The organism is Paenibacillus sp. USDA918EY (genome assembly GCF_009870825.1).
Taxonomy (GTDB): Bacteria; Bacillota; Bacilli; order Paenibacillales; family Paenibacillaceae; genus Paenibacillus_AQ; species Paenibacillus_AQ albilobatus.
On record NZ_WTWY01000004.1, the window covers coordinates 57,510 to 172,852 of the forward strand.

Annotated in this window: 116 protein-coding genes (2 of these 116 cut by a window edge); 95 read left to right on the top strand and 21 right to left on the bottom strand. The window is 53.6% G+C overall.

Going from position 1 to position 115,343, the window contains the following annotated elements; translation table 11 throughout:
- The 10 genes from priA to spoVM form a co-directional block, all read left to right on the top strand.
- Positions 1-1,387 carry the 3' portion of a primosomal protein N' gene (gene priA, locus GQY55_RS10190; protein ID WP_160041556.1) on the top strand. 1,154 nt of this gene lie to the left of the window's left edge, so the window shows 1,387 of its 2,541 coding nt (coding positions 1,155-2,541); the start codon falls outside the window, past its left edge; its stop codon occupies positions 1,385-1,387.
- An 85-nt stretch (positions 1,388-1,472) separates the two neighbouring features.
- Entirely contained in the window at positions 1,473-1,955 is a 483-nt protein-coding gene (gene def, locus GQY55_RS10195; protein WP_160040909.1) for a peptide deformylase, read from the top strand.
- Positions 1,956-1,961: 6 nt separating this feature from the next.
- Complete coding sequence (gene fmt / locus GQY55_RS10200) at positions 1,962-2,894, top strand: methionyl-tRNA formyltransferase (RefSeq protein ID WP_160040911.1); 933 nt, start codon at positions 1,962-1,964, stop codon at positions 2,892-2,894.
- Positions 2,891-4,264, top strand: coding sequence for a 16S rRNA (cytosine(967)-C(5))-methyltransferase RsmB (rsmB, locus tag GQY55_RS10205; protein WP_160040913.1), 1,374 nt, complete (start codon positions 2,891-2,893; stop codon positions 4,262-4,264). The genes fmt and rsmB overlap by 4 nt, the downstream gene beginning before the upstream one ends.
- A gap of 210 nt (positions 4,265-4,474) precedes the next feature.
- The gene (gene rlmN, locus GQY55_RS10210) at positions 4,475-5,515 is read left to right on the top strand and encodes a 23S rRNA (adenine(2503)-C(2))-methyltransferase RlmN (RefSeq protein ID WP_236575525.1); all 1,041 of its coding nucleotides are present in this window, start codon (positions 4,475-4,477) and stop codon (positions 5,513-5,515) included.
- 7 nt (positions 5,516-5,522) lie between these two features.
- A complete protein-coding gene (locus GQY55_RS10215) occupies positions 5,523-6,299 on the top strand; it encodes a Stp1/IreP family PP2C-type Ser/Thr phosphatase (RefSeq protein WP_160040917.1) in 777 nt (258 codons plus the stop codon).
- Positions 6,296-8,410, top strand: a complete 2,115-nt coding sequence (gene pknB, locus GQY55_RS10220; protein WP_160040919.1) for a Stk1 family PASTA domain-containing Ser/Thr kinase — start codon at positions 6,296-6,298, stop codon at positions 8,408-8,410. Before GQY55_RS10215 ends, pknB begins: the two co-directional genes overlap by 4 nt.
- A 127-nt stretch (positions 8,411-8,537) precedes the next feature.
- Positions 8,538-9,452: a ribosome small subunit-dependent GTPase A gene (gene rsgA, locus GQY55_RS10225; RefSeq protein WP_160040921.1), complete on the top strand. Its 915-nt coding sequence runs from the start codon at positions 8,538-8,540 to the stop codon at positions 9,450-9,452.
- 5 nt (positions 9,453-9,457) lie between these two features.
- Entirely contained in the window at positions 9,458-10,120 is a 663-nt protein-coding gene (gene rpe / locus GQY55_RS10230) for a ribulose-phosphate 3-epimerase (RefSeq protein ID WP_160040923.1), read from the top strand.
- 171 nt (positions 10,121-10,291) lie between these two features.
- Positions 10,292-10,372 (top strand): stage V sporulation protein SpoVM, encoded by an 81-nt coding sequence (spoVM, locus tag GQY55_RS10235; RefSeq protein ID WP_036707696.1) that lies wholly within the window; start codon positions 10,292-10,294, stop codon positions 10,370-10,372.
- A 300-nt stretch (positions 10,373-10,672) separates the two neighbouring features.
- On the opposite strand, the gene rpmB is transcribed toward spoVM, so the two are convergent.
- A complete protein-coding gene (gene rpmB, locus GQY55_RS10240) occupies positions 10,673-10,861 on the bottom strand; it encodes a 50S ribosomal protein L28 (RefSeq protein WP_081992147.1) in 189 nt (62 codons plus the stop codon).
- Positions 10,862-11,146: 285 nt separating this feature from the next.
- Between rpmB and GQY55_RS10245 the strand changes: the two genes are divergently transcribed.
- The 5 genes from GQY55_RS10245 (at position 11,147) to GQY55_RS10265 (ending at position 16,825) form a co-directional block, all read left to right on the top strand.
- Complete coding sequence (locus GQY55_RS10245) at positions 11,147-12,937, top strand: DAK2 domain-containing protein (protein ID WP_160040925.1); 1,791 nt, start codon at positions 11,147-11,149, stop codon at positions 12,935-12,937.
- A 52-nt stretch (positions 12,938-12,989) separates the two neighbouring features.
- Positions 12,990-13,847, top strand: coding sequence for a DegV family protein (locus GQY55_RS10250; protein WP_160040927.1), 858 nt, complete (start codon positions 12,990-12,992; stop codon positions 13,845-13,847).
- Positions 13,848-13,862: 15 nt separating this feature from the next.
- On the top strand, positions 13,863-15,914 hold the full coding sequence (gene recG, locus GQY55_RS10255) for an ATP-dependent DNA helicase RecG (RefSeq protein ID WP_160040929.1): 2,052 nt from the start codon (positions 13,863-13,865) through the stop codon (positions 15,912-15,914).
- A gap of 66 nt (positions 15,915-15,980) precedes the next feature.
- Complete coding sequence (locus tag GQY55_RS10260) at positions 15,981-16,268, top strand: stage VI sporulation protein F (protein ID WP_160040931.1); 288 nt, start codon at positions 15,981-15,983, stop codon at positions 16,266-16,268.
- Positions 16,269-16,441: 173 nt separating this feature from the next.
- The gene (locus GQY55_RS10265; RefSeq protein WP_160040933.1) at positions 16,442-16,825 is read left to right on the top strand and encodes a cupredoxin domain-containing protein; all 384 of its coding nucleotides are present in this window, start codon (positions 16,442-16,444) and stop codon (positions 16,823-16,825) included.
- Between the two features lie 103 nt (positions 16,826-16,928).
- Here the strand turns inward: GQY55_RS10265 and GQY55_RS10270 are convergent, their stop codons facing one another.
- The 3 genes from GQY55_RS10270 to GQY55_RS10280 form a co-directional block, all read right to left on the bottom strand.
- Positions 16,929-17,603 (bottom strand): SOS response-associated peptidase, encoded by a 675-nt coding sequence (locus GQY55_RS10270; RefSeq protein ID WP_160040935.1) that lies wholly within the window; start codon positions 17,601-17,603, stop codon positions 16,929-16,931.
- 94 nt (positions 17,604-17,697) lie between these two features.
- Positions 17,698-18,048 (bottom strand): YolD-like family protein, encoded by a 351-nt coding sequence (locus GQY55_RS10275; protein ID WP_160040937.1) that lies wholly within the window; start codon positions 18,046-18,048, stop codon positions 17,698-17,700.
- A complete protein-coding gene (locus tag GQY55_RS10280) occupies positions 18,045-19,289 on the bottom strand; it encodes a DNA polymerase IV (protein ID WP_160040939.1) in 1,245 nt (414 codons plus the stop codon). The genes GQY55_RS10275 and GQY55_RS10280 overlap by 4 nt, the downstream gene beginning before the upstream one ends.
- A 680-nt stretch (positions 19,290-19,969) precedes the next feature.
- On the opposite strand from GQY55_RS10280, the gene GQY55_RS10285 reads away from it, so the two are divergent.
- The 6 genes from GQY55_RS10285 (at position 19,970) to GQY55_RS10310 (ending at position 28,243) form a co-directional block, all read left to right on the top strand.
- Positions 19,970-22,192, top strand: coding sequence for a hypothetical protein (locus tag GQY55_RS10285; protein WP_236575526.1), 2,223 nt, complete (start codon positions 19,970-19,972; stop codon positions 22,190-22,192).
- A 122-nt stretch (positions 22,193-22,314) separates the two neighbouring features.
- Positions 22,315-23,511: a HEAT repeat domain-containing protein gene (locus GQY55_RS10290; RefSeq protein WP_160040941.1), complete on the top strand. Its 1,197-nt coding sequence runs from the start codon at positions 22,315-22,317 to the stop codon at positions 23,509-23,511.
- 43 nt (positions 23,512-23,554) lie between these two features.
- Positions 23,555-24,922: a glycosyltransferase family 2 protein gene (locus tag GQY55_RS10295; RefSeq protein WP_201452132.1), complete on the top strand. Its 1,368-nt coding sequence runs from the start codon at positions 23,555-23,557 to the stop codon at positions 24,920-24,922.
- A 117-nt stretch (positions 24,923-25,039) separates the two neighbouring features.
- On the top strand, positions 25,040-25,846 hold the full coding sequence (locus GQY55_RS10300; RefSeq protein WP_160040943.1) for a response regulator: 807 nt from the start codon (positions 25,040-25,042) through the stop codon (positions 25,844-25,846).
- Positions 25,847-25,947: 101 nt separating this feature from the next.
- Positions 25,948-27,309 carry a nucleotide sugar dehydrogenase gene (locus tag GQY55_RS10305; RefSeq protein WP_160040945.1) on the top strand — a complete coding sequence of 454 codons (1,362 nt, stop codon included), beginning with the start codon at positions 25,948-25,950 and terminating at the stop codon, positions 27,307-27,309.
- A gap of 19 nt (positions 27,310-27,328) precedes the next feature.
- Positions 27,329-28,243 carry a hypothetical protein gene (locus GQY55_RS10310; RefSeq protein ID WP_160040947.1) on the top strand — a complete coding sequence of 305 codons (915 nt, stop codon included), beginning with the start codon at positions 27,329-27,331 and terminating at the stop codon, positions 28,241-28,243.
- Between the two features lie 154 nt (positions 28,244-28,397).
- Here the strand turns inward: GQY55_RS10310 and GQY55_RS10315 are convergent, their stop codons facing one another.
- A complete protein-coding gene (locus tag GQY55_RS10315) occupies positions 28,398-28,853 on the bottom strand; it encodes a MarR family winged helix-turn-helix transcriptional regulator (RefSeq protein WP_236575527.1) in 456 nt (151 codons plus the stop codon).
- Between the two features lie 112 nt (positions 28,854-28,965).
- On the opposite strand from GQY55_RS10315, the gene GQY55_RS10320 reads away from it, so the two are divergent.
- Positions 28,966-30,435: an MFS transporter gene (locus GQY55_RS10320; protein ID WP_160040951.1), complete on the top strand. Its 1,470-nt coding sequence runs from the start codon at positions 28,966-28,968 to the stop codon at positions 30,433-30,435.
- 176 nt (positions 30,436-30,611) lie between these two features.
- Here the strand turns inward: GQY55_RS10320 and GQY55_RS10325 are convergent, their stop codons facing one another.
- Positions 30,612-30,986 carry a hypothetical protein gene (locus GQY55_RS10325; protein ID WP_160040953.1) on the bottom strand — a complete coding sequence of 125 codons (375 nt, stop codon included), beginning with the start codon at positions 30,984-30,986 and terminating at the stop codon, positions 30,612-30,614.
- Between the two features lie 180 nt (positions 30,987-31,166).
- Between GQY55_RS10325 and GQY55_RS10330 the strand changes: the two genes are divergently transcribed.
- The 3 genes from GQY55_RS10330 to GQY55_RS10340 all read left to right on the top strand — a co-directional run bounded on the left by GQY55_RS10330 (position 31,167) and on the right by GQY55_RS10340 (position 32,505).
- The gene (locus GQY55_RS10330; protein WP_160040955.1) at positions 31,167-31,664 is read left to right on the top strand and encodes a Crp/Fnr family transcriptional regulator; all 498 of its coding nucleotides are present in this window, start codon (positions 31,167-31,169) and stop codon (positions 31,662-31,664) included.
- A gap of 3 nt (positions 31,665-31,667) precedes the next feature.
- A complete protein-coding gene (locus tag GQY55_RS10335) occupies positions 31,668-32,048 on the top strand; it encodes a VOC family protein (protein ID WP_160040957.1) in 381 nt (126 codons plus the stop codon).
- Between the two features lie 85 nt (positions 32,049-32,133).
- Positions 32,134-32,505, top strand: coding sequence for a hypothetical protein (locus tag GQY55_RS10340; protein ID WP_160040959.1), 372 nt, complete (start codon positions 32,134-32,136; stop codon positions 32,503-32,505).
- A gap of 76 nt (positions 32,506-32,581) precedes the next feature.
- Here GQY55_RS10340 and hmpA read toward each other — a convergent pair whose 3' ends face one another.
- On the bottom strand, positions 32,582-33,805 hold the full coding sequence (gene hmpA, locus GQY55_RS10345) for an NO-inducible flavohemoprotein (protein WP_268895006.1): 1,224 nt from the start codon (positions 33,803-33,805) through the stop codon (positions 32,582-32,584).
- A 459-nt stretch (positions 33,806-34,264) separates the two neighbouring features.
- On the opposite strand from hmpA, the gene GQY55_RS10350 reads away from it, so the two are divergent.
- The 4 genes from GQY55_RS10350 (at position 34,265) to GQY55_RS10365 (ending at position 38,141) form a co-directional block, all read left to right on the top strand.
- The gene (locus GQY55_RS10350; RefSeq protein WP_160040963.1) at positions 34,265-34,957 is read left to right on the top strand and encodes a YitT family protein; all 693 of its coding nucleotides are present in this window, start codon (positions 34,265-34,267) and stop codon (positions 34,955-34,957) included.
- A 130-nt stretch (positions 34,958-35,087) separates the two neighbouring features.
- The gene (locus GQY55_RS10355; protein ID WP_236575528.1) at positions 35,088-35,864 is read left to right on the top strand and encodes a lipid II flippase family protein; all 777 of its coding nucleotides are present in this window, start codon (positions 35,088-35,090) and stop codon (positions 35,862-35,864) included.
- Positions 35,865-35,985: 121 nt separating this feature from the next.
- Positions 35,986-36,408 carry a MarR family winged helix-turn-helix transcriptional regulator gene (locus GQY55_RS10360; RefSeq protein WP_160040965.1) on the top strand — a complete coding sequence of 141 codons (423 nt, stop codon included), beginning with the start codon at positions 35,986-35,988 and terminating at the stop codon, positions 36,406-36,408.
- 113 nt (positions 36,409-36,521) lie between these two features.
- Positions 36,522-38,141, top strand: coding sequence for an MDR family MFS transporter (locus GQY55_RS10365; RefSeq protein ID WP_160040967.1), 1,620 nt, complete (start codon positions 36,522-36,524; stop codon positions 38,139-38,141).
- A gap of 105 nt (positions 38,142-38,246) precedes the next feature.
- On the opposite strand, the gene msrA is transcribed toward GQY55_RS10365, so the two are convergent.
- Together msrA and GQY55_RS10375 are read right to left on the bottom strand one after the other, a co-directional pair.
- Complete coding sequence (msrA, locus tag GQY55_RS10370; RefSeq protein ID WP_160040969.1) at positions 38,247-39,215, bottom strand: peptide-methionine (S)-S-oxide reductase MsrA; 969 nt, start codon at positions 39,213-39,215, stop codon at positions 38,247-38,249.
- A 105-nt stretch (positions 39,216-39,320) separates the two neighbouring features.
- Entirely contained in the window at positions 39,321-39,935 is a 615-nt protein-coding gene (locus tag GQY55_RS10375) for a TVP38/TMEM64 family protein (RefSeq protein ID WP_160040971.1), read from the bottom strand.
- Positions 39,936-40,310: 375 nt separating this feature from the next.
- Between GQY55_RS10375 and GQY55_RS10380 the strand changes: the two genes are divergently transcribed.
- The 3 genes from GQY55_RS10380 (at position 40,311) to GQY55_RS10390 (ending at position 42,241) form a co-directional block, all read left to right on the top strand.
- Positions 40,311-41,003 (top strand): TerC family protein, encoded by a 693-nt coding sequence (locus tag GQY55_RS10380; RefSeq protein WP_160040973.1) that lies wholly within the window; start codon positions 40,311-40,313, stop codon positions 41,001-41,003.
- A 248-nt stretch (positions 41,004-41,251) separates the two neighbouring features.
- Complete coding sequence (locus GQY55_RS10385; protein WP_160040975.1) at positions 41,252-41,563, top strand: hypothetical protein; 312 nt, start codon at positions 41,252-41,254, stop codon at positions 41,561-41,563.
- Positions 41,564-41,641: 78 nt separating this feature from the next.
- On the top strand, positions 41,642-42,241 hold the full coding sequence (locus tag GQY55_RS10390) for a short chain dehydrogenase (RefSeq protein ID WP_160040977.1): 600 nt from the start codon (positions 41,642-41,644) through the stop codon (positions 42,239-42,241).
- Between the two features lie 85 nt (positions 42,242-42,326).
- Here GQY55_RS10390 and GQY55_RS10395 read toward each other — a convergent pair whose 3' ends face one another.
- On the bottom strand, positions 42,327-43,145 hold the full coding sequence (locus tag GQY55_RS10395) for an AraC family transcriptional regulator (RefSeq protein WP_160040979.1): 819 nt from the start codon (positions 43,143-43,145) through the stop codon (positions 42,327-42,329).
- Between the two features lie 294 nt (positions 43,146-43,439).
- Here GQY55_RS10395 and GQY55_RS10400 point away from each other — a divergent pair, with 294 nt between their 5' ends.
- The 9 genes from GQY55_RS10400 to infC all read left to right on the top strand — a co-directional run bounded on the left by GQY55_RS10400 (position 43,440) and on the right by infC (position 51,150).
- Positions 43,440-44,501 (top strand): Gfo/Idh/MocA family protein, encoded by a 1,062-nt coding sequence (locus GQY55_RS10400; protein ID WP_160040981.1) that lies wholly within the window; start codon positions 43,440-43,442, stop codon positions 44,499-44,501.
- Between the two features lie 39 nt (positions 44,502-44,540).
- A complete protein-coding gene (locus GQY55_RS10405; protein WP_160040983.1) occupies positions 44,541-45,308 on the top strand; it encodes a sugar phosphate isomerase/epimerase family protein in 768 nt (255 codons plus the stop codon).
- Positions 45,301-46,392, top strand: a complete 1,092-nt coding sequence (locus tag GQY55_RS10410) for a Gfo/Idh/MocA family protein (RefSeq protein WP_160040985.1) — start codon at positions 45,301-45,303, stop codon at positions 46,390-46,392. Before GQY55_RS10405 ends, GQY55_RS10410 begins: the two co-directional genes overlap by 8 nt.
- 154 nt (positions 46,393-46,546) lie before the next feature.
- On the top strand, positions 46,547-47,515 hold the full coding sequence (locus tag GQY55_RS10415; RefSeq protein WP_160040987.1) for a sugar phosphate isomerase/epimerase family protein: 969 nt from the start codon (positions 46,547-46,549) through the stop codon (positions 47,513-47,515).
- 15 nt (positions 47,516-47,530) lie between these two features.
- The gene (locus GQY55_RS10420) at positions 47,531-48,265 is read left to right on the top strand and encodes a ThuA domain-containing protein (protein WP_160040988.1); all 735 of its coding nucleotides are present in this window, start codon (positions 47,531-47,533) and stop codon (positions 48,263-48,265) included.
- 236 nt (positions 48,266-48,501) lie between these two features.
- Positions 48,502-48,834, top strand: a complete 333-nt coding sequence (locus GQY55_RS10425) for a winged helix-turn-helix transcriptional regulator (protein ID WP_160040990.1) — start codon at positions 48,502-48,504, stop codon at positions 48,832-48,834.
- A gap of 195 nt (positions 48,835-49,029) precedes the next feature.
- Positions 49,030-49,746: a hypothetical protein gene (locus GQY55_RS10430; protein WP_160040992.1), complete on the top strand. Its 717-nt coding sequence runs from the start codon at positions 49,030-49,032 to the stop codon at positions 49,744-49,746.
- Between the two features lie 149 nt (positions 49,747-49,895).
- Entirely contained in the window at positions 49,896-50,597 is a 702-nt protein-coding gene (locus GQY55_RS10435; protein WP_160040994.1) for a hypothetical protein, read from the top strand.
- Positions 50,598-50,679: 82 nt separating this feature from the next.
- Positions 50,680-51,150: a translation initiation factor IF-3 gene (gene infC, locus GQY55_RS10440; RefSeq protein ID WP_160040996.1), complete on the top strand. Its 471-nt coding sequence runs from the start codon at positions 50,680-50,682 to the stop codon at positions 51,148-51,150.
- Positions 51,151-51,167: 17 nt separating this feature from the next.
- Here the strand turns inward: infC and GQY55_RS10445 are convergent, their stop codons facing one another.
- Positions 51,168-52,079 (bottom strand): hypothetical protein, encoded by a 912-nt coding sequence (locus GQY55_RS10445; protein ID WP_160040998.1) that lies wholly within the window; start codon positions 52,077-52,079, stop codon positions 51,168-51,170.
- A 479-nt stretch (positions 52,080-52,558) separates the two neighbouring features.
- Positions 52,559-53,275: a Crp/Fnr family transcriptional regulator gene (locus GQY55_RS10450; RefSeq protein WP_160041000.1), complete on the bottom strand. Its 717-nt coding sequence runs from the start codon at positions 53,273-53,275 to the stop codon at positions 52,559-52,561.
- A 223-nt stretch (positions 53,276-53,498) separates the two neighbouring features.
- Here GQY55_RS10450 and adhE point away from each other — a divergent pair, with 223 nt between their 5' ends.
- From adhE to GQY55_RS10495, 9 genes are all read left to right on the top strand, one after another.
- On the top strand, positions 53,499-56,117 hold the full coding sequence (adhE, locus tag GQY55_RS10455) for a bifunctional acetaldehyde-CoA/alcohol dehydrogenase (RefSeq protein ID WP_160041002.1): 2,619 nt from the start codon (positions 53,499-53,501) through the stop codon (positions 56,115-56,117).
- A 251-nt stretch (positions 56,118-56,368) separates the two neighbouring features.
- Entirely contained in the window at positions 56,369-58,630 is a 2,262-nt protein-coding gene (pflB, locus tag GQY55_RS10460; RefSeq protein WP_160041004.1) for a formate C-acetyltransferase, read from the top strand.
- 64 nt (positions 58,631-58,694) lie between these two features.
- Entirely contained in the window at positions 58,695-59,432 is a 738-nt protein-coding gene (pflA, locus tag GQY55_RS10465; protein ID WP_160041006.1) for a pyruvate formate-lyase-activating protein, read from the top strand.
- A gap of 193 nt (positions 59,433-59,625) precedes the next feature.
- Positions 59,626-61,017, top strand: coding sequence for an extracellular solute-binding protein (locus GQY55_RS10470; protein WP_160041008.1), 1,392 nt, complete (start codon positions 59,626-59,628; stop codon positions 61,015-61,017).
- Positions 61,018-61,137: 120 nt separating this feature from the next.
- Positions 61,138-62,964, top strand: coding sequence for a cache domain-containing sensor histidine kinase (locus GQY55_RS10475; RefSeq protein ID WP_160041010.1), 1,827 nt, complete (start codon positions 61,138-61,140; stop codon positions 62,962-62,964).
- Positions 62,954-63,742 (top strand): response regulator transcription factor, encoded by a 789-nt coding sequence (locus GQY55_RS10480; RefSeq protein WP_306434044.1) that lies wholly within the window; start codon positions 62,954-62,956, stop codon positions 63,740-63,742. Before GQY55_RS10475 ends, GQY55_RS10480 begins: the two co-directional genes overlap by 11 nt.
- Positions 63,743-63,811: 69 nt before the next feature.
- The gene (locus GQY55_RS10485; protein WP_160041012.1) at positions 63,812-65,422 is read left to right on the top strand and encodes a glycoside hydrolase family 3 protein; all 1,611 of its coding nucleotides are present in this window, start codon (positions 63,812-63,814) and stop codon (positions 65,420-65,422) included.
- Positions 65,423-65,708: 286 nt separating this feature from the next.
- A complete protein-coding gene (locus tag GQY55_RS10490) occupies positions 65,709-68,108 on the top strand; it encodes a copper amine oxidase N-terminal domain-containing protein (protein WP_160041014.1) in 2,400 nt (799 codons plus the stop codon).
- Positions 68,109-68,292: 184 nt separating this feature from the next.
- On the top strand, positions 68,293-68,778 hold the full coding sequence (locus GQY55_RS10495; protein ID WP_160041016.1) for a hypothetical protein: 486 nt from the start codon (positions 68,293-68,295) through the stop codon (positions 68,776-68,778).
- A gap of 150 nt (positions 68,779-68,928) precedes the next feature.
- On the opposite strand, the gene GQY55_RS10500 is transcribed toward GQY55_RS10495, so the two are convergent.
- Positions 68,929-69,984, bottom strand: coding sequence for a FecCD family ABC transporter permease (locus GQY55_RS10500; RefSeq protein WP_236575529.1), 1,056 nt, complete (start codon positions 69,982-69,984; stop codon positions 68,929-68,931).
- Positions 69,981-71,033, bottom strand: a complete 1,053-nt coding sequence (locus GQY55_RS10505; protein WP_160041018.1) for a FecCD family ABC transporter permease — start codon at positions 71,031-71,033, stop codon at positions 69,981-69,983. Before GQY55_RS10505 ends, GQY55_RS10500 begins: the two co-directional genes overlap by 4 nt.
- A 191-nt stretch (positions 71,034-71,224) precedes the next feature.
- Here GQY55_RS10505 and GQY55_RS10510 point away from each other — a divergent pair, with 191 nt between their 5' ends.
- From GQY55_RS10510 to GQY55_RS10560, 11 genes are all read left to right on the top strand, one after another.
- Positions 71,225-72,199 carry an ABC transporter substrate-binding protein gene (locus tag GQY55_RS10510; protein WP_160041020.1) on the top strand — a complete coding sequence of 325 codons (975 nt, stop codon included), beginning with the start codon at positions 71,225-71,227 and terminating at the stop codon, positions 72,197-72,199.
- 284 nt (positions 72,200-72,483) lie between these two features.
- Positions 72,484-72,948 (top strand): Fur family transcriptional regulator, encoded by a 465-nt coding sequence (locus GQY55_RS10515; RefSeq protein WP_160041022.1) that lies wholly within the window; start codon positions 72,484-72,486, stop codon positions 72,946-72,948.
- Between the two features lie 2 nt (positions 72,949-72,950).
- Positions 72,951-73,220, top strand: a complete 270-nt coding sequence (gene yidD, locus GQY55_RS10520; RefSeq protein WP_160041024.1) for a membrane protein insertion efficiency factor YidD — start codon at positions 72,951-72,953, stop codon at positions 73,218-73,220.
- Positions 73,221-73,609: 389 nt separating this feature from the next.
- Positions 73,610-75,589 (top strand): methionine--tRNA ligase, encoded by a 1,980-nt coding sequence (gene metG, locus GQY55_RS10525; RefSeq protein WP_160041026.1) that lies wholly within the window; start codon positions 73,610-73,612, stop codon positions 75,587-75,589.
- Positions 75,590-75,809: 220 nt separating this feature from the next.
- A complete protein-coding gene (locus GQY55_RS10530; RefSeq protein ID WP_160041568.1) occupies positions 75,810-76,733 on the top strand; it encodes a metal ABC transporter substrate-binding protein in 924 nt (307 codons plus the stop codon).
- 52 nt (positions 76,734-76,785) lie between these two features.
- Positions 76,786-77,538, top strand: a complete 753-nt coding sequence (locus tag GQY55_RS10535) for a metal ABC transporter ATP-binding protein (RefSeq protein WP_160041028.1) — start codon at positions 76,786-76,788, stop codon at positions 77,536-77,538.
- A gap of 46 nt (positions 77,539-77,584) precedes the next feature.
- Complete coding sequence (locus tag GQY55_RS10540) at positions 77,585-78,388, top strand: metal ABC transporter permease (RefSeq protein ID WP_160041570.1); 804 nt, start codon at positions 77,585-77,587, stop codon at positions 78,386-78,388.
- 22 nt (positions 78,389-78,410) lie between these two features.
- Positions 78,411-79,124, top strand: a complete 714-nt coding sequence (locus tag GQY55_RS10545) for a cytochrome c biogenesis CcdA family protein (protein WP_160041030.1) — start codon at positions 78,411-78,413, stop codon at positions 79,122-79,124.
- Positions 79,125-79,390: 266 nt separating this feature from the next.
- On the top strand, positions 79,391-79,816 hold the full coding sequence (mntR, locus tag GQY55_RS10550; RefSeq protein ID WP_160041032.1) for a transcriptional regulator MntR: 426 nt from the start codon (positions 79,391-79,393) through the stop codon (positions 79,814-79,816).
- A 141-nt stretch (positions 79,817-79,957) separates the two neighbouring features.
- On the top strand, positions 79,958-81,547 hold the full coding sequence (locus GQY55_RS10555; RefSeq protein ID WP_160041034.1) for a family 10 glycosylhydrolase: 1,590 nt from the start codon (positions 79,958-79,960) through the stop codon (positions 81,545-81,547).
- A gap of 76 nt (positions 81,548-81,623) precedes the next feature.
- Entirely contained in the window at positions 81,624-82,547 is a 924-nt protein-coding gene (locus tag GQY55_RS10560) for a patatin-like phospholipase family protein (RefSeq protein WP_160041036.1), read from the top strand.
- A 145-nt stretch (positions 82,548-82,692) separates the two neighbouring features.
- Here the strand turns inward: GQY55_RS10560 and GQY55_RS10565 are convergent, their stop codons facing one another.
- The gene (locus tag GQY55_RS10565) at positions 82,693-83,013 is read right to left on the bottom strand and encodes a hypothetical protein (RefSeq protein ID WP_160041037.1); all 321 of its coding nucleotides are present in this window, start codon (positions 83,011-83,013) and stop codon (positions 82,693-82,695) included.
- A 7-nt stretch (positions 83,014-83,020) separates the two neighbouring features.
- Entirely contained in the window at positions 83,021-84,016 is a 996-nt protein-coding gene (locus GQY55_RS10570; RefSeq protein ID WP_160041038.1) for a DUF1385 domain-containing protein, read from the bottom strand.
- A gap of 201 nt (positions 84,017-84,217) precedes the next feature.
- Here GQY55_RS10570 and GQY55_RS10575 point away from each other — a divergent pair, with 201 nt between their 5' ends.
- From GQY55_RS10575 to GQY55_RS10595, 5 genes are all read left to right on the top strand, one after another.
- Positions 84,218-84,727, top strand: coding sequence for a YqhR family membrane protein (locus tag GQY55_RS10575; protein WP_160041039.1), 510 nt, complete (start codon positions 84,218-84,220; stop codon positions 84,725-84,727).
- Positions 84,728-84,810: 83 nt separating this feature from the next.
- Entirely contained in the window at positions 84,811-85,263 is a 453-nt protein-coding gene (gene aroQ, locus GQY55_RS10580; RefSeq protein ID WP_160041040.1) for a type II 3-dehydroquinate dehydratase, read from the top strand.
- Between the two features lie 45 nt (positions 85,264-85,308).
- Positions 85,309-86,385 (top strand): M24 family metallopeptidase, encoded by a 1,077-nt coding sequence (locus GQY55_RS10585; RefSeq protein ID WP_160041041.1) that lies wholly within the window; start codon positions 85,309-85,311, stop codon positions 86,383-86,385.
- 39 nt (positions 86,386-86,424) lie between these two features.
- Positions 86,425-86,982, top strand: coding sequence for an elongation factor P (gene efp, locus GQY55_RS10590; protein WP_160041042.1), 558 nt, complete (start codon positions 86,425-86,427; stop codon positions 86,980-86,982).
- 259 nt (positions 86,983-87,241) lie between these two features.
- Positions 87,242-88,495, top strand: coding sequence for an aspartate kinase (locus GQY55_RS10595; RefSeq protein ID WP_160041043.1), 1,254 nt, complete (start codon positions 87,242-87,244; stop codon positions 88,493-88,495).
- Between the two features lie 111 nt (positions 88,496-88,606).
- On the opposite strand, the gene GQY55_RS10600 is transcribed toward GQY55_RS10595, so the two are convergent.
- Positions 88,607-89,323, bottom strand: a complete 717-nt coding sequence (locus GQY55_RS10600) for a 2-phosphosulfolactate phosphatase (RefSeq protein ID WP_160041044.1) — start codon at positions 89,321-89,323, stop codon at positions 88,607-88,609.
- A 207-nt stretch (positions 89,324-89,530) separates the two neighbouring features.
- Here GQY55_RS10600 and GQY55_RS10605 point away from each other — a divergent pair, with 207 nt between their 5' ends.
- The 26 genes from GQY55_RS10605 to spo0A all read left to right on the top strand — a co-directional run bounded on the left by GQY55_RS10605 (position 89,531) and on the right by spo0A (position 111,360).
- Positions 89,531-89,794, top strand: a complete 264-nt coding sequence (locus GQY55_RS10605) for a YqhV family protein (protein WP_373309182.1) — start codon at positions 89,531-89,533, stop codon at positions 89,792-89,794.
- Positions 89,795-89,898: 104 nt separating this feature from the next.
- Entirely contained in the window at positions 89,899-90,906 is a 1,008-nt protein-coding gene (gene spoIIIAA / locus GQY55_RS10610; RefSeq protein ID WP_236575531.1) for a stage III sporulation protein AA, read from the top strand.
- Positions 90,899-91,417 (top strand): stage III sporulation protein SpoIIIAB, encoded by a 519-nt coding sequence (spoIIIAB, locus tag GQY55_RS10615; RefSeq protein ID WP_160041045.1) that lies wholly within the window; start codon positions 90,899-90,901, stop codon positions 91,415-91,417. The genes spoIIIAA and spoIIIAB overlap by 8 nt, the downstream gene beginning before the upstream one ends.
- Before the next feature lie 14 nt (positions 91,418-91,431).
- Entirely contained in the window at positions 91,432-91,635 is a 204-nt protein-coding gene (gene spoIIIAC / locus GQY55_RS10620; RefSeq protein ID WP_036714303.1) for a stage III sporulation protein AC, read from the top strand.
- Between the two features lie 9 nt (positions 91,636-91,644).
- Positions 91,645-92,034, top strand: coding sequence for a stage III sporulation protein AD (gene spoIIIAD / locus GQY55_RS10625; RefSeq protein WP_160041046.1), 390 nt, complete (start codon positions 91,645-91,647; stop codon positions 92,032-92,034).
- An 18-nt stretch (positions 92,035-92,052) separates the two neighbouring features.
- Complete coding sequence (gene spoIIIAE, locus GQY55_RS10630) at positions 92,053-93,240, top strand: stage III sporulation protein AE (protein WP_160041048.1); 1,188 nt, start codon at positions 92,053-92,055, stop codon at positions 93,238-93,240.
- Positions 93,241-93,255: 15 nt separating this feature from the next.
- On the top strand, positions 93,256-93,993 hold the full coding sequence (gene spoIIIAF / locus GQY55_RS10635; RefSeq protein WP_160041050.1) for a stage III sporulation protein AF: 738 nt from the start codon (positions 93,256-93,258) through the stop codon (positions 93,991-93,993).
- Positions 93,994-94,018: 25 nt separating this feature from the next.
- Positions 94,019-94,660 carry a stage III sporulation protein AG gene (spoIIIAG, locus tag GQY55_RS10640; RefSeq protein ID WP_160041052.1) on the top strand — a complete coding sequence of 214 codons (642 nt, stop codon included), beginning with the start codon at positions 94,019-94,021 and terminating at the stop codon, positions 94,658-94,660.
- 45 nt (positions 94,661-94,705) lie between these two features.
- Positions 94,706-95,560: a SpoIIIAH-like family protein gene (locus tag GQY55_RS10645; protein ID WP_160041054.1), complete on the top strand. Its 855-nt coding sequence runs from the start codon at positions 94,706-94,708 to the stop codon at positions 95,558-95,560.
- Positions 95,561-95,705: 145 nt separating this feature from the next.
- Positions 95,706-96,200, top strand: coding sequence for an acetyl-CoA carboxylase biotin carboxyl carrier protein (gene accB, locus GQY55_RS10650; RefSeq protein WP_160041056.1), 495 nt, complete (start codon positions 95,706-95,708; stop codon positions 96,198-96,200).
- Positions 96,201-96,229: 29 nt separating this feature from the next.
- The gene (gene accC, locus GQY55_RS10655) at positions 96,230-97,573 is read left to right on the top strand and encodes an acetyl-CoA carboxylase biotin carboxylase subunit (RefSeq protein WP_160041058.1); all 1,344 of its coding nucleotides are present in this window, start codon (positions 96,230-96,232) and stop codon (positions 97,571-97,573) included.
- 114 nt (positions 97,574-97,687) lie between these two features.
- Entirely contained in the window at positions 97,688-98,098 is a 411-nt protein-coding gene (locus tag GQY55_RS10660; protein WP_160041060.1) for an Asp23/Gls24 family envelope stress response protein, read from the top strand.
- A 111-nt stretch (positions 98,099-98,209) separates the two neighbouring features.
- A complete protein-coding gene (gene amaP, locus GQY55_RS10665; RefSeq protein ID WP_160041062.1) occupies positions 98,210-98,749 on the top strand; it encodes an alkaline shock response membrane anchor protein AmaP in 540 nt (179 codons plus the stop codon).
- Between the two features lie 12 nt (positions 98,750-98,761).
- Positions 98,762-98,998 (top strand): DUF2273 domain-containing protein, encoded by a 237-nt coding sequence (locus GQY55_RS10670; RefSeq protein WP_160041064.1) that lies wholly within the window; start codon positions 98,762-98,764, stop codon positions 98,996-98,998.
- A gap of 178 nt (positions 98,999-99,176) precedes the next feature.
- Positions 99,177-99,629: a transcription antitermination factor NusB gene (gene nusB / locus GQY55_RS10675; protein ID WP_160041066.1), complete on the top strand. Its 453-nt coding sequence runs from the start codon at positions 99,177-99,179 to the stop codon at positions 99,627-99,629.
- Positions 99,630-99,701: 72 nt separating this feature from the next.
- Positions 99,702-100,559: a bifunctional methylenetetrahydrofolate dehydrogenase/methenyltetrahydrofolate cyclohydrolase FolD gene (gene folD / locus GQY55_RS10680; RefSeq protein WP_160041068.1), complete on the top strand. Its 858-nt coding sequence runs from the start codon at positions 99,702-99,704 to the stop codon at positions 100,557-100,559.
- A gap of 15 nt (positions 100,560-100,574) precedes the next feature.
- Complete coding sequence (gene xseA / locus GQY55_RS10685; protein ID WP_160041070.1) at positions 100,575-101,945, top strand: exodeoxyribonuclease VII large subunit; 1,371 nt, start codon at positions 100,575-100,577, stop codon at positions 101,943-101,945.
- Entirely contained in the window at positions 101,926-102,189 is a 264-nt protein-coding gene (gene xseB / locus GQY55_RS10690) for an exodeoxyribonuclease VII small subunit (RefSeq protein WP_268895005.1), read from the top strand. Before xseA ends, xseB begins: the two co-directional genes overlap by 20 nt.
- Positions 102,167-103,087, top strand: a complete 921-nt coding sequence (locus tag GQY55_RS10695; RefSeq protein ID WP_160041576.1) for a polyprenyl synthetase family protein — start codon at positions 102,167-102,169, stop codon at positions 103,085-103,087. Before xseB ends, GQY55_RS10695 begins: the two co-directional genes overlap by 23 nt.
- Before the next feature lie 163 nt (positions 103,088-103,250).
- The gene (gene dxs, locus GQY55_RS10700; protein WP_160041074.1) at positions 103,251-105,158 is read left to right on the top strand and encodes a 1-deoxy-D-xylulose-5-phosphate synthase; all 1,908 of its coding nucleotides are present in this window, start codon (positions 103,251-103,253) and stop codon (positions 105,156-105,158) included.
- A gap of 24 nt (positions 105,159-105,182) precedes the next feature.
- A complete protein-coding gene (locus tag GQY55_RS10705; protein WP_160041076.1) occupies positions 105,183-106,043 on the top strand; it encodes a TlyA family RNA methyltransferase in 861 nt (286 codons plus the stop codon).
- A 74-nt stretch (positions 106,044-106,117) separates the two neighbouring features.
- Positions 106,118-106,687, top strand: a complete 570-nt coding sequence (locus GQY55_RS10710; protein ID WP_236575532.1) for a hypothetical protein — start codon at positions 106,118-106,120, stop codon at positions 106,685-106,687.
- 27 nt (positions 106,688-106,714) lie between these two features.
- The gene (gene ahrC / locus GQY55_RS10715; protein WP_160041078.1) at positions 106,715-107,164 is read left to right on the top strand and encodes a transcriptional regulator AhrC/ArgR; all 450 of its coding nucleotides are present in this window, start codon (positions 106,715-106,717) and stop codon (positions 107,162-107,164) included.
- Between the two features lie 36 nt (positions 107,165-107,200).
- A complete protein-coding gene (gene recN, locus GQY55_RS10720) occupies positions 107,201-108,937 on the top strand; it encodes a DNA repair protein RecN (RefSeq protein WP_160041080.1) in 1,737 nt (578 codons plus the stop codon).
- Between the two features lie 104 nt (positions 108,938-109,041).
- Positions 109,042-110,370: a SpoIVB peptidase gene (gene spoIVB, locus GQY55_RS10725; protein WP_160041082.1), complete on the top strand. Its 1,329-nt coding sequence runs from the start codon at positions 109,042-109,044 to the stop codon at positions 110,368-110,370.
- Positions 110,371-110,553: 183 nt separating this feature from the next.
- Entirely contained in the window at positions 110,554-111,360 is an 807-nt protein-coding gene (gene spo0A, locus GQY55_RS10730) for a sporulation transcription factor Spo0A (protein ID WP_160041084.1), read from the top strand.
- Between the two features lie 242 nt (positions 111,361-111,602).
- Here the strand turns inward: spo0A and GQY55_RS31295 are convergent, their stop codons facing one another.
- From GQY55_RS31295 to GQY55_RS10745, 4 genes are all read right to left on the bottom strand, one after another.
- On the bottom strand, positions 111,603-111,824 hold the full coding sequence (locus tag GQY55_RS31295; RefSeq protein ID WP_236575533.1) for a hypothetical protein: 222 nt from the start codon (positions 111,822-111,824) through the stop codon (positions 111,603-111,605).
- The gene (locus tag GQY55_RS31300; RefSeq protein ID WP_236575534.1) at positions 111,799-112,017 is read right to left on the bottom strand and encodes a DUF3102 domain-containing protein; all 219 of its coding nucleotides are present in this window, start codon (positions 112,015-112,017) and stop codon (positions 111,799-111,801) included. The genes GQY55_RS31295 and GQY55_RS31300 overlap by 26 nt, the downstream gene beginning before the upstream one ends.
- A 69-nt stretch (positions 112,018-112,086) precedes the next feature.
- Complete coding sequence (locus GQY55_RS10740; RefSeq protein ID WP_160041086.1) at positions 112,087-113,007, bottom strand: tyrosine-type recombinase/integrase; 921 nt, start codon at positions 113,005-113,007, stop codon at positions 112,087-112,089.
- Between the two features lie 466 nt (positions 113,008-113,473).
- The gene (locus GQY55_RS10745) at positions 113,474-114,193 is read right to left on the bottom strand and encodes a hypothetical protein (RefSeq protein WP_236575535.1); all 720 of its coding nucleotides are present in this window, start codon (positions 114,191-114,193) and stop codon (positions 113,474-113,476) included.
- A 197-nt stretch (positions 114,194-114,390) separates the two neighbouring features.
- Here GQY55_RS10745 and GQY55_RS10750 point away from each other — a divergent pair, with 197 nt between their 5' ends.
- The 3 genes in view from GQY55_RS10750 to GQY55_RS10760 are tightly spaced (at most 19 nt apart) and all read left to right on the top strand, a layout consistent with a single transcriptional unit that may run on beyond the window.
- Positions 114,391-114,609 (top strand): hypothetical protein, encoded by a 219-nt coding sequence (locus GQY55_RS10750; RefSeq protein ID WP_236575536.1) that lies wholly within the window; start codon positions 114,391-114,393, stop codon positions 114,607-114,609.
- A gap of 19 nt (positions 114,610-114,628) precedes the next feature.
- Positions 114,629-114,823 carry a hypothetical protein gene (locus tag GQY55_RS10755; RefSeq protein ID WP_236575537.1) on the top strand — a complete coding sequence of 65 codons (195 nt, stop codon included), beginning with the start codon at positions 114,629-114,631 and terminating at the stop codon, positions 114,821-114,823.
- 19 nt (positions 114,824-114,842) lie between these two features.
- Positions 114,843-115,343: the beginning of a hypothetical protein gene (locus GQY55_RS10760; RefSeq protein ID WP_160041090.1), read on the top strand. Its footprint extends 855 nt past the window's final position; only the first 501 of its 1,356 coding nucleotides appear in the window; the start codon lies at positions 114,843-114,845; its stop codon lies off the right edge, out of view.

Here is a 115,343-nt window from a genome sequence, read left to right on the forward strand (position 1 = left end):
AATACGCGAAGGCAAAGTCAAAGTGGCGATCGGGGCCCGTTCCGCCGTGTTTGCGCCCTTTGACCGGATCGGCCTCATCATTATGGACGAAGAGCATGAAACCTCTTATAAACAGGAGGAAAGCCCTAAATACCACGCCCGGGACGTAGCGGTCCGAAGGGCGCGCCAGCACGGTGCGGCGGTCGTGTTGGGTTCGGCGACGCCTTCGCTCGAAAGCTATCACGCGGCCCGTTCCCGGGCGAACGACGAGTTTGCGCCCTTGCTGCTGGAAATGAAACGCCGGGCGCTTGGCAACGAGCTGCCGACGGTACAAATCGTCGATATGCGGGAAGAACTAAAAGAGGGCAATCGCTCCATGTTCAGCCGATCCTTGCATCAGGCTCTCGGGATTCGGCTCGAGCGCGGGGAGCAGACGGTGCTGCTGCTCAACCGCCGCGGTTATTCCACGTTCGTCATGTGCCGCAGCTGCGGGTACGTGGCGGGCTGCCCCGAATGCGATATTTCTCTGACGTATCATCAAAAGTCGAACAATCTCCGCTGCCATTATTGCGGATACGCCGAACCGGCGCCGTCCGTCTGCCCGGAATGCGGCAGCGAGCATATCCGGTATTTCGGAACAGGCACGCAGCGGGTCGAAGAGGAGCTCGCCAAGCTGTTCCCCGGCATCCGGGTCATCCGCATGGATGTCGACACGACGACGGAAAAAGGTTCGCACGAAAAGCTGCTGAAGCAGTTCCGCGACAAAAAGGCGGATGTCCTGCTGGGCACCCAAATGGTCGCAAAGGGACTGGATTTCCCGGACGTGACGCTCGTCGGCGTCATCACCGCCGATTCCGCCCTCAACCTTCCCGACTTCCGGGCAGGGGAAAAAACCTTCCAGCTGCTGACGCAGGTCGCCGGACGGGCGGGAAGGCACCAGCTGAAAGGGGAGGTATTGATCCAGTCCTATACGCCGGACCATTATTCCATCATTCACGCGAGCGGACACGATTATCTCGCTTTCGTTCGGGATGAGCTGAAACACCGCCGCAACCTTCATTATCCGCCGTACTGCCGGCTGATTCTGATCACGCTGTCGCATGAGCAGCTGCCGCTTCTGGTCCGCATGGCGGAAAACATGGTGTCCGTCCTTCAAGGCAAAGCAAGGCAGCGGGGCTGGTTCGGCAGCCTGGATCGGCTGACGGCCGACGCGTTTGACGTGCTTGGGCCGGTCGCTTCGCCCATTCCGAGGATAAAAAATAGATACAGATTTCAATGTATGGTAAAATGGCGTGGGAATATCGACGCTGTCGGCCTCGTCCGCGAGTCGGCGGAGCAGCTGGAGGAGACGGCCCATAACCAGAAACTGCAAATCAGCATTGACGTGGATCCGCAAATGCTGATGTAGCCCTTGTCCCATGCATTGAAACATGAAATGAAAACCATATGGATCATGAAATCCGTACACGAATAAGCATAAGGAAGGTGTCATCATGGCAATCCGCATTATCGTCAAAGAACCCGATGCCGTACTGCATAAAACGGCAAAAGAAGTGAAGGAAATTACCCCGAACGTCAAAAAATTGTTGAACGACATGGCTGAAACGATGTACGACGCCGAAGGCGTAGGCCTTGCCGCCCCGCAGGTCGGCATTCTGAAACGCCTCATCGTCGTGGACGTCGGAGACGAGCACGGCCTGATCAAGATGGTCAATCCGGTCATCCTTGAAAAGGAAGGCGAACAGTTCGGTCCGGAAGGCTGCCTCAGCATCCCCGGCTATAACGGCGACGTGCGCCGCGCCGAGAAGGTGACGGTCAAAGGGCTGGACGAAAACGGCAACGAGCTCACGATTACGGGAACCGGGCTGTTATCCCGCTGCTTCCAGCATGAGATCGACCATCTGGACGGCGTTTTGTTTACGGACATTGCCGAAAAAGTGTACGAGTACGTGCCTGAACGTTCCGGAAGGGAGTAATGCTTCATGAATATCGTATTCATGGGGACGCCGGCGTTTGCCGTTCCCAGCTTGCGGATGCTGCTCAGCGAAGGGTATAACGTCGTAGCTGTCGTCACCCAGCCGGACCGTCCCCAAGGACGCAAAAAAGTGCTGACGCCGACGCCCGTCAAAGAGGTTGCCCTGGAACACGGCATTCCCGTGCTTCAGCCGCAGCGGATGCGCAGCCCCGAGGCTGTAGCGGCGCTTGCGGCGTACAAGCCGGATCTGATCGTGACGGCCGCGTACGGGCAAATTCTCCCGAAGAGCGTTCTTGAGCTGCCGGCCAACGGCTGCGTGAACGTCCACGGATCGCTTCTGCCCAAATACAGGGGCGGGGCGCCGATCCAGCGCTGCATCATCAACGACGAAACCGAGACGGGGATTACGCTGATGTATATGGCCGAGGGCCTCGATACCGGCGACATGATCGCCCAAGTGAAAGTAGCGATCGACGAAGAAGATACGTCGGGCACGCTGTTCGAGAAGCTGAGCCTGGCAGGCGCGGAGCTGCTGAAAGAGCAGATGCCGCGGCTTGCGGGCGGCCGGGTGGAAGCCGAGAAGCAGGACGATGCGCAGGCGACGTATGCGCCGAACCTGAAACGCGAGGACGAAAAAATCGACTGGAATGCGTCCACGCGCGACATATACAATCAAATCCGCGGCCTTGTCCCGTTTTCCGGCGGGTTTGCCTTGTGGAACGGGGACGTGTTCAAGGTATGGGCTGCCCGCAAGGCGGACAAGGCGTCCAAAGACGCGGCTCCCGGTACGGTGCTTCAGCTGACGGACCAGGGGATCGAGGTCAAAACGGGAGATGGTTCCCTATGGCTGACCCGGGTGCAGCCGAGCGGCAAAAAGCAGATGGAAGCGGCTGAATTCGTGCGCGGCAACACGATGGCGCCGGGGACGGTGTTAGCGTGAACGCGGACAAACGCCAAAGCAAAACGCGGACTTCGGCGCGGGAGCTTGCCCTTGACGTGCTGACACGGGTCGAAGAGAACAAAGCGTACAGCAATTTGCAGCTGAATTCGGCCCTTCAGCGGGCTTCCTTGTCGAGGGAGGACGCGGGCTTGGCGACGGAGCTCGTGTACGGCACGATCTCCCGGCTCAATACGCTCGATTATTTTCTCGACCGGTTTGTGTCCAAGGGCATCCGCAAACTGCAGCCGTGGGTCCGCAATTTGCTGCGGCTGAGCTTGTACCAGCTGATGTATCTGGACCGGATTCCGCCGCATGCCGCCGTAAACGAAGCGGTGAATCTGGCCAAACGCCGGGGACATCAAGGAATATCCGGCATGGTGAACGGAGTGCTGCGGAACGTGCTCCGCAACCGGGAAGAGCTTGCGCTGCCTGACGGGCTTCCCGCCGCCGAGCGCATTGCGCTTGAGCACTCCCATCCGCAGTGGATGGTGGAGCGGTGGATCCGCGCATACGGCGAAAGCGCCGCCGAAGCGATTTGCCGCGCGAACAACGAACCTCCGGCGGTCAGCGTGCGCGTGAACACGACGATGATCAGCCGTGAAGGCATGTTGGCCGAAATGGAGAAAGCGGGCGTCCAAGCGGCTCCATCCCCGATTTCTCCGGAGGGGATTCTCGTATACGGCGGCGGCAACATGGCGCTTACCGATTGGTACCGCGACGGCCAAATATCGATCCAGGACGAAAGCTCGATGCTGGTCGCCGGCGCCGTCGGTCCCGCCCCGGGCATGCGCGTGCTCGATTGCTGCGCCGCCCCGGGCGGGAAAACGGCGCATATGGCGGAGCTCATGAAGGACCAGGGCGAAATCGTCGCCAACGATCTTCATGAGCATAAACGCAAGCTGATCGAAGGCCAGGCCGAAAGGCTGGGTCTCGGCAGCATCCATACGGTGACGGGCGACGCCCTGAAGCTGGCCGACCGGTATCCGGCCGGATCTTTCGACCGGATTTTGCTTGATGCTCCCTGCTCGGGGCTTGGCGTCATTCGGCGCAAGCCCGATCTGAAGTGGACCAAATCGCCGGAAGATATCGGCGAAATCACCGGCCTTCAGCGGAAGCTGCTGGATTCCGTGTCTTCCCTTTTGCGCGTCGGCGGCATGATGGTGTACAGCACCTGTACGATCGATCCGGAGGAGAACGAGCGGACGGTGCAGCATTTTTTAAAGACGCATCCGGGGTTCGGAGTGCCGGAGGATTCCGGCGGGACATGGGGACGGCTGCATGCGGGCGCAGACGGAGCGGGCGTGCAGATTTTGCCTCAGGATTACCACAGTGACGGCTTCTATATCGCCAGAATCCAGCGATTCTTTTAAACTACCGGGCCGTAAAAGAGATCACTCGGGACAGGATGATCCCGCGCCATGCGGTTTGTCGTCTTCGAAAGCGCGTCGATAGACGCGTTCCCTAACCCGCTCGGGCCATCGCTTCGGCGGGGTTTCTCTTTTACGGCTACTTTTATTTGTGTTAAAATAGGAAGAATGAGAAACAATATGCATATGAATGATAAAGACAGGTGTGATGAAATGAAGCCTTTTATATATGATTTGAACCTGGACGACCTTCAGGCATGGGCAAAAGAAAACGGCGAACCCGCCTTTCGCGCCAGCCAGATTTTTGATTGGCTGTACGTGAAAAGGGTGAATAACTTTCAGGAAATGACCAATCTGTCCAAAGAGCTTCGCGCGAAGCTGGAGGACCAGTTCCAATTCGTGACCCTTACGGAGATTACGAAGCTGGAGTCGAAAGACGGGACCGTCAAGTTTTTGTTCGGCCTTCATGACGACCATGCGATCGAGACCGTCATCATGAAGCATAATTACGGGAACAGCATTTGCGTGACGACCCAGGTCGGCTGCCGCATCGGCTGCACGTTTTGCGCTTCGACGCTCGGCGGGCTCAAGCGGAACCTGACGGCGGGCGAAATCGTCGCACAGGTGGTTCAAGCCCAAAAAATTTTGGATCAAAAAGGGGAGCGCGTCAGCAGCATCGTTATTATGGGCTCCGGCGAGCCGTTCGAAAACTACGAAGCGACGATGAAATTTCTCCGGATTATGATCCACGAAAAAGGCCTGAACATCGGGCAGCGCCATATTACCGTTTCGACCAGCGGCATCGTGCCGAACATCTACAAATTCGCAAACGAGGATACGCAGATCAATCTGGCGATTTCCATCCACGCGCCGAACGATATGCTGCGCTCCAAACTGATGCCGGTAAACCGCCGTTATCCTTTTGAGGACGTGATGGAGGCCCTTCGTTACTATCTTGCCAAAACCGGCCGCCGCATTACGTTTGAATACGCCTTGATCGGCGGGGTGAACGACCAGCCGGAGCACGCGCAGGAGCTGGCGGACGTGCTGAAGGACATGCTTTGCCACGTCAACCTGATTCCGGTCAACCATGTGCCTGAACGCAAGTACGTCCGTACCTCGCGCAACGACATTTTCAAGTTTCAAAAAGTACTCGCGGAGAGCGGAGTCAACGTAACCATTCGGCGGGAGCAAGGCCACGATATCGCGGCAGCATGCGGACAACTGCGTGCGAAGCATATGGAGTTGAGGTGAATGAAACTTGATCAAAACAGTTCATGCCAGTAACATCGGCCGCGTCCGCTCGGTAAACGAGGACTCGGTCTGGATTGGCCACCTAGCGCAAGGATATACCATCGGCATCGTGGCCGACGGAATGGGCGGGCATCAAGCCGGCGATACGGCAAGCCGTCTTGCCGTCGATACGATTGCGGACGACTTGTCCTCTCTTGAAGAGGGCATGTCCGACGAAGGATTGGGCGCCGCCGTCAGCGACGCGATCCTGCATGCCAACGACGTCATTTACAGTGAAGCGTCCAAAAATGAAAAATATCACAACATGGGAACGACAGTCGAGGTGCTGCTGCTGCAGGATCGTTCCGGCGTCATCGGACATATCGGCGACAGCAGAGCTTACAAAATCGTAAACGGTCAAGCCGTTCAAATTACGGAGGACCATACGCTTGTCAATGAGCTTTACAAAAGCGGCCAGATCAGCCTCGAGGAAATGCAAACCCATCCGCGCCGCAACGTCATTATGCGCGCTTTAGGGACCGACCCCGAGGTATCTGTCGATCTGTATCCCGTGACGCTGTCTGCCGGAGAGGTGCTTCTTCTGTGCAGCGACGGACTCAGCAGCCTGGTCAGCGGCGAACATATCGCCCAAATTTCCGGCATGCTGGACGTCCCGCTGGAAGAACGGGCCGACCGGCTTCTGCAGCTGGCACTTCTTGCCGGAGGCGATGACAACATTACCGTCGCCCTGTTTGAACTTCAAGATGAAGTCTCCGGGCATAACATAAAGGAGTGGGATTCATGATCGGACACGAATTGGGCGGCCGTTATGAGATTATAGAACGAATCGGCGGCGGCGGGATGGCCCTTGTCTACAAAGCCCATGATTTGCTTTTGGGCCGCAACGTTGCCGTCAAGGTGCTGCGCCAGCAGTTTGTGCACGATGAGGAGTTTATTCGCCGTTTCCGCCGCGAGGCGCAGTCGGCCGCTTCGCTGTCTCACCCGAACGTGGTCAGCATTTACGACGTGGGGCAGGAAAACGAGATCCATTACATCGTCATGGAATACGTCGAAGGCCATAACTTGAACGAAATCATCAAGGAACGCGCGCCTTTGCAGGTGGAAGAGGCCGTCCGGATCGCGTCCCAAATTTGCGACGCGCTGGATCATGCCCATCAGAATCAAATCATTCACCGGGACATCAAACCGCATAACATCTTGATCGGCCGAAACGGCAGGGTGAAGGTGACCGATTTCGGAATCGCCCGGGCGGTGACTTCGACGACGATTACGCAAACCGGTTCCGTCGTCGGCTCCGTGCACTATTTTTCTCCGGAGCATGCCAAAGGCGTGACTACCGGGGAAAAATCGGACTTATATTCTTTGGGTATCGTGCTTTACCAAATGCTGACGGCACGCCTTCCGTTTTTGGGAGAAAGCCCGATCAGCGTCGCGCTGAAACATTTGCAGGAGGAATTCGAGGAGCCGCGCGAAGTGAATCCTCTCATTCCGCAAAGCGTGGAAAACATCATCCTCAAATCGATGCGCAAAAATCCGCAGGAGCGGTACCAAAGCGCCAAGGAAATGCTGCATGACCTGGACACCTGCCTTTCGCCGGAGCGCAGAAACGAGCCGAAGATCGACTTTTCGGACGTGGACGACGAGGATCGAACCCGCGTCATGCCGGCGATCAAGCCGCAGCATATCGGACCGAGCCCGGTAAGATCCAGGCCGTTTCCTTCCGAAGAGCGGGAGGAACGCCGCGAGCCTGCGCCCGCGGCCCAAAAAACTAAAAAATCGGGGAAGCCGATTCTTTGGATCGGCTTGACGCTTCTGCTTTTGCTTGCGATGGCAGCCGTCGTGTTTTACGTGAATCATAAATTGGTCTTACCGAACGTCATCGTGCCGAAAGTCATCGGCCAAACGGAAGAAAATGCCCGTAAAATGCTTAATGATCGCGGGCTTGAAGTCGATCCCAACGTCATTCGGGCTTATAAGCCGGATGTCCCTGCAGGCGTGGTTTATGACCAGAGCCGGGACGAAGGAACCGAAGCCAAAAAAGGATCGCTTGTTCAGATTTCGGTCGGAATCGCCAAGCCTAAGAAACAGATGCCTGACGTAAAGGGTTCGTCCTATGAAGACGCTGTTAAATTCTTGACGAAGCAAGGCTTTAAAGAAGACAATATAGAATCCAAACCGGAAAACAGCGACAAGCCTGTAAATGAAGTCATTTCTCAGGAACCAGGGGCCAATGCCGAGGTGGATCCTGATACTGATCATGTCACGTTGACGATCAGTAAAGGGCCGCAGCAGGTACGAATGCCGAAGCTGATCGGCGAAACCCAGGACAAAGCGGCCAAAATGCTGGCGGCGGCCGGGCTGAAGCTGGATCCGAACATCACGCAGGAGGCAAGCTACACGGTGCCGAAAGGAACGGTTATCGCCCAGTGGCCGCATGATCCGGACACTATGGTCAATCCCAATGACGGACTCATTTCCATTACGGTGAGCTCGGGGTATCCGGCCGAAGCGATAAAATACACGTATAACGTGCCTGTCGCTCCGGATGAGGAAGGCAAAAACACGAAGGTCCGCATCGAATATTCGGATGCGACGACCAATGACCAGATGAAGGTATGGGGATCGAAAAATATTAAAACGATGCAAATCTTCCCGGTCGATCTGGTCGTCGGCCCGAACAAGGACGCTTCCGTCAAGGTCTACAAAAACGGTCAGTTGGTTGAAAACTATACCGTATACTACATGGACGTCAAAAACGGAACGGTGCCGGATATCGAGATCCGGTCCAACGCTGGGGGTGATGGCTCACAAGGCGATGCCGGAGATGGGAATACGGGTCAAACGGGCGAAATCCAGGACCCGAATCAAGGGCAAGACCAGGATGAGCATCCCTGACCCTCCCGGAAAAAAACAGGGGAAGGGCAAGAAAAAAAACAAGGATAACGAGAACGTCATTTATCAATATCACCATTAGGGCCGCCCGCCACGGGCGGTCTTTCGGAGAAAGCGAGGCCTTTCATGTATGCCTGAAGGAGTAATCGTGAAGGCGTTAAGCGGATATTATTATGTTAAACCACTCGAAAACGGAATGGCGGCTTCGGGGGACGGAGACGCGATCCAATGCAGGGCGCGCGGCATTTTCAAGAAAAAGGGCGTAACCCCGTTGGTCGGTGACCATATCCTCTATTCCCATACGGAAAACGGGGAAGGCGTGGTGGACGAAATTTTGCCGCGCCGCTCCGAGTTGATCCGTCCTCCGGTCGCCAACGTCGATTTGGCTGTTCTGGTATTTTCGGTGCGCGAGCCGGATTTGAATTTGCAGCTGCTGGACAAGTTTTTGGTGCATATCGAGCATGCCGGTTTGGACACGGTCATCTGCCTGACTAAGCAGGACCTTCTGGAGGGAGGGGCCGGAGAAGATCCGGTCGCCCTGGTTCAATCGCTGTACGAAAATATCGGATATCAAGTCATCGTATCGAGCTCACGCTTAGGGCTGGGAACGGAACTGCTGACGGAACGTTTGAAGGGTCAAATCAGCGTTTTTTCGGGGCAATCGGGTGTAGGCAAGTCATCGCTGCTGAACCGGCTTGTCCCTGGGCTTGAGCTCGAAACGAGCGCCATCAGCATGAGGCTTGGGCGCGGCAAGCATACGACCCGCCATGTGGAACTGATCGAGCTTCCAGGCGGAGGTTTCGTGGCCGATACGCCGGGCTTCAGCCAGCTGGACTTTTTGGAGCTTGGCGTCGAGGAGCTGTCAACCTGCTTCAGGGAATTTGCTTCCTATGCGGAGGCATGCAAGTTCCGGGGCTGCAGCCATACCCATGAGCCCGGCTGCAAAGTCCGGGAGGCCGCCGAGGCGGGAAAGATCGCGGCGAGCCGTTACGAGCATTACGTGCAGTTTTTAAACGAAATGAAAGATAAAAAGCGGAGGTATTAACGGAAATGATTAAAATAGCGCCATCGATATTGTCAGCGGATTTTGCCCAACTGGGGCCGGAGGTTGCAGCGGCGGAAGCGGGAGGAGCGGACTGGATTCACGTGGACGTCATGGACGGGCATTTTGTTCCGAACATTACGCTGGGACCGGCGATCGTCAGCGCCATCAAGCCGCATACGAGCCTGCCTCTCGACGTTCACCTGATGATCGAGCGTCCGGAAGCTTATATCGCTGATTTTGTCCAAGCCGGCGCCGACGTGATTACCGTTCATGCCGAAGCCTGTACGCATCTGCACCGGGTCATTCACATGATCAAGGAGCATGGGATCAAAGCGGGAGTGGCGATCAATCCGGCGACTCCGGCGGCGGCCATCCAGGAAGTGCTCGAGGACGTGGATTTGGTTCTCGTCATGACCGTCAATCCGGGCTTTGGAGGACAGGCCTTCATTCCGCGCACGGTTCATAAAATCCGCCAGGTGCGCCAGTGGCTGAACGAAGCCTCGCGCTTTGACGTGCATATCGAGGTCGACGGCGGCATTACGAGCGAAACGGCGCCGCTGGTTGCCGAGGCCGGAGCGGACGTGCTTGTCGCAGGGAGCGCCGTTTACGGCAAACCGGACCGGGAAGCGGCGATCCGGGCCATCCGGACCAGCGCCCAAAAGGCATAAACCCAATATGGGCGGTTTCACTTGTCAGCCTTTGTCATAGGTCATGCCGTTTGCGCATACATTGGTTACATGAGCAGGGTTCTCATGTAACCTTTTTTTTGTCCGTTTCTGCAGTGAACGAACTAAAGGCATACCATACGCGATGACATGAGAATATGGGGAGGGTGGAATATGAAATTTTATACGTTTAAGCTGCCAAAGTTTTTGGGAGGATTCGTAAAAGCTCTTTTAAACACATTCCATAAAAGCTGAAGACTCCTTATGGTATGCCGCTGATGCTAAAAAACCTCTGACGCGAGGCGGCATGAAACATACCGAATATGGCCAAAGGCATTAAAAAAGCACCTGCTGTAAACAAGGTGCTTTTTGCTTATATGCTATTCTTAAGGTCTAAGAAAGTGTAAAACGTCCAAGAGGCTTGTCTATTTCTAGATCCGCCTCATCAGCGGTTCGTCATCCGTAGGCAGACGTTTTCCGGAATACAAATCGTATTCAGAAGAAAAAATCCCGCGCGGGGCGAGGACTTTTCATTTGCATAAACAAATCGACGAATTATACGCGGGTAACTTTACCGGATTTGAGCGCACGAGTGCTCACATAAACGCGCTTAGGTTTGCCGTCAACGAGAATACGAACTTTTTGCACGTTTACGCCCCAAGAACGACGGTTACGGTTGTTAGCGTGAGATACATGGTTGCCGCTTCCTGGCTTCTTGCCAGTCACATAACATTTGCGAGACATAGATTACACCTCCTTATTCCAAACACCTGCATAAAACAATACTTGTATATCATATCACAGCAAAATTTGCTTCGTCAACCGCCAGCCAAAAACATTTATTTCTGAGGTTTCTTATAGTACAATGATGAATAGCCCATACTGGTGTATTATGGGATGCTTCATTTATATATGGATGATCGGGGATTATGTATTATCCTGAATAAAATTGGCGAAACGAAAACGTGAAAATGACGTATGTATAAGGACGCCAGTAGCTAGGGATCAAGCTAGGAAGGGGATTTATCATTGAGTAAGCGTTCTTTGAATGGGACAGATTTTACCGCTATGGTATTGGCCGGAGCGGAACAACTGCAGCAGCATGCAGAACATGTCAATTCTTTAAATGTTTTTCCGGTGCCTGATGGCGACACGGGAACCAACATGAATCTGACGATGAGCGCAGGTGTGACTGAGCTAAAAAGAAATCATTCCGACTCGATCGGACACAGTGCGGGGGTTTTGTCCAAAGGACTGCTGATGGGTGCGCGCGGAAACTCCGGCGTCATTACATCCCAGCTTTTCCGGGGCTTTGGCCGCTATGCCGCGCCTTACGATGAACTGAACGCGATGCAGTTCGCCGCGGCTCTGCAAACGGGCGTGGATGCTGCGTATAAAGCCGTTGTTAAACCTGTGGAAGGCACCATTTTGACGGTGGCCAAGGAGGCTGCCAAACATGCCGTCTTCTACGCGCGGCGGACCAACGACATTACTGAATTGATGGAACAAGTTCTTTTAAAAGCGCAGGAGACGTTGTCCCAGACACCGGAGATGCTCCCTGTACTGAAGCAGGTAGGCGTCGTGGACTCCGGGGGACAAGGCCTCGTTTATATTTATGAAGGTTTTCTGCGCTACCTGAAAGGGGCCCAGGACCAGGCCGATTACCATGAAGCTCCGGCGGCAAGACAAGCACCGGCCGTTCTTAGTCCGGAGGGGCCGGCGGTTCCAAGCTCTACGGTTGCGCAGCGGCCCGAGCTGGCCCAATCCAAAATCGAAACCGAAGACATTGAATTTTTGTACGATATGGAATTTTTCATCAACCGTCAGCTTGGCGGCGGGCAAGCGGCCGTATTCGATGAGGAGGAATTCCGGAAAGCGTTGTCAAAAAACGGGGACTCCATCATTATTATTGCGGACGATGAATTGATCAAAGTGCATGTCCATTCCAAGGCTCCGGGCGACGTGCTGAATTTGGCGCTCCGTTTCGGCGAAATTACCCAAATCCATATTTTGAATATGCGCGAGCAGCATCGGGACCTGCTGACGACCGGGCTTGACATCGCGCCGATGCCGGAACTTTTCGCCGATATGCCGGTAGACCCGGTTGATCATTCGCGCGAGCAGGCACCGGCGACGCCGCCGGCCGACGAAATGGCTCCGTACGGGTTTATCGCCGTGGCTTCAGGCCAAGGCATTGCCGACATTTTCAAAAGCCTGGGCGTCGACGTCGTGCTGTCCGGCGGGCAAACGATGAATCCGAGCACGGAGGATTTCGTCAACGCGATCCGTTCGATCTCCGCCCAGCACGTATACATTTTGCCGAACAACTCCAATATCGTGCTTGCCGCCGAGCAGGCGCGCGAGCTGCTGGAGGGCGAGCGCAGCGTCACGGTGATCCCGAGCAAAAGCATTCCGCAGGGAATTTCCGCAGCGTTTGCGTTTTCCGAGGAGGAAATCGAGGATACGAACACAAGCAGCATGATGGATGCCATTGCCCGGGTGAAATCCGGCCAGGTTACCCACGCGGTGCGCGACACGCAGATCGACAATCTCGATATTAAGGCCGGACAATACATCGGCATTGAAAACTCGAAGATCGTGACGGCTGCCGAAAGCCTTTTGGCCTCCTGTCAGGACCTTTTGTCCAAAATGCTTGTCAGCGGCGACGAAATCGTGACCGTCCTTGCGGGTGAGGAGACGGATGCCGGCCTGACGGCGGAACTTGCGGACTGGATCGGCGACCGGTACCCGAATGCCGAGGTCGAAGTGCATCAAGGCGGACAGCCGGTGTATTATTATATTTTTTCCGTAGAATCCTGATCGGACATGAAGCAAGGCAAAGTTAAAAAAACCTCTAAAGGAGGCCGCTCGCATGGCTCATGCGGTAATTGTGACGGACAGCACCGCTGACATACCGGAGGAACTGGTCGGCAAATACGACATTCATGTCGTCCCGCTTCGCCTCATGTTCGGAGAAGAAACGTTTGAGGACGGCGTGGACATATCGGCTGAGGTGTTCTATAAACGGCTTGTTCAGTCAGAGCAGCTGCCTACGACGTCGCAGGCTTCTCCTGCCGATTATATTGAAGTTTACCAAAATTTGATGAACGTTTTCCCCGACAGCCCGATTCTTTCTTTTCATATTTCGTCCGGGCTTAGCGGAACGTATCAATCGGCGCTGCTCGCCAAATCGATGCTGGATGACCCGCCGTCCATACATGTCGTGGATTCCAAATCGGCTTCCTACGGCTTTGGGCTTCTTGTGGTCCAGGCGGCCCGGCTCGCTGCCGAAGGAAAAACCGCAGAGGAAATTTTGGCGTCGGTAGAACAGGTTCGAAGGCAGCGCAAGTTGTATTTTCTTGTCGATACGCTCGAATATTTACAGAAGGGCGGACGCATCGGCAAAGCGGCTGCCGTCATCGGCAACCTGCTGAACATCAAGCCGATCCTGTCGATCGACGAGGAAGGCATCATTTATGCGGTGGAAAAGGTCAGAGGCCGCAAAAAAGCGATATCCCGCATGATCGAGCGGTTTCAGGAAGATTTGGGCGGGACCCGGGACATCAACGTGGCCGTAGGCCATACGGCGGACCCGGCTTCGGCCGATCCGGTGCTTGAGGAACTGTCCCGGCATTATAACCTGAACGAGGTCGTGCTTACCAATATCGGTCCGGTGGTCGGCACCCATGTCGGTCCCGGAACGTTGGCCGTGTTTATCTGGCCGAATTAAAAATGAGGGATGGAAATGAATCTGAGTTTGGATCAAATTTCAATCCGGCAGGTGCGCGGCGTGAGTGCTCTCAAAGAAGGAGAGCTTCACGCCTTTGGCATCTTTACGGTAAAAGATTTGCTGGAATATTACCCGTTCCGTTACGAGGATTACCGTCTGCGTTCGCTCAGCGAAGCAAAGGACGGCGACAAAATCACCGTTCAAGCCAAAATCATGGGCGTTCCGGTGCTTCAGCGTTACGGGCGCAAATCCAGGTTGACGTGCAAAATGATGGCGGAGCAGTGGATGTTTACCGCTGTTTGGTTCAACCGGCATTTTTTGCGGGATCAGCTGACGGGCGGAAGGGAAATCGTGCTTGTCGGCAAATGGGATCAGAAGCGGATGCAGCTGACCGTGTCGGAATCGGAGTTTCCGGATCAGGGGGCTTGGCGCAGCGGGACGCTGCAGCCGGTCTATTCGGTCGGCGGGAAAATTACGCAAACATGGATGCGCAAAACGATCGGACAAGCGTTGACCCAATACGGGGAAATGATTCCGGAAATTTTGCCGCCGGCCATCATGCAAAAATATGATTTTATGCCGCGCAAAAGGGCGATCGCCACGATTCATCAACCGCAGGATTCGCGGGAAGGTCAGCAGGGCCGGGAACGGATGGTCTATGAGGAGCTGTTCCTGTTCCAGTTGAAAATGCATGCCTACCGGGCGCTGAACCGGCGCAGGATGGACGGGGTCGTCCATACCGTCGACAATAAAACGATGCGCGAGTTCGTGCGGAGCCTGCCTTTTGAGCTGACGGACGCGCAAAAAAAAGTGGAGCTGGAGATTTTGCAGGATATGCGTTCCCCTTACTGCATGAACCGGCTGCTGCAGGGGGATGTCGGCTCCGGCAAAACGGTGATTGCCGCCATCGCTTTGTACGGCGCCGTCCGTTCGGGATACCAAGGAGCGCTGATGGTGCCGACGGAAATTTTGGCCGAGCAGCATATGCGCTCGCTGCAAAAGCTGTTTGAGCCGTTCGGCATTACGGTTGGGCTTTTGACCGGCAGCGTCACCGGACGCAAGCGGAAGGATTTGCTGGCATCGCTGCAGATGGGCATGACCGACATTGTGGTCGGCACGCATGCATTGATACAGGAGGATGTGTTTTTCCGCCAATTGGGACTTGTCGTTACCGATGAGCAGCACCGGTTCGGAGTGAACCAGCGCAGCATTTTGCGGCGGAAAGGCTACAACCCCGACGTGCTGACGATGACCGCCACGCCGATTCCGCGAACGCTGGCGATTACCGCTTTCGGCGACATGGACGTTTCGACGTTATCGGAGCGGCCCAAGGGAAGGATTCCGATCACCACCTACTGGGTTAAACATGACATGATGGACCGTGTGCTCAAATTTATTTCCAAGGAAATAGACCAGGGCCGGCAGGCGTACCTGATTTGCCCATTGATCGAAGAATCCGAAAAGCTCGATGTGCAAAATGCGATCGACCTGCATATTCAAATGCAGCAGGCGTTCCCGAATTATCGGGTTGGTTTGCTCCACGGCCGAATGACGCCTGCCGAAAAAGAGGAAGTGATGCGGTCCTTTAATGCAAACGAAGTTCAGCTGCTGGTATCCACGACCGTCGTGGAGGTAGGGGTTGACGTACCGAACGCGACGCTGATGGTCATCATGGACGCCGACCGTTTCGGCTTGTCCCAGCTTCACCAGCTGCGCGGCCGCGTCGGCCGCGGCCAGCACGCTTCCTACTGCATCCTGATTGCCGATCCCAAATCCGAGGTCGGGCAGGAACGCATGAGCGTCATGACCGAAACGGATGACGGATTTGAGGTATCCCGCCGGGATTTGGATCTTAGAGGCCCGGGAGATTTCTTCGGAACGAAGCAAAGCGGTTTGCCGGAATTCCGGCTTGCCGATATGGTCAGCGATTTTGCGGTGCTTGAAAAAGCGCGGGACGACGCGTCCCGGCTCGTGGCCGACAGCGAGTTCTGGACTTCCCCGGCATATGCCGGACTTCGGGACTATTTGCAGCAGGAACAGATTTTTCAGGGAGATGTGGTAGATTAGGCACATCGGACAGGCACCCCGTCATATACTTAGTTGAATTGGAATTTGACGGGAGGTGCCAAGGTTTTGGGTTATCAGCAGTATGGAATCAGTCCTGCGTTAGTGACAAGAGTCAAGCAAAAAATGAAAAATCAGGCGACCAAAGAACGGATTAAAGGAATTCTTGAAGGCGTCAGCAAGGTCGATCTGCAAAATCCGGCAAAGGTCCAGCGTCTTGTCAAATCGGCGTCGGGAATACTTAAAGAGCCCTTATCATCGGCGGAGGAACAGCAAATCGTGAAATTTGTGCTGGCCCAGCGGATTGATCCGAATAATACCTTCCATTTGATCAAGCTTTGGGGCATGTTCCGTTAATGGGCCAAAAGCGTCAAGAAAAAGACCTACGGGGAGATGCCGTATGCCGGTATTTTCCCATAGGTCTTTTTGCCGCATAGATGTCCGTCTCCCGGTCAAAAATAATGACGTGAAAGGAAGCTGTTTTTAAGGATTTTAAAAGTTCATCATTATTTTAACGGGAGGTCATAGGCATGAAGAAGTGGATGACTTTAGGACTCACGCTCCTGCTCGTGTTTGCGCTCAGCGCCTGCGGCAGCAAAACCAATAAAAACACCGGCGGCACGACCGGCACGGCCACCGGCGGAGCGGGCGGTGCCCAGGACATTAAGGTTACGGCTACCAACTTTCAGTTCCAGCCTGCCGAAATCCGGGTGAAAAAAGGCGACAAGGTCAAAATTACGCTTGTCAATAAAGAAGGCGCTCACGGCCTTCAAATTTCCGACTTTAACGTCAATCTGCAAAAGGACGGGTCCGCCGAATTTACGGCCGATAAACCCGGGGAACACGAGTTCCATTGCTCCGTTATGTGCGGTGCCGGCCACGACAACATGGTCGGTAAAATTATCGTAGAATAATGATGCGGAAGCTCTACAACAAAAGACCGTCCACAACTTGTTTTAGGCTGTGGGACGGTCTTTGTTTTTGGATGATGCCGTTTGCCGCGCCGCCAAAAGGATGTTACGAGCTTTTCTCTATGCATAGCGGCGAATCGTTTTTGACGGAGTTCACGGCGGCGTTTACGGGATAAGCCTCCATTTCGTCGGCAGGATACGGCATGAGAAGCTGCTGCAGCTCCTCCGGGTTTCCGGCTCCGCGTTTGACCCAGCGCAGTTCGTCTTCCGGACGCAAAATGACCGGCATCCGGTCGTGAATCGGCTTCATCAGCTCGTTGGGGCTTGTCGTGATAATCGTGCAGGTCGCGAGTTTGGTGCCGTCTTCCTGCACCCAAATGTCGTATAGGCCGGCCATGCTGAACAAATCGCCGCTTTTCAGCTTGATCCGGTAAGGACGTTTGCCGCCGTCCGTTTTTTTCCACTCGTAAAAGCCGTCAGCCGGAATAAGGCACCGCTTGCGTTCAAAAGGGATCCGGTAGGCCGGCTTCTCCTGCAGCGTTTCGCTTCTGGCGTTGATCATGCGGTTTCCGATGCCGGGATCTTTGGCCCAGGACGGTACGAGCCCCCATTTCAGCTCGCCAAGCCGGAGACGGGCTCCGTCATGGATGATGGATAAAACCATTTGCGTCGGCGCAATATTATACTGCGGGCGGTGGTAGGGCACGGCATATCCGGGATCGAGCTCATACCGGAGCAGCAGTTCTTCAAGCGATACGATCAGCGTAAAACGTCCGCACATACGGCATCTCTCCTCCTCATCGCCGGCATCCTTCGAAGTTTGTTAGCTTAGCGGCAACGAAGGACTTGCCGGCCTTCTTTCCTTTAGTGTACCGCTAGATGTCCGATTCCGCCACTACGCCGATGATTTGGTCCAGACGAATCCATTGGGGATGATCGTCTTCATTTTCTTTCAGGCGAATCTGCCGGCGGAAGGGATCGACCTGCAGCACCGTGCCCGTAAGCCGGATATTTTCGGGATCGCCGAACAATGTAATCGTTACGGGCGAACCGCCATATAACGCCGCCGTCAGCGTCGCGGCCATTTCCTCTTCGGCCTGCGGGTCGATTAGCGGGGGCTTGCGGTGCACGAGCCGCTGTTGATGGCGGATGTACGCCTCCCGGTGTTCCGGCAGCATCATCCGGGACGATTCGAATAATCCGTTTCCTTGAAGCTTTTTGCTCATTTGTAATGTCCTCCAATCCGAAGCGAGCGATCCCGCGCCTGGCCGGATGCCTGAAGCGAGGATGCGCGGAGAATCGCGGTTTCGCCGAATTTGCTTTTGATGTCGTCCGTCGCCCGCTCCAAATCCCGCTTCCGGTCGCGGTTTCCGAACAACGTCAGCTGGACCAGGGAATCCGGACGGAGATCGGACAAAGCAATCCCGACCTTCCGGACCGGAAGGCCGTTCCAATGACGCTGGAACAGCTGGCAGGCGGCAGCATAAATTTCATCGGTAATGTTCGTCGGGTCCGGGAGCTTCATTTGCCTCGAAAAACCGGTGGGATGGTCAAAATCGGCCCCTTGGCAGCCCACGCTGACGACGAACCCCATCAGCCCTTTTTCCCGGCAGCGCCGGCCGACCGCCTCGCACAGCTCGAGAAGCACGACCCGAAGCTCCTTCCAATCCGTATAGTCGCGCGGAAGCGTCATTTGATGACCGACGCCTTTTTGCTGCTGCAGCTGGCTGTGGGGGGTGACGGGGGAAGAATCCATGCCGCGGGCAATGCGCCACAGCACTTCGCCGTTGACTCCCCAGCGTTTCGTCAGCCGGGGCAAGGGCGTTTGGGCCAGGTCTCCGATCGTATGGATGCCCATTTTGTACAGATGACGGGTCATCCGCGAGCCGACCATGAACATTTCGTGCACCGGTTTGGGCCACAGCGTCTCGGACAATTTTTCTCGCTCCAGCGTAAAGATGCCTCCCGGTTTCTTTTTGGCGAAAATATCGCAAGCCATCTTGCTGAGCACCTTGCAATCGCTGATGCCGACCCGTACGTACACCCCCGTTTCCTGCTTCACCCGGTTTTGGATCCGCCGGGCAATTTGATCGGGTGTTCCGAACAGCCGGAGGCTGCCGGTCACGTCCAAGTGCTGCTCATCGATGCTGTACGGCTCCACCAGGTCGGTAAAAGACTGATAAATTTCCGTAATATGCAGGGATACGCGGATATATTCCGCCATGCGCGGACGGACGACGACGAGATGCGGGCATTTCCGAAGCGCGTCCCCGAGCCGCTCCGCCGTCGTGACGCCGTATTCCTTGGCAAGCGGGCATGCGGCCAAAATGATGCCGGACCTGCGGGCCGGGTCTCCGGATACAACCAAAGGCTCGTCTTTGTATTCGGGATGGGCCGCCTTTTCCACGCTCGCATAAAAGGACTGGCAGTCGGCCAGCATAATGATGCGTTTTTTCGACTCGACCATAGGACTCGCTCCTTATCCATTGGAACTAAACAGGAACATATGTTCTTATTTTATAAGAATAACGGAGAAATATGCGCTTTTCAACCGGAATTATTTTGCAAAACCTTCTCCGTTTTCATTACATTTCAGACTTAACTATTCAATTATTCCTAGTCAAAACGAAGCGGAAACGGCGACTTCCGTCCTTCAAAAATAACCGGATAGTCATGCCAGTTATATCCAATATTATCCATTTCAAAAGTATATTAGGACCCTCCGTCCCATACGGGACTCTTTCCTTATTTTCAAAATTGTCATATTTTCAAAGAACATTGCCGTGATGCGGGTTTGCGGCCGCTGCTTTATCGGTCTAAGGTATCAATTTTGTAATCTTTATGGATAAAGATGTTAAAACGGCCACAACTTTAGCAATTATTCGACGTATACATAACCACTCGCCGCTTAAAGCCGGGAATCATACGGCCATTTATCGATCTATGGCAAAGCCGGCGTTCATGGTCGGCAGCCGCCGATGATTTGGCTCGGGCATCGCTGCGGGATAGGTCGCCAGGTTCTGAAAATTCCTTCCAGCAGCCTAGTTTACAGATTCGAAAACATCGTTAAGAATTGAATTATGACAAAAATTGTGAATGCCGGGCCAGAAAAAAGGCCAAAGAAATCGAGGTGAGAACTTTTAGGCGATGATCACACGCAGAACACTAATCATCTGGATCACAGCAGCCGCCGTTCTCATTGCCGGGGGAATTGTTGCCGGTTTTGCGGTAAACAACAAGCCGGTCACGGCATATAAGGATCAGGATGGAACCAGATTCACATTTAAAACCGAAGGCGACCGTTTTATGCGCTATGAAAAAGATGGCAGCTGGAAGGAAATGTTTGTGAAGGGCGTAAATTTGGGGGCTACCGTCCCGGGACATTTTCCGGGAGAGCTTCCGGCCACGGAGGATGATTATCTTCGGTGGTTCAAAGAGATCGACGACATGGGAGCCAACGTCATCCGCATATACACGGTACATCAGCCCGTGTTCTATTCGGCCCTTGTGAAATACAACAAGGATAAGGGCGGCGATCCCTTATACTTCATTCAGGGCATCTGGTCCCCGGAAGAAGAGCTGATCGAACGGCAGGACGCCTATGCGGACGATATAGAAGGGCAGTTCAAGGCCGAAATCAAAAAAGCGGTGGCCGCCGTATACGGCGACGCAGCCGTTGCGCCGAAACAGGGAGCCGCCAGCGGAGAGTACAAGGCCAACGCGGGCAAATATTTGATGGCTTGGCATGTCGGAACCGAATGGGACCCGGGAATGGTCAAAAACACCAACGAGAAGCACAGCGACGTTCCGGTCTACAAGGGCGAGTATTTTTCCGGCACGAAAGACGCGACTCCGTTCGAAAACTGGCTTGCCGACCTGCTTGATTACACCGCGCAGCAGGAAAAGCAGTACGGGTGGGAGCATCCGGTAACCTTCACCAACTGGGTCACGACCGACGTGCTCACCCATCCCGGGGAGCCGCTGTTCGAAGAGGACATGGTCAGCGTGGATGCGAGACATGTCCAGCCTACCGGTTGGAAAGGCGGTTATTTCGCCGCATACCATGCTTATCCGTACTACCCGGATTTTTTCCGGACCGATTCCACGCTGCAAACGATCAAGGACAAGCAGGGAAATTTCAATACGTACAAAGCTTATTTGCGCCAGCTGAAGGCCAAGTTCAAGGACATGCCGGTCATGATTACCGAGTATGGGGTGCCGTCGTCGGTAGGGGTTTCCCACTTCGGCACCGGGGGCAGAGACCAGGGCGGGCATAACGAGCAGAAGCAGGGAGAAATCGACGCTTCGCTCACCCGGGACATTTACGACGAAGGTTATGCCGGAGCCATTTTGTTCATGTGGCAGGACGAGTGGTTCAAAAAAACCTGGAATACGATGCCTTTCGAAATTCCGGCAGACCGCCGCGCTTACTGGATCAACGTGTTGACGAACGAAAAAATGTTCGGCGTGCTCGGAATGCTTCCCGGCAAGGAAAAGCAGATTTTGATCGACGGCAGCCTTAGCGACTGGGACGCGCTGCCGCAAGGCGAAGTGAAGCATTGGCAGGGCAAGGTGCAAGGGATCCGGGACATGATGATGACGCATGATGAAGGATACCTCTATCTTGGCGTCCGGCTGGACAAGAACTTCGACCCGAAAACGACCAAGCTTTATATCGGCGCCGACACGATCACGGGCGGAAATCAGCCTTCCGCGGCACAGCTTCCCGGCAAAAAGCTGGTGGGAGGAGCGCCGGAGGCGCTGATCGAAATCGGGAAAGACGCGGAGTCGCAGGTGGAAATCGCCGCCGACTACGATTTTCACGCCCGGCTTTACGGGAAGGAAGGTTACTGGATGCTGCCGGAGACGAAATCCGGAGAGGACAAGCCGTTCCATCCGTGGAAGCTGGCGATCAGCCTGCAGATGAATCCGCCGGATACGCGGTTTGCGCATCCATTTATCGACAAAACGATCGGCATGTTGAAAAGAGGGACGACGGACCGCAGCAAGCCCGAGTTCGATTCCTTGACTTCATGGCAGTACCGCGGCAATGAAATCGAGATGCGCATTCCGTGGATGCTTCTCGGCTTCGCCGACCCGAGCTCGCTGCAGGTGATCGATTACAGCCCGCTTAAGGAAAGACGCGCCTTCAGCACCGCCAAAACGGACGGCATCCGGCTCATTCCGTGGCTCGTCGAGCAAGGCGGAAGCAAGGTCAGTTGGCCCGGCGGCGCGGCGGAGACGCTGAACGTTCAGGAGATCGCCCCATACACATGGGCGCCGTGGGATACGGTGCATTACAGCGAGCAGCTGAAACAGAGCTATTACGCGATGAAAAAAGTGTATGCCGAGCTGTCCGGCGAAAAATGAACGAAGCGGTCCGGCAGGAGCCCGCTTTATAGAGGACGGGCCGCATGGAGCACTTCCTTGCGGTTAGAGTCCGCGGCAACAGGATAGGGAAGAAATCATTTGAAAGAGGAGGACTTGCAAACATGTTCTCACATTTAATCGTTGCATATGTGTTCATCTACGTATGCCTCGGGCTGATCGGTTCCGGAATCATACTTCTGGTTCTGATGAAAATCTCGAATAACCGGGAGCAGCAGCGAAGGGAATTTTACGAGCAAAAACACCATGATTATTTCGTCTATATCCAGGCCCATCTGGGGGACGACGCGGAACTGAAGCTGCCTCCCGGCAAGCTGAAGCCGCTTGAACGGAGAGTCATTCAGGACAAATTCATCGAATGGATCGAGCAGTTCAAAGGCGATTACCGTGCCCGGCTCATCCGGCTTTGCAGGGAAGCCGGGTTCGTCGAAGAGGATCTGAAGGCGCTGGGCAGCTTGCGGTACGGCCGCCGGCTTGCCGCAGCCTACCGCCTCGGGGGCATGCGCGCCGAAGAAGCGGTGCCGGGGCTGATGAATATGCTGCAAAAAGGCAAATACAACTCGATATTGATCATCGTCGCGCGTTCGATCGCCAAAAGCGCGCAGCGGCCCGAGGACCTGCTGCAAATGCTGCGGATCCTGCTGTCGCACGGCAAGCCGATTCACCATTTGGCGGCCGACATCATGCTGGAGACGGGGCTTGATGCCGGCAGCATCCTCCTGAAGCTGCTCGACGATTCCGACCCGGCGCTTGTAAAGGTCGGACTGGTGGCGATGTGGGGGCAGGCGGTTCCCGAGGTCATGCCGGTTCTCGGAAGGCTGGTCGGCTCGGAAGAAAAGGATGTGCGCGCCGAAGCCGTCAAGCTGTATCTCAGCACGAACCCTGCGCTTAAGGATGAAACCATCGTCAAACTGATGAGCGACCGTGATTGGGAGGTCCGGGCGGAAGCGGCCAAGGCGCTCGGGCAGCTCCATGCCGCGGGCAGCATCCCGCTGCTGGTCAAGGCGCTCCAGGACGCCAGCTGGAAGGTGCGGCACAACAGCGCCGAAAGCCTTGCAGCCCTTGGCGAAGCCGGGTTCGAAGCGCTGTGCCAGGCCGCGCTTTCCGGAGCGGGAATCCAGCGCGAGGCCGCATTGCACCGGATCGGGCTGGTGATGGAAGCGGAGCAAAAGCCCAGCGCGATCGAGCAGATGGTGGCGTACAACAAAAAGCGGCTTATTTACGACCGGTATTTCGGCGTGAAGCAGCCGGTCAAGCGAATGACAGGCGTAGCCGCGGTAGGAGGAGATTACACTGCTTAGAGAGATTTTACTGTTCTACGGCACGGTAGCGATCTATTATGTCATGTTCGTCACGATTTTGTACTTTGCGATTATGGGATTATCCTACCGAAGCATCGGGACGATCTCCCGAAGGGCCAAATATTCAAGCTACCAAACGCTTTCCGGCTCCGAACTGGTGCCGCCGGTATCGCTGCTCGTTCCGGCCTACAATGAAGAGCTGACGATCATCGAAAACGTATACTGCCTTATGACGCTGAATTATCCGACGTACGAAGTCATCGTCATCAACGACGGATCGGGCGACGAAACGCTCTCCGTGCTGATCCGGGAATTCAAGCTGGAAAAGATGCATAATCCCGAGATCCGGGGGACCATCGAGACGCAAAACGTGAGAGGCATTTACCATAATCCCGATTATCCCCATCTCTTTATTATAGATAAGGAGAACGGGGGCAAGGCGGATTCGCTGAACGCCGGCATCAACTTCTCGCATTACCCGCTTATTTCTTCCATCGACGCGGATTCGCTGCTTGAGAAGGATGCATTGATCCGGATGGCGCGGATGTACATGGAAAATCCGGAAGAAATGGTGGCCATCGGCGGCGACGTCCGCATCGCCAACGGCTGCCTGATCGAAAACGGGGCGGTCAAAAAAGTGTCGCTGCCGCGGAAAATATGGCCGATGTTCCAATCCATCGAATATTTGAAAGCATTCCTCGGCGGACGGATCGGCTGGAGCCGGATGAACGGACTGATCATCGTCTCCGGCGCGTTCGGCCTGTTCCGGAAGGATTACGTCATTGCCGTCGGCGGCTACAGGGGCGGCTATCCGGGAGAAGACATGAACATCATCATCAAGCTTCACCGGTACATGCTGAGCCATAAGCTGCCGTACAAAGTGGCGTTTTGCCCCGAGGCGGTCTGCTGGACGCAGGCGCCGGATACGTACAAAATCATTTCGAACCAGCGGATGCGCTGGGGCCGGGGAAATCTGAAAAACATGATCGAAAACCGCGGCATGCTGTTTAACCCGAAATACAAGATCATGGGCCTTATTACGATGCCGTACAACGTACTGTTCGAAACCTTAAATCCTTATTTCAGAATCACGGGCCTGTTGGCTCTGATAGGATATACGCTTTTGGATATGACGCATTGGCGCATATTGCTGGCGTTCACCCTTCTGAACTTCCTGAGCGGCTACTTGCTGGCCGTGGGCGCCATCATTTTGGAGGAGATCGCGTTCCGCCGTTACAAGAAGTTTTCCGATTTGTGGAAAATGCTCCTCTTTTCGGCCCTCAAATTTGTGGGGTACCATCAGCTTGGCATTTTGTGGCGGGTTCAGGGCCATATCCAGTATCTCCGGAAAAATAACTCCTGGGGAACGATGACGCGCCAAAGCTGGAAGGAAGAAAGCAAAGCTGCCTAACCGGCGTGATTCGATTCAAGCAGTGCCGGAAGAAACCCGCTCATCGCGCGGTCTGCCCTTCCGTGAAGATAGGTTGATAGAGGTTTACTCACATTCTTTGAAAGGTGGTAATCGATAATGCCAGAGTCCGTAACACTAGAACGAGAACAGCATGAGGGCATGTATCACAACCTCGAAGAACGTCTTAAAAAGACTTCCCGGGAGCTGTGCGGCGTCATGTTCCTGTACCTTGGCACAGACTCGCCGCAGCTGGAAAACCAGGTGCGCGAATCTTTGCGGCAGGAAACGGGAAGCGAGATCGAGGTGCTGAAAGATGCCTCCACGTCCACGCTGGCGATTTTGCTGCCGGGGTTGACGCTTGATAAAGCCCATTATCAGGCGCTGCTGCTCAAGCGGCATTTGGAGGAAACGCTGCCGGATGCCGATCCGAGAATCACGCTGACCGCATTTCCGGGACAGGTGGAGCCGACGCCGGGCGTGCTGAGGCAGATGGCCGAGTCCACGAGGCTCAGCGAATCGTCCGACATTCATATCTTCACGAAAGATGAAGCCGTTTCGGAGCCCGGCCGCATTTTGATCGTCGATAACGACGACACCATCCGCGAGTTTCTAACGATCCGCCTCAAAATGCAGGGGTTTGAAACGCTCGAGGCGCTCGACGGCACGTCGGCGCTGGAGCTGATCGAAAAGTGGGAGCCCGATCTCGTACTGACCGAGCTGAATCTGTACGGCATCGACGGACTGCCCTTTATCAATCAAATCCAGCAGCTGCCGATGGAAAACACGCCGAAAATCGTCGTGTTGACCGAGCAGCGGGTGGAACGGACGATCAGCCAATGCTTCCAGCATGGGGTCGACGATTACATTACCAAGCCATTTTCTCCGGTCGAGCTGGATGCCCGCATACACCGGTGTTTTCAATAAATGGAGCAAGATGAGGAAGGTTTGACTTTCGCATCATGCTGAAAAGACGTTCGCTTTCCCAAAGCATAACGAAAACTACATCATACGGAGGTTGATTGCTAGTGAATCAGGAGTATCAGCAATTGTTGAACGCAATCGAAAATAAAAAGGCCGTGCTTGGCGTCGTAGGTTTGGGTTATGTCGGGCTCCCGCTGGCCGTCGAAATGGTCAAGCAGGGATTTACGGTTATCGGCATTGACGTGGACCCGTCCAAAATCGAAAAGATTTACCACGGGGAGTCCTATATCACCGATATCTCTTCGGAAGATTTGAAGGCATGCGTCGCAAGCGGCCGCTTCAAACCGACGACGGACTACAGCATGATCACGGTGATCGATGCGCTCAGCATCTGCGTTCCGACGCCGCTCAGCGAAAACCAGGATCCGGATACGTCTTACATTACGAGCGTGGTCGACCAGATCAAGCTGCATATGAAAAAAGGGCTTTTGATCACGCTGGAAAGCACCACTTATCCGGGAACGACCGAAGAGCTGATCCAGTACGAGATCGAAGCGCTCGGTTACCGCGTGGGCGAGGATTTCTTCCTCTGCTTCTCGCCGGAACGCGTCGACCCGTCCAATGCTCGCTTTAATACGTTCAATACGCCGAAAGTCATCGGCGGAACGACCGAAGCCTGCTTGGCGCTTGGCGTCGCCCTTTATTCCAAATACGTGCAGCAAGTCGTGCCGGTCTCGACGCCAAAGGTCGCGGAAATGTCCAAGCTGCTCGAAAATACGTTCCGCAGCGTCAACATTGCGTTTATCAACGAAATGGCGATGATGTGCGACCGCATGGGCATCGACATTTGGGAGGTCATCGACGCCGCGGCGACCAAACCTTTCGGCTTCATGCCGTTTTATCCCGGTCCGGGCATCGGCGGACACTGCATTCCGCTGGATCCGATGTACCTGTCCTGGAAAGCCAAAGGCTTCCGCTTTTACAGCAAATTCATCGAGCTGGCGCAGTCCACAAACGACAACATGCCGTATTACGTTATCAGCAAAACGTCGACCATCCTGAACGAATACGCCAAATCGATCAAAAAATCGAACATTTTGGTGCTTGGCATGGCCTACAAGCCGGACATCAGCGACCTGCGCGAATCTCCGGGACTCGAGGTGTACGAGCTGTACAAGGAAAACGGAGCCAACGTCGAATATTACGATCCGTTTGCAACCAGCTTCCGCGACAAGCACGGGGAGACGGTCCACAGCGTCGCGTACGATTTGGAGAAGTTCAGAAGCTATGATTGCATCGTGCTCATCACGAACCACAGCGGCCTGAATTACGGCGACATCGCCTCCCTGGGCGTGCCGATCGTGGATACGCGTAACGCGTTCAAAAATTTCAGCGAACCCCATATCTATAAAATCGGACATTCCGTTCAGCATGTCGAAGAGCCGAATATGGCTTTGATCGGTTAATGCCGTAAGGAGGGGAAGGATGGGAGAGCGGCTCAAAGCGAAAGCGAAACCTCGCCTCGTCCTGGTTGTCTGCTTCCTGCTGCTCCTGCCCTTCCTGTTTAAATCGTCTTCGATGGAAGAACAAAAAGCAACCTGGCTGTGGGACGCCTCGCTGATCGAACATCCGGAGCAGGTCCTCGACTTCTGCAGGGAGCAGGGCGTCGGCGTGATCTTTCTGCAGATCCAGAAAAACGTGGAGGCGGAACAATACGGCCGTTTTATCGCCGCAGCCCGCCACGACGGCATTTCGGTGCATGCTTTGGACGGCAGGCCGCAATGGGCGTACGAAAAACAGCGCAGGGAAGCCGATCGATTTATCGAATGGGTTCTCGATTATAACCGCGCCGCTCCGGCGGAAGAACGGTTTGCCGGCATTCAGCTTGACGTTGAACCGTATCAGCTCAAGCGCTGGGAACGCGACCAGGCCGGCGTGGTGAACGAGTGGAGCCGGAACATGCGGAAATGGACGGACATGGGGCGTGAAGGCGGGCTTTACATGAGCGCCGCGGTCCCGTTTTGGCTCGGAAAAACCAAAATGGATGACGGCGGCAGCTTAAGCCGCTGGATGCTGGAGCATTTCGATGCTTTGGCGGTCATGTCCTACCGCGACAGCGGGTCCCAAATGGTGGAGTTGTCCCGCGGGATGCTGAACGAGGCCGACAGGCTCGGAAAATCCGTTTGGATCGGCATGGAGCTGGGAGAAACGGACGAGGGAGACCATGTGAGCTTTTTCCGAAAGCCGGTCGCGGTCATGGAAAAAGAGATGGAAAACGCCTACCGGCTCAGCGAAGCCCATGTTTCCTTTGCGGGGCTGGCCATCCACCATTACGAAGCCTGGCTCGAAAAGATAGCCGCGGCGGATCCGAAGCGGGAGAGGAGCAGCATGAGCAACTGACATCAGGACAACCGGAAAAAGCGTATTCTATGGAGACATAGGATGCGCTTTTTTTAAATTCGGAAATGACCCTGATCCAGAGTGCTTACAGGGTTCATTTCATATCGTCAACGTGATGCAGCCCCGTGATAATCGGGGTTATTTGCATTTGTGTTTATTCGTCCGGGTGATCCCGGCTAATTTTTTGCAGGAGATAGACGAGCTGATCTACTTCTTCCGGAGTCAGATGATTGGCCATCTTCCGGTTGTGTTCATCCAATATGGACTGAAGCACAGGCAGCAGTTCCTTCGCTTTGGCTGTCGGGAACAAAAGCTGGGAGCGCCGATCTTTGGGATCGGGCTGGCGCATAATATATCCGGACTGCTCCAATTGTTTAATGGAGCGGGCCGTCGTCGCTTTATCGAATTTCAGCTGATGGGTCAGCTGATCCTGGGTGATGCCCGGATCGTGCAGAATCGACTTAAGGAAGCTGTGCTGTCCGCCGCTGCCGATGCCGTACGGAGCCAGTTCCTTGGCCAGCCTTTTCTGGTTTTGCCGGTAAAGGTATGAAATTAGCTTGCCGATCGGTTCTTTCATAAGCGGCACCTCTTCCTGATGAAATGGATTCATGAAAATATTTTATCTAAAACCTGTTGCGTACGCAACTAATATGAGGTACACTGTTACTGTCAATTAGTTGCGCGCGCAACTAATGGTTTATATTACGACCAGGAGGGCGCATATGAGTTCATTGGACCGTACGTATCAAGAGGATGCAAACATCCAGAAGAAACGTTGGATCATCCTTATTGTTCTTAATTTATTTACTTTTATGTCCACGCTGGACGGGAGTATCGTGAACATTGCGCTGCCTGTCCTTTCCAAGGAGATGGGTCTGCCGATCGCCCAGATCGAATGGGTAACGACGGGGTACCTGATGGCGATTTGCTGCTTCATCCTTTTTTTCGGCAAGCTGGGGGATATCGCCGGCAAGATTCGCATTTTTAAAATCGGGACGATCATATTTATCGTCGGCTCGTTGTTTTGCGGACTCAGTCACACGCTGCCGCTGCTGATTGTTTCGCGGGTTATTCAAGCTTTGGGCGCCTCCATGACGATGGCGAACAGCCAGGGCATATTAACCGATATTTTTCCGGCGAAGGAGCGGGGCAGAGCGCTCGGTCTTATCGGTACTTTCGTATCGCTCGGAAGCATTGCAGGACCAAGCCTCGGGGGAATCATCATTTCGTCTTTAGGCTGGGAATATATTTTTTGGGTGAACGTGCCGATCGGGCTGATCGCGATTGTGATGGGGTGGAAGGTGCTTCCGGCCGATTTGATCCGGGTAAAAGCGAAGATCGACGTACCCGGCAGCTCGCTGTTCGCCGTGTTTATTATAACGCTGTTTGCAGGCCTTTTGCTCGGGCAACAGGCGGGGTACGGCAATTTGTGGATCATCGTTTTGCTTGCAGCCGCGCTGATCGCATTGGTGTGGTTTATACGGGCCGAGCTGAATCGTCCGAACGGGCTGGTGGATCTGTCGTTGTTTAAAAATCCGCTGTTTTCCGTCAGCATTTTATGCGGATTCCTTGTCTTCACGGCGAATTTCTGTTTCAACATTATCGCGCCGTTTTACACGCAGAACATGCTGAATTTATCGCCTTCTTCGGCAGGTTTTATGATGATGTTATTCCCGATATGCATGGTCATTGTAGCGCCGCTAAGCGGGGCCTTGTCCGACAAAATCGGCTCCGAGCTCCTGACCTTTGCCGGGTTGATCGTGATGGTCATTGCCCAGTTCGGGCTTGCCTGGCTTCATGAAGGCAGCTCGCTTGTCATTGTCGGCGTTTGGATTGCAATGCTGGGCGTCGGCAGCGGCTTGTTCCAATCGCCGAACAATTCCCTGATCATGTCCCAGGTTCCGCGTACCCAGCTCGGTTCTGCAGGGAGCGTGAACTCGCTGGTTCGGAACGTGGGCATGGTCGTCGGCATTACGGTAGCTACGACGATATTGTTCCATGTCATGAGCGTCAAGGCGGGGCATCGCGTGACCGGGCTTGTTCCCGGGCATCCGGACATTTTCCTCCGCGGAATGCACACCGTATTCATTACTTCAGCGAGTATATGTCTTGTTGCCGCGGTTTTGACAGGCTGGCGAATGTACCAGGCGAAAGCGGGCAAACAGGTTAAACAACCGGCTGCCAAGCATTAAATAAAACGGCGTTTCCGGCGAGGAAGATTCCGCGGCGCTGGGTGTGTTCGTTTTTCGCGCAGCATGTCGATCAACGGGCGTGGTCAACGCCCGATTTACGCTCAAGAGCCCCTGCGGTTGCAGGGGCTTTTTTTTATACATCTGTTTTTCAAAAGATATACCGGAGCCGATTCCGGCTAAATGCCGATTCCCAAATAAGCGCATAGCTCGCAGGCCGTTTCCGCTTTGACGTAGGACCACAGCATAAAAAAACGCCGCTGGTATCCCCGGCATAAATAAAGAGCCTCCATCCCTTTGGCGCTCCGGTTTTCCTCGTATACCCGGATGCCGCGGCTCCGCATCTCTTGGCGGATTTCCGTCAGCCGCCGCATCGCCTTTTGCTGAACGCCCGACAAGCCGCGGATATACACGTCCGGCAGCTTCAGGGCAAGAGTGCCAAGCGTGCGGATGTCCCGCTCCAGAACATCGAGCAGAACGACATGGAGCATGTAGCTTTTGACCAGCTGCGAATCTTCTTCGTCCGGGGCAGGGGGAAGAGCGGATGCTTTCATGCGAACACTTCCTTGCATTCATGAATAAGGACGGGAACATATGTTCTGATTATACTCATATTAAGCGAAGGACATGCATTCCGGCAAGAGCCAAATCTTTGAAATGGAGCCGGAGCTTTTTTGGTATAATATAAGGTATTGGCATCACGGACCAAAAGAAACCGGGGAGGATATCATCTTATGATTTTGCATAAAGGAGAGATTTTATTCCGTCAGGGGGATAGCGGGAAATATTTGTATCATATCAAAAGCGGGCTGTTTAAAGTGACGCGCCTTCACAAAAACGGAAACATGGTGCTTTTCAACATATTGTACCCCGGCGAAACGGTTCCGCATCATTCCCTCATCACTCCGAAGGAAACCCACGGGTCGGCCATTGCCCTTATGGACAGCGAGGTGGACCGGATTCTGGCGGAGGATTGGTACCGCGATTTGCGCGAACATCCGGAGAAGGCGCTGGAAATCGCGCTGCTGCTGCAGGAGAAGGTCCGATTCATGCAAAAAAGGCTGGATCATTTGACCGTAGGAACGCCGGCGGAGCGGCTGGAGCTTTTGACGGAATGGCTGAACGATTACTCGCATGGCGTGCATTTCACCGACCTGCTGACGCAGGAGGAAATCGGGCAATTGATCGGGGTTCGGCGGGAGACGATCAACCGTTTGTTAAGGGGGCATTAAGGGATGCTGCATCACGTGGAAATCAACGTATCCGATTTGGAGCGAAGCCGGGAATTTTGGGAATGGTTTCTGGCAAAGCTCGGTTATGCGCCGTATCAGGATTGGGACAAGGGGTTCAGCTTCAAGCACGGAAAAACCTACCTCGTGTTCGTGCAGACGGAGGAGCGTTTTTTGGAGCTCCCGTACCACCGGAAGGCGACAGGTCTCAATCATTTGGCCTTTCGCGCGGAGTCCCGCGACCAAATTGACGAGATGGCCCGCATGCTGAAGCAAAAAGGGATTCCGCTGCTGTACGAGGACAGATATCCTTATGCCGGCGGACCGGAGCATTACGCGGTTTTTTTCGAAGATCCGGACCGGATCAAAGTAGAGCTCGCCTGCTAGGATGAAGCGCAGGGGCGGACCTCACAAAAGCCGGCGCGGGCACATATAATGGGTTAACCGGATATACAGAAAGGAGGTAACTCCCATGGGTTACCCCCCGTATTGGGTTTGGTACGCGCCTTATCCTTATCCCCGCCGAGTTTATGCCTGGGCCCGCGAATATCCGCAGGTGCAAACGGACGTACTGAATCAATCGCTGCAGAACACCTACAAGCTGATGGAAGATGGATACAAGGTTTTGAACAAGCTGTCCGAACATTCATTTGCGGTTCAGGTCATGAGGGCCGCCCAAGCGGGCAATAAAGAGGAGGTCGACCGGCTGATGAAGTCCATCGGCGTTTCGGAAGCGGTCCAGACCGATTTTTCCCCGAGCGGGATCGGCATCACGCTTGGGTCCGGGCAGCTGAATACGTGCTGCAAAGTTGCCATGTTTTTAAAATGGGGTGGGGGAGGATAAACACGAAAAAAGGGATATCGGCCCGGCGAAAGGCCAATATCCCTTTTGATTGAGGATTTTGCAAAAATCCTGGTTTTTACAATGTGCCGGCAGGGCCGAAAAATTCGTAGTGAATCCGTTCTTCCGGCACGCCCCATTCTTTCAGCGCCTTGTTGACTGCGCTCATGAACGGAACCGGACCGCAGAAATAGAAGTCAGAATCTTGGGACGTAATTTCCTGAAGCCAAGGCAGATCGATGTACCCGGTTTTATGGCAGGCGACTTGCCCGAGCGGTTTCTCGTAACAAATGTAGGATTTCAAGTTGTCGTGGGAAGCATCCAACTGTTCGACATGCTCTCTCATCGCATGGAAGCTTTCGTTGATGGCTGCATGGATGAACGTTACCTTGCGTTCCGGCTGCTCTTTCAGAACCGTCTCCAGCATGCTGACCATCGGAGTCAAGCCGACGCCGCCGCTGATCAAAACGAGCGGAATCGATTTGGACGTATCCAGCGTAAAGCTGCCTGCCGGCGCACTGATTTCGATCACGTCTCCTTCATAGATACGATCGTGCAGGTAGGTGGATACGACGCCGTCAGGTTGGCCTGGCGCTCCGCTTTCGCGTTTCACCGAGATCCGGTACGAATCGCCTCCGGGAGCGGCGGACAAGCTGTAGTGGCGGATTTGGGCGTAAGGCTGATTTTCCGGCTTAACGCGCACCGTAATGTACTGCCCCGGAAGATAGCTTGAAATGGCGCCGCCGTCCCGCGGTTTCAGATAGAAAGACGTAATGACGTCGCTTTCCTTCACCTTGCGTGCGACGACAAACGGACGGAAGCCGGCCCAGCCGCCCGGGGCGTTTTCAGCCTCGCGGTACATTTCGGCTTCGACGCCGATGAATGCGTCGGCGATGACGCCGTATGCTTCGGCCCATGCGTTTATGATTTCAGGGGTGGCCGCGTCGCCCAGCACCGTTTTGATGGCTTCAAGCAGATTTTCGCCGACGATCGGGTAATGCTCGGGTTTGACGTTCAAAGCCCGGTGTTTTTGCGCGATCTGCTTCACGGCAGGCAGGATGTTCTCCAGATGGTCGATATGCGCAGCGGCCGCATACACGGCATTGGCCAGCGCCGTCTGCTGCTTTCCTTCTCTTTGGTTCGCGTGGTTAAATATGTTGAGCAGTTCGGGATGGTTTTCGAACAGCAATTGGTAAAAAACGGTCGTGATTTCTTTTCCGTGTACTTCCAATACAGGAACGGTCGATTTAATGATGTCGATGGTTTCTTGCGTCAACATAACGAATTCCTCTTTTCTTGAAATATGTTTCGTACTTCCTTCTTAAGTATAGAAAAGGCGTTAAGGGCAAATTGTGATTCTCGTCACATTAAAGATTGACAATGTGTGAACAACGAAAGGCAGGAGAAAGACAAAAAATCAACGTGCAAAATATGGAGGGATCGCCCTTTTTCGGTAACCTGCTGTTTAGCTTCGGCCCGGAATGTGTTATAATAAAAATGTAACACAACAACATAAAGAAAGGATCAGGATACCATGTGTCCCCGAAGGAACCATCCCCAAAGGACGATTTGGAAACGTTATGATCTCTCTTACACGTAGCTCCCTTTCGTAGAGAAAAGTCACCTGGACAACCAAGGACGAATGACAAACTCTGCGAAAGAAGGAACTTCACATGCGAAGGACCAAGTCCCGCAGGTCCCGTACTTATCGCAGAGGTTTGCCAGACTCCTGACTAACCTACGACGATAAGAGGGAACCTGTATGAGAAAGAAAGACCATTTGATTTCTAAGTTTTCATCCATTGCAATGATGCTTTTCGGAACTTTTTTGCTGGCTTTTGCGTATTATCACATCAATTTTCAAAATCATTTATCGGAGGGCGGGTTCGTAGGCTTGTCCTTGCTGGGCAAGTACGTGCTTGGGATCAATCCGGCGCTGAGTACGCTGCTGCTGGACATCCCGGTCATTTTGATCGCCATGTTTTTGAAAGGCCGCAAGTTCGTTATGCACACGCTGCTTGCGACGTTATCGTTTTCTATTTTTTACGAACTTATTGAACGTTATTCGGTGTTGGTCATCGACCTGCACGACAATCTGCTGCTGGCCGCTCTGTTGTCCGGTCTGGTCACGGGGATTGCCACAGGACTGGTTCTCCGATTTGGGGGAGCTACCGGCGGAGATGATATTTTATCGCTGCTCATTAGCCGCTGGAGCGGACTTAAGGTAGGTACCGTATTTATTCTTTTGGATGCCGCCGTATTGCTGCTGTCCCTGTTTTATATGCCGCTGAAGGAAACGCTGTTTACGATTTTGGCGGTTGGCATCGCCGGGCAAACGATCACGTTCACGGTCTCATTCCGTAAGGGCAAAACGGTCGATACCGCCGTTCCCGAACCGGCAATTTCACCCAAAAACGCCACCAAGCCCGTTCATGCGGTGCGGAGTGCTCATTAACGGATAACCGTCCGGTCCTGAATTAAGGATCGGGCGGTTTTTTGTGGGGATCAAACGGTAGAAATTTGAAGACATTGGTTTATAATGTAAAAATATAATCGGGAGGGGGAAAATGAAGGTGGTTCAGTTCATGATGATATTAATGTTTACCGTTGTCATCCATACCGTGGACAGCTTATCTTACGCTTTGCGTTTGGGCGGGCTTCGGAGCCGCCGAATTACGCTCGCTTTATCGTTGTCGGGGCTGCTGGTCTTGGTGTCACGCACCTCGAATATCGCCCAAAGCCCGATGGTCGGCAGCATGGTGGATCATGCGCTCGATTCCGCCGCTTTCCGGCTCGAACCAAGGCTTCACGGCATCATTGCGGCCGCCACCGTCGGCACGCTGCTCGCGATGCTGATGTTTCCGAGCGCGGCGAGGTTGTGCTCGCGGATGGTCGTGCATTTGGAAGCAGCCGGATCCATTCCGAAAATGGCAAAGAATCTGCTGTCTTGGGCGAAATGGAAAAACGGGCTGACTTACTTCAAGCGGCCGACCTTTCGGATGATGCGCTCCCTATTCGAAGGGCCCTTACCGCGAAGATTGATGGCGCTGAATATAGCGATCACCGCTATTTATACCGTAGGAGTCCTTTCCGCGTTATATGCCGCCTATCTTTGGCCCGCTTTCCGGCTGACAGCGTCGACCTCGTCCGGATTGATCAACGGCGTCGCGACGATATTGCTGACGCTGCTGATCGATCCGAGAATCGCGCTCCTGTCCGATCAGGCGTTGCGCGGGGAGACCGGGCTTGAAAAAGTCAACCGGGTATTCGGGCTCTTGATGGTGTCGCGGCTGCTCGGGACGCTGCTGGCGCAATTGCTGCTCGTGCCTTGCGCGTATTGGATCGGCTGGTTGATCGGATAAAAGGAAAATAAATAAAATTTTACATATAACAGGGTTGACATAGGAACTTAAAACTTCTAATATTTAAACCATTGAAATAATAGCAAACCTTACCATATTGGACAAAGAAAGGGGGATGCGCATGGACGCGCTTGCCAACCGGTTTTACGCTGCCGTGCGGACTTTCTGGCGGGGGTTGGAAAGCGAAGTATGCAAGGAAATGGCTTCCGCCTTGACCGGACCGCAAATGTATATGCTGCATTACATCCATCGGGAGCGGCAATGCAAGCTGACGCAGGTTGCGGAAATGCTGGAAGTCAAGCCAAGCGCAGTCACCGTGATGGTGGACCGGTTGGAAAAAGCGGGTTACGTCGTTCGCGCCAACGATCCTGCGGACCGCAGGGCGATATTGGTGGAAGTCACGCCGCTTGGGGAGGAAGTGCTGGCCCGGGCCGTCCGCAAACGGGATGAGATCGTCGAGGAGCATTTAGCGCGCCTAACGCCGGACGAACGGCGTCTGGTGACGGAACTGGTTGAAAAGTTGACCGGCGGCTTCGGTGCATGAAGCACGCCATGTCCGGCTGTTTCCGGTGAAGCGGCCAAAAGATCCAAGAGCACCCGGGTATGACTTCATGTGAAATCGAAATTCAGGGATAAATAACGAGGAGTGGAGCACACTTGGAAGATTTATCGCAGAAGAGGAAAGTCACGATCATGATTGCGATTATCGCGGCCATGTTTTTCTCGGCGATCAACCAGACGATCGTCAGCACGGCGATGCCGCGCATCATCGCCATTCTCGGCGGCATGGACTATTACACCTGGGTGATTACGATCTATATGCTGACTTCGACGATTGCGACGGTTCTTGTCGGCAAGCTGTCGGACATCTACGGCCGCAAGCCGTTCATATTGGCGGGGATCGTCTTTTTTGTCATCGGGGCGTTTTTGAGCGGTTTCTCGAAAGACATTTTTCAGCTCATTACGTTCCGCGGGATTCAGGGGATCGGCGCGGGCATCATTATGGCCTCCGCTTTTACCGCCGTCGGGGATTTGTTTTCGCCGCGGGAGAGGGGCAAATGGACCGGCATCATGATGGCCGTGTTCGGCTTCTCCAGCGTGCTCGGGCCGACGCTTGGCGGCTGGCTCGTCGATCATCTCGCTTGGAAATGGCTGTTTTGGATTTTCCTGCCGCTTGGACTTGTGGCGTTTGTAATGATCGTGATGCTGTTTCCGAAGGTTCCCCGCAAAAAATCGGAAAAAATCGATTATTTCGGCTCGCTGTTTTTGACGCTGACCATCGTCCCCCTGCTGCTCGGCTTTTCCTGGGCCGGCACGAAATACGATTGGGGGTCGTGGCAAATTTTGAGCTTGTTCGGCGCCGCGGCCGTGTTCCTGGTCATCTTCGTACTTGTTGAACGCGTCGTCAAAAGCCCTGTTTTGCCTTTGTCGCTGTTCCGCAACGATATCGTGACCATTTCGAACGTGATCGGCTTTATTATGAACGCAGGCATGATGGGCGCGCTTATTTACCTGCCGTTTTTCGTGCAGGGCGTTGAAGGCATCTCGCCGACGTATTCGGGTTATGTAACGATGCCGATGTCGATTTCGATGGTCATCGTCAGCACGGTCATCGGCCGCATGATCACGAAAACGGGCAAATACAAACGGTTTGCGCTGACGGGAATTCCGATCATGATCGTCGGCATGCTGATCATGGCCGTCATGAACAGCGTTTGGCTCGCCGTCGTCGCCATGATCGTATTTGGACTCGGCCTTGGCATCGGCATGCCCGTCTTTTCCTTGACGGTGCAAAACGCCGTCAGACCCGACCAGCTTGGGGTCGCAACCGCATCCTCGCAGCTGTTCCGGAATTTGGGCGGCACGATCGGCATCGCGGTGATGGGCACGATCATGACGACAAGCTTAACCGCCCACGTGAAAGACGAAATGGCTGCCGGCCATGGGGTGAACATGCAGCAGATCAAGCCGGAGGTTGCCCAAAAGCTGGCCGCCTTCCAAAATCCGGAGATGCTGCTCGACCAGCCGAAGCTCCATCAGCTGCAGGAAACGCTGCCGAAGGAAGTGCAGCCGCTGCTGACGCAAATGATCGACATGCTGAAACATGCGCTCAGCGCTTCGTTGACGACGGTCTTTCTGTCAGGCGCGGCTTTTGTGGCCGTGGCGCTCATTCTGCTGTTTTTCCTGCGCGAAATCCCGCTGCGCACATCCAACAAGATGCCTGAGGCGCAGAAGCAGGCGCAGAACGAGAAAACGACAACGGCTACTTCGGTATAACTAGAGACAGTGCAATCCGATAAAGAAACAACCCGGGGATCGTCCCCGGGTTGTTTTGCTGCCCGCCATCTGCGGCGTTTCGGCAGTAAGCGCGTTTTCGCCGATTTATTCAAACAATACTTTGTATTCCCCGTAACCCTGCGCATCCAGTTCCTCTTTCGGAACAAACCGCAGCGCTGCGGAGTTGATGCAGTAACGCAAGCCTTCCGGTCCCGGGCCGTCGTCGAACACGTGGCCCAAATGCGAATCGGAGCTTTTGCTGCGGACTTCGGTGCGGACCATCATATGGCTCAGATCCAGCTTCTCTTTAATGCTGTAATCCCGGATCGGGCGCGTGAAGCTTGGCCAGCCGCAGCCGGAGTCGTATTTGTCGCGCGAACTGAAGAGCGGCTCCCCGGACACGATGTCGACGTAAATGCCTTCGCCGTGATGGTCCCAAAACTCGTTTTGGAACGGCGGTTCGGTCGCATTCTTTTGCGTCACCTGATATTGGAGCGGCGTCAGGCGCTGCTGCAAGTCGGCTTCGTCCTTTTTCGGCGCCCATGTCTTTTCCAGAAAATCTTCCCGTCCGGAGCCTTTGCGGTAACGCTTGTAATGCCCCGGATTTTTTTTGTGATAATTCTGGTGGTATTCCTCGGCCGGATAAAAAGGCTTGGCGGGCAAAATCGGCGTTACGATCGGCTTATCGAACCGTCCGCTGGCCTCCAAAGCGGCTTTGGACTCTTCGGCGAGCCGGCGCTGTTCTTCCGTATGGTAAAAAATAGCCGTTTGGTAGGATTGGCCGCGGTCATGGAACTGGCCGCCCGCATCGGTAGGGTCAATCTGCTGCCAATACAGCTCCAGCAATTTTTCGTAAGGGAAAATATCCGGGTTGTACGTAATTTGCACCGCCTCGACATGTCCCGTCGTATCGGAGCACACCTCTTCGTAGGTAGGGTTCTCTTTATGACCGCCCGTATAGCCCGATACGACCTCAACGATGCCGGGCAGATCTTCAAACGGGGCTACCATGCACCAAAAGCATCCGCCTGCAAAGGTCGCTTTTTCCTGATGAACCGCTTGTAAATCGCTCATGATATCACTCCGTTCCAATTGTTCTTCTGTTCTGGTTTTTCATGAATGCCTTGCCTTAATAGAATCATTATAATCGATGTGCCGGCCGAAAACCAAGAAACCAAGCTAAGCTGGCGGGAGTTTCTTCCGTTTCCGGTAAAAAAGCAGCATGATGCCGAGCAGCAGCACGTAACCGGCAAAAACGAGGACTGCAGCCAGCGGGTGCTTGGATCCTTGGCCGCCAAGAAACGCATAGACCAAAATTCCCGGCAGCTTGCCGATGCCGGATGCCGCCGTAAACGTCCAAAACGGAACGGAGGCGACGCCAGCGAACACGTTCACCGCCATCTGCGGTATGATCGGGATGAGCCTGCCGGCAGCGACGCTCATAAAAGGATGGGATTCCACCCAGGCGGTAAACGACTGCATCATGCGGAACCGGTTCAAATAAGCCCGCCCCTGCTCGCGAAGCACGGTCCTCGCAAGCGCATAGATGACGCTCGCCGCGATCATCGTCCCCAGCCAGCTGACGGCGGCCGCCCAAAATGTGCCGAAAGAAAAGCCGAGGGCGGCGATGACCAGCTTGTAGGGAATGATCGGGAACATGGCGACCAAGGCGGCAAGGCAGACAAGGATAGGGAAGGAGCCGTGCTCCCGCATGTAATCCACGACGTCGTTTCGGTATATCCAGGCGGTGATAAGAACTGCCGCGTACAGAGCGGCCAGAAGCCATTTTTTCATCGGTTTCCTCGCTTGCGGGATTCTTTCATCCTACCCATCATACCAAATACCGGCAGATAAAATAAAACAAACTATGGAAATGTTTAAATCGGCCTGATATAATGATAACAACAAGTGAATAGTTCCCAAAGGGGAGTAGCTCATGCAATAAAGTCGTCATTACGGGATCGGGATCCCCGGCTTTATTGGCAACATAACGTTGTTTTGCGAGACCTTTGCCTGATTTTCATTAGGTAGAGGTCTTTTTTGGTGGAAAAAAAAAGCGCCGTTTGCCTGATGAAGGTAAGGGCGCTTTTTTCATGCGGCGGACTAGTCATAGCAATCATTTTATTCCTGGGGGGACGTTTTCCCTCAAAAAGAAGGGTGGAAGAAAAAATGGAATTGTTAACCATGGCTTTTTGGACGGCGCTGCTGTCCATCGTCATCATTGACCTGGTGCTGGCCGGAGACAATGCCATCGTCATCGGTCTTGCCGCGCGAAACGTAAGAAAAGAAGACCAGAAGAAAGTTATTTTGTGGGGGACGATCGGCGCGATCGTCATCCGGGTGATCGCCACGCTGCTTGTCGTGCAGCTGCTTTTGATCCCCGGGCTGCGCCTGGTCGGGGGGCTTGCGCTCATCTGGATCGCCTATAAGCTTCTGATCGATGAGAAAAAGCACGACATCTCGGCAGGCAACCAGGTGTGGGCGGCCATCCGCACGATTATTATCGCCGACGCGATGATGGGGCTGGACAACGTGCTGGCGGTAGCCGGCGCGGCCCACGGAGACTTTTTGCTCGTCATCATCGGCCTTGCCGTTTCGGTGCCGATCATGGTGTGGGGAAGCACGCTTATCGTCAAGCTGACGGAACGTTTCCCGGTAATCATCACGGTCGGGGCGGCCATTCTTGCCTGGACCGCCTCGAAGATGCTGGTCGAAGAGCCGTTGATCCACGGGCTGTTTGCGAATGCGGTGCTGAAGTACGGTTTTGAGCTGATCGTGATCGCCGCCGTCGTGGCGCTGGGGCTCCGAACGAAGAAGAAAAAAGAAAAGGCCGCCAAAAGCCGGGCGGTTGGCATGGGCTAAGCGGCAATCATATTCAGTTTCGTCCCTTGAAAAGGTATAATGTGTATCGATCCTTGTTTTAGGCTGAACATGCAAGTAAGGACGTTACGCATGAGTAAAAAAATCCGCAAGCGGCGGGTTTCCATGGCAGGCGTCCGAAAAGGCACGTATGCAGGGGACCCGCCGCTTTGACGTCATGGGGCAGGAAAGCGGAACTTCGGCGAATGCCGCATGGATACGTAAGTAAGATAAAGGGGAGAAATGCAAAAATGGATGAATACCGCAAACAGGTCGAAGAAAACATCGTGGAAAGCTACCGGCAGGACGAGGACATGATGATCCTTGTGTTTGCCCAGTGGTGCGTCAATGAGGGCCTTGATCCGGAGGAGCTGTACATGCAGGCGTATCCGCAGCAGCAGGGGAACGAAAGGCTGAAGCGGGTGTTGGAGCTGACGGTGCCGAAGGAGGAGGCGGGGCCCATCCCGGACGAGACGGTCCTTGGCGTTTTGTCGCTGTTTGGCAACGAGGATTTGGCTTTTGCCGTGTCCGAGGCGATTGCGGGCAGGGATAAACGCAAATAAATGCACGCCGGCGACCGCGATCCATGGACGGTGCTGGCGGCGATTTGCGACAGCAACGATAAAGGAGGCAATATAAATATGAAAATCATTGTGGTGGGTGCGCACGGCACGCTCGGAAAGGCCATCTGCGACGAATTGTCCCCAAGGCATGACATCGTTTCGGCCGGCCGCAGCAAGGGGGACGTTACCGTCGATATCATGTCCCCTGAAAGCATCAAGGCCATGTACGAAAAAGTCGGCAGCGTCGACGCCGTCGTCTGCGCCGCAGGCGACGCTTATTTCGGCAGGCTGGAGGAGCTGACGCCGGAACATAACGAAATCGCCGTGCAAAGCAAGCTGAAAGGGCAGATCAACCTGGTGCTGATCGGGAAGGATTATGTCAACGACCGGGGCAGCTTTACGCTGACCACGGGCATCATTATGGACGATCCGATCCTGGGCGGAATTTCATCGGCAATGGCCGGCGGCGCGGTCCGTGCGTTCGTGCAGGCCGCCGCCATCGAACTTCCGCGCGGGATCCGGATCAACGACGTAAGCCCGAACGTGCTGGAGGAATCGATGGACAGCTACGCCCCGTTTTTTCCCGGTTTTGAACCGGTGCCGGCGGCGAGGGCGGCGAAAGCGTACCGCAAAAGCGTGGAGGGCGCGCAAACCGGGCAGACCTATAAAGTGTATTAACCGAAAGCGGCTAATCGCGCTTGCAGTCCGAACGACAAAGAGGCCGAATCCCAGGTGGATGCGGCCTCTTTTTCTAAAACGATCTTTAAATCTGCTCGCGGCTGTCCATCCGGAACTCCTTCGGCGATTTCCCGAAACGGGAGCGGAATACGCGGTGAAAATACGTGTAATTCGCGAACCCGGAGGTTTCGGCGATGTTTTCCAGCGACATCGGGCTGAAAATGATCCTTTCGCGCGCCATGTCGAGCCTGACGTCAAGCGTGTACTGCATGATGCTTTTGCCGAACGCTTCCTTAAACAGATGAACCGCGCGCGAAACGCTGATCCCGACATGGGCGGCCACGTCCTCCAGCTTAAACGACGCCGACGCGTTTTCCTCGATGTAATGCTTGATCCGGTGAGCCAAATACGTTTTCGGCGTCGTGGACGGATGCTCGCGGAGAAGGCGGTCCGTTTCCAGGCACAAGATCCGCATATAATACCCCGAAATTTCGGGGTAAGGGTTCGAGATTTTGCGCTGCTCCAGCACGATCTGCCTAAACAGGCCGATGATCGTCTCGTTAAGCGGGACCCTGATTTTCGTCGGCCGCTTTTGGCGGGCCCACCATTCTTCGATCCAGCTGCCCCCGAAAAAAATATGGTAATCGCCGCTTTCGACCGCCAGCTCGTTTTGGGCGTTCAGCTCTTCGTCGATTTTCAGCTCATAAGGCTCGTCCGGCGAAAAAAGGAGCAGGTCTCCCGCCTCGACGGGCACCATTTCCCCGCCGACGCGGGCCCGGCATCTTCCGTCCGTCTGCAGCCGCATCAAGTAATTTTTGACTCCGTTCATTTCGCTCATGTAAAAGGGTTTATGGTGGAACGAAAACCCCGCCGTATAGATGTGAACCGTTTGATCCGTTGACATGAAAACGACTCCTGTGCCGGCCGCGGATTCGAAAGCATCCGGCGGTTTTTTTATCTGAGGATGTTGCAAAGTCCTGATCTATAAAAACAAATGATTGCAAGGTCCCGTTAAAGTACCGGAATCCGCTTCGAAGCCAATGACCCCGCTTAGCGGGATTATTTATTCGAACGAAAAAAATAATGACCAGATTGTTCATGTTTTAATCATATTATTCATTTTAATATAAATGAATTCGGAATACCATGGGTACTAGATTGTTGGTTCAACCTTCAACATCATGAAGGAGAGTGGGACATGGAGACCAAAATGAAGGCAGGCATCATCGGCTGCGGCAACATTAGCGCCATCTATTTGGAAAACTTGAAAAAAAGCGCGGTGGTCGAAGTGGTGGCCTGCGCGGACGTGGTGCTCGAACGCGCCGAATCGCGGGCGGCCGAATACGGGATTGCAAACGTATACACGGTGGCAGACCTGCTGGCGGACCCGTCCATCGAACTCGTCATCAATTTGACGATTCCGGGCAGCCACGCCGACATCGACATCGCCGCGCTTGAAGCGGGCAAACATGTGTATGCCGAGAAGCCGCTGGCGGTCTCGCTTGCGGATGGTAAGCGCATACTTGAAGTCGCGGAAAGCAAGGGCCTTCGCGTCGGCAGCGCGCCGGACACGTTCCTCGGATCGGGCGTCCAAACCGCCAAAGCCGCCATCGAAAGCGGCATGATCGGCAAGCCGGTGGCGGCCGTTGCCTTTATGATGAGCGGCGGGCCGGAGGGCTGGCATCCGGATCCGGAGTTTTTTTACGCCCCGGGCGGCGGGCCGATGTTCGATATGGGACCGTATTATTTGACGGCGCTTGCGGAGCTGCTCGGCCCGATGCACCGGATCAGTTCTTCGGCCGGGGCTCCGGTCCAGACGAGAACGATCGGTTCGGGACCGAAAGCCGGCACGCAAATACCGGTGCTTACGCCGACGCATCTGGCCGGGACGATCGATTTCAAGCAGGGCGCCATCGCCACCGTCATCACAAGCTTTGACATTAAAGGCGGGGCCGATTTGCCTTGGCTCGAAATATACGGCACGGAAGGGACGCTGATCCTGCCCGATCCGAATTTTTTCGACGGGGACGTCAAGCTCCGCCGAAGCGGATCAAGCGAAGCCGAAACGTTGGCTCCGGTGTTCGAATGCGGCAGAAACGAACGCGGGCTCGGGGTGAACGATATGGTGAAGTCGATCCGGGAAGGCCGGAATCACCGCGCGGGCGGGGAGCTCGCTTACCACGTGCTTGAAGCGATGCATGCGTTCCAAGCCTCTTCCTTAAAGGGCGAGCATGTGGTATTGGAAAGCACTTTATCTTGAAGCACCGTTTGCCAATCCAAACAACGGGAGTGGGTTTATATGTTAAAGCTGGGCTTGCAACTTTATACGGTTCGCGAGCAAATGGAGCAGGATTTCGAGGGTACGTTGAAGAAAGTAGCAGAGCTCGGCTATCAAGGCGTCGAGTTCCATGCCTTTTTCGGACGCCCTGCCGCCGAGGTGAAAGCGTTGCTGGATCAATACGGCCTGGTCGCCCTCGGGACGCACACCGGCTACGACCGCATGCTGAGCGCCCTCGACGAGGAGATTGCCTACAACAAAGAGATCGGCAACACCCGCCTGATCGTCCCGTATCTGGGAGCCGAAGACCGCAAATGGGACGAGGTGTTCGCGAACCTGGAGCGCATCGGAAAGCGCTGCGCCGAACAAGGGGTCACGCTGCTGTACCATAACCATGATTTCGAGTTTACGGAAAAGATCGGGGACAAAACGGCGTTCGACGCCATGTATGAAGCGGTTCCCGCATCCTTGCTCCAGATCGAGCTGGACAGCTGCTGGGCTCACTTTGCGGGTTACGATCCCGCCCGATACATCGAATCCTACGCGGGCCGTTTGCCGGTCGTGCATTGGAAGGACGTCCGCAGACAAGAGGACGGCTCCCCGCTGACGGTGGAGCTGGGCCAAGGAGAAGTGGATTTGAAGGCCGTAGCCGAAGCCGCCGACAAAGCGGGGGTGGAGTGGATCGTGGTAGAGCAGGATTTCTGCCAGAACCCGCCGCTGGAAGCCATCGCCCAAAGTATGGAATGGATTAAAAATTATGCGAAAAACGGAGGACCAGTACATGTCTAAATCGACCCGAACCTTGAACATCGCTATCATCGGCTGCGGAGGAATCGCCAACGGGAAGCATATGCCGAGCCTTGCCAAGCAGCAGCAAGCCCAAATGGTGGCATTTTGCGATATCGTGAAGGAACGCGCCGAAAAAGCCGCGGAGGAATACGGCGCCAAAGACGCGAAGGTGTATACGGATTACCGCGAGCTGCTGAAAGACCAAAGCATCGACGTCGTTCACGTATGTACGCCTAACGATTCCCATTCGGAAATTACGGTAGCCGCCCTTGAGTCCGGCAAACACGTCATGTGCGAAAAGCCGATGGCCAAAACCGTCGCGCAGGCTCAAGAAATGCTGGACGCCGCGCGCCGTACGGGCAAAAAGCTGACGATCGGCTACCAAAACCGCTACCGTCCGGACAGCTTGTATTTGAAGCAGCTGTGCGAAGCAGGCGAGCTTGGCGACATCTATCTCGGCAAGGCTCTGGCGATCCGCCGCCGCGCGGTTCCGACTTGGGGCGTCTTTTTGGACGAGGAAAAACAAGGCGGCGGACCGCTCATCGATATCGGCACGCATGCGCTTGACTTGACGTTGTGGATGATGGACAACTACAAGCCGAAAAGCGTGCTCGGCTCCTCGTTCCACAAGCTCGGGCAACGCAAAGACGCGGCTAACGCCTGGGGGCCATGGGATCCGGAACAATTCAAGGTGGAAGACTCCGCTTTCGGTTTCATTACGATGGAAAACGGGGCAACGATCATGTTGGAATCCAGCTGGGCGCTGAACGTCGTGGAAACCGGCGAAGCGAAAACGATTCTTGCAGGCACCGAAGGCGGGGCCGACATGAAGGACGGACTCCGCATCAACGGGGAAAAGCTCGGCCGTTTGTACGATACGAACATCGATTTGCAGGCGGGCGGCGTCGCGTTTTACTCCGGAACCGCGGAAAGCGAATCCGATCTGGAGCAAAGACTGTGGATCGAAGCGATCCTGGAAGACAAGGAGCCGATCGTGAAACCGGAGCAGGCGTTTGTCGTAACGCAAATTTTGGAGGCGATCTACGAATCCGCCAAAACGGGTAAAGCCGTTTATTTTGAATAATCCATCCCTAATACATGCATGTTGGTGTCCCGGTCCCCATACAGATGTTCTGTGCGGGGTTCGGTCATCTTCTACTGCGAGATGAAAAGCTTTTCAAACAGAGGCTTCAAGCCTCGCTAAAAATAAAACCAAAAAGCACAAGGAGGAGTTTACCTTGAAACTAGGCGTATTTATGGTATTGTTCGGAGGACGCAAGCTGGAGGATGCGCTCGATTACGTCGCTTCCAAAGGACTGAAAGCGGTTGAGATCGGAACGGGAGGGAACCCCGGCAAAGCGCATTGCAATCCGGCGGAGCTGCTTGAAAACGAAGCGAAGCTGAAAGAATTCAAGCATGCGGTGGAATCCCGCGGCCTGACGATCAGCGCGCTCAGCTGCCACGGCAACCCGCTCCACCCGCAGAAACATTTGGCGCAGGCGGACCACGAGGATTTCGTCAATTCCGTGAAGCTCGCCGAAAAGCTCGGCGTTGAGGTCGTCAACACGTTCTCCGGCTGTCCGGGCGATCATGAAAACGCCAAATACCCGAACTGGCCGGTCGCTCCGTGGCCGAACGACTACCAGGAAATTTTGGCATGGCAGTGGGAAAACAAAGTAATTCCGTATTGGACGGAGCAAGCGAAATTTGCGGCCGACCATCACGTGAAAATCGGTTTGGAGCTGCACGGGGGCTTCTCGGTGCACACGCCGGCAACGCTGCTCCGCCTGCGCGAAGCGGCCGGAGAGGCGATCGGCGCCAACCTTGATCCGAGCCATATGTGGTGGCAGGGCATCGATCCGGTTCAAGCGATTCATATTTTGGGCCGTGCAGGAGCTATCCACCATTTCCATGCGAAGGATACCGTGATCGATCCGATTAACGTCAACCGTTACGGTTTAACGGATATGCAGCCGTACACGAACATGCTGGAGCGCGCATGGCAGTTCCGCAGCGTAGGCTACGGCCACGACGTAAAAACATGGGCCGACATCATCAGCGCGCTGCGCCTGGTCGGTTATGACTACGTGGTCAGCATCGAACATGAGGACGGCCTGATGTCCATCGAGGAAGGCTTCTCGAAAGCGGTGGCCAACCTGCAGCAAGTTCTGATCGAAGAGTCGCTTGGCGACATGTGGTGGGTATAAATAAGGGGGATCGGCATGATTAACGTAACGATATGGAACGAATTCGTACACGAGAACAAGGACGCAGCCGTCAAAGCCGTTTATCCGAACGGCATCCACACGGCATTGTCCCAAGGCATTCAGCACGATGATTTTAATATCAGAACCGCGACGCTGGATGAGCCGGAACACGGCTTGACCGAAGAAACGCTGAACCAAACGGACGTTTTGATTTGGTGGGGGCATGTAGCCCATGACCGGGTAAGCGACGAGGTCGTGGCGCGGGTCAAGCAGCGCGTTTTGGACGGCATGGGATTGATCGTGCTCCATTCCGGCCATTTTTCCAAACCGTTCAAAGCTTTGATGGGCACGTCCTGCGATTTGAAATGGCGCGAAGCGGAGGAGCAGGAAATCATCTGGAACGTCAACCCGTCCCATCCGATCGCCGAAGGCATCGGCGAAAAGATCATCCTGGATCACGAAGAAATGTACGGGGAGTTTTTCGACATCCCGACGCCGGATGAGATCGTGTTCATCAGCAATTTCGAAGGCGGGGAAGTATTCAGAAGCGGGTGCACCTTCCGCCGCGGACGCGGGAAAATTTTCTACTTCCGTCCCGGCCATGAGACGCATCCGACCTATTTCCATCCCGGGGTTTTAAAAGTGATCGCCAACGGCGTCAGATGGGCTTGCCCGGCTCCCGGCGAGAAGCTGCAGTTTGGGCATGCTCCCCAGCCGGTAAGGAAATTCGCAAAAGGATCTGCGGTATAACCTGGTTATTGCGCCTTTTTGGCGGTCCTAAAGGAAACGGCGGCAGCGGATGCCGCCGTTTTTTGCTTTGCCGTGGGCGGATTTCGGATACGTTCCGGAAGGATTTACAGGGCAGGATTCGGCTTCGGTGAGTTTTCTTTTTTTATCGAATGTGGTAAAATTGAAACAAACTAACTTAATGTAAGCTTTCATGAGACATTAACTGTTTGCATGGATCCTGTAAAGAGGTGAAAAACATGAAGGATCAGGATTACGGTATGTGCCCTCGGTTCGAAACGGCCTTTTCCGTATTGGGAAAGCGTTGGAACGGGCTTATTATTTACTCGTTGATGAACGGGCCGAAACGGTTCAAGGATATATCGCATATCATACCATCCATGAGCGACAAAATGCTGTCCGAACGCATGAAAGATTTGGAAACCGAGGGCATTTTGGAACGCCATGTCTATCCTGAGACGCCGGTTCGGATTGAATACGAATTGACTGAAAAAGGAAAAGCGCTTCAGCCGGTGATGGACCAAGTCCAGCAATGGGCCGAGCACTGGGTGGAACTTGATGAGCCCCGGTAACGAACCGTGACGTTAAACCTTCCTTCGATCGCAAGGGAGGTTTTTTGCGTTATACGAAAACATGCGAGGGTGGAATGATGCTGCATAAAACTGGTTGTTTTTGCTATTTTTAGGCACAGACTTGCACCTTGCCGCAGGTTCTGTAGTATAATTGGAAATAAACTGCCTTTTCGGCGCTTAAGGAGGCGGATGAAGATGAGAAAAATAGTACTTTCCCAAGAAATCAGGTATGGCCAAGAGGATGTTAACGAACTTGAAAGCGCTTCTATCAAAGTGCGGAAGATTTACGACAAAACGATCTCAATGCTGGCTCAGCATGTACCGGAATCTGTACGAAAGTATTGGGCCTGCCCGAAGCCCGCTCAAGAACCGCTTTCCCCATGCGGAGAAAACAGCAGTCCGGTGTTTCAAAAATGGATTCAAAGCCCGTCCGGATGGAAATGCGTAGGCTGCGAGCGCCATTACGTCGAGCCCGTCGACGCCGCGAAAGAAAAGGAGCATCCGGGCAGACGCGAATACGTCTTCCATAACGGCAGATTGCAAAGCATGATGCTGCAGCTGTTCATCTGGTCGCAATTCGAGGAAATTTCGCTGTTTTATCCCGTTCTCGGCGACGCCCCTTTTTACGATGAAGAAGAGATGGAAACCATCTCGGCTTATTTCGTGCCTACCTATGTCACTTCCCTTCCTTTCGAGCAATCCGGCAAACCTTTCAAAAAGCACAATACCCGCGTGCCCGTTTACCAGGAACTGATTTCCGCGCCGCCGCTGCTCCTCCATCTGGATGGAGAGGTTCTGGAGGGGACGTGGGTGACGGGCGTTTATGTCGACCGCGGCCATTTTCTCGGTTTGGGTCCATATTTGAAAAACTCGGACGGCACAAGAACGTTCATGCAGGCGCTGATCCATTGAGTTTTTGGTCTAAACCTGTCTAATCCCTGTCGAAAACGATCGCTTCATTATGGTAAAATAGAGTTCTCAGGCGAGGACTCTATTTTTGGTTCATAGAGACTGCAGCCGCTGAAGCACCATGCAATGAATAAAAAAAGGTGGTGCCCAAAATGGGGAACAGCTTCAAAAAAGCAATCGCTTTCATCGCTGCCGCCATGGTTTTGCTGGCGGGCTGCGATGGCGTCAAATCCAAGGATGCGGCCGCAGTGGCATCCGGCGAAGGTTTTTCGCCGATATTGATTTCGGAAAAAGACGATTTTTTCTCTCAGGACACGATTCGCGATCTTGAAAAATATTTGGAGCAGGGAGTTACGATCCGGGAAGGCCTGAAAAACAGCGGAATCGTCACCTTTGCGGACGACGGGAGCATCCATTCGATCAGCCAGGTATCGCTTTCGCCCGCCTTCACCTGGGGAATCGAGCTCAACGATAAAAAGCTTGGAAAGGACAAGCTGGATACGGTGCTGAAGGAAAACGACGAGCTCGGCATCTCTATTGAACCGACGGATCCCAAAACGAAAGAGGTCCAATATTCCGTGCTTAAAATCAACGGCGGGACCATCATGCCCTCGATTTCGCATACGTACATCCTGCCGTACGCCGAAAACGAAAACGTGCGGGACATGCTGACAAGCACGGATTTCATCGAACTGACGCTGAACAAGCGCATGGTTCATTCGGTCAAAGGGTACGTCTCCAAAGCGGTGGAAAAATGGGTAATTAAAGTGAACGGCAAGGAATTGACCGAAGACGGTTTTGACATGAGGCTTTCTCCTTTGGACGAAGTGGAAATCAGGCTGGACCGGGTTTAGCGCGGCATCATAGATACGGTATGTCCGGCGCCAAGCCCGGCGTGCGGCTTTAAACGACAATACGAACGGGAGCGTACGGAAAATGCTGATGAACGAAAAAATCAAAGCGTCGGAAGTGGAACTGACGGGACTACACGGAGAGGATCTCGGAGTCATGCCGACCGCGGAAGCGTTGGCGTTGGCCAAAAAGCTGAAGGTTGACCTGGTTTGCACCTCGCTGATGAGCAGTCCCCCGCCGTGCCGGCTCATCGGGGCGGGAGACGCCAAAAGGGAAAAGCAGCAGGCGAAAGCGGCGGAACGAGGCATGAAGGTAAAAGAGATCCGGCTGACGCCGCAAATCGAGGAGCATGATTATGAAACGAAACGGCGCCAGGCGGAGAAGATATTGCAGTCCGGCGACGCCGTTTTGCTTGTCGTTCGAATCAAAGGCAAGGAAGGAACCGCCGCCAAAGAACTGCTTGAGCGGCTGGCAAAGGATTTGAGCCATGCAGGGCATCGGACGTCGGGAATCCAGCTTAGCGGGAAACAGGCTTCGGTGCAGCTCAATCCGTAAGAACGGTTCATTTTTAATTAATTTTTCAAGTCCCGCCAGCCGTCAAAGTCATGAATGGCGATGCCGGCGTAGGCCGGATTGTCTTTAAGCATGTCCTGAAGCTCGGCCATTTGATTATACATGACCTCGGCCCCTTCCTGGTAAAAGGTAATGAAATCCCCTTCGAGGCTTGGCTTCGTTTCTACGGCGGCCATGGCGGCTTTGCCGAGGTCTGCCGCAGCCTTCAGCGTGCTTTGGGCGATGTCGTTGATCCCTTTGGCCGTATTGCGGTAAGACATGACCGTAACCGAATCGAATTGGCCGATCATAAACCGGTTAAGGGCCGTTTTGCCGTCGGAGGAGGTATAATTGCCGAGCCAGAACGGGATGTCGGCCGACAACGGCAGCCCCATGCGATCGGCTTCGTTTCGAAGGTAGCGGACGTTGCTTTCCCACTGGCGTATGACATCGGGCAGGTCTTCTTTCCACTCCGGGAGCAAATGGGGTTCGATGTCGACGTGAATGCCGTGGAACGTTTCGTTTTCGCCTGCCGCTTGCTGGTAGCTTTTTACCCAGTTCAGAAAACCGGCAATTTCTTGCCGATTCGACGTGAGACCCCATCTTGGGGCGCCGTTCAGCGCATCCACCTCAATGCCCAGAGCCGCCGACTGCTTAATAAAGCTTTTATAATAGGCCACGGGGATGTCGGCATTGATTTGCAAATAGACAAGGTTTACCTCATGCCGGGTCAGAAACGTCAGAACCTCCTGCGGATCCCGCCGGATCCATTCGGTTTTCCACAGCCACGTGGCTTTTTGGTCATGCGGGGCCGCGGCGGTTTTGGGAGCCGGTGCCGGTTGGGGCGCAGCCGCTCCTTCCTCCGTGCCGGAAACCATGGTGCCGACAAAGGCGATAATCGTCAATATGCGCTGAATCCATTTTGATGCCATATTCTCTGCACTCCTTATACGATCTATACGATCCATGATCCATTATGCCCTTGTCGTTTGCGGCGAAATGGGTTGTTGGTCTTATGGATCAACACGGGCGGGCCGGATGCCGGTCCTTGTTTCGGGCAGCTGCCGGGACTGTGTCCGCCTGGCGGTGAACGATGATCGAATGATATTTTAGGAATAATTGCGCAATGAAAATAAGACCAAAGAAATGCGCAACATCATGTTCATCGGTTCTCTATTCCGAAAGTTTTATAGGACTTTAGAATCAAAAGAGGTCTTTTTGGCTTCGTAATATGACATATTTAGGTATTTTGGAATGATGGGATTGGAAATAAGGGGTGGATTACAAAATTTGTCAGGGGCATAGGTCTTATTGCATGCTAAAAAACCTCCGTTGGCCGATATGCGGTCCTGGAGGTTTTTTTGGCTTTATGGCTTTATGGCGACGGGAATCGGTGAAGCCGGCCGGCGGCTTAAATACGGCAAATCTCTTTCGGACACATCTCGCAATGGCAAACGTCCTGCAGCATTTCAAGGTTTTTAATGACGATGAGGCCGTTTTCGTATTCGATGGCGCCCTTTTTGCGGAGATCGCCAAGCAGCCGGTTTACGCTTTCGCGCGTCGAGCCGATCATGTTGGACAAATCCGTGTGGGTAATTTTTTTGTTGATCAAAATGTCATCGCCGTGTTCCTCGCCGTACGTATTGCTAAGCCGGATCAGCGTCGAGCAGAGGGCACCCGGCTTGCCGTACAACATCAGGTCGCGGAACTTGGTCTGGGTCAGCCGGTGATGGACGCCCATCCATTTCATGAAATCGATCGCGAAATCGCAATGCTGGCAGATCAGCACTTCGAGGTCTTTATGGTCGATGACGCCGACGACGCTTTCTTCCATCACTTCGGCGGTATAACTTTGCTTATGGCTGAAAAAGGGATCGGCATGGCCAACGATGTCACCCGCTTGGTACATGTACAAAATCAGCTCTTTGCCCTCATCGGTGGATTTGGTCAGCTGGATGCGCCCGCTTTTAACGTAAAACAACTTGTCGGAGCTGTCGCCTTCCCAAAACAAATGGGATCCTTCGGGCGCGGTCCGGTCTTGCATGATAGCCATCAGGCGCTCCAGGTTTTGTTCGGAGAAGCAGCTTGTATTCCCGCGGGTTTCGATTACGTTCAGTTGGTTGCTCATACTCGTTATCCCCTCTATCTCTTTAATTTTTAAAATAAATTTTAAGTAAATTATAACCTGAAAAAAATGGTTTTTGGGGACTTTGAAGACCGAAAAAGTGTCGAAATTCCGAATTTGTGATTATTTTCACTTTTGTGTGAGAAAGATCATCTCCGGACGGTTCCAATTTTGTTATGATCAGGCCAGAGATAGGATTTCAAAATAAACTGGAAGGATGAGAGACATGGCTGTAAAAAAAGAACCCGCTGCAGAACAAAAACAGCAGTCGCCGGAAGCGTACATCCAGAACTTGATCGACAAAGCGAACGAGGCGCAAAGGAAGTTCATGGACATGACGCAGGAGCAGGTGGACGGGATCGTTCAGGCGATGGCCCTGGCCGGGCTTGATCAGCATATGCGGTTGGCCAGGATGGCCGTCGACGAGACCGGCAGAGGCGTATATGAAGACAAAATCACCAAAAACATGTTTTCCACCGAATATATCTATCACAGCATCAAATATGAAAAAACGGTAGGCGTCATCGAAGACAATCCGTACGAAAGCTACCAAAAAATCGCCGAACCCGTCGGCATCATCATGGGGATCACCCCGGTGACCAACCCGACGTCCACGACGATGTTCAAAGCGTTGATTTCGATCAAAACCCGCAACCCGATCATTTTCGGCTTCCATCCATCGGCGCAGCAGTGCAGCCGCGAGGCGGCCAAAATCATGCTGGAGGCGGCGGTGAAGCACGGGGCTCCGGCCGATTGCATCCAGTGGATCGAAGAGCCGAACATGGAAAAAACGAATGCGCTGATGAACCACCCCGACGTGGCGCTCATTTTGGCGACGGGAGGATCGGGCATGGTGCGCGCCGCTTACAGCTGCGGAAAACCTGCTCTTGGCGTCGGTCCGGGCAACGTGCCTTGCTTCATCGAAAAATCGGCGGACATCGATCAGGCGGTGACCGACCTCATTTTGTCCAAATCGTTCGACAACGGGATGATTTGCGCTTCGGAGCAGGCGGTCATCATCGAGGAGCCGATCTTCGAGGCGGTCAAAAAGAAAATGACGGCGAACGGCTGCTACTTCGTCAATAAGGAAGAAACCGCCAAGCTGACGGCAGGCGCCATCAACCTGGAAAAATGCGCGGTCAACCCGGCCATCGTCGGCCAATCCGCGGTGAAGATCGCGGAAATATGCGGTTTCAGCGTGCCGGCGGGAACCAAAATTTTGGTGGCCGAAATCGAAGGCGTCGGTCCGAAGTATCCGCTGTCCGCGGAAAAGCTCAGTCCGGTGCTGGCCTGTTATAAAGTAAAAAACGCGGCCGAAGGCATCCAGCGTGCGGCGGAGGTCGTCGGGTTCGGCGGCATGGGACACTCGTCGGTCATTCACTCGCATAACGAGGAAGTGATATCGGCGTTCGCGGACCGGCTGCAGACCGGGCGGATCATCGTCAATTCGCCGTCGACCCACGGGGCGATCGGGGACATTTACAACACGAACCTGCCTTCATTGACGCTGGGCTGCGGTTCGTACGGCCGGAATTCGACGTCTTCGAACGTAACCGCGGTCAATCTCATCAACATCAAAAGGGTGGCGCGCCGTACCGTGAATATGCAATGGTTCAAAGTACCCGACAAGATTTATTTTGAAAAAGGAGCGACGCAATATTTGGCCAAAATGCCGGACATCAGCCGGATCGCGATCGTGACCGACGAAATGATGGTGAAGCTGGGGTATGTCGAAAGGGTCGAATATTTCCTGCGCCAGCGCCAAAATCCGGTCGTCATCGAAGTGTTTTCGGAAGTGGAGCCCGACCCTTCGACGACCACGGTGGACAGGGGCACCGACATGATGAGACGGTTCCAGCCGGACTGCATCATTGCGCTTGGCGGGGGCTCGCCGATGGATGCGGCCAAAGCGATGTGGCTGTTCTACGAATATCCGGATACGGACTTTTCGAACCTGAAGCAGAAGTTTATGGACATCCGCAAACGGATCTACAAATATCCGCGCCTCGGGAAAAAAGCCAAATTCGTTGCCATTCCGACGACCTCGGGCACGGGCTCGGAAGTCACCTCGTTTGCCGTCATAACGGACAAAAACCAAGGCAATACGAAATACCCGCTTGCGGATTATGAATTGACGCCGGACGTCGCGATCGTCGATCCGGAGTTTGTCTACACGCTGCCGAAACGGGCGGTGGCCGATACGGGGATGGACGTGCTCACGCATGCGATCGAAGCCTATGTATCGGTCATGGCCAGCGATTATACGGACGGACTGGCGATCAAAGCGATCCAGCTCGTGTTCCAATACTTGGAGAAGTCGGCGCTGACCGGGGACAAAATTGCCCGCGAAAAGATGCATAACGCTTCGACGCTGGCCGGAATGGCCTTTGCCAATGCGTTCCTTGGCATCAACCACAGCCTTGCGCATAAATGGGGCGGCGAATACCATACGGCGCACGGCCGGACCAACGCGATCCTGATGCCGCACGTGATCCGTTACAACGCGAAAAAGCCAAGCAAGTTCGCTTCGTTCCCGAAATATTCGCATTTCGTCGCCGACGAGCGGTATGCGGAAATCGCGCGCATTTTGGGATTGCCTGCCCGCACGACGGAGGAAGGCGTAAACAGCCTGATTCTGGCCATACGGAAATTGAACAAGGCGCTTGGCATTGAGGAATCGTTCCAGGAGCTCGGATTTGACGCCAAAGAATTCGAAGCAAAAGTCGATTACTTGGCGGACCGCGCTTTCGAGGATCAATGCACGACGGCGAATCCGAAGCTGCCGCTCGTATCGGAGCTGGCGGACATTTACCGGAACGCGTTTTACGGTCGGTTCGAGGAGTAGGCATTCGGTACATGACGGCTGCGACAATGTGATCTATGTCACAGCCGTTTTGGCGGAAGTTTCTTAAACTGGACTTGTAAAGGAAAACGCCGCATCGATGAAAGATCACAAGCAAGAACGCAGCAAGAGCCAATGATAAGCAGCAGCATAAAGCAAAAATTAGCAAGATCACGCCATATAAGTGAATGAAATCACAAGTAGCACGACGCATCGATGCGGCGGATCATATCCTGAAAAACGGAGGGATTCCAATGTCTGTTCTGGAACAAGACGTACAAACCATGCAGCCGGGCTGGCGCGGGTTCAAAAAAGGAAATTGGATGAACAAAGTCAACGTCAACGACTTTATCGAGCGTAATATCATCCCCTACCTGGGAGACGAAGATTTTTTGGCCGGGCCGACGCAGAATACGACGGAGCTGTGGAAAATCGTATCCGATTTGACCAAGAAGGAAAGGGAAAACGGCGGCGTGCTGGATGTGGACGTTCATACGCCTTCGACGATTTTGTCCCATGGGCCGGGATATTTGGACAAAGAAAAGGAACAGATCGTCGGCGTTCAAACCGACGCCCCGTTCAAGCGGTCCATCCAGCCGTTCGGCGGCATCCGCATGATGGTCGATGCATGCGAGGCTTACGGTTTCGAGCTTCCCCAAGAATTGATCGACATCTTTACGAATATCCGCAAAACGCATAACCAGGGCGTCTTTGACGCTTACACGACGGAGATGCGCGCGGCGCGCAAAGCGGGAATCATTACCGGCCTGCCCGATGCTTACGGCCGCGGCCGGATTATCGGCGACTATCGCCGCGTCGCCTTGTACGGCGTCGATTTCCTCATCCAGCAGAAAAAACGGGAGCTGCTCGAGCTTGAAGTCGATGCCATGGAGGAGGACGTCATTCGCCTGCGCGAGGAATTGTCCGAGCAAATCCGCGCGCTCGGCGAACTGAAGCAAATGGCCGGAATGCACGGCTACGACATCTCCAAGCCGGCGCAAAACGCCAAGGAAGCTTTCCAATGGCTATATTTCGGTTATTTGGCGGCCATCAAAGAGCAAAACGGCGCCGCGATGTCGCTGGGACGCGTTTCCTCGTTCCTCGACATCTACATCGAACGCGATCTGGCAGAAGGCACGCTGACGGAAACAGAGGCGCAGGAGCTTGTCGACCATTTTGTCATGAAGCTTCGGATCGTCAAGTTTCTGCGGACACCGGACTACAACGAGCTGTTCAGCGGCGATCCGACCTGGGTGACGGAGTCGATCGGCGGGATGTCGGTAAACGGGCAAACCCGGGTGACGAAAAACAGCTTCCGCTTCCTGCATACGCTGTACAATTTGGGACCGGCGCCGGAACCGAACCTGACGGTGTTGTGGTCGGAAAAACTTCCGGAGGCCTTCAAGAAATATTGCGCGAAGGTATCGATCGAGACGAGCTCGATCCAATACGAAAACGATGATTTGATGCGCCCGATTTACGGCGACGACTACGGGATCGCCTGCTGCGTGTCCGCGATGCGGATCGGCAAGCAAATGCAGTTTTTCGGAGCCCGCGCAAACCTGGCAAAATGTTTGCTGTACGCCATTAACGGCGGGATCGACGAAAAATCCGGCGCGCAGGTCGGACCCGAATATCCGGCGATTACGTCCGAGGTGCTGTCGTATGACGAAGTGGTCAAACGGCTGAAGCCGATGATGGAATGGTTGGCGAAGCTGTACATGAACTCGCTGAACGTCATCCATTACATGCATGACAAATACTGCTACGAACGCATCGAGATGGCGCTGCATGACCGCGACATCCTTCGCACGATGGCCTGCGGCATCGCCGGGCTGTCCGTAGCGGCCGATTCGCTGAGCGCGATCAAACACGCCAAAGTGAGACCGGTCCGCAATGAACGGGGCATTGCCGTCGATTTCGAGATCGAAGGCGAATATCCATGCTACGGCAACAACGACGATCGGGTGGACGGCATCGCCGTTTGGCTGGTGGAAACGTTCATGGGCATGATCCGCAAGCATAAAGCGTACCGGAACGCGCTGCCGACCCAATCGGTCCTGACGATCACCTCGAACGTCGTGTACGGCAAAAAAACGGGCACGACGCCGGACGGACGCAAGGCGGGCGAGCCGTTTGCGCCGGGCGCCAATCCGATGCACGGACGCGACAAGAAAGGGGCGCTCGCTTCCCTCAGCTCGGTAGCCAAACTCCCGTATGAGGACAGCCTCGACGGCATCTCCAATACGTTTTCGATCGTGCCGAAAGCGCTCGGCAAAGAGCCCGAGGTCCGCAAGTCGAACCTGGTATCGATGCTGGACGGATATTTCGGCAGCAAAGCGCATCATCTGAACGTCAACGTATTCGACCGCGAGCAGCTCATGGACGCGATGGAGCATCCGGAGAACTATCCGCAACTGACGATTCGCGTATCGGGTTACGCCGTCAACTTCGTGAAGCTGACGCGCGAGCAGCAGCTCGACGTCATTAACCGTACGTTCCACGGCTCCATGTAAACCGGGGTACGGGTTCTCCCGTGCCGAACCGGACATCAAGCGGATGCGGAAAGGATGACTTCATATGATCAAAGGGCATGTACACTCCATGGAAACCTTCGGAACCGTCGACGGGCCGGGCATCCGCTTTGTCCTTTTCATGCAGGGCTGCCTGCTGAAATGCCGGTACTGCCATAACCCGGATACCTGGGCGCTGGACGGCGGCAAAGAGATGACGGTCGAGGAAGTGCTGGCCGAAATCGAACCTTATTTGCCGTATTACCGGGCATCCGGGGGCGGCCTTACCGTTTCGGGCGGCGAGCCTACGTTGCAGTCGCATTTTGTGGCGGAGCTGTTCGAGGAGGCGAAAAGACGCTGGAACCTGCACACGGCGCTCGACAGCAACGGCTTTAACGAAGCGGAGCGGATTCATCGGCTGCTGGACGCGACGGACCTGGTGCTGCTGGACATCAAGCACATCGACGACGCCGAGCATATCAAGCTGACGGGGAAATCCAACGAACGGACGCTGCAGACGGCGAAATGGCTGTCGGAGCATGGGCGCAAAATGTGGATCCGGCACGTGTACGTGCCGGGCATCCATGACCGCGAGGAACACCTGGTCGACCTCGGCCGGTTCATCGGGACGCTCCGGGGCGTCGAAAAATTCGAAATTCTTCCCTACCACCAGATGGGCGTCTACAAATGGGAGGCGCTTGGCAAAACCTACCCTTTGGAAGGCGTTCCGAGCCCTGCCGAAGAAGAGGTGCAGCGCGCGTACCGTTTGATAGAAGCCGGGCGCAAACAAACCGAATCCGCATAAGCGAATCGCCTGAAGAGCTCTTTTCTGCATAAGAAAAGGGCTCTTGGTTTGTCTGCGGAACCTTGGGAGGCTGCCGTTTTTGCAAATTTCCGAAATAGTAGAGATTTTTATCCCCAAAATAGCAGATTGTTGCACTAACGTTGATGTATACTCATTCTTATAATGAGAATGTGAGATTTAAGGGGGATCAACGATGAAGGTCAAGAGAAGCTTGATTCTTTTGATATCGCTGTGCTTCGCTGCTTCATTATGGCTGACAGCCTGTGAGAACCAAAGCGCGCCCAACCATGAAAACGCATCCAATGCAAAAGGGGCCAATGCCGCAGAGAAAAAGGCCGAACCCTTCGATTTGACGCTCCGTCACACCCAGGTCGGCAAAGATAAAGAGAAACGGTTTGCCATCCTGAACGACGTAGTCAAAAAGGTGGAGGCCGAGGTCGACGGGCTGACGTTCAGATTGGACGGCGTCGATTCCGACGTAAACCGCAAAGAAAAACTCCGCGGTGAGATGGCGGCGGGCAATCCTCCCGATATTTTCGACCTGTTCGGCAGCCCGGATTCCGTCATGTACGCCAAGCAGGGGAAGCTGCTGGATTTGACGCCGATCATCGAGGAACTGGGCATCAAGGACAAATTTTCTTCATTAGATGCATTTACATACGAGGGGAAAGTGTACGGGCTGCCGATCGGCGGCTCGGGCGAAGGGTTTTATTACAACAAGGAATATTTCGAGAAAAAAGGCTGGAAACCGCCGGCGACGTTTGCGGAGTTCGAGAACATGCTGGCTGAAATCAAAGCCGACGGCAAGGTCCCGATTGCCGCGGCCTCGAAAGCCGGCTGGATTCCGCTCATGATCACCAACCATTTATGGTCGCGTTACGCCGGCCCGGACATTACCGCCAAGTTTGCCACCGGCGAAGCCGCATGGACCGACCCGAACGTCGTCAAGGCTTTCGCCAAGCATAAGGAATGGAAAGACAAAGGCTACTTTACCGAAGGCGAGCTCGGGTTGGAATATCCGGAATATACGGCCCAGTTTACGAGCGGCAAAGCGATCCTGATGTACGACGGCACGTGGAAATCATCCGTGTTCAAGCAGGGGGAATCCGGTGCTTCCATGTTCGGCAAAGTAGGATTTTTTAACATGCCGCCGGTCGAGGGGGGCGTCGGGGACCAGACCTCGCTGATGCTGAATTTCAACAACGGTTACGGCTTTTCGGCCGCGGTCGCCAAGGATCCCCGCAAAATCGCGGCGGTCAAATCCTTCATTAAAAACATGTTCAACGAGGATATGCAGATCCGCGGACTGGTCGAAGACGGCGTGCTGCCGGCGATGAAGCTGGATGCCTCGGTACTCGCCTCGAGCATTAACGACGGCCTCATGAAGGAGATCGTCGACGTGATCGAGAAAGCGGATACGAAATTTCCGGCCTTCGATGCCCTGGTTCAGGCGGACGTGACGTCGGAGATCAGCAACGTCCAAATCCAGAAGCTGATCAGCGGCCAGACGACGCCGGAAAAAATGGCCGAGGCGCTGCAGAAAGTGCAGGACGAAGCCAATAGGGCGGCCGATTCCGCCAAATAGCAGCGAAGGCTGCCGGAGATAACGAGCTGTGCGGACGGTTAGCAAGCCAAGGCGTTTTTGCATGCAGGGCCATGCGCTTAATAACGGATTTTGCAAAATGTCGAGAATGGAAGAGTGCCCATGAATTTGCGCAACAAGTTGTTTACGGCATTTGTCGTGCTCATCATCGTGCCCGTATGCATTTTGGGCGTCGTCACGTATATCGTGTCGTCGCATTCGATCGAAGAAAAATACAGCCGCCAGACCGAATATTCGCTGAAATCGATCAGCTACAGCATCGGGACCGTCCTGAGGCAGATGGACAACGTGACGGATAACGGCATCGCCACCTCCGTTTTCCATATGGCGCTTGCCGCCAAGGACCCGTCCAAGCAGGATTTGAACGAAGAGCAGCTCAGCCTGAACAACAGCCAGCGGAATTTTCGCAATTTGCTGTATAACCATCCGGCGATCAGTTACGCCTTTCTGTACAACCTGCGCGGCGCGGTCGTATCGGTGTTCACCAAAGAAAACTTTAAGACCATGCCTTTCGAGGATTTCAAAAAACAGCCTCTGTACCAGGAAGTCATGGATCTGAACGGCGTGCCGAAATGGATCGCCCCGCATGAATATCCCGTGCTCACGGGCACCGAACCGGTATTCACGCAAATCCGGCTGGTCAAGGAGCTGAGCTATTTCAAAAACATCGGCATCCTCGTCGTGCAAATCAAAAACTGGGATATCGAATCGATTTTCCGCAACTTGTCCCCGACGCAAAACATGCAGTCCACCCAGTTTATGCTCGTCAACGACGACGGCCTGATTTTGTACGACCCGAACAAAACGCTGGAAGGCAAACGGATTTCCTCCGTCATGAAAAAGGCGGTGCATTTCGGATCCGGGTACCAGAGCTTCAAAACCGATTTCGACAACGAAAAAAGCATCGTTTCGATTTACCATATGGAGGATTACTCCTGGAACGTGGTCGCGGTAACCTCCTGGGCGTCGCTGTCCAAGGAAACGCTCGTTTTTGCCCAATGGTTTATCGGGATCACCCTGCTGTGCCTGCTGGCGGCCATTACGTTCAACATGGTGTTCATGAGAAGGATTACCGGCTCCATCGGCGTTATCGTCCGTTTCATGCGGAAGGTGGAGGGCGGCGATTTTAACGTGCAGGTGGAGGACCGGGGCAAGGACGAGCTGCATATTTTAGCCAAAGGCTTCAACGACCTGGTCGGCCAGATCAACAGCCTGTTCAAGCAGATCAAAACCGAGCAGAAGCAGAAAACCGAAGCCGAGCTGCGCGTGCTTCAGGCCCAGATCAAGCCGCATTTCCTGTTTAACACGCTCGAGTCGATCAACGTGCTGGCGATCCAGAACGAAGGCGTCAAAGTGAGCGAGATGGTGCACAGGCTCGGCAATATTTTGCGGATCAGCATCCAGGACAAGGAGGAAATTCCGCTTGACCAGGAAATCGAGCATTTGCGCAGCTATTTGGAGATCCAGAAGTTCCGGTTCGACGACCTGTTCGATTACGAGCTGGACATCCCGCCGGAGCTGGGCCGGCGTAGCGTGCTGAAGCTGACCCTTCAGCCGCTCGTCGAAAACTGTATCCAACATGGCTTTGAAGGGATCGGTTACAAGGGGCATATCCATGTGTCGTGCTGGACGGACCGGGGCCGCTTCATTTTGCAGGTGCAGGACAACGGAATCGGCATGAGTCCGGAGCAGCTTCGCAAATTCGTCTACATGAAGACGGACAAGGAAGAGGAATCCGGCCGCAACAAAGTGGAAGACAGACATATAAATGAGGAACGGAGGGGGCTGGGCGTGCGGAGCGTGGCCGACCGGATCCGGATCCATTACGGGGAGTACTACGGATTGTTTATTTGTTCTTCGCTTTTGACGGGGACGATCATTCAATGTGTTTTGCCTGATGCCGAATGGAGGGATAAAAATGATCCTTAACGTAATGCTTGTCGATGACGAGGCTCCGATCCTCAACAATTTAAAACGCATCATTCCGTGGAAGGACATGAACATGCAGGTGCTGACCGCCCGGAGCGGCAAGGAAGCCTTGGAGTTGTTCGACATTCATAACCCGGACATTATTTTGTGCGACATCCGCATGCCGGTCATGGACGGCCTGACATTGATCGGGGAGCTTCGGGAACGGGGTTCGAACGCGGAAATCATTTTGCTGACAGGCTACCAGGAGTTTGAATACGCCAGGGCGGGCATCAAATACAAGGTGCGCGATTACATTTGCAAGCCGATCCACTATAAGGAACTCGAAAACACGATCCGCGCGGTCGGGGAACAAATCGTCCATCAGCGGCTGAAGGATCCTTTTCAGCAAACGGTGTCCCGCATCGGGGAGGCGGAAGGGCAGCAGACCGCCAGAAAAAATCCGCAGCAGCTTATGGCGGAGGCCGTTGCTTATATCGCGAGCAGGCTGGATACGGATTTGGGCATCGAGGAGCTTGCCGGGCATCTGGGAATCAGCTGCAGTTATTTCAGCCTTTTGTTCAAAAACCATCTGGGGATGACCTTCGTGGAATACGTCACCGGGAAGCGCATCGAAGCCGCGAAATATTTGCTGCTCCACAGCGATAAAAGCATCACGCAAATCGGCGTCGGCATCGGTTACCACGAGCGGCGGTATTTTACGAAGGTGTTTCAGCGGCATACCGGCATGACCCCGTCGGAATTCCGCGATCAAGCGAGAAGTATCCCTGTAAGCTGATTTCCGTTATGATAGAAATGTTGGAAAAGCAAGCCCTATTTTTAAGTTGATAAGGAAGTGCATAGAAAAATGGATCTTTCGAACATGACACTGGAGCAAAAAATCGGCCAAATGTTCATTTGCGGATTTCATTCATTGGTGCCGGACGACCAGATCAAGAAACTGATTCAGGAATACCATCTGGGAGGCGTCATTTATTTCCGCCGCAATATCGGCGACCCCGAACAAGTGGCCGGACTTTCGGCTTCGCTGCAAAAGCTGGCTGCGGATCAAGGGGATTTGCCGCTGTGGATCGCCATCGATCAGGAAGGCGGCATGGTGGCGCGGATCGACCATAAAAAAATGAGCCGGATTCCGGGCAATATGTCCCTGGGCGCTACCGGCAATCCGGCATACAGCTATGAGGTGTCGAAGATCAGCGCCGAGGAGCTGCTTCAGGTCGGCATCAACATGAACTTCGCGCCATGCCTCGACGTCAACAACAACCCGCATAACCCGGTGATCGGGGTCCGGTCGTTCGGGGAAGACGCCGACCGGGTCGCCGAACATGGGGCGGCCGTCATCAAGGCGTTCCAGGAGAAGGGGCTGTCCGCAGCCGCAAAACATTTTCCGGGGCATGGCGATACGAACGTGGACAGCCATATGGGCTTGGCTACCGTCGAGCATAACCTGGACCGCCTGCAGCAGGTTGAGCTGAAGCCGTTCATCGAGGCGATCCGCGGCGGCGTCGACGTCATCATGACTGCCCACGTCATTTTCCCGGCCATCGAGCCGGAACGGATCCCTGCCACATTGTCGAGATCGGTGCTGACCGGGCTGCTGCGCGAGGATTTGGCCTACGACGGCATCATCGTGACCGATTGCCTTGAAATGCACGCGATCGCCAAGTTTTTCGGCATCGGGGAAGGAGCGGTCAAAGCGGTGGAAGCCGGCGCGGACGTCGTCCTGGTCAGCCATACGCTCAGCGATCAGATCGAAGCGATCGAAGCGGTTAAACAAGCCGTCTTGTCGGGAAGAATCAGCGAAAAAACGATCGACAACGCCGTTGCCCGCATTTTGGCGCTGAAATCCAAACGGCTGGCGAACCTGAAAACCCCGGACGAGCCGCCGGTATTCCGCGAAAGGCATGAGAAACCCGAGGTGGATCGCCTGCTAAAGGAGGTTTCCCTGAAGAGCGTGACGCTCGTCAAGGACCAGGGGCAGCTGCCGCTTCAACCCGAAACGCCCGTGTTGGTCATCTGGCCCGAATTGCGTTCCGAAACGCAGGTCGACGAGCCGTGGACGGAGTTTGTCACCCTTGGGGATGCGCTGTCCGGCCATGTGGAGCAGGTTCAGGAAATCGTGGTCAGCGCCGAACCGGACGAGGAAGCAATCGAACGGGTGATCTCCGTTGCCGCAGGCTTCAGTCAGGTCGTCCTGGTCACTTATACGGCGGGAAGCGCGCTGCCGGAAGGACAGCGCGTGCTGGCCGAGCGGCTGATGGAGCAAAAGCATGACAAGCTGGTGGCGGCTTCAACCCGGAATCCGTACGATTTGAACGAAATTCCATCCATTCCGGCTTATCTGTGCTGCTACGAAAATACGCCTTATTTCATGGAAGCGTTGGCGGCCGTGCTGGCAGGGAAAAACAAAGCCGAAGGCAAGCTGCCTGTCAGCCTGAGCGTCTTGGGCGCCGTCTAACCATGCACTGAATTGAATCGTCGCAAGGTTTGAAAGCGGGAGATCCCTTTTCGGCGGGAATCCTCCGCTTTTTTTTCTGAACATCAAGATTTTCCGGGGAGAAAAAGCTTGCTAAAACCGTGGGAAAATTCCGTATAAAACAGCCGGTCATGCCCAAAAATTCCACCGATCGACTTTTTTCTTATTTTGCTTGAAAACGGTAAGCAACTTTTTATCGGATACTGCGTCTAATACTATGTCTGTTTGAGGGCGAGATAGAAAAATGGGAGTGTAAAGGAGTCTGTACATGAATTTCAAGAAACTGACAATGATCGCTGTGTTAGCTGCAGCCCAGACCGCGTTGGTCGTTCCGGCCGCGGGTGCGGAAGGTGCGGTCACAGGAACTACGGAAACGATTCAAAACATCACCGCGAATACGGACGCTGCATCAAACGCGAAGCAGGACGGCGCCGCTAACGCAGCAGGAATTGCAGACAATTCCAAAAACGGGGAACCATCAAACAATGCTGCAGGGAAAGACCAGACAGCAACGGGAACAACGAACACCGGAACAACAACGAACACCGGAACGACAGACGGTAACAACGGGAACATAAACCAGAATGACTCCGGCAAAACGGGAGATGTCCAATCCGGGAATTCCCAAACGGATCCGACGTCGCAAGACGGCAGCAAAAATACGCAGGATCAACCGGGAGACGTGAATCCGAACGGCCAAACGAACGGGCAAAACGACGCTTCCGATCCGGGCAAAGACGGAAAATCCGCAGGAACTTCGGTAACCTCCGTTGATCCGCTTCAAGCCGGTTCCGATCAGTTGATCCTGATGATGAACAGCAACAAAATGTACCAAAACGGAAAGCTTTATCTTGCAGGCCAGCCCATGGCGGTCAAAAACGGCGTTTCCTACGTAGCGATCCGGGCGATGGTCGAGCATGCGGGACTCAAGCTTACATATGACAACAAAACCAAAGAAACGATCATTATGAAAGACGGCAAGGAGCTTCGTTTTAAAACGAACAGCAACGTGTACCGCGTCGACGGCGTCTCTACGAAAATGAAAGGCCCGGCTTATCAGCAAAACAACGTGTTCATGGTGCCGCTTACTTCGATCACCCAAGCGCTGAACATTCCTTATACGGTTGACCAGGCCAACAAAAGGGTCATTCTGACGCTTTCGACCAAACCGGTGGCTGCGTTTACCGTTTCGCCTTCGGAAATTTATGCCGGCGAAACGACGGTGACGTACACCACGCAAACGAAGGTTTCGAACGGCCTGGAGATCGTGGACGAACGCTGGGAAGGCAAAGAAGACGTGTTCCAGGAGGCAGGCCCTCACACGATTACGCATTATGTCCAGGATTCCAGCGGACAATGGAGCGATCCGTACACCGTCACCGTAAACGTGGTGAAGCCTAATGAACCGCCTGTAGCGAAATTTACGACCGATAAAGACGAGTACAAAATGGGCGAAAAGGTGACGATCACCGATCTGAGCACCGATGACGAGAACGCGATCGTCAGCCGCGAATGGCTGAACGACCGCAAGGCGTTTTTTACGCCGGGTCCGGTGACCATCCGCCTGACCGTCACCGACAAACACGGTGCGACCAGCGAATTCCAAAAGACGATCAATATCACAAACGAAACGTTGTACACCGAAGATCAATTCAACAAGCTGTTTACGGATGTAGGCGATAAATTTACGTTTGACGGTTCCCAAGTTCCATCGTGGAAAAACCTGCAATACCAGATTTCTTCCGAGCCGTCCACGCTGATCCGCAGCAACAGCCCGGAAACCGTGTACCAGGAAGGGCTTTTGTATCGCGAAACGGGGCTCGGGAACACGCGCTTCATGGTGCACCACGTCAATTCGACCGGAAAAAACATGAAGCTGTACGTCATCGCGACGAATACGAACGCGGATACGGCTGCTCAGCTTACGATTCAGGACTTTGGCATGGGCGGACCGAACCTGTATCCGACGTTGACCGGTAAAGTGTCGACGGAACGTTATTTCCAATCGATGCAGAACCAAACCGCCCGTCAGGTCATCAACCTGGCTCCGGGTGAAAGCAAAGTCGTCATGACCGATATCAGCAAAGTCAAAATGAAGCAGGGGGATACGATTTCGGCGCTTGCCGACGCGTTTAGCGATCTTCCGATCCAATACAGCTTCATCATGATCGACGAAAGCAAAGATCCGCTGCAAACCTTGCCGTATTTGACGAACCTGGAGCGGGATGTTCATAACCGCGGAACGTATCCGGATTCCACGCGTTTGATCCGCTATGACGATCTCGTCGGCGACACGCCGTCGCGCCTCGTTCTTGGCGACAACAGCCAGGATCCGAATCTGACAGGTTTGGACGGCATTTACGGAACGGAAACTTCCAACGCGGGCAACTTCGGCGTATTGTATAAAATTACGGTTAGCCGCGTCGCTCCGCATACCTTGATTACATTGAATCCGCGCGGCGGCTTGTACACGGGCGTCGTGATGGTCAACGGCCAGCCGGTTCAGGTTGCCAAAAACGTATCCGTCAATGCGCCGCATGAAGCGAGCGTGTTGTACCGCACGGGCAACGGCGAGGAAAACGTGGAAATTTGGTACACTGCCGCGCCGGGCAGCAACCTGCCGATCAACCTGCTGTTTACACCGCTGCCTGAAGTCAAACTGCCTTAAGGCGTTGAGATGGGTTCCTTCGCACTAAATCCGATCATTTCAGATTGAATAGAAAACTGCCTTTATATCCGATGATATAGAGGCAGTTTTTGCAATAAGAGGATCTTGTATCCCGTAACCTAAGCAGGATCGTTTTAAAAAAGGTGTGGCGGCTATCAATGAAAGGAACGGGGGGAGGATATATATGAAACGGTTGTTTGTCATGTCCGGCGTGTTGGCCATCGCCTTTTTGTTAACGGCTGCTGCCGTGCGTGCCGACGAACCGGGTCCAAGGAACCAAGCGATCCGGGGAGAAGGGATCGTAACCGTGAAGCTGGTGGGCGGAAAACCCGGGGACGATATGCGGGGAACGACATGGACGAAGGGCGACCCGATCATCGCCAAAATGGCGGAATGGCTTGAACAGGCCAAGCCAATCCCGGGCCAGACGGATTATGGGCGTCACGGTTATCCGATGGCTGCCGAGCTCACGACCGAAAGCCATCAAAGGATGAGGGTCGAGCCGGCGTATGATTGCGTTTCGGTTACGTATCCGGACGGCAGCGGAATCAAAACCTGTACGCCGGCGGAAAACGAAATCGTCATCAGCCGCGGCGAAGAAAAAAGAAGGGCGATTTCCCCGGACATGTTCGAATGGCTCAATAACGGATATAAACATGAAAACCGCTGAAAAGAGATAAAAGCGCATGGCTCCTTTCTTTGCGGACCACACAAAAAGCCTTCCCGGCTTAATGAAACGGGAAGGCTTTCGTTCGTTTTAAAGAGTTCGCTTTTTAAACAAGCTTGTAGTCAGATCGTTGAATTCGGAAGTCGCTTTATTTTAAGAGCTTCTGCTTCGCCACAACAAATAAATGAAAAATGGGGCTCCTACCGCCGAAGTGAACACCCCGACGGGAATATCAAGCGGGGGAACAAGGTTCCGGGCGAGCAGATCGGCGAGAACAACGATCAGGGCGCCGCATAAGGCGCTTGCCGGCAGCAGTGAGCCATAAGAGGAACCGATCAGCTTCCGGGCGATATGGGGCGCCAGCAGCGCAACAAAACCGATCGCCCCGCCGACGGATATGCCTGCCCCCGCCAATCCTACCGCAATGAAAATCAGCATCGTCCGGTCTTTTTCGACGCTGCTTCCAGCTCCGGCCGCGAGGTCGTCGCCAAGCTGAAGCATGTTGATGCGGCGCGAAAACGCCAGGCTTAAAAATCCGAGCGCAATAAACCACGGCAGAAGCATGTTGACGTGTTTCCACGAGCTGCCGTATACGCTGCCCAGCAGCCAGTTAAAGGCTTTCTGCGCGACGTCGGTAGGCCCGGTCACCAAAAGCATGGTCGACAGCGACGAAGCGACGGCGCCGATGCCGACGCCGACAAGGACGAGCATCAGCGGATTGACGCCTTTTTTCCAAGACAGGAAATAGATCAGCAAGGTCGTGAGCGCGGCGCCGGCAAAAGCGGCCGGCGGCAGCCAAAAGACGCTGGCCGAAGGAATCAGCGTAATGATCGCCGTTGCCGCAAGCGAAGCGCCGCTGGTGACCCCCATCACATCGGGGGAAGCAAGCGGGTTGCGGATCAGTCCCTGCGTAATCGCGCCCGACATGGCCAAACATGCGCCGACCATGGCGCCGACCAGCACCCGCGGCAAGCGCAGCTTTTGGACGACGACGACGTCCAGCGCATCGCCCTGTCCGAATATGGCCTGCACGACGGCCCACGGATTCACGTATTTCGTGCCAAAGCCGATGCTTGCGACGAGGGCAAGCAGCAATAGAACGGCCAACCCGGCCAAAACGAAAATCTGCTTTCTGCTGGTCAGAAAGGAAACCCGATTCCCTTTCATCCGGATGGCGATCGGCTCTCTGGATTTGGCGGAACGGCTCATTTTTTTAACAGCCCCTTTCTGGCAGCCTGAATAAAGAACGGAACGCCGATGATGGCGGTCATAACGCCGATCGGAATTTCCCGCGGCATGGCGATGAATCGGGCCGCGATGTCGGCGAGCAGAAGCAATATGCCCCCCATCGCCGCGCTGTAAGGAACCAGCCAGCGGATGTCTCTGCCGACGATCGTTCGCGCGATATGCGGGATGACAAGCCCGAGAAATCCGATCGGGCCGGCCACGGCGACGGAGCTTCCGGCCAGGACGACGATCAGCGCGCCCATCGTAAGCTTCAGCAGCGCGGTTCGCTGCCCCAGGCTTTTGGCGACGTCGTCGCCTAACATAAGCGTGTTGACGGAAGAGCTGATCAACATGGCGACGATCCATGCCGCCAGCATGTAGGGTAGCAGGCTCAGCAAAATGTCGAGGCTTCTGCCCTCCACCGATCCCGACATCCAGAACAACACCTCTTCCATCGCGCGTCCGCTAATGATAAGCATGCCGTTGGTCATGGAGCTGCAAAACGCGGTGATGGCGGCTCCGGCGAGCGTAATTTTGAGCGGGGTAAGCCCCTGTCTGCCGGCAGATCCGAGAACAAAAACGAACAGGCAGCTGACGCCTGCACCCAAAAAAGCGATCCATGTAAACGAAGCAAGCGAGCTTACTCCAAATAAAACGAAGGAAGCGACCACAAATAATGAAGCTCCCGCATTAATGCCGAATATGCCGGAATCGGCCAGCGGATTTTTGGTCAAGGATTGCAGCAAAACCCCGCAAATGCCGAGGCTTCCGCCGACAAACGCCGCAATCAATGCTCTCGGCACCCGGACTTCGCGGACGATGATATGCTCGGTGCTGCCGTTATACGAAGTGAACGCCTCCAGCACCTGCCGCCAGCCCGTGCCGTGCACCCCGAACAAAATGCTTTCCGCGACGCAGAGCAGAAGAATGACGATCCCGGCGACCAGGCCGATCCATTTATATGTAGTTTTTTGCAGCCAAACTGTCTGCAAGGCGTATCCCTCATTCCTGTCAGCCAAAATAAACAACATATAAAAGTGTAAGGGGAGGGGTGAAAGTTGTCAATGAATATCATTCTCAATTAAGGCATGGCACAAGGGGCGACGGTCACAACCTGCCGATTGTTTTATTCTCTTTTGTTGACAAGCTGAAGCGTCTTCGATTAGGATAGATTCGATACTGATAATCATTATCAGAGTAATCGAAGGGGAGACATAGATTGATGAAAAAATGGAACGGAATCATACTTATGCTGCTGGCGGCCGTGCTCGTATTGTCCGCATGCGGCAGCAACAGCGGAAATACCGCAAACACGAGTGAAACCGGAAATAAAGAGGCGGAGCAAAGCGCCGGCGATGCGAACCGCACGATCGATACAATTATGGGGAAAGTCGAAGTGCCCGCCCACCCGCAGCGCGTCGTCGTCCTGACCAACGAAGGCACGGAAGCCCTTCTTGCCCTTGGGGTTAAACCTGTCGGCGCCGTCAAATCCTGGACGGGAGATCCATGGTATCCTCACATCAAGGATCAAATGCAGGGCGTCGAAAACCTCGGCGAAGAAAGCCAGCCGAACGTTGAAGCGATTGCCGCGCTGAAACCGGATTTGATTTTGGGCACGAAAATGCGTCAGGAAAAAATATACGACCAATTATCCGCCATCGCTCCAACCGTCTTCTCCGAGACGCTGCGCGGCGAGTGGAAAGACAACTTCAAGCTGTGGGCAAACGCCGTCAATCAGCAGTCGAAAGGCGACGAAGTCCTTGCCGCTTACGACAAACACGTAGCCGATTTGAAAGCCGAACTGGGCGACAAGCTGAACATGAAAGTGTCCATGGTCCGTTTTATGGCGGGCAAAGCCCGTATGTATTATAAAGATACGTTCTCCGGCCTTATTTTGAGCGAGCTTGGTTTTGCGCGCACGAAATCCCAGGATAACGACGGATTTTTTGACGATGTAGGCAAAGAACGCATTCCGGAAATGGACGGAGACATCATGTTCTATTTCACGTATGACACCGGCAACGGCAAAGGGAATGAAATGGAGAAGGAATGGACAAACGACAAGCTGTGGAAAAATCTCGACGTTGTGAAAAAAGGCAACGCCCACAAGGTCGACGACGTCATCTGGAATACGGCGGGCGGGGTGCTTGCCGCAAACCTGATGCTGGATCAGCTGAAAACCTATTTCGTTAAATAATAAAAAGTCACGTCATTTTTATACGAATTTTATACGATCAAAGAGGCTGTCCCGATTGCAGGAGCAAAAACTTGCACGGGATGGCTTTTTTTCTGCCGGCGCCACCTTTTGCCGCATTAGAGCGCGGTTTCCTCCACAGCATCCGGGCGCTTCGATTGACTGTCATACCGTTTTGAGGCATTATTAAAGGTATTAACATACTGCACATTCGATTGGTTTTGAGAAGCAGCGAAAGTGCGAACCAATGCATTTTTTGCGTTGATGTCAACGGGAGGATGAGCGTTATGCTTTCGACGGATCAGATCATTCACGCCATGTCGGAACAGGGACTGCGCATTACCGACCAGCGGAAGACGCTCGCCGGATTGTTTGGCGAACATTCGGGGTATTTGTCTGCCAAGGATGTCTATGAGTATATGTGCAAAAAATACAGCGGCTTAAGCTTTGATACCGTATACCGGAATCTGAGGGTCATGCAGGAGCTCGGCGTGCTGGAGCAGGTTGTGTTCGAAGACGGCATCAAGTTCAAGGCCAGCTGCAGCGAAGAGCACCATCACCACCACATGATCTGCCTGCAGTGTCAAAAAACGTATCCGATCCATTTCTGTCCGGTGCAATTTACCGATGCCCCCGAGCAATTTCAGGTCGTGACGCATAAATTCGAAGTGTTCGGATATTGTAAGGACTGCCGGCACGCCATGCCGGACGAGGCGAACCCTGCGGCCTCCAAACCCGCCGAGGGGCGATGAAGATGGGCATATCCCGCAAAGCGGTTCAAGGACCGATCCGGTTTTACCGCAAATTCATTTCGCCGCTCAAGCCGCCGACCTGCCGGTTCTATCCGACATGCTCCGCGTACGCTTTGGAAGCCATTGAAGTGCATGGGGCGTTAAAAGGCTCGTGGCTGGCCGCCAAACGGATCGCCAAATGCCAGCCGTTTCACCCGGGAGGCCTCGATCCGGTTCCTCCACGCAAGGAGAAAGGCGGCCAATCGGGGAATAAAGGCAGCCGCCTCGCTTGACTTTCGGTAACCGGGTTCAGTATATTAAGGAATATATGGCATTTCCGACGAACGGATGAGTAAGAAAATGTCTGCTTAGCTCAGAGAGCCGGGGCAGCTGCGAACCGGTCTAGGCGATTTTCCGAAGATGGTCCCGGAGGAACTGCTTTCGAGCGAAGCGGATCAATGATCCGCTGCGTAAGGATGCGGCGTGTTCCAGCGTTAATGGACGGTCACCGGCGGCTGCCGGGAACCGATGGAGCCCGTTTTCCGGAAGGAAGCGGGGAAATTGGGTGGTAACACGTGAGAGAACTCTCGTCCCATAGCGGGGCGGGATTTTTTTGTTTTTACGAGGATTTTGCGAAATCCTGATCCAAGAACAATATCAAAAGTGTGGAGGATGACAACCTATGTCTGAAAAAAAGACGTTTTATTTGACGACGCCGATCTATTACCCGAGCGACAAGCTGCATATCGGCCATGCTTACACCACGGTGGCGGGCGACGCCATGGTGCGTTACAAAAAGCTTCGCGGCTATGACGTGCGTTATTTGACGGGAACCGACGAGCACGGCCAAAAAATCGAACGCAAAGCGGCCGAAGCGGGCAAAACGCCGCAGCAGTTCGTCGACGACATCGTGGCGGGCATCAAGGAGCTGTGGAAAAAGCTCGACATTTCCAATGACGATTTCATCCGGACGACCGAACCCCGGCACACGAAAGTCGTGCAGGAAGTTTTTGAGCGCCTGCTTGCGCAAGGCGACATTTACAAAGGCGAATACGAAGGCTGGTACTGCACGCCGGACGAGTCCTTCTTTCTGGAACGGCAGCTCGTGGACGGCAAATGTCCGGACTGCGGACGGCCGGTGGAACGCGTCAAAGAGGAAAGTTATTTCTTCCGCATGAGCAAATACGTGGACCGTCTGCTTCAATATTATGAAGAGCATCCGGATTTCATCCAGCCGGTATCCCGCAAAAACGAAATGATCAACAATTTCATCAAGCCGGGGCTGGAAGATTTGGCCGTTTCCCGGACGACGTACGAATGGGGCGTCAAAGTCAAAAGCGATCCGAAACATGTCGTTTACGTGTGGATCGACGCGCTCCTGAACTATATCACCGCGCTTGGCTACGGTTCGGATGACACGTCGCTGTTCGACAAATATTGGCCGGCCGACGTCCATCTGATGAGCAAAGAGATCGTACGTTTCCATACGATTTATTGGCCGATCATTTTGATGGCGCTTGACCTGCCGCTCCCGAAAAAGGTGTTTGCGCACGGCTGGCTTTTGATGAAGGACGGCAAAATGTCGAAATCCAAAGGCAACGTCGTGGATCCGGTGACGCTGATCGACCGTTACGGCCTCGACACGCTTCGTTATTACCTGCTTCGCGAGGTGCCGTTTGGCGCCGACGGAACGTTTACGCCGGAAAGTTTCGTGGAACGCGTCAATTCGGATTTGGCGAACGACCTCGGCAACCTGCTGAACCGCACCGTCGCGATGGTGGACAAATACTTTGACGGCGTCGTGCCGGAATACAAGTCCGGCGTCACCGCGTTCGACGGCGAACTTGAAGAAGCTGCAAAAGCGGTGTATCAGAAAGTGGAAGACGCCATGGAAAACATGGAATTTTCCGTCGCTTTGACGGCGATCAGCCAGTTCATCAGCCGCAGCAACAAATACATCGACGAAACCCAGCCATGGGCGCTGGCAAAAGACGAAAGCAAACGCGAAGAGCTGGCGTCCGTCATGACCCATCTGGTGGAAAGCCTGCGGATCGCGTCGATCCTGCTGCAACCGTTCCTGACTCAGGCTCCGCGCAAAATCTGGGAGCAGCTGGGGATTAGCGAAGGCGAACTGACCGCTTGGGACAGCGGCAAAACGTTTGGCCTCATTCCTGCCGGAACGAAACTCGTCAAAGGCAACCCGATTTTCCCGCGCCTTGAAGTCGAGCAGGAGGTTGCTTACATCAAGGAAGCGATGACCGGCGGAGCTCCTGCCGCCAAAGAAACGGAAGCGGCGAAAACGGAAGCGCCGGCCGTTGCCGAAGCGCCGGAGCTGAAGGAAGAAATCGGCATCGAAGATTTCGCGAAGGTCGAGCTGCGCGTGGCGCAGGTCATCGCGTGCGAGCCGGTAAAAAAAGCCGACAAGCTGCTGAAGCTGCAGCTCGATCTCGGGTTTGAGCAGCGCCAGGTCGTTTCCGGCATCGCGAAGTTTTACAAACCTGAAGAGCTGTTGGGACGCAAAGTGATCTGCGTGACGAACCTGAAGCCGGTCAAGCTGCGCGGAGAGCTGTCCCAAGGGATGATCCTTGCGGCCTCCCAAGGCGACCAGCTGACGCTGGCTACCGTGCCTGACAGCATGCCAAACGGCGCAGTCGTCAAGTAAACGACCCAATCGGTCTGAACATCGGAAAATGTTGGAATACTAAGACGGATACCTTCGAAGTTTGAAGGGAATCCGTCTTTTTATTTGAAAGATAGCAGCCGTCAGGGTGTTGACAAATTTTCAAAGCCCATTCTATAATTTGTTAGTAAAAATTACGATTAAGGCAGGTTTAAAAAAGGTGAAAAGAACATGGAGGCTCAAAACCGCTGCGGCTGCTTTGATGACCCTGCTGATCGTCATGCTGGCGGCAGGCTGCGGTCCGCAGAGCCAAGGAAAAATCGTCGAAGGCAAGGTCAACGTGGTGACGACCTTTTACCCGATATACGAATTTGCGAAAGCGATCGGCGGCGATGACGCCAACGTCATCAATTTGCTGCCGGCGGGCGTCGAACCGCATGATTGGACGCCGCGCAGCCAGGATATCGTCAATACGTCCAAAGCGCAGCTGTTTTTTTATAACGGCGCCGGGCTGGAGGGATGGGTCCCGCAATTTCTGAAGGGCCTGAACCGCAGCAGCAAGGTGAAGGCTTACGAGGTCAGCCAAGGCATCAAGCTGATCGAAGCCGACGGGGAGGACGAGCATGAACATCATGAAGGCGAAGGGCTGCGGCATCAGCATCATGTCGACCCGCACACGTGGGTCAGCCCGAAATCCGCGATGATCATGGCGGAAAATATGAAAAACAGTTACATCGAAGTCGATCCGGCCCATAAGGATGCTTATAACGAACGTTACCTGAATCTGAAAAAACGACTGGAAGAGCTGGACCGCGAGTTTACCGGGAAGCTGGACAAGATGCCGCGGAAGGAAATCGTCGTATCCCACGAGGCTTTTGGTTATTTGGCCCGGGATTACGGATTGACGCAGCATGCCATCATGGGCCTGTCTCCCGACGCCGAGCCGCGCTCCAGGGATTTGCTGGAGCTGTCGAATCTCGTGAAGGAAAAAGGCATCCATTATATTTTCTTTGAAGAGCTCGTGTCGGACCGGCTCGCCAAAACGCTCGCTTCGGAAACGGGGGCGGAAGTGTTGGTGCTGAACCCGGTCGAAGGGCTGACTGAAGATCAGCTGAAGCATGGGGACGATTATTTTTCGCTCATGCGCAATAATTTGACGAATTTGATTTTGGCGCTGCAGGAATAGGAGAAATCCGAAATCCGGCAGCCATTCCATGACAGAAAGGTGGAGACCCACTATGATAACGCCGAACCTTGATGACTGCCACCAGCCGGTGGTCGAGCTCGAAAACGTCTCTTTTTCTTACCGGGGGCAGCAGGTCATCTCCGGCTTGAGTTTTTCGGTGAAGGAAAGGGACTTCGTCGGGATCATCGGTTCCAACGGGGCCGGCAAATCGACGCTGCTCCGGATGATCGTCGGGCTTTTGCCCGCGGGCGCAGGCGATATCCGGCTGTTCGGCCAGCCGATCCGCAAATTTAAAGATTGGGAGCGGGTCGGGTACGTTCCGCAAAAAAACGCGTTTAACCCTTTATTCCCGGCCACGGTGCGCGAGGTCGTCCTGTCGGGCTTGTACAATAACAAGACGCTGTTTCGCAGAGTGAGCAAAAGCCAGCAGCAAAAATGCGACGACGCCATGGAGGTCATGGGCATCGAGTCGATCGCCGGCAAAAGGATCGGGGAGCTGTCGGGGGGCCAGCAGCAGCGAGCATTTCTGGCAAGGGCGATGATCAACCATCCGGACCTGCTCATTTTGGATGAGCCGACCGTCGGCATCGACGCCAAAACCCAGGCCGATTTTTTTGAACTGGTCACGCACATGCACCAGCATCACCATATGACGTTCCTGATGGTTTCGCATGATATGGGGATGGTGGAAAACTATCTTGGCAAAGAGCCGAAGCAGCAAAACGGCAGCATCCATTTTTACGTCCGGCATTCCCATGACGTTCAAAACTGCGAGGTTCCGGATTTGCAGCATTCGCTGTCCTGACCTTGGTCCGCAAGCATTTCGCGAGAAGGAGTCGTTTCTATTGGTTATCGATATTTTGCTTAGTGATTTTTTTCAGCGGGCGCTTGTCGGCGGCATTCTGATCGGCATTACCGCTCCGCTTATCGGCATCTTTTTGGTGCTCCGCAGATTGTCCATGATTGGCGACACGCTGGCGCACGTCACGATTGCGGGAGTGGCGCTCGGGTTTTTGATCGAAGTATACCCGCTTGGTGCGGGTCTGGTTTTTGCGGTTGTCGCGTCTTTTGCGATCGAAAAGCTTCGAAAAGCCTATAAAAGCTATGCCGAGCTGTCTATTGCCATCATCATGTCCGGCGGCGTCGCGCTGGCTTCTTTGTTTTTTACGCTCGGGATGGGTTACAATACAGATGTGATGAGTTATTTGTTCGGAAGCATCTATACGCTGGATACGCAGGATTTGTACGTGGTCGGTGCTGTTACTCTCGTTGTCGTCGCGGTGGTCGCCCTGTTTTTCAAAGAGTTTTTTCTGCTCAGCTTCGAGGAGGACGCCGCAAGCGTCAATGGCCTGCCCGTGCGTTTCTTGAACATGCTGATCACGGTTTTGACCGCGCTGGTCATCAGTACGGCCATCAAAATCGTGGGCGCGCTGCTCGTCTCGGCTTTGCTGACCATCCCGGTGGCCATCAGCCTGCTGATCGCCCGCAGCTTCAAATCCTCCGTCATCTTATCCGTGGTCATTTCCGAAATCGCCGTCATTATCGGACTCGTCATCGCCGGCATTTGGAATTTGGCGCCTGGGGCCACCATCGTGCTCCTGTTGATTCTGATTCTCGTATTAACCATGGCCGGCAAAAAAGGATTATCGGTGTAGAAATCGTTTAGGGGGTACGGCCTTGTCGAACTTGAACATCGGCATCGCGTTTTTGGCGGGACTGGCTTCCTTTATCTCTCCATGCTGTTTGCCGCTGTATCCGTCGTATTTGTCCTATATTACGGGCATGTCGGTGCAGCAGCTGAAAACGGAGCAGAACAAGAGGGAAGTCCGGTTCCGGACCATGACGCATACGCTCGCATTTATTTTGGGTTTTTCGGTTGTGTTTTACACCCTTGGGGTGAGTGCAGGTTTTTTGGGCAGCTTTTTTTACAACAATCGTGATCTGATTCGTCAGCTTTCGGCCATTTTAATTATTTTGATGGGACTTTTCCTTATTGGTATCTTTCAGCCGAAATTTCTGATGAAGGACTACAAAATGAATTTGAAATTCAAGCCTGCCGGATACATAGGTTCATTTATTTTCGGCATCGGGTTTTCCGCCGGATGGTCGCCTTGCGTCGGGCCGATTTTAACTGCAATTATAGGGCTTGCCGCGTCTCAGCCAGGCTCGTGGTTTACGCTTATTACCGCTTATTCGCTCGGGTTTGCGATCCCGTTTTTCGTGCTTGCGTTTTTTATCGGGTCCACCCGCTGGATCGTGAAATATTCCGGCATCATGATGAAAATCGGCGGCGCTTTGATGCTGCTGATGGGCGTGCTGCTGTTCACGAACCAAATGACCAAAATTACGATTTGGCTGCAGGCGATTACGCCTGACTGGATGAAATTCTAGGCGAATCGATCGCTCTAAAGCTGAAAGAAAATGGTTGAACATGCGCCTTGCGGGGATTACTCGCAGGGCGTTTTGGCGTTCGTCCGGATCGGGGACCGGGTTGCCTTTGCTTTTACCTTTTTTTGCATAAAATGGGGAAGCGATTTCAAGGCTGTCCTGGAAAAGAGAGGTTTCCCGGCAGGACTTGCCAAGTGCTCTCGGAAACATGTATCATTACAAGAGCAGGTGTTTAGTTTCATGCTTAAAAAGAGAAAAGAGGGAAGAAGATGCCAACGCCCAGCATGGAGGATTATTTGGAGCGCATCTACAAGCTGATTGACGAGAAAGGATATGCTCGCGTTTCGGACATTGCCGAAGGCCTGGAGGTTCATCCTTCATCCGTAACCAAAATGATTCAGAAACTGGATAAAGACGAGTATCTGATTTACGAGAAGTACCGGGGACTCGTGCTTACCAGTAAAGGCAAAAAAATGGGAAAACGGCTGGTTGACCGCCATAAACTCCTGGAAGAGTTTTTGACGATGATCGGCGTATCCGATGAGCATATTTACACGGATGTGGAAGGGATCGAGCATCATTTGAGCTGGGATTCCATTACCCATATCGAAACGCTTGTAGAATATTTCCGCCGGGATGAGCAGCGTCTTCAGGAATTGCGGAACATTCACACTGAATTAGTGGGCGATTCGTAAACAAGGCATCTGTCCCTTCTAAAAAGAGACGGATGCCTCTTCGTTTTTATGAGGAAAGCCCTGAAAGCAAAAGGCGGACGCCGGCCGTTGCGGCGCGGCGCCCCATGCCTGCAAATCTATTATTTTTGGAGGATTCGTAGAATGAGGTTTTGGAAGTTTCAACGATGGATGATTCTGGCGCTTATATTGATCTTGATGTTACCCGTAACCAACGTTCAAGCAAGAACCTCGACACCGCCGATCACGATTACGCTGGACGGCAATCCCGTCGCCAGCGACGTCAATCCTTACATCATTCCGAAAATTTATGTGACGATGGTGCCGCTTGGCGTGATCAGCGAAGGCTTGGGAGCGTCCGTCAACTGGGAACAAACGACGAAAACGGTCACCATCCTTCAAAACGGCTCGTCCATGTCGCTGACAAACGGCAAAAAAACGGCCACGGTTAACGGCGCGGCGGTTGCGCTGGACGCGTCCGTCGAAATCAAAAACGGCAGAATCATGGTGCCGCTGCGTTTTATCGGCGAAAATCTGGGGCTGCAGGTGCTTTGGAATCAAGCGGCTCAAAGCATCGCCTTGATTTCCGGCACATACATACCTGACCCGGCGGAGCCCGGCAACGGCGGCGGGCAGCAGGCGCAAGGCTTGCGCGGGGCATGGATCTCGACCGTAACCAATCTCGATTGGCCGTCGGCGAAATCCTATGGAAAAGCGGAACAGCAAAAGCAGGAGTTTACCGCGATGCTGGACAAATTGCAATCGACGGGCATCAACGCCGTGTTCGTCCAGGTGCGCCCTGCAGGAGACGCGTTTTATCCGTCGGATCTGGTGCCATGGTCCAAATATTTGACCGGAACGCAAGGCGCGGATCCCGGCTATGACCCGCTTGGCTTCATGATTGAAGAAGCGCATAAACGGGGGATGCAATTCCATGCCTGGTTCAATCCGTTCCGTGCAAGCATGGATTCCGCGACAAACAAACTGGCGGCAAACCATGTGGCGATCCAGCATCCGGACTGGATTGTGAAATCGAACAACCAGCTGATCATCAATCCAGGCATTCCGGAAGCGCGCCAGCATATTATCGACGTCGTGATGGAGGTCGTCAAAAAATACGACATCGACGGCGTTCATCTGGATGATTATTTCTATCCGACAAGCGGAACCTTTGACGACGATGCCGCCTTCAATGCGTACAATGCAACCGGGCTGCCGAAGGCCGACTGGCGGCGCGACAACGTCGACGCGTTCGTCAAGCAGCTCGGACAATCGATCCACGCGGCCAAACCTTCGGTATCGTTCGGGATCAGCCCGTTTGGCGTATGGCGCAACAAAGCGAAGGATCCGACCGGCTCGGACACGAATGCGGGCATTACCGCGTACGATTCCTATTACGCCGACGTCAGAACATGGATTCAGAACCGTTGGATCGATTATGTAGCACCGCAAATTTATTGGAGCATGTCATTCAAAGCCGCCCAATATGACAAACTGGTCGACTGGTGGGCCCAAGAGGTGGCAGGTACCGGGGTAGATCTTTACATCGGTCATGCGGCCTATAAACTGGGCACGTCGGAAGCCGGCTGGCAAACCGCCCAGGAAATCATCAACCAGCTGAAATATAACGAGAAATACGGCGAAGTGAAAGGCAGCATCTTTTTTAGAGCCGGCAACCTGCTGAGCAACCCGCTCGGACTTGTTCCGGCGCTGACCGCTTATTATCAGCAATAATACCATCATATGAAGTCATGAATTGAACCCCCGAACTCATACATTAGGTTAAATAGATGAGGACGGGGGTTTTCCTATGCTCATTAATGCGGTATTCGAGGGCGGCGGCGTGAAAGGCATTTCGCTGGCAGGCGCCGTCAAAGCGGCGGAGCAAGCGGGCGTGGTGTTTAACCGGGTTGCCGGCACCTCGTCGGGGTCGATCGTGGCTTCCCTTCTTGCTGCAGGTTTTACGGCTGACGAAATGAGCGAAATCGTCAAAACGACTCCCTTTGAATCGTTCCTCCATCGAGCCCCCGTTTTCAACATCAAAATTATCGGGCCCGCGGTGCGCCTTTTCCTGAAAAAAGGGCTTTATTGCGGCGAAGCGCTTGAATATTGGATACATCAAATCTTGCGGTCGAAAGGGATTCGCACGTTTTCGGATCTTCCGGCCGGAAAGCTGATGATTATCGCATCGGATATTACGAACGGCAAAATATTGGTCCTTCCGGGCGATTTGGCGAAGCTCGGCATCAACCCGGCGACGTTTGAGGTATCGAAGGCGATCCGGATGAGCACCAGCATCCCGTATTTTTTTGATCCGGTCATTTTGCGCATGTGCGGAAAAGCCGCCAGGGGCAAAGCGTTCAAAGACCAGTTCGTCTACGTCGTCGACGGCGGGCTGTTAAGCAATCTTCCGCTTTGGCTGTTTGACGACACCCCGGCGGATAGCTCCGGCCAGCCGCCGATCCAAACGATCGGTTTTCAAATGGTGGGCCGGAGCACGGGGCGCCCGCATGTCATCCGCGGTCCGATCAGCATGCTGACGGCCATGTTCGAGACGATGCTTTCCGCGCACGACGAACGATACATCGAGCAGGTAAACCGGTTTCGGACGATCAAAATCCCGACCCTTGGCGTTGGAACGACGCAGTTTCACATCTCGCCGGAAAAAACGGCGGAGCTGTACGAATCGGGAGTCCAGGCGGGAACGAAATTTTTTGCGAGGTTTAAGGGATGAACCGGACCATAAAGTAAATACCTTTGGCAGGGCTGATTCGGTAATTTGCCGGGCCGGCCAGATCATAAAAAGGCGTTCATCTTCCTAACGGAGGATAAACGCCTTTTTCGCGCATGAGCTTCTGTCCCGGCAAGGCGGGAGGGAATCAATGATATTTTGGCTGCTGATCATCGTTTTTGCCTTTGGAGCCTTCGATGACCTGAAAAGGATAATGCTTTCGTTTGCCTGTCGATTGCGATCGCTTCGCCGCGGCCACCTTTTCCATCGTCCGGGCGGAAGGTTTGATCTTCGGCCTTTTGCGGTAGCGGGCGGGCGGAAATTTGTAAAGCAGAAAAACGATGGCGACCACGCCCAGTGGGATGAATATTCTGGGCAGCATGGCAGCATTACGGTCGATGATGTCCCACACGATGCCAAGTACGGCGAGCGCGATGGCGATCCAAAAGATAAAAGCATGCCTTTTCATATTATCCTCATCCTTTCAGGGGATCCAAGACTCCGGTTCTGACAGGCTGGTTCGTTTCAGGCGCTTTTTCCATCTGTGCGTCTAGCTCAAGCATCCGCTTGAAGGAGGCGATGGAGACCTCCACTTGGTCATCCTTGGGCTCCTTGGTGGTCAAAAGCTGCAGCCACAAGCCGGGATAACCCAGATAACGAAGCACCGGCACATCCCTTAAAGCATTGGTCAATTTTAAAAATTCAAAGGAAACGGCGATGACGACGGGGAGCAAAATAATCCGCTGCAGCACGCGCTGGGTCATAGTATCCCACGGTACAAGGGAGTATATGAGCACGCCCAGGACGATGGTGAGCATCATGAAGCTGCTTCCGCACCGGTAATGGAGACGGCTGTGCTTCTGCACGTTCTCCACGGTCAGTTCCTCGCCGGCTTCATAGGTGGTAATTACTTTATGCTCCGCGCCGTGGTATTGGAACAAACGCTTGATGACGGGAGTTTGCGAGATGCCCCACAGGTAAATCAGCAGGAGCAGCAGCTTGATGACTCCTTCGATCAGATTATGCAAAATGTAGTTTTCGAACAGCGCCCCGAACAGAAATTTTTCTAAAAAAACGGGGAGCAGGGTGAGAACCAGTTTGCCGACCAAAAAGGAGAGAATGCCGACGGCCGAAACGCCGATGATCATGCCGAGGCTCCATTTGGATTCTTCCTTCTTCTTCAGCTTTTCGCGTTCTTCGGGCTCCAGCGTATCGTCCGCAAAAGCGTCGGCGGAATAGTTCAGATGTTTCGTCCCTTTGGCGCTCGAATCTATAATGCTTACGATGCCGCGCAGGAGCGGAATTTTACGCATTTTCCGGATCCAGCTCTTGTCCTGCTTGGGCACTTCCAAAAAAGTGATTTCCTGATTTTTCCGACGCACGGCTGTCACATTGACATATTTGCCGCCAAACATCACGCCTTCGATGACAGCTTGGCCGCCGTAGCTGACGGGTTTCGATTGTTGCGACAACCATTTCACCTTCCCTGGGTTTTGATGGATTCAGGATTTTTAAGCCATCCCGTAATCGGATTCCAACCTTCGAAAGCGTTCCATCCGCATGAAAGTCGGGTTTTGAATACTACCATTGTATCGAATTTCCGGCTCGATTTCTAGTTGGTTTAGGCTTAAGGGAATTGAACCATACTAAGGAAAACAAAAGGAGAGAAGAAGATGACATTTGACGCGTCCGCGATTCGCCAGAAACCGCAGAAGGGACCGACCAACCCGTTTGCATTTTCCGTGGAGCTGGGCTTTTTCGCGGGATTTGTATGGGGCGCGATCCACTGGCTGTTTCATACGCTGCATTTTACGAAAGTGATTCCGGGATTTCTCGGCAGGCCTTTTTTTAACGATACGTTTCTGAAAAGCGGAGCGGGGCAGCTCGCAGGGTGGCTTTTTTTCATCGCCCTTTCGGTGATCGCGTCCGTCATATACGGGATGTTGTTCCGCAAACTGAGGGGGCCTTGGCCGGGGATCGTCTACGGCATCGTATGGTGGTGCGTCATCTTTGCGGCGGCCGGACCGGCGCTCAATATGGTGACTCCGCTCAATCGGCTCGGCTGGAATTCGATCACAAGCGAATTTTGTCTGTTTTTGCTTTGGGGTTTGTTTATCGGCTACACGGTCGCCTTCGAATTTACGGATGAACGCAAGCGGGAACCAAAGCAGGCCAAGGCTTGAACCATCAAAAAAACTTCTCAAGTAGACATTCCCTATGTTAAAATAGCAGATGGTTATTTGACAGTAAGGGTGGGAATACCATTTTGAGAACCATTTGGGTGATCAACGGACCGAATCTGAACCTGCTTGGTCTTCGGGAGCCCGGCGTATACGGATCCCAGAGCCTGCAATCGATCGAGGAAGGCTTGCTTAAAAAAGCCGAAACGCTCGGCGTGGCGTTGACGTTTTATCAATCGAACCATGAAGGCGATATCATCGATCGGATCCACGGCGCCTTGGGACATGCCGACGGAATCGTCCTGAATCCGGGCGCGCTGACCCATTACAGCTACGCAGTCCGTGACGCCATCAGCTCCGTCCGGATCCCGACGGTGGAAGTTCATTTGTCGAACATCCACGCGCGGGAGGCGTTCCGCCATACATCGGTCATTGCGCCGGTGGCTGTCGGACAAATTGCCGGATTCGGGGCTGTCAGCTACGAGCTTGGATTGATAGCCTTGCTTCGCCACCTGGAAAACGGCGCCGCCGGCGCCTGACGCCGCCGGGAGACGAAGTTCGTGAATGAGAGGAGACGAGAACGAATGAGCAATCAGCGCGTGCTTAAGCTGCGCGAAGCGATGCAGCAAAAAAATGTGGAGGCACTTTTCGTTACGAGTGCGATCAACCGGCGTTATTTGACCGGATTTACAGGCTCCTCAGGCTATTGTTTGGTTACGATGAACGATGCTTACCTGCTGACCGACTTCCGTTACATGACTCAGGCGGCCGAGCAAACGAAGGATGTTCAGGTCGTCGAGCACAAGCAGCGGGTGATGGATACCGTTAAGGAACTGCTGGCCGCAGCAAACGTCAGCAAGCTTGCGTTCGAACAGGACGACGTATCGTTTGCCGCATACAGCGCATATGCCGAGCAGCTCAAACCAGCGGAACTGGTGCCGGTCTCCGGTCTGGTCGAACAGCTGCGCATCATCAAGGACGCCGAAGAGCTGAAAGTGATGCAGCGGGCCGCGGATCTTGCGGACGCAACGTTCGAGCATATCCTGGGTTTTGTTAAACCGGGCATGACCGAACGCGAAGTCGATCTGGAGATGGAGTTTTTCATGCGGAAAAACGGCGCGACAAGCTCTTCGTTCGATACGATCGTCGCTTCGGGGGAACGCTCCGCGATGCCGCACGGCGTGGCGAGCCAGCGCGTGATCGCCGGCAACGAGCTGATTACGTTCGATTTCGGGGCGCTGCTCGACGGATATTGTTCCGACCTGACCCGCACGATCGCGATCGGCAAGCCGGATCCGAAGCTGAAGGAAATATACGATATCGTGCTGGAAGCCCAGCTGCATGCGGTTGCGAACATCAAACCGGGCATGACCGGACGCGAAGCCGACGCTCTGGCCCGCGACATCATCGCGAAATACGGCTACGGCGACCAATTCGGCCACAGCACGGGCCACGGACTCGGGATGGAAGTACATGAAAATCCGCGCTTGTCCAAGCTGAGCGACGATATTTTGAAGCCGGGCATGGTTGTTACCGTAGAGCCGGGCATCTATATTCCGGGTCTTGGCGGCGTGCGCATTGAAGACGATATTGTGATCACGGAAACGGGAAATGCTGTCTTGACGCATTCGTCGAAAGAATTTACCGTGTTACCGGTGTGATTGACGCAATATATATACTTAATTTTAGGAGGCATTTTTGTGATTTCAGTAAACGATTTTAAAACAGGACTTACGGTAGAAGTGGATGGCGATATTTTTACCGTTCTTGATTTCCAACACGTAAAACCAGGCAAAGGCGCGGCGTTCGTTCGCTCCAAACTTAAAAACCTGCGCAACGGCAACACGGTTGAGCGCACGTTCCGTGCAGGGGAAACCATCGGGCGCGCCATCATCGAAAACCGCGGCGTTTCCTACCTGTATGCCAGCGGCCAAGAGCATACGTTCATGGACAACGAGACTTACGACCAATTCACCCTGAACAGCGATCAGCTGGAATGGGAACTGAACTTCCTGAAAGAAAACATGAACGTGAACATCGTCAGCTACCAGGGCGAAATTCTCGGAATCAACCTTCCGACCAGCGTTGAGCTCAAGGTCGTTGAAACCGAGCCGGGCATCAAAGGCAACACGGCTACCGGCGCGACCAAGAACGCCAAGCTTGAAACGGGTCTTAACGTGCAAGTACCGCTTTTCATCAACGAAGGCGATGTGCTTCTGATCGATACCCGCGAAGGCAAGTACATTTCCCGCGCGTAGTTTTCGACAAAAAACGAGAAACGGTTTGTTATCGGGATTCCCCTCACGATCGGTGAGGGGGATTTTTATATATGCGGCGGGGCAAAAAAAGTCTACCTCCCGGTGGACTTTCGTATTATACTAGGTTAAAGCGTAAAAAGACATTTGCATAATTCGGGATTTTGCAAAATTCGACTCCGGCCGCCAAGACGCGGAATGTTTGGAAGACCAGGTTCGGATGGAAGCAGAATCCTCATACGAAGTGGGGAGTGAATCGAAGTTGTCACTGTACGTCATGAAATTCGGGGGCAGCTCCGTAGGGGATACGGAGCGCATGAAGCGCGTAGCCAAACGGATCGTCGAAAAGCAGGATGAAGGGCATCAATGCGTCGTGGTCGTTTCGGCGATGGGGGATACGACGGACGATCTCATCGACCAGGCGAAGCTGCTGAATTCGAACCCTCCGGCACGCGAAATGGATATGCTGATGACGACCGGGGAGCAGATTTCCATCGCGTTGTTGTCGATGGCCATTCACGGGCTGGGACGTCAAGCCGTTTCCCTGACCGGATGGCAGGCCGGCTTCCGGACCGAACCCGTGCACGGCAAAGCACGGATTACCGACATTTCGCCGGAACGCGTTTTGTCCGCCCTCAGCGACAATCAAATCGTCATCGTCGCCGGCTTTCAAGGAATGACGGTAGACGGGGAAATTACGACGCTGGGCCGGGGTGGATCCGATACGACAGCAGTAGCGCTTGCGGCGGCGATCAACGCCGACGTGTGCGAAATCTACACGGATGTCGACGGCATTTATTCGACGGATCCGCGGATGGTGAAAAACGCGCGCAAGCTTGCGGAGATTTCATACGATGAAATGCTGGAGCTTGCCAATTTGGGGGCGGCTGTCCTGCATCCGCGGGCGGTGGAATACGCTAAGCATCACAACGTGCAGCTGGTGGTCAGATCCAGCTTTAACTATAACGAGGGCACAGTGGTTAAGGAGGAAACAAGCGTGGAACAGGGAGTAGTAGTGAGCGGCATCGCTTTTGACAAAAATGTGGTGAGAATCAGCATTCTCGGCGTAGAGGACGTGCCGGGCGTGCTGGCGCATGTGTTCGGCGCGCTTGCCGAAGCCCAGATCAACGTCGACATTATCGTTCAAAGCGGCGTACAGGACGGCAAGGCGGATTTCTCCTTCACGACGTCGCTCGCCGAATGCGATCTGGCGCTGGACGTCATTCACGGCCTCAAATCGAAACTGCCGTACCGCGACGTCACTTCCGAACGCGACCTGGTGAAAGTATCGATCGTCGGCGCCGGGATGATCAGCCATCCGGGCGTTGCCGCGCAAATGTTCGACGTCATATCGAAGCAAGGCGTCAGCATCAAGATGGTCAGCACATCGGAAATCAAAACGTCCTGCGTCATCGAAAACGGCAATCTGGAGCAAGTGGTTCGCGCGCTTCATACGGCTTACAATCTCGATACCGATGCGCAGGTGTTCGTCGGGGGACCGCAGGTAAGACGCTAGCATTTTTACACCGCATATTATAATAATGTAAAGAAAAGGCCTGAAGCTTACGCTTCAGGCCTTTTCGCATGTTTGGTTCGTTTTCCCGGGTCAGGCGGGACGCCATAGGGGTCAGTAGAGCGGCACCAGGATGAAATCCTGTTTGGCGATGGGGACAACAGGCACCGTGTCGATCCCGGTACAGTACTCCACATCATGGGCGTACCCCAGCTTGACCAGCTGTTTGGCCGACGCCCCCTCCATGACGGTCTTGTACAGATTGCCGCGGCATTGCCTGTAGGCGAGCTTCATAGCAAATCCCAGATCGTTCAGCCGCAAAGGCTGATCCAGCATGGATTCCATCGCATCGATGATCATGCCGGCGCATAGGCCGTCTTCCAGCGAAAATTCGTTCCGGCAGCCCGCGCATAACAGAATGACGTCCCGTTCAAAAGACGCCAGCGCCGAGGCGACCGCCGTGCCGTTCATAAACGAAGCGGCAAGGAGCTTGGCAGCCCGCTGCGATTTGAGAAGCCCCCTTGTTCCGTTGGAGGTCGTCAGCACGACAAGCTTGCCCGCAATTTCATCCGTCATGTAATCATGGGGGGAGTTTCCTGCTTGAAAACCGGGAATTTTCTTGTAGTAGCGTTCACCGCCGACAAAGGTATGTTCGCTTCGCTTACTCTGGGCTTGGGGGACGGTTTCTACGGGAAGCAGGCCGCAAGCGCCCTGGGCTAACGCCGTGATCATCGTGCTCGTCGCACGCAGCACGTCGATGACGGCGGCGCTTTTCTGTATAAAATCCTCCGATCTGATATCGTCCACATTGGAAATCACATCCACCCGCATGGGTAAAATCCTCCTTAAGCCCTTCACTTTATGTGCGCAATTCTCTATCAGCATGGGGATCCGGCAGAGAATTGTAACTTTAAAGCTAATATATGCAGGAGGCATGGAAATGTTCCGAACGGTTTCCTCGTAAAAGATAACTAAAAAAAGAGAGTGCGGCATATCCATATAAAAGATGAACATTTCTATCGAAGGAGGTTTTTTGGATTGGACAAGTTCGTGTTAAGTATGGCTACGCTGCGCATGATTTCCGGCGGCATCGAAATTGCCGCGGCCTTGGTCATGCTGAGGCTCGCTCAAATCGACAAAGCGCTGGCGGTCAATTCGCTCCTGGCCCTCGTAGGACCGACCGTGCTTATTTTAACGACGTCCATCGGGTTGATCGGGATGGCCGACAAGCTCTCGTGGGGAAAGATCGTCTGGGTCTTCGTCGGGGTATCCTGTCTCTTAATCGGAATTTTAAAAAAATGATAGATTCGGCCGGCATAATTTTGAAGTACAAGCATAAACATGTGGTATAAAAACATCTACTAGTCTATAAACGAAACAATCCGACGACTTAAGAGAAGGACAGCTTGGGGGGTGGTCGTATTACGAATCCAAACTGGCTAGAACTGTTTCCCGACCGGATCAGGTCCATTTTGCTTGAATTGCCCCGGGAACTCCTCGGAAGGCTGGAAGAAATACGCATCCGTGAAGGCAGGCCGCTGGAAGTGAATGAATCGGGAGGGCACCGCTTCGTCACCGGGTTAGGACAGCTCACCTTGGACGAGGACAAGGCGTACAGGCCCAGCCGCGACGACAGCCGCAGGTTTCTCGATCTGATCAGCAACCATTCCTTGTACACCCTGGAAGAAGAGCTGAGGAAAGGATTCATTACAGTTCCGGGTGGACATCGCATCGGGCTTGCCGGCAGAACCGTGTTATCCGGAGGAAAGGTGGAGCATATCCGGGACATCAGCGGATTCAACGTCCGGATCGCCCGGGAGGTGCCCGGGGCTGCGAGCGCCGTCCTGCCGTACCTGTACGATGAAAGGGAACGAAGAATGAAACATGCGCTGATCCTTTCCCCGCCGCAGCACGGCAAAACGACGCTTCTTAGGGATTTGGCCAGGCAAATCAGCTCCGGCTGCTTCGGATCTCCCCCCGTGAAAACCACGGGCATGAAGGTAGGCATCATCGACGAGCGTTCGGAAATTGCCGGCAGCCTGGCCGGCGTGCCAAGTTTCGACGTCGGGCCGCGAACGGACGTCATGGATGCTTGCCCGAAAGCCGAAGGCATGATGATGATGATCCGGTCGATGTCGCCGGATGTTCTCATCGTGGACGAGATCGGCAGGGAAGAAGATGCGGAGGCTGTGACCGAGGCGCTGCATGCCGGCATATCCGTCATCGCATCGGCCCACGGCAGCGGCCCGGAGGAACTTCAGAACCGCCCGGCGATGAAGCGGCTCATGGACAACCGGATGTTCGAAATCTACGTTTTGCTGCACCGCAGCCGCGGCAAAACCGCCTTCCGGCTCATGGACCGCCAGATGCGCATCCTGCAGCTTCACGCAAAGGGGGAAGCGCATCATGCTTAAGCTTTTCGGGGCGGTGCTCATCCTGCTCTCCGGCACGCTGGCCGGCTTCCACCAGGCGGCACGGTTTGCGGCAAGGCCGAAGCAAATCCGCGAGCTCATCCTGGCGATGCAGAGGCTCGAAACCGAAATCTCTTACGGTTTTACGCCGCTTCCGGATGCCTTCCGCAGATTGGCCGAACAGCTCGGGGAACCGCTGCGGAGCATCTTCAAAACCGCGGCGAACCATATGGCGTCGGGAAACGGGATGACGGCGCAGGAAAGCATCCAGCGCTCCATAAGCGACAACTGGAAGCGGACCGCGATGAAAACGCCGGAACGGGACATTCTCCATCAGCTCAGCTTTACGCTAGGGACAAGCGACAGGCAGGACCAAATCAAGCACATTGCCTTGGCGGCCCAGCAGCTAAAGCATGAAGAAGCATTGGCAAGGGACGAGCAGGCCAAATACGAAAAGATCAGCAGAAGTCTCGGGCTATTGATTGGAGCATTGATCGTCATTTTGATCTTTTAGCGAGGTGCCAGGGAATGAACTTTGAAGTGAACGCAATTTTCCAGATTGCGGGAATCGGCATCATCATTGCGATGATTCACACGGTGCTCAAGCAAATGGGAAAAGAGGATATGGCTCATTGGGTGACGGTCATCGGCTTTGTCGTGGTGCTGTTCATGGTCGTCCGGCTGCTCGATAACCTGCTGCAGGAGATCAAAACCATTTTTCTGTTCCATTAGGGGTTGCTTATGGAAATCATACAGGTGGTGGGTCTTGGACTCATAGCTACAATTCTGATCCTGATCGTTAAAGAGCAAAAGCCGATGTTCGCTTTTCTGCTGGCCGCCGCGACCGGCGTGCTGATCTTCATGTTCCTGATGGGTAAAATCAGCACCGTCGTCATGGAGCTGGAGCGGATGGCCAAATCCTCCGGCGTGGAACTGATCTATCTGAAAACGATCCTGAAAATCATCGGCATCGCCTATATCGCCGAATTCGGGGCGCAGGTCGTACGGGACGCGGGGCAGGAGAATATCGCCTCAAAAATCGAACTGGCAGGCAAAATGCTGATCATGGTGCTTTCAGTGCCGATCATCGGCATCATCATCGAAACCGTGCTGAAATTGCTGCCTTCGTAGAAGAAAGTGGGAATACCCATGCTTTTAAACCAGCGGCGGGATAAACGGCATTTGATCATCTTTTTCATATTGTTTTTGCTGGTGGGCACGACCCGGGTTTTCGCCGCTTCTCCGGCCGACGAGTGGGTCAAGCAGCAGGCGGAATCGCTTCCGAAGGACCAGGTCGAATCTTACTGGGAAAGCCTGATGAAGGATTACGGCGGTTTTTTCCCGGATCAGAAAGTGCCTTCCTTTATGGATATACTGCTTCCCGGAGGAGAAAGCTTCAGCGTTAAAAGCGTTTTGGCGGCGCTCGGCGCCTTCATGTGGCATGAGGTGCTTTACAACGGGAAGCTGCTCGTATCCATCGTCATGTTAAGCATCATGAGCATGATTCTGGAGACGCTGCAATCGGCATTCGAACGAAAAACGGTCAGCAAGGTGGCCTACGCCTTGTGCTACATGGTAATCATCGTCCTGGCGATCAACAGCTTCAACGTCGCGATCGGTTACGCCAAGGAAGCGATCGACCGCATGATCGATTTTATGATGGCCATGGTGCCGCTGCTGTTCGCTCTTCTCGCATCGATGGGGAACGTCGTTACAGTCTCGGTCACGCATCCGCTCATCATTTTTATGATCAACACCGTCGGAACGCTCATTCACACGCTTATCTTTCCGCTCCTTTTCTTTTCGGCGGTGCTTCACCTGGTCAGCTCCCTTTCCGACAAATACAAGCTGACGCAGCTGGCCAATCTGCTTCGCAACATCAGCGTGGGGTTTTTGGGGGTGCTGCTCACGATCTTTTTGGGCGTCATTTCGGTTCAGGGCATCACCAGCTCAGTCACGGACGGAGTCACGATCCGCGCCGCCAAATACGTATCCGGCAGCTTCATCCCGGTGGTAGGGAAAATGTTCGCCGACGCCACCGACACCGTCATCTCGGCGTCGCTGCTCATCAAAAACTCCATCGGCCTGGTCGGCGTCATCATCATCCTGTTCCTATGCGCCTTTCCGGCGATCAAAATATTGGTGCTCGCTTTGATCTACAACGTTTCCGCCGCCGTCATGCAGCCGCTGGGAGAATCGCCGATCACCACCTGCCTCGAAACGATCGGAAAAAGCATGCTGTACGTTTTTGCCGCGCTGGCGGTGGTCGGGCTGATGTTTTTCCTCGCGATCACGATCATGCTTACGGCGGGGAATGTCACCGTCATGATGAGGTAAGGAAGGAGGCGTAAGATGGCCTGGCTGAGCAGTTGGCTGAAGGAAGTTATTATGGTGGTGCTGCTGGCCTCCTTCGTGGATCTCATCCTTCCGAGCCGCTCCATGGAGCGTTACGTGAAGCTGGTATTGAGCCTGTTGATTCTGCTCACGCTGCTTGGGCCGCTGATCAAAATATTGACGGATGCGGCCGAAGTCAAAATCGCGGCAGCGTTCAACGCCATGGACCAGACGTACGAAGCCGGAGGGAAGGGCAGCCTGCAGCAAATCATGAACGAAGCGAAACAGCTGCAAACCCGGCAGCAAAAGCAGTCCCTCGAATGGGCTGCCCGCGAAGTCGCCGCGCAAATGAAAGACCAGATCCGCAAGGAGAGCGGCGAACGGGCCGAAGTGGCGGTGGTCCTGGCGATGCCCGAGGGCATGGGCGGGGATGCAAAGTCGGAGCAGCCTTACATTAAAGGCGTGACGGTTACGCTGAAGGCGAAGGAAGAGGCGCCTAAGCAAGAAGCCGAAAATCCGCTGTCGTCCGGCGAAATCAGGATCGAACCGGTAATGCCCGTTCAAGTCGACGTCGGCGGTGGTCCAGCTAAGGGACAGCCGAACGCTGACGAAGACCCGGACAACGCAGGCGCCAAAGCAAGCGGCAGCGGGGCGGACAAAGCCGAAGCCATCAGGAAAATGCTCGGAGCCGAATGGGGGATCGAGCCGGATATCGTGGTCGTCCGGGACGGCGCGTCCGAAAATCTGAAGCTATGAAACGAGATAAAAGAGGTGAACAAAAGTGGGGAAATGGTTCAAGAAGCTGGAGCAGTGGATCGGTGGCGGCGGGCAGGGAAGCGGCGGCAGGATCAACACCTTCCGTTGGCTGATCATCGTCGGACTGATCGGGGTCGCCATCATCCTCTTCAACTCCTTCGTCAACGTCAAGAAGCTGGATAACGAAAACATCGGCCGGGAACCTCCGACACAGGCGACCGTCAAAGAATCCGCGCAGGATTCCGGCGGGGATCGAAACGCCTTCGCGAGCATCGAAGAAGACGCCGAAAACAAGATGAAGGAAATTCTCGAAAAAATCGTCGGGGTCGGCACGGTAGACGTGATGGTGAACGTGGACTCCACCGATGAGGTCGTATACCAGAAAAACATGAAGGACTCGCAGCAGCAGTCGGACGAAAACGACGCCAACGGTGGCAAGCGCCGCACGACGCAATATACGCGGGACGGGGAAGTGGTTACATACGAGCAGTCGGGCACCCAAGCCCCGATCGTGACGAAAAGGGTAAAACCGCAAATCCGCGGCGTTCTGGTCGTCGCCAAAGGCGCCGAAAACGAAGTCGTCAAGCAGTTGATCGTCGATGCGGTCGAGAAGGGGCTGAACGTGCCGGAATACCGGATCTCGGTCGTGCCGCGCAAACAGGGGTAGGCAGCATTTTTAAATAATGAGTTCAAATTGAGGAGGATTTAACGAATGAACAGTAAAAGACAAACGATTTGGTTAGTATCCATGCTGAGCCTGATGGTCGTATTATCCGCTTACTACCTGTTTACGGAGGACTCGGGCTCGACGAAAACACCGAAAACGCCGGTCGCCGACAGCCAGCAGGTCAACAGTGACAAGACGTCTTCCAAGGACACCGCATCCAAGACGACGGAAAACGGGGTCGGCATCACCGAAGTGATTACCGACGGTAAGGTCAACGAAAACGCCGCCGCACCTAAAACCGGCGCAAGCGGCGAAGACGCTTCCAAGGGCACGGCGAAAGATACGTCCAAGGATACGGCAAAGGATACGTCGAAAGACAAAACGGATGAAGCCGCCGCAAAAACGGACGGCAAGGATACCGCTGCAAAAGATACGTCCTCGGATAAAACGGCAGCGGCAGGCAATACGGGCAGCGGGAAAAACGCCAAAGCCGGAAAAAGCGACGACGACGTGCTGAAAGAAGTGGCCGCGCAAAAAAGCTCCGGCGCAAGCCAAATCGAGTCCTATTTAATGCAGCGGGAGCAAAAAAACCAGACGAAATACAACGAGCTGATGGCGGCCATGAACGATATGAGCAAGAAGCCGTCGGAAACCGCAAAAGCCTATGACGAACTGACGGCGCTGGATACAAAAGAATCGAAAATCACAGGCATCGAAGAAGAACTGGAGCATAAATACTCCTTCGCCAACGCTTTCGTTAAAGAAGAAAACGACAAATACCAAGTGCTTGTCCTGAGCGACAAACCGGACGTCAAGCAGGCCGTCAGCATCGTAGAGCTCGTCATGAAAGAGCTGAACGTAACCCAGGATAAAGTCAGCGTTCAATATATGGCGCCTTAAGATGCGGCAGGCACGGAAAATGTCGAAAGAGTCCGGGATTCCCTCGGACTCTTTCCATTTTGCTTGTTTATGATATAATACTTATCGTTATGTGTATGTATGTCCGGAAGCGCTTTGCAGCTTCCCTTGAAGGAGTGAATTGTACATGTTGAAGTTAAGCGAGATTAAAGAGTTGATACAATTGGTCGATCAGACCTCCGTACATGAACTGGATATCGAATTGGAAGGAACCCACCTGACGATCCGCAAGGCGAACAAAACCGAGGTTGTTGCGGCGCCGTCCGTGCCAGCGCAATACGTTCAGGTTCCCCAGCAAGCGGCTCCGCAAATCCAAAACCTGCAGGCGGCTGCGGAAACAGCACAACAGCCTGCCGCCGAAACGAAAGCGGCCGATCCCAACTTACATAAGATCGTGTCCCCGATGGTCGGCACCTTCTACAGATCCCCGTCTCCGGAAGCAGGGCCGTTCGTTAACGTCGGCGACAAGGTGAACGAAAAAACGACCGTGTGCATCCTTGAAGCGATGAAGCTGATGAACGAGCTGGAAGCCGAAGTGAAAGGCGAAATCGTCGAAATCCTTGTGGAAAACGGACAATTGGTTGAATACGGACAACCTCTGTTTCTGGTGAAAACGGAATAACGCCGCATTTCGAAAGGGAGGTTACCTGCATGAAATTCCATAAAATCCTGATTGCCAACCGCGGCGAAATCGCCGTCCGTATCATCCGGGCTTGCCGGGAGCTGGGCATTTCGACGGTTGCGGTCTATTCCGAAGCGGACAAGGATGCGCTCCATGTCCGTTTGGCGGACGAAGCTTATTGCATCGGGCCGACGTTGTCCAAAGACAGCTATTTGAACATCACGAACATTATGAGCGTCGCGACGTCCACGGAATGCGACGCGATTCATCCCGGCTACGGTTTTCTGGCCGAAAACGCCGACTTCGCCGAAATCTGCGAATCCTGCAACATCACGTTTATCGGTCCGTCCGCGGACGCCATCAACAAGATGGGCGACAAATCGGTCGCGAAGCAGACGATGAAAGCCGCCGGCGTGCCGGTCATTCCCGGCTCGGACGGTTTGGTGGAAAACATCGAAGAAGCCGTCATGATCGGCAGAGACATCGGTTATCCGCTCATCATCAAGGCAACCGCGGGAGGCGGAGGCAAAGGCATCCGCATCGCGGAAGACGAAGAAGCATTGATCAAGCAAATTACGGCAGCCCAGCAGGAAGCGCAAAAAGCTTTCGGCAACGCTGGCGTTTATCTCGAAAAATTTCTGACCGGCATGAAGCACGTCGAAATCCAGATCATGGCCGACAACCACGGCAATGCCGTGCATCTGGGCGAACGCGACTGCTCCGTGCAGCGCCGCAGACAAAAGCTCGTCGAAGAATCCCCGTGCCCGGTGCTTTCTCCGGAAGTCCGGGAGCGCATGGGCCAAGCGGCGGTGCGCGCAGCCAAAGCCGTAAACTATTCCGGGGCCGGCACGTTGGAATTCCTGCTCGGACCGGACGGGCAATTTTACTTTATGGAAATGAATACGCGCATTCAGGTTGAGCATCCGGTAACGGAGATGGTTACGGGCATCGATTTGATCAAGGAAATGATTTCGGTCGCCGAAGGCAACCCGCTTTCGTTCGCCCAAGACGACGTCGTCATCAGCGGCAGCTCCATCGAATGCCGCATCAACGCCGAGGATCCGGATCGCAACTTCATGCCTGCGCCGGGGAAAATCCAGTTTTACCTGCCTCCGGGAGGTCCGGGCGTACGGGTGGACAGCGCCGCCTATCAGGGTTATTCCATTCCTCCGTTCTATGATTCGATGATCGCCAAGCTGATCGTATGGGCTCCGACGCGCGAAGAGGCGATTGCCAAGATGAAACGGGCGTTGTCTGAGTTTGCCGTTGAAGGCATCCATACGACGATTCCTTTCCATCTGAAGCTTTTGGAACATCCGACCTTCAACAAAGGCGATTTCGATATCAAATTTTTAGAGGAAAACGAGATATAAGCCGCCCGGAACGTTTGTCACGATCCGCCGTAAATGATATATTATGAGTGATTGTGCAGCGTCCTCCAAGGTGTGCTTCTTATCCATCTTATCCGAAAGGTGTGTTAAGCCAGAATGAGCACGGAACCGAATGAGTTTGAACGCACGGAAATCGGCGAAATACAGATCGCGCCCGAAGTGATCGAAGTGATCGCGGGCCTGGCGACGGTAGAGGTCAAAGGCGTGGCCGGCATGAGCGGCGGGTTTGCCGGAGGCATCGCCGAACTGCTTGGCCGCAAAAACCTGTCCAAAGGCGTCAAGGTTGAAGTCGGCCAGCGCGAAGCGGCGGTGGACGTCTCCGTCATTATTGAATACGGGAACCGGCTTCCGCAAGTGGCGACCGAAATTCAGCGCAACGTCAAAAGATCGATCGAAATGATGACCGGCCTGAACGTGGTTGAAGTCAACGTGCATATCCATGACGTTCACTTCAAAAGCGCCGAAAGAACGGAAGACATCGATTTGACGCAGCAGCGCGTGAAATAACAATGAACCGAAGGAATGAGCCGGGGGAGAATGAGCCCCGGGTTCATTCCCTGCACGTAACCCCCGACAATTGTCGAGGGTTTACTCTAATTTAAGGAGGCTGCGCTGTTCGTGGCTAAAATACTGGATAGATTTTTGCTCTTTATTTACAGCTTGAGCATCGGAATCATAAGCGTATTTGCCATCCTCCGGTTAAGCGATTTGGTGCCAGGCTTGGGAGAATATCTCGATGCGGCTACGCTGCAAATAACGCTGCTGATCATCGCGGCCGTCTTGTTTTTGCTGAGCGTCCGTTTTTTCTATATTTCGATCCGGCGCGATCGCTCGCAGATCCCTTCGATCGACCAGCGTACCGAATACGGCGACATTCAAATTTCGGTCGAAACGATCGAAAATTTGTGCCTTAAGGCGGCGGCCCGCATCCGCGGGGCCAAAGATTTGAAGGCGCGGATCCGCGTAACCGAGGCCGGGCTTGAGATCATGATCCGGGCGGTCGTGGAAGGCGACGTTTCGATTCCGTCCATGACGACGGACATTCAGAAGCAGGTTCATGACTATCTTCAGGAAACGACGGGCATTCCGGTGTCGAACGTGGCCGTATATATCGCGAACGTCGCCCAGTCGACGACCGTGAAGAGCAGAGTGGAATAGAGGTGATCTTCCATGGCATTCTGGAAGGAAATATGGGAGAGTCACAGAGGACGGATCACCGGCATCGCCGGCGGCATCTTTTTTGGTTTGATTTACTTGATTGCGGGATTTTGGGATATGTTGTTCTTTGCATTGGTTGTGTTTATAGGATATACGGCCGGCAAGCGGAAAGACTTGCATGTAGAGTCTTTTTTTCGCTGGGACGAGATCAGGAAATGGCTTTCCGAGCGCTGGCGTCCTTTTAAATGAACCGTGATATGCTTTCTCCGGAAAAAAGAGCTGCAGCTGCATAATGCCCATTTTCTGGTGAAAGGTATCGCGGTTTTTTGCGGAAGAAAACCTATGCGCAAAACAAATTGCAACAATCCTTATACAGTAACCCATAATATATGTAAGAGCTACACATGACAGGTTCAGGAGGAACATAATGAAAAGACGTTTGGCAAGGGAAATCGTCGTGCAAAGTCTGTACCAAATGGAAATGAACGAGGTGGGCAGCGAAGAAGCGGTCAACATGCTGTTGGACGAAGCCGCCGAGGAAAACGATACGGAACGCGTCATTACCAACGAGATCGAATTAAAAGCGTACGTGCTGGATCTGGTCAACGGCATTTGGAGCCATAAACAAGCCATCGACGGCTTGCTGGAAAATTATTTGAAGGGCTGGCAGATCAGCCGCCTGTCGCGGGTCGACCGCCAAATTTTGCGTTTGGCCGCTTACGAGCTGCTTTACTCGGACGACGTTCCGGCCAAGGTTGCGGTCAACGAAGCGATCGAACTGTCCAAGCATTTCGGCACCGAAGAATCGGGCAAATTCGTTAACGGCGTTCTGGGGAACATGATTCGCGAAGTGGACAAGCTGAAAAACGGACTTTCGTAAGCCCCGGCTTTTTGTTTGTCGGAGGCTGGCCAACTTGTCCATAGATAATCCAAATACGGGGGAGAGAGTAGAATGACGGCAACCATTATTAGCGGTAAACAGGTATCCGAAGACATTCGCGGCCGGATTGCCGGCGAAGTGAAGGGATTGGCGGCCAAAGGCGTCGTTCCGGGACTTGCGGTCGTGTTGGTCGGGGAGGATCCGGCGTCCCAGGTTTACGTCCGCAACAAGGAAAAAGCATGCCATGATTTAGGGTTTTACTCCGAGGTTCACCGCCTGCCTGCCGAAACATCGCAAGCGCAGCTGCTTGCTTTGGTCGATGAGCTGAACCGCAAGGAAGCGATCGACGGCATATTGGTCCAGCTGCCACTGCCGGGACATATCGACGAGAAGGCGGTCATCAACGCGATTGCCGTCGGCAAAGACGTCGACGGATTCCATCCGGTCAATGTCGGGAACCTCGTCATCGGCGACGACAGCCTGCTCCCATGCACGCCGGCAGGGGTCATTGAATTGATCAAACGGGCGGGGATTTCGTTGTCCGGAAAACATGCCGTCGTCATCGGCCGGAGCAACATCGTCGGCAAGCCGGTATCCCTTCTCCTTCAGCGGGAAAACGCAACCGTCACGATGTGCCATTCCCGCACGGAAAACATGGCCGAGATCGCCCGCCAGGCGGATGTGCTTGTCGTCGCGATCGGCCGGGCGAATTTCATCGATGCGAGCTACGTCAAACCCGGCGCAGTCGTGATCGACGTCGGCATGAACCGGCTGGAGAACGGCAAGCTGGCGGGGGACGTCGATTTTGACAGCGTGAAGGAAGTGTGCGGCCCGATTACGCCCGTGCCCGGAGGCGTCGGACCGATGACCATTACGATGCTGATGCAAAATACGCTCATTGCGGCGAAACGTCATCACGGGCTTTCGTAAGAGAGGGGTTCTGCGATGGAACCGCAGCGTATTTTATCGATCAAGGATTTGAACCGGTATATCCGGATGAAACTCGATTCGGACCGGCTGTTGTCGGATGTATGGATTCGGGGCGAAATATCGAACTTCACGCATCATTCGAGCGGGCACATGTATTTCACCTTGAAGGATGAGGGGAGCCGGATTCGCGCCATCATGTTTGCTTCCCACAACCAGCGGCTGCCGTTCAAGCCGAAGGAGGGCGCCAAGGTTATTGCCCGAGGCAACGTAACGGTGTACGAACGGGACGGGCAATACCAGTTTTACGCGACGCATATGCAGCCGGACGGCATCGGCAGCTTGTATTTGGCGTTTGAGCAGCTGAAACAAAAGCTGGAGGAGGAAGGCTTGTTTGCCGCCGAACGCAAGCGGCCGATTCCCGAATTTCCGGAAACGATCGGCGTCATTACTTCGCCGACGGGCGCGGCCGTACGGGATATTATGATTACGCTCGGCCGGCGTTATCCTCAAGCAAGGGTGGTTCTGTATCCGGTCCTGGTACAGGGGAAAGGTGCGGCTGCTTCGATCGTGCGCGCCATCCGCGACATGAACGGCATGGACGAGGCGGACGTGCTGATCGTCGGCCGCGGCGGCGGTTCGCTGGAGGAATTATGGGCGTTTAACGAGGAGCCGGTGGCGCGGGCGATCCGCGAGTCCAACATTCCGGTCATCTCCGCCGTTGGCCATGAAACGGATTTTACGATCGCCGACTTTGCGGCCGATCTGAGGGCGGCGACGCCGACCGCGGCCGCCGAGCTGGCGGTTCCCCATGCCGCCGAGCTGAACGAGCGTTTGAGGCAGCTTGAACGGCTGCTCAGAGGTTTGCTGCTTGACCGGGTCAAGCGCAGCCGTCAGCAGCTTGCTTCGCTGCAGCGATCGCCGGCGCTCATGCATCCCCGGAGGTATTTGCTTCAGCATGCCGAACGCCTCGACATGCTGAACATGCGTTTGAACGCAAGCATGCGCGCGAAGGTGAATCAGAGCAAGGAAAAGAGGATGCGTATCCATCACGGCCTGATGCGGTTCCATCCGCAAGAGCAGCTGTCCTATGCCAAACAGCGGAGCGAGATCGGCCGCAAGCAGCTGGTGGCGCTCATGCAATCCGTCCTGAAAAACAAACAATCGCAGCTTCGGGAGTCGGTTCGCCATCTTGACGCTTTAAGCCCGCTCAAAGTGATGGCAAGGGGTTACAGCCTCGTATACGACGAGCGGGAGCAGCATCTCATCAAATCGATTAACGACGTACAGCCTGGGGATGTGGTCCAGATCAAAGTAAGCGACGGTCAACTTTCATGCCAGGTATGGGGAATGAAGGAGGATGGGCAAATTGACGGAAAAGGAAAATGAATTGAAATTCGAAGATGCCATGGTTCAGCTCGAGGACATCGTCGGAGAGCTCGAGCACGGGGACGTGCCTTTGGAAAAAGCGATCGAGTTGTTCCAGCAGGGAATGAAACTATCGCAGCTTTGCAGCCAGAAGCTGGAGCAAGTGGAACGGAAAATCGAAATGATCGTGGAAGAAAACGGCGAATTGCGCAAAAAGCCTTTCGGCAGTTCGCTTGATCCGGATGGCGGTGACGCGCTTGAGTAACCGCATCTCCTTCAGGGAATATCATCAAAACATCATCGAGCGGGTCACGAACAGACTGGAGGAGAGCCTTCCGGCAGCGTGGCGGATTCCGTCCTCGCTCCGGGAGGCGATGCTTTACTCATTGATGGCCGGCGGAAAACGGATGCGGCCGTTGCTTGTGATCGCCGCCTGCGAAGCGCTGAAGGGCAATACGGATGCGGCGCTTGATGCAGCGTGCGCGGTAGAGATGGTACATACCTACTCCTTGATCCATGACGACCTGCCTGCCATGGACAATGACGATTACCGGCGGGGCAAACTGACGAACCATAAGGTATTCGGGGAAGCCACGGCCATTTTGGCTGGCGACGGGCTCCTTACCCATGCCTTTTATTTGGTGGGCCGCATGGCTCCCCTTCACGGCGTTCCGGCCGAACGGGTGGTTCAAATGACGATGGATTTGTCGGAGATGGCGGGACCGAAAGGCATGGTCGGCGGCCAGGCGGCCGATATGGAAGGGGAGCAGGGATTGACGGAATTGTCCCAGCTTGAATATATCCATCTCCATAAAACAAGCGACTTGATTACGTTTTCGCTACTTGCCGGAGGACGGATTGCCGGGGCGGAAGAAGCCCAGCTGGAGGCGTTGCGCGCGTTTGGGCAAAAGCTTGGCCTGGCGTTCCAAATCCAGGACGACATTCTCGATATCGTCGGCGACGAAGCAAAGCTCGGAAAAAAAACGAAAAGCGACATGAAGCAGGAAAAGGTAACATATCCCTATTTTATCGGACTCGACGCTTCCCGGAGCGAAGTCAAAAGGCTTACGGCCGAAGCGAAGGAGGCGGTGCTCGGAGCCGGATTCCCCGATCCGTCGCGCCTGCTGGAAGCCGCCGACTATCTGATGAACCGGGATCATTGAACCGCAATCTTTTAGGATTGCAGCATGTTTTGTGATATAATGACGAAAAGAATCGCCTTCCGCCAGGAAAGCGCTAAACATATATATTGAAAAGAGGCTTTATGCATGGAAGCCGGACTTGAAGAATTGATTTTATTCTATAGAGGAAAGCGGGGAGATTGGCGTGCTGCTTCCACATATTAATCAGCCAGAACAAATCAAATCTCTATCGGTTGAAGAACTGGACCTTCTTGCGGATGAAATCCGCCGATTTCTGATCGAAAAGCTGTCGGTAACGGGAGGGCATCTGGCTTCAAACCTGGGAGTGGTGGAGCTCACGCTGGCCCTGCATTACTGCTACGACAGTCCACGTGACAAATTCATTTTCGACGTCGGCCATCAGGCTTACGTCCATAAAATGTTGACCGGGCGAATGGACCAGTTTGACACGCTTCGCAAATACAAAGGATTATGCGGATTCGTAAAACGCAACGAAAGCGAGCACGACGTATGGGAAGCCGGGCACAGCAGCACCTCGTTGTCCGCGGCGATGGGCATGGCGCTTGCCCGCGATTTTAAGGGCGAGAAGAACAAGGTTATCGCCGTCATCGGGGACGGGGCTTTGACGGGCGGCATGGCTTTCGAGGCATTGAACCATATTGGCCATGAGCAAAAGGATTTGATGGTCGTGCTGAACGACAACGAGATGTCCATCGCTCCGAACGTCGGAGCCATGCACAATTACTTGAGCAAAATCCGCTCCGACCGCCATTATTTGCGTGCAAAAGACGAGCTTGAAATGCTGCTCAAAAAAATTCCGGCCATCGGCAGCATGCTGGCGAAAACGGGCTCCCGCCTGAAAGAAAGCCTGAAATACATGATGGTGCCGGGCGTTCTGTTCGAAGAGCTGGGATTGACGTACCTCGGGCCGGTCGACGGGCACGATCTTCAGAAGCTGATCGAAACGTTCAAACAAGCCGACAACGTGCGCGGACCGGTGTTTGTGCACGTGTTGACGACGAAGGGCAAAGGTTACCAGCCTGCCGAAGCCGATTCCCATAAATGGCACGGCATTTCGCCGTACAAAATCGAATCCGGCAAAGAGCTGAAATCCGTCGGTCACCCGATGTACACCGACGTCTTCGGCAAAACGCTGATCGAGCTGGGCGAAAAGGATCCTCGGATCGTCGCGGTAACCCCGGCGATGCCGAAAGGGTCCGGGCTGATCGAATTCAGCGAAAAATTCCCGAGCCGAATGATCGACGTCGGGATCGCCGAACAGCATGCGGCTACGATGTGCGCCGCGCTCGCCATGGAAGGAATGAAGCCGGTGTTCGCCGTTTATTCGACGTTCATGCAGCGCGCGTACGACCAAATCGTCCATGACATTTGCCGTCAAAACGCCAACGTCATGTTCGCCATCGACCGGGCCGGATTCGTCGGGGCGGACGGCGAGACGCATCAAGGCGTGTTCGACGTCGCGTTTTTGCGGCATATTCCAAATATCGTGCTGATGATGCCGAAAGATGAAAACGAACTCCGGCATATGATGAAAACGGCGCTCGATTACGACGACGGTCCGATCGCTTACCGCTACCCGCGCATTAACGGGCTCGGCGTTCCGCTTGACGAGAAGCTGGTGCCGATTCCGATCGGTACCTGGGAAACGGTCCGGGAAGGCGAAGGTTACGCCGTGCTGGCCTCAGGTCCGATGGTTCAAGTCGCTTTGGAGGCTGCCGAGCAGCTGAAGCGGGAAGGAATTCAGCTTCGTGTCGTCAACGCGCGTTTCCTTAAGCCGCTTGATGAAGATATGCTGATCGAGCTGGCCAACAGCAATACAAATATGATCGTGCTGGAAGAAGCAAGCGAAAAGGGCAGCCTTGGCAGCGCCGTTCTCGAATTTTACGCTTCCAAGCATATTTTTGACACAAGGGTATCCCTGATGGGAGTCCCCGACCGCTTCATCGAACATGGAAGCGTCAAAGAACAACGCCAGGAAACCGGATTGACCGTCGAAGGCGTATGCGCCGAGGTCAAGAAGCTGATGGCTTTGCATTCCTTCGGCATGGGCAAAACCGGGTATACTTCATAGACGGAAGACAGTCAGGAGAAAAGCATGAATTCGCCAAAAGAACGGATTGACGTCCTGCTGGTGGAGCAGGGATTTTACGACAGCCGCGAAAAAGCCAAAGCCGCCATCATGGCCGGCTTGGTGCTTGCCAACGAGGAACGCATCGAAAAAGCGGGCATGAAGGTTCCAAGGGATACGGTCATCCGCGTTAAAGGAGCTGTTCATCCTTATGTAAGCCGCGGAGGATTAAAGCTCGAAAAAGCCATTCGGACGTTCGGACTCGACATGGAGGGCCGGGTGATGCTGGATATCGGTTCTTCCACCGGCGGGTTTACGGATTGCGCCCTTCAGCACGGCGCGGCATACGTCTATGCGATTGACGTCGGTTCGAACCAGCTCGACTGGTCCCTGCGCAACGACGATCGCGTCTGCGTAATGGAAAAAACGAATTTCCGTTACATGACGCCGGATGATTTGAAGGGGCCGGCGCCGGATTTTGCGAGCATCGATGTGTCCTTTATATCGCTGCGCATCATTTTGCCGCCGTTAAAAGCGCTGCTCAAGCGTCCGGGCGACGTCGCGGCGCTTATCAAACCCCAGTTTGAAGCCGGGAGGGAGAAGGTAGGCAAATCGGGCGTCGTCCGCGAGCCCGCCGTTCACCGCGAAGTGCTGATGAACATTTTAACCTTTGCCCATGAGCTCGGTTTCGAATTGAAGGGGCTGACCTATTCCCCGATTACGGGGGGAGAAGGGAACATCGAATTTTTGGCTCACTGGCATTTGCCGGATCGGGAAGCCCTTGCGGAATCAAGGTCGGCCGAAGAGTTTGAAGCAGAGCTTCAGCCCCTCGTTCATGACATCGTCGGACAAGCCGCGAACACGTTTACGGGAAACTCATCCAAGTGATGGGTTTCTTTTCGTTCCCGGATTTTTTATGAAAAAGCGAATTGAGAAGAACGTATGTTTGGTATATAATGGACTTGAAATTGATTATTTATGCGGTTCGCACGCATGTTTTAAAGGAATTGCATCCGGTTGCCGCGAATAGAACCATTGAGGTGATCGAAATGGAGGAACGGGCGGACTGGCTCGTCATGCTTCTTATCGGATTGCTGCTTTTGGTTTGGATCGCATACGGTCTGAGAACGTGGTTGTTCAGGCCGCTGCCGGTCCGCGTGCCGGATATGCCCATAAACGAAAACATTCCCGAACATCCGGCGTTGGATCTCCTGGAGAAGGCGGGATACGAGGTGCTCGGCGGGAAGATCAAAATCCCGTTGGTGTTTGACGTCGACGGGGAAGATTTTCACAGCCGATTGTTTATCGACTTTATCGCAAGAAACGATGAGAACGTGCTTTACCTGGTCAAGGTGGCCCGGAGCCGGCTGCCGATGGATTGGACGGGAAGTGCGATCCGGGACCGTCTGCTGCCTTATTTTCTGCTTTATCCGGGCTGCGGCGGCGTGTTGTACGTAGACGTGGACAACGACGAGGTTGCCTGCATCCATTTTGACTGGGATGAAGAGGACGCTTATGGATATGATGAATAAATAGAAGCAATTTACCAGGAGGTATGTATGAAAGGACAACGACATATCAAGATCCGAGAAATCATTACACAACAGGACATCGAAACCCAGGACGAGCTGGTCGAAGCGCTGCGGGCCGCCGGTTTTCAAGTGACCCAGGCGACGGTATCGCGGGATATCAAGGAACTGCTTTTGATCAAGGTGCCGATGGACGACGGAAGATACAAATATTCGCTCCCGACGGACCAGCGCTACAATCCGATCCAAAAGCTGAAGCGGGCGCTCGTGGACAATTTCGTCCATATCGACTACACCAACAATTTGGTCGTCATGAAATGTTTGCCGGGCACGGCGAATGCGATCGCAGTCCTTCTCGACAATATGGAATGGAACCAGATCATGGGCACCATTTGCGGCGACGACACGATATTGATGATTTGCCGCACCAACGAGGACAGCAAAAGCTTGGTCGAGCTGATCATGAGCTATATTTCGTAAGGCGATTCGGGGAATATTTTGGGGGTGTTTTAATCCATGCTGCTGACATTAAGCATTCGGAATTTGGCCGTCATCGAAGCGGTCGACGTATCTTTTCATGCGGGTTTTCATGTTCTTTCAGGGGAGACGGGCGCAGGGAAATCGATTGTTATCGATGCGCTGGGCTTGATTGCGGGCGGCCGGGGCTCGGCCGAACTGATCCGGTACGGCTGCGACAAAGCCGAAATTGAAGCCAGCTTCGAGCTTCAGCCCAATCATCCCGTATGGGAGTCGCTTGCGCAGATGGGCGTTCAGGCCGATCCCGAGGAACACTTGATCATTCGCCGGGAGGTGAACCAGCAGGGAAAAAGCACCGCCCGGATCAACGGACAGCTTGTCAACTTGACGATGCTTCGGGAAATCGGGGAGCAGCTGATTAATATCCACGGTCAGCACGAGCATCAGAACCTGATGCGGTCCGATCGCCACTTGCATCTTCTCGATACTTACGGCGAAGCCGTCATCGGTCCCGTGAAGCGGAAGTATCAGGAGCAGTATGCCGCCTTTTCGGCCGTCGAAAAGGAGTACAAAGAGCTGATGCTGAACAGCCAGAAAACGTACCAGATGCTGGATCTGTACCGTTTTCAGCTGGAGGAAATTTCGGCCGCTTCCTTAAAGTCCGGCGAGGATGAATGGTTGACGGAAGAACGGGTCAAGCTATCCCATAGCGAGAAAATGATGGATTCGGTTTCGGGCGCTTACGACCTGGTTTTCGGCGAAAAGGGACTGGGAGCGATCAGTACGGCCGTAACCCGTCTTGAAGACGTGGCACAGTATGACGAAAAAGAACTGAAACCTATATTGGAGCAGCTTCAATCGGCGTATTACCAGCTGGAGGATGTTGCTTTTCAGCTCAGAAATTACCGGGATGACATCGAATTCAATCCGGAACGCCTCGACGAGGTCGAAGAAAGATTGGATCTGATCGCTTCCTTGCGCCGAAAGTACGGGGAAAGCGTCGATGAAATTCTCGCGTATTACAACAATATATTGCAGGAAACCAATGCGCTCGAAAACAAGGATGAACGTTTGGAGCAGCTGAAAACTCGCCGCGACGAATTGCTTGCCGACTTGCTCGAAGCTGCACAGGAGCTCAGCGAGGCACGCAAAATGTGCGCCGCAGACTTGGCCGGCCAGGTTGAAAAGGAGCTGAAGGATCTTCATATGGAGCGGACTTCGCTGGAGGTTCGTTTTGACCGGATCGAAGATCCGAAAGGAGCCGAAGTGGACGGACGGAAAATCAAATTGACCCGGCAAGGAATCGATACCGCCGAATTCATGATTTCCCCGAACCCCGGCGAGCCGCTGCGCCCGTTGAGCAAAATCGCTTCCGGCGGCGAGCTTTCCCGGATGATGCTTGCCATGAAAAGCATTTTCGCCAGGCATGACCGCATTCCGGTGCTTATTTTTGACGAAGTGGACACGGGGGTCAGCGGAAGGGCGGCCCAATCGATTGCCGAAAAACTTGATAAGCTCGCAGAAAACTGCCAGGTATTTTCCATTACGCATTTGCCGCAAGTGGCCTGCATGGCGGATCATCAATATTTGATCGAAAAACATATCGAAGGCGAACGGACGATGACGCGGGTCGAGGAGCTTTCCGATCAGGGTCGGGTGGAAGAGCTTGCGCGCATGCTCGGCGGCGTCGAAATTACCGAAAAAACGCTCCACCATGCCCAAGAAATGTTGAAGCTGGCGGAGGAGCGGAAAGCCGTCAAAACCGCACCAGCGTAATGATTGACAGTAATAAAAGCCTTGAGGCAGGGCAATCTTAAAGGTACGCAATTGGCGACCACCTTTTCGTCAAGCGAAAGAAGCAAAAGGGAGCGTGACAGCCATTGAACTCCAGCCTCAGGAATAAAATGCTCGGTCTTTTCATTGTCTTCTTTCTGTGTTTTTTCAGCACCACCGCACCTGTCAAGAGTTTTGCATCCATTCCCAGCGAGATTAGGATGTTTGCCGGCGACACGAACTCCATTCAACTGGCGATGCCGGTGGCGGCGCAAGCGACGGTGGATCGTCCCGAAGTGCTGCACCTGAATGGATCCGCTTCTTCATCGCTTAAGGTTTCTCCGCAGCATCCGCTTCAGCTGATGCCCCAACAAAGCGGCAGCGCCAAATTAACATTCAAGCTGTTTGGCAAAATTCCGCTCAAAACCGTGAATGTCCACGTCATACCCGGTCTCAAAGTGATCCCCGGCGGTCAAACGATCGGCGTAAAGGTCAAGTCGGCGGGCATTTTGGTGGTGGGGCATCATCTGGTGCACGTGGATCCGACAACAAGAGTATCCCCAGGCGAGAATGCCGGAATTCAGCTCGGCGATTTGATGACGCATTTTAACGGCGAACCGCTCAAAGATATCTCCAAGGTCGCCCAAGTCGTCGAGGAAGCGGGAAACAGCAAAAAACCTCTCGAGATTACGTTTAAGCGCGGGGACAAGGTCATGAAAACGAAATTAACCCCGGCGTATGACCAAAGCGAGCAGAAATGGAGACTTGGTCTTTATATCCGCGATTCCGCAGCGGGGGTCGGCACGTTAACTTTTTATGCTCCAGATCAAGGGGTTTACGGCGCATTGGGCCATGTTATTACTGATATGAACACGCAGACGCCGATTACGGTTGGCAGCGGGCAAATCCTGCAGTCCAGCGTGACCTCGATTTCCAAATCGCAAGACGGGGAACCGGGGGAAAAAAGAGCTCATTTTTTGAAGGATGGCAAAATTTTAGGGAGCATCGAACGAAATACGCATTTCGGCATTTTCGGAAAAATGAGCAAAAATCCCGAATACAGTCTTTATAAAGAAGGTATACCCGTAGGATTTGCGCAGGACGTTAAAGAAGGGCCGGCCGAAATTTTAACCGTCGTCGACGGGCAGCAGGTCGAAAAATTCAAGGTGAACATCGTCCATGTCGCCAAACAGGACACGCCGGCCACAAAAGGTTTGGTTATCCGCATCACCGATCCGAGGCTTATCGAAAAAACGGGCGGCATCGTGCAGGGGATGAGCGGAAGCCCAATCGTGCAGAACGGAAAGCTGATCGGGGCGGTAACCCACGTGTTCGTCAATGATCCAAAGTCGGGATACGGCTGCTTCATCGAATGGATGCTGCAGGATTCCGGCGTCATACCTCAAAGGAATGCAACGAATCTTAAGGCGAGTTAGCCTTAAGATTTTTTGTCGTTTTTGGCAGAAAATGCGTGGATTTTGAATAAAAATATTTATTATAAATCAAATCCAAAAAAAAATAAACAAAAATAATTTTCGACAGAAGGAATTTGATCAGCAATGTCGAAAACTATTTCAGACAAAAAAAATTGGATATTGATTCTAAGGAGGAAGCAGCCAGTGCAAAAAATCGAGGTTTTGTTGGCAGATGACAACCGTGAATTCACGAATTTGCTTGCGGAATACATTACGGAGCAAGAAGATATGATGGTAACTGGAATCGCCTATAATGGCGAGGAAGTGCTGAATATGATCAGTGATTCGCGAAAAATTCCGGACGTACTCATATTGGATATTATCATGCCTCATCTGGACGGCTTGGGTGTTCTAGAACGTTTGCGTGAAATGAATTTGTCTCCACAGCCGAAGATCATTATGCTGACTGCTTTCGGCCAAGAGAACATCACACAGCGGGCCGTGCAGCTTGGAGCATCGTATTATATCCTGAAACCGTTTGACATGGAGGTGCTCGCGAGCCGCATTCGTCAGCTTGTCGGCGGACAAAGCGTAACGGCAGGCAACGTAAGCATGGCATCGACCATCAAATCCAATGTCGTTCCGATGGCCAAAGGCAAAAATTTGGACGCCAATATTACGTCCATCATACATGAAATCGGCGTTCCTGCGCATATTAAAGGATATCAATATTTGCGCGAAGCCATCACGATGGTGTACAACAACATCGAAATTTTGGGCGCCATCACCAAAACGCTTTATCCGGCCATCGCCGAAAAGTTCAAAACGACGCCTTCCCGCGTGGAACGCGCCATTCGCCATGCAATTGAGGTTGCCTGGACGCGCGGCAACATCGACTCCATCAGCCATCTGTTTGGCTACACGATCAACATCAGCAAGTCCAAGCCGACCAACAGCGAATTCATCGCGATGGTGGCCGATAAGCTGCGGATCGAGCATAAGGTGAGCTGAACGTAGGTGTGACGCGGTGTTTTAGCGATCGATAGAACACTTGTTCTCGGAAACTTTTCGGTCGTTGTGCGTGAGATTCCGATAAACTATACCGTTGCTATTCCGAAAAACTATCCGCAATTAATCTGTTAAATTTCGTGAATTCATCGGACGATTAACTGCATTTTATCTTAGCGAAAATTTCGAATAATTTCAAATTGGCGCCCACAAACCGAAGTAATTTCGGGATAGTAGGGCGCTTTTTATCTTCCCGGGCTGAAGCCAGCGCAGTTGAATTCGTAATCCTCTTCCGCCTGTTCAGCGCGCCTCTCCGCCGCCTCTCGTCCCGCCTTTAGCGCCGCCTTGACTTCGTGCAGCTCTCGGACGGTCGTTTCATCAACGGTCTTTGTTGCGCCGGTTGACGGGATAGTGTGGGGATGGGATACGAAATCGCTGCGGTCAATGTCGGCAGGTAGCGAGAGCATTTGAATCAACTTCCCGAATCCTATTTGTTCGAACGTTCTCACCCATCTGTTCGTAAACTTGGATGAACTGCCAGGCGGTTGTTTTCGCGATGTCCACCGTCTGTAGCCATCGTTCCCAATCTCCGTGCGCCAAATCGTTCTCCTTGACGTGTTTCAATCTGCGATCGATTTCAAATATAGCCTCACCCGCCACTCGTTTGTAGGCAAGCAAGAACAGAGTCCCGGTAGCTGCGTGAGAAAAGGTTGATGGACAACGAATTTATTACTCTTCTTTAAACATCTTATTCAATGGACTTGCCTTTCTATGGTCTGCCTTTAAATCCTCATCGGCTAGTGCTACATATCGTTTTGTCATTGATATATCAACATGTCCTAATGTCTTCTGCAAGCTGAAAGCAGTAGCACCATTTCTTATAAATTCAAGGGCAAATGCATGACGAAGGTCGTAGGGCCGAATATGAACTCCGATTTTGTGACTATGTCGTTCTAAACGATCTCCCCAAACATGACGATTTAACTTGTTTCCTCCCTCTGTACAAAAGACGGTTACTTTGTTTGCCCATGAACGGGGTCGCATTTTCAAAAAAGTTTTTAGAGCTTTGACTGTTACAGGGGATATGTTTAATGTTCGAGATGCACGAGCCTTAGCTGCACTAGCTGGAATGCGAACCCAACCCGAGATAAGGTTTATATCGTTGGGTTGGAGAGACAATGCTTCGGAAGGGCGTATTCCTGTATCAAGTGTTAGAAGTATTAATGTATAATCGCGCATCCCAACAAAAGTGTTTTTATCGGGCATTTGCAGAAGCTTTTTTAAAGTTTCAATATCGATTGCAACGATACGCGATCCTTCTTTCCGTTTTTTTAGACCCTTCAATGGATTCTCTTTTAAATATCCATTTTCAACACACCATTTTAGAAATGTTCTTAGGTATGTCAAGCGACTATTAAATGTCGCGGGAGCGATACCTTCCTGTGATAAGTGAGCGATCAATGATTCTTTTAAGCTAAAGTAAGAATCCCATGCATTAGGAAATCGTTTAAATAATAGATTTACTGTTCTCACATAGTCTTTGTAGGTTAGAATGCTAATGCCCTTTAACTGCTTAGCCATTAAAAACTCATTGAGTAGATCTTCCCAGGGACGATTACTTTTTAGTGAAACGCGTTGTATTTGTTTCATAATTTCCCCTTTTTATATAGAGTTTAGAGATTCAAACCTCACATCTGTTTATTCGTAATATGTAGTCGATGTGATGTAGCCAAGTCCGCAGAGGCTAGACATAAATCATTGGGATTGTCTAAACAAACTCAACTATATATTTATTTTATTTTATTCTCCTATTTTTTCCAAGCAACACACGCGGCGCCCTTATCGTTGAGCTTCCTATATTACTCGATTGATTTAATCGAGGACAGCCGCGTATTACAGCTCGCCCGTCTCCGAGCCCGATAATCGTTTATATTCAGCCATTCGATCCCCTCAGCTAGATTAAAATAGCGCAGGATTGTCCGGAGTTTACCCGGATCATGCGTGAATCCAGCGGTTTCATATCCCGTAGTCACAAAACGGCAGAAAATATAAGTATTTAACGCAAAAAAGACGCCTTTTTAATGGCGTCTAAGCGAGCATCAACGTTAAATTACTGTCACTTATTACTTTCAGCATCATATTTATAAGACACATTTTTGTATTTCTCCATCGCTTCAATAATTCGAGGATCTTCCATCCACGCACGAGCTTTCTCAGTAGCTTCAGTAGCAGTCAGATTCCTAGTAGAATGTGAAGCTACAACACCAGGATCAGGTGTCTTTCCATTTATAGATTCAAACATATACTGCCTAACGAATGATTTTTCATCCTCCGTCAGTCCTTGGAGCGCTTCATTTACTTGCTTCTCAACGTATCGATTCGCTTCGTCTGATTTTTGTTTCCATTCAGCCTTAAGTTTATCAAGTTCTATTTGTGTAACCACTCCTTCTATTGGTTCTACCAACATTAAGGATGAGTATTTATCAATTGGGTTGTCGTTTTCTGTTACCATAAAATTGGCGAAATAAAATACATCCTTCTCTTTAGTGTCAGTTTCAGTTCGAATCCCTCCCGATGATTGAAAAGGAAGGTCTAATATCGCTGTTTTTTCTGCTTCGGAATAGTTTTTTTCTTTAAGTAATCTCAATGCCTTTTCATAACGTTCAACTTTTTCTGATTGACGTTTTTCCAAAAGTTCACCAAAATAGTTCGGCTCTCTGGTTTTAAAGAATATGGCGTAGATAAGAAGGCATACCATTACTATTATGATTGCAGTAATTCCTGCCCGAATTATAACTCGTGAAGTCAAAATAAGTTCCCCCATAAAAGTTTTCATCAGGAAGATGGTGATTTTCCCCCGCCCTTTTTAACAAGGGGAATTATACCAGGAGAGGCACGAAGTTAAAAGTTAAATATATGCAATTACTTAATGAATTGGTATATTTGTTTTAAACATACGGAAGCACCGTTACAGGCTCTTACTCGCTCACTGCGCGTAGGGCCTTTTAATTTGTACCCGGAGTGTGATATTCGTTGGTTCAACGTTACCGTATCCTCGAAACGGACATCGAAATGTTTGCCGCGGCCCTATCGAAAGCCCACGTTTACATCGCGTTCGATGACGAAGAAGCCGGCTATAAATACGTCGTGGCACACGGCGGGCGCCTCGAAATGTACTCGCCGGATTTTGTCCGGATAGCCGGCGTCTATTATTCTCGCAAAACGTATGAATTTCGCGTTCACTTATGGTAGAATTTAGGTGGTGATCGAAATGGGCCGTTTCATGAAGCCGCTGACCTCTTCGCTGCACCTTTATACCGCGATGACTGAACGCGCGCCGATCGCCGTGTTTATCGGGAATGAACTCGTTGGGGCCGGAAGAATCGCAGAGGTCACGGAAGAGAGCGTGAAAATCGGGGGCGAACGGTACATGCGGGAAGTATGTACGTTTAAATACGCTACATAAAAAGGAGATTAGAAGATATATGAAGGTTCTAACTATCGGAAGATTTTTGGGAGTCAACTCAGACAATGCTGATTTTGGTTCTACAATTTCTTTTTTCGACTATGATATAGTAGTTATTGACTGCTCAATAATTCAACATGAATACACCGCCAATTATTCGAATAGTACATATCGCGGGCTTAAATCAATTAGTGATAACGACTCTCCGCTCATAGTCAGTGACATAGAAAGAAGAAAACAGGAAATCCTAGATTTATTGAGGCTTGGAAGAACCGTTTTTGTTTACACCCCAGTAGCGCAGAAAGTATATGTAGACTCGGGGAAACGGGAGTATTCGGGCACAGGAAAGAATACAAGAACCACGCGCATAGTCAATGAGTTAGATATTCTAAAATTCCTTCCATGTTCTATTAATACAATTACTGCAGAAGGATCAGGCATCGAGCCCTTACGAAGCCCTTTCTTCGATGATTTTTGGAAAAAGCATATGAATGAGTTGGTGTATTCCGCCTATTTTACA

Coding starts and splice junctions, on each gene's coding strand:
- def (WP_160040909.1), top strand. CDS start 1,473: ATGGCAATCCGCATTATCGTCAAAGAACCCGATGCCGTACTGCATAAA.
- fmt (WP_160040911.1), top strand. CDS start 1,962: ATGAATATCGTATTCATGGGGACGCCGGCGTTTGCCGTTCCCAGCTTG.
- rlmN (WP_236575525.1), top strand. CDS start 4,475: ATGAAGCCTTTTATATATGATTTGAACCTGGACGACCTTCAGGCATGG.
- pknB (WP_160040919.1), top strand. CDS start 6,296: ATGATCGGACACGAATTGGGCGGCCGTTATGAGATTATAGAACGAATC.
- rsgA (WP_160040921.1), top strand. CDS start 8,538: ATGCCTGAAGGAGTAATCGTGAAGGCGTTAAGCGGATATTATTATGTT.
- rpe (WP_160040923.1), top strand. CDS start 9,458: ATGATTAAAATAGCGCCATCGATATTGTCAGCGGATTTTGCCCAACTG.
- spoVM (WP_036707696.1), top strand. CDS start 10,292: ATGAAATTTTATACGTTTAAGCTGCCAAAGTTTTTGGGAGGATTCGTA.
- rpmB (WP_081992147.1), bottom strand. CDS start 10,861: ATGTCTCGCAAATGTTATGTGACTGGCAAGAAGCCAGGAAGCGGCAAC.
- GQY55_RS10250 (WP_160040927.1), top strand. CDS start 12,990: ATGGCTCATGCGGTAATTGTGACGGACAGCACCGCTGACATACCGGAG.
- recG (WP_160040929.1), top strand. CDS start 13,863: ATGAATCTGAGTTTGGATCAAATTTCAATCCGGCAGGTGCGCGGCGTG.
- GQY55_RS10265 (WP_160040933.1), top strand. CDS start 16,442: ATGAAGAAGTGGATGACTTTAGGACTCACGCTCCTGCTCGTGTTTGCG.
- GQY55_RS10270 (WP_160040935.1), bottom strand. CDS start 17,603: ATGTGCGGACGTTTTACGCTGATCGTATCGCTTGAAGAACTGCTGCTC.
- GQY55_RS10275 (WP_160040937.1), bottom strand. CDS start 18,048: ATGAGCAAAAAGCTTCAAGGAAACGGATTATTCGAATCGTCCCGGATG.
- GQY55_RS10280 (WP_160040939.1), bottom strand. CDS start 19,289: ATGGTCGAGTCGAAAAAACGCATCATTATGCTGGCCGACTGCCAGTCC.
- GQY55_RS10285 (WP_236575526.1), top strand. CDS start 19,970: ATGATCACACGCAGAACACTAATCATCTGGATCACAGCAGCCGCCGTT.
- GQY55_RS10290 (WP_160040941.1), top strand. CDS start 22,315: ATGTTCTCACATTTAATCGTTGCATATGTGTTCATCTACGTATGCCTC.
- GQY55_RS10295 (WP_201452132.1), top strand. CDS start 23,555: ATGTTCGTCACGATTTTGTACTTTGCGATTATGGGATTATCCTACCGA.
- GQY55_RS10300 (WP_160040943.1), top strand. CDS start 25,040: ATGCCAGAGTCCGTAACACTAGAACGAGAACAGCATGAGGGCATGTAT.
- GQY55_RS10310 (WP_160040947.1), top strand. CDS start 27,329: ATGGGAGAGCGGCTCAAAGCGAAAGCGAAACCTCGCCTCGTCCTGGTT.
- GQY55_RS10315 (WP_236575527.1), bottom strand. CDS start 28,853: ATGAATCCATTTCATCAGGAAGAGGTGCCGCTTATGAAAGAACCGATC.
- GQY55_RS10320 (WP_160040951.1), top strand. CDS start 28,966: ATGAGTTCATTGGACCGTACGTATCAAGAGGATGCAAACATCCAGAAG.
- GQY55_RS10325 (WP_160040953.1), bottom strand. CDS start 30,986: ATGAAAGCATCCGCTCTTCCCCCTGCCCCGGACGAAGAAGATTCGCAG.
- GQY55_RS10330 (WP_160040955.1), top strand. CDS start 31,167: ATGATTTTGCATAAAGGAGAGATTTTATTCCGTCAGGGGGATAGCGGG.
- GQY55_RS10335 (WP_160040957.1), top strand. CDS start 31,668: ATGCTGCATCACGTGGAAATCAACGTATCCGATTTGGAGCGAAGCCGG.
- GQY55_RS10340 (WP_160040959.1), top strand. CDS start 32,134: ATGGGTTACCCCCCGTATTGGGTTTGGTACGCGCCTTATCCTTATCCC.
- GQY55_RS10350 (WP_160040963.1), top strand. CDS start 34,265: ATGAGAAAGAAAGACCATTTGATTTCTAAGTTTTCATCCATTGCAATG.
- GQY55_RS10355 (WP_236575528.1), top strand. CDS start 35,088: ATGATGATATTAATGTTTACCGTTGTCATCCATACCGTGGACAGCTTA.
- GQY55_RS10360 (WP_160040965.1), top strand. CDS start 35,986: ATGGACGCGCTTGCCAACCGGTTTTACGCTGCCGTGCGGACTTTCTGG.
- msrA (WP_160040969.1), bottom strand. CDS start 39,215: ATGAGCGATTTACAAGCGGTTCATCAGGAAAAAGCGACCTTTGCAGGC.
- GQY55_RS10375 (WP_160040971.1), bottom strand. CDS start 39,935: ATGAAAAAATGGCTTCTGGCCGCTCTGTACGCGGCAGTTCTTATCACC.
- GQY55_RS10380 (WP_160040973.1), top strand. CDS start 40,311: ATGGAATTGTTAACCATGGCTTTTTGGACGGCGCTGCTGTCCATCGTC.
- GQY55_RS10385 (WP_160040975.1), top strand. CDS start 41,252: ATGGATGAATACCGCAAACAGGTCGAAGAAAACATCGTGGAAAGCTAC.
- GQY55_RS10390 (WP_160040977.1), top strand. CDS start 41,642: ATGAAAATCATTGTGGTGGGTGCGCACGGCACGCTCGGAAAGGCCATC.
- GQY55_RS10395 (WP_160040979.1), bottom strand. CDS start 43,145: ATGTCAACGGATCAAACGGTTCACATCTATACGGCGGGGTTTTCGTTC.
- GQY55_RS10400 (WP_160040981.1), top strand. CDS start 43,440: ATGGAGACCAAAATGAAGGCAGGCATCATCGGCTGCGGCAACATTAGC.
- GQY55_RS10405 (WP_160040983.1), top strand. CDS start 44,541: ATGTTAAAGCTGGGCTTGCAACTTTATACGGTTCGCGAGCAAATGGAG.
- GQY55_RS10410 (WP_160040985.1), top strand. CDS start 45,301: ATGTCTAAATCGACCCGAACCTTGAACATCGCTATCATCGGCTGCGGA.
- GQY55_RS10420 (WP_160040988.1), top strand. CDS start 47,531: ATGATTAACGTAACGATATGGAACGAATTCGTACACGAGAACAAGGAC.
- GQY55_RS10425 (WP_160040990.1), top strand. CDS start 48,502: ATGAAGGATCAGGATTACGGTATGTGCCCTCGGTTCGAAACGGCCTTT.
- GQY55_RS10430 (WP_160040992.1), top strand. CDS start 49,030: ATGAGAAAAATAGTACTTTCCCAAGAAATCAGGTATGGCCAAGAGGAT.
- GQY55_RS10435 (WP_160040994.1), top strand. CDS start 49,896: ATGGGGAACAGCTTCAAAAAAGCAATCGCTTTCATCGCTGCCGCCATG.
- infC (WP_160040996.1), top strand. CDS start 50,680: ATGCTGATGAACGAAAAAATCAAAGCGTCGGAAGTGGAACTGACGGGA.
- GQY55_RS10445 (WP_160040998.1), bottom strand. CDS start 52,079: ATGGCATCAAAATGGATTCAGCGCATATTGACGATTATCGCCTTTGTC.
- GQY55_RS10450 (WP_160041000.1), bottom strand. CDS start 53,275: ATGAGCAACCAACTGAACGTAATCGAAACCCGCGGGAATACAAGCTGC.
- adhE (WP_160041002.1), top strand. CDS start 53,499: ATGGCTGTAAAAAAAGAACCCGCTGCAGAACAAAAACAGCAGTCGCCG.
- pflB (WP_160041004.1), top strand. CDS start 56,369: ATGTCTGTTCTGGAACAAGACGTACAAACCATGCAGCCGGGCTGGCGC.
- pflA (WP_160041006.1), top strand. CDS start 58,695: ATGATCAAAGGGCATGTACACTCCATGGAAACCTTCGGAACCGTCGAC.
- GQY55_RS10470 (WP_160041008.1), top strand. CDS start 59,626: ATGAAGGTCAAGAGAAGCTTGATTCTTTTGATATCGCTGTGCTTCGCT.
- GQY55_RS10475 (WP_160041010.1), top strand. CDS start 61,138: ATGAATTTGCGCAACAAGTTGTTTACGGCATTTGTCGTGCTCATCATC.
- GQY55_RS10480 (WP_306434044.1), top strand. CDS start 62,954: ATGATCCTTAACGTAATGCTTGTCGATGACGAGGCTCCGATCCTCAAC.
- GQY55_RS10485 (WP_160041012.1), top strand. CDS start 63,812: ATGGATCTTTCGAACATGACACTGGAGCAAAAAATCGGCCAAATGTTC.
- GQY55_RS10490 (WP_160041014.1), top strand. CDS start 65,709: ATGAATTTCAAGAAACTGACAATGATCGCTGTGTTAGCTGCAGCCCAG.
- GQY55_RS10495 (WP_160041016.1), top strand. CDS start 68,293: ATGAAACGGTTGTTTGTCATGTCCGGCGTGTTGGCCATCGCCTTTTTG.
- GQY55_RS10500 (WP_236575529.1), bottom strand. CDS start 69,984: ATGAGCCGTTCCGCCAAATCCAGAGAGCCGATCGCCATCCGGATGAAA.
- GQY55_RS10505 (WP_160041018.1), bottom strand. CDS start 71,033: ATGTTGTTTATTTTGGCTGACAGGAATGAGGGATACGCCTTGCAGACA.
- GQY55_RS10510 (WP_160041020.1), top strand. CDS start 71,225: ATGAAAAAATGGAACGGAATCATACTTATGCTGCTGGCGGCCGTGCTC.
- GQY55_RS10515 (WP_160041022.1), top strand. CDS start 72,484: ATGCTTTCGACGGATCAGATCATTCACGCCATGTCGGAACAGGGACTG.
- yidD (WP_160041024.1), top strand. CDS start 72,951: ATGGGCATATCCCGCAAAGCGGTTCAAGGACCGATCCGGTTTTACCGC.
- metG (WP_160041026.1), top strand. CDS start 73,610: ATGTCTGAAAAAAAGACGTTTTATTTGACGACGCCGATCTATTACCCG.
- GQY55_RS10530 (WP_160041568.1), top strand. CDS start 75,810: ATGACCCTGCTGATCGTCATGCTGGCGGCAGGCTGCGGTCCGCAGAGC.
- GQY55_RS10535 (WP_160041028.1), top strand. CDS start 76,786: ATGATAACGCCGAACCTTGATGACTGCCACCAGCCGGTGGTCGAGCTC.
- mntR (WP_160041032.1), top strand. CDS start 79,391: ATGCCAACGCCCAGCATGGAGGATTATTTGGAGCGCATCTACAAGCTG.
- GQY55_RS10555 (WP_160041034.1), top strand. CDS start 79,958: ATGAGGTTTTGGAAGTTTCAACGATGGATGATTCTGGCGCTTATATTG.
- GQY55_RS10560 (WP_160041036.1), top strand. CDS start 81,624: ATGCTCATTAATGCGGTATTCGAGGGCGGCGGCGTGAAAGGCATTTCG.
- GQY55_RS10565 (WP_160041037.1), bottom strand. CDS start 83,013: ATGAAAAGGCATGCTTTTATCTTTTGGATCGCCATCGCGCTCGCCGTA.
- GQY55_RS10575 (WP_160041039.1), top strand. CDS start 84,218: ATGACATTTGACGCGTCCGCGATTCGCCAGAAACCGCAGAAGGGACCG.
- GQY55_RS10585 (WP_160041041.1), top strand. CDS start 85,309: ATGAGCAATCAGCGCGTGCTTAAGCTGCGCGAAGCGATGCAGCAAAAA.
- GQY55_RS10600 (WP_160041044.1), bottom strand. CDS start 89,323: ATGCGGGTGGATGTGATTTCCAATGTGGACGATATCAGATCGGAGGAT.
- spoIIIAB (WP_160041045.1), top strand. CDS start 90,899: ATGCTTAAGCTTTTCGGGGCGGTGCTCATCCTGCTCTCCGGCACGCTG.
- spoIIIAC (WP_036714303.1), top strand. CDS start 91,432: ATGAACTTTGAAGTGAACGCAATTTTCCAGATTGCGGGAATCGGCATC.
- spoIIIAD (WP_160041046.1), top strand. CDS start 91,645: ATGGAAATCATACAGGTGGTGGGTCTTGGACTCATAGCTACAATTCTG.
- spoIIIAE (WP_160041048.1), top strand. CDS start 92,053: ATGCTTTTAAACCAGCGGCGGGATAAACGGCATTTGATCATCTTTTTC.
- spoIIIAF (WP_160041050.1), top strand. CDS start 93,256: ATGGCCTGGCTGAGCAGTTGGCTGAAGGAAGTTATTATGGTGGTGCTG.
- GQY55_RS10645 (WP_160041054.1), top strand. CDS start 94,706: ATGAACAGTAAAAGACAAACGATTTGGTTAGTATCCATGCTGAGCCTG.
- accB (WP_160041056.1), top strand. CDS start 95,706: ATGTTGAAGTTAAGCGAGATTAAAGAGTTGATACAATTGGTCGATCAG.
- accC (WP_160041058.1), top strand. CDS start 96,230: ATGAAATTCCATAAAATCCTGATTGCCAACCGCGGCGAAATCGCCGTC.
- GQY55_RS10660 (WP_160041060.1), top strand. CDS start 97,688: ATGAGCACGGAACCGAATGAGTTTGAACGCACGGAAATCGGCGAAATA.
- GQY55_RS10670 (WP_160041064.1), top strand. CDS start 98,762: ATGGCATTCTGGAAGGAAATATGGGAGAGTCACAGAGGACGGATCACC.
- nusB (WP_160041066.1), top strand. CDS start 99,177: ATGAAAAGACGTTTGGCAAGGGAAATCGTCGTGCAAAGTCTGTACCAA.
- folD (WP_160041068.1), top strand. CDS start 99,702: ATGACGGCAACCATTATTAGCGGTAAACAGGTATCCGAAGACATTCGC.
- xseA (WP_160041070.1), top strand. CDS start 100,575: ATGGAACCGCAGCGTATTTTATCGATCAAGGATTTGAACCGGTATATC.
- GQY55_RS10695 (WP_160041576.1), top strand. CDS start 102,167: ATGGCGGTGACGCGCTTGAGTAACCGCATCTCCTTCAGGGAATATCAT.
- GQY55_RS10705 (WP_160041076.1), top strand. CDS start 105,183: ATGAATTCGCCAAAAGAACGGATTGACGTCCTGCTGGTGGAGCAGGGA.
- ahrC (WP_160041078.1), top strand. CDS start 106,715: ATGAAAGGACAACGACATATCAAGATCCGAGAAATCATTACACAACAG.
- recN (WP_160041080.1), top strand. CDS start 107,201: ATGCTGCTGACATTAAGCATTCGGAATTTGGCCGTCATCGAAGCGGTC.
- GQY55_RS31295 (WP_236575533.1), bottom strand. CDS start 111,824: ATGCTCTCGCTACCTGCCGACATTGACCGCAGCGATTTCGTATCCCAT.
- GQY55_RS10740 (WP_160041086.1), bottom strand. CDS start 113,007: ATGAAACAAATACAACGCGTTTCACTAAAAAGTAATCGTCCCTGGGAA.
- GQY55_RS10745 (WP_236575535.1), bottom strand. CDS start 114,193: ATGAAAACTTTTATGGGGGAACTTATTTTGACTTCACGAGTTATAATT.
- GQY55_RS10755 (WP_236575537.1), top strand. CDS start 114,629: ATGGGCCGTTTCATGAAGCCGCTGACCTCTTCGCTGCACCTTTATACC.